General features: G+C 44.9%; 95 protein-coding genes and 4 tRNA genes (1 of these 99 only partly in view). 79 read left to right on the forward strand and 20 right to left on the reverse strand.

Annotation, left to right across the window (positions count from 1 at the left end):
• The 6 genes from WC773_00330 to WC773_00355 form a co-directional block, all read left to right on the forward strand.
• Positions 1–664: the 3' portion of an FtsQ-type POTRA domain-containing protein gene (locus WC773_00330; protein MFA6081850.1), read on the forward strand. Its footprint begins 152 nt before the window's first position; only the last 664 of its 816 coding nucleotides appear in the window; the start codon falls outside the window, past its left edge; it ends in the stop codon at positions 662–664.
• Positions 661–2,319: a single-stranded-DNA-specific exonuclease RecJ gene (recJ, locus tag WC773_00335; protein MFA6081851.1), complete on the forward strand. Its 1,659-nt coding sequence runs from the start codon at positions 661–663 to the stop codon at positions 2,317–2,319. The genes WC773_00330 and recJ overlap by 4 nt, the downstream gene beginning before the upstream one ends.
• Before the next feature lie 5 nt (positions 2,320–2,324).
• A complete protein-coding gene (radA, locus tag WC773_00340) occupies positions 2,325–3,611 on the forward strand; it encodes a DNA repair protein RadA (protein MFA6081852.1) in 1,287 nt (428 codons plus the stop codon).
• Positions 3,612–3,904: 293 nt separating this feature from the next.
• Entirely contained in the window at positions 3,905–4,852 is a 948-nt protein-coding gene (locus WC773_00345) for a TRAM domain-containing protein (GenBank protein MFA6081853.1), read from the forward strand.
• 91 nt (positions 4,853–4,943) lie between these two features.
• The gene (locus tag WC773_00350) at positions 4,944–5,840 is read left to right on the forward strand and encodes a transglutaminase domain-containing protein (GenBank protein ID MFA6081854.1); all 897 of its coding nucleotides are present in this window, start codon (positions 4,944–4,946) and stop codon (positions 5,838–5,840) included.
• 269 nt (positions 5,841–6,109) lie between these two features.
• Positions 6,110–6,724 (forward strand): hypothetical protein, encoded by a 615-nt coding sequence (locus WC773_00355; GenBank protein ID MFA6081855.1) that lies wholly within the window; start codon positions 6,110–6,112, stop codon positions 6,722–6,724.
• A 411-nt stretch (positions 6,725–7,135) separates the two neighbouring features.
• On the opposite strand, the gene WC773_00360 is transcribed toward WC773_00355, so the two are convergent.
• Positions 7,136–10,012, reverse strand: coding sequence for a transglycosylase domain-containing protein (locus WC773_00360; protein MFA6081856.1), 2,877 nt, complete (start codon positions 10,010–10,012; stop codon positions 7,136–7,138).
• 109 nt (positions 10,013–10,121) lie between these two features.
• Between WC773_00360 and tyrS the strand changes: the two genes are divergently transcribed.
• Together tyrS and argS are read left to right on the forward strand one after the other, a co-directional pair.
• Entirely contained in the window at positions 10,122–11,318 is a 1,197-nt protein-coding gene (gene tyrS / locus WC773_00365; GenBank protein ID MFA6081857.1) for a tyrosine--tRNA ligase, read from the forward strand.
• Between the two features lie 134 nt (positions 11,319–11,452).
• Positions 11,453–13,168, forward strand: a complete 1,716-nt coding sequence (argS, locus tag WC773_00370) for an arginine--tRNA ligase (GenBank protein ID MFA6081858.1) — start codon at positions 11,453–11,455, stop codon at positions 13,166–13,168.
• A gap of 59 nt (positions 13,169–13,227) precedes the next feature.
• On the opposite strand, the gene WC773_00375 is transcribed toward argS, so the two are convergent.
• The 3 genes from WC773_00375 to WC773_00385 all read right to left on the reverse strand — a co-directional run bounded on the left by WC773_00375 (position 13,228) and on the right by WC773_00385 (position 17,097).
• Positions 13,228–13,950, reverse strand: coding sequence for a hypothetical protein (locus tag WC773_00375; protein MFA6081859.1), 723 nt, complete (start codon positions 13,948–13,950; stop codon positions 13,228–13,230).
• Between the two features lie 396 nt (positions 13,951–14,346).
• Positions 14,347–16,512: a hypothetical protein gene (locus WC773_00380; GenBank protein ID MFA6081860.1), complete on the reverse strand. Its 2,166-nt coding sequence runs from the start codon at positions 16,510–16,512 to the stop codon at positions 14,347–14,349.
• A gap of 414 nt (positions 16,513–16,926) precedes the next feature.
• Positions 16,927–17,097, reverse strand: a complete 171-nt coding sequence (locus WC773_00385; GenBank protein MFA6081861.1) for a hypothetical protein — start codon at positions 17,095–17,097, stop codon at positions 16,927–16,929.
• Between the two features lie 517 nt (positions 17,098–17,614).
• On the opposite strand from WC773_00385, the gene WC773_00390 reads away from it, so the two are divergent.
• The 4 genes from WC773_00390 (at position 17,615) to WC773_00405 (ending at position 20,176) form a co-directional block, all read left to right on the forward strand.
• Positions 17,615–18,286 carry a hypothetical protein gene (locus WC773_00390; GenBank protein MFA6081862.1) on the forward strand — a complete coding sequence of 224 codons (672 nt, stop codon included), beginning with the start codon at positions 17,615–17,617 and terminating at the stop codon, positions 18,284–18,286.
• A 467-nt stretch (positions 18,287–18,753) separates the two neighbouring features.
• Positions 18,754–18,830: transfer RNA gene (locus tag WC773_00395), tRNA-Pro, on the forward strand.
• Positions 18,831–19,113: 283 nt separating this feature from the next.
• On the forward strand, positions 19,114–19,641 hold the full coding sequence (locus WC773_00400) for a hypothetical protein (protein MFA6081863.1): 528 nt from the start codon (positions 19,114–19,116) through the stop codon (positions 19,639–19,641).
• A 10-nt stretch (positions 19,642–19,651) separates the two neighbouring features.
• On the forward strand, positions 19,652–20,176 hold the full coding sequence (locus WC773_00405) for a hypothetical protein (GenBank protein ID MFA6081864.1): 525 nt from the start codon (positions 19,652–19,654) through the stop codon (positions 20,174–20,176).
• Between the two features lie 105 nt (positions 20,177–20,281).
• Here WC773_00405 and WC773_00410 read toward each other — a convergent pair whose 3' ends face one another.
• Positions 20,282–20,968 carry a hypothetical protein gene (locus WC773_00410; GenBank protein ID MFA6081865.1) on the reverse strand — a complete coding sequence of 229 codons (687 nt, stop codon included), beginning with the start codon at positions 20,966–20,968 and terminating at the stop codon, positions 20,282–20,284.
• A gap of 133 nt (positions 20,969–21,101) precedes the next feature.
• Positions 21,102–21,782 carry a site-2 protease family protein gene (locus WC773_00415; GenBank protein ID MFA6081866.1) on the reverse strand — a complete coding sequence of 227 codons (681 nt, stop codon included), beginning with the start codon at positions 21,780–21,782 and terminating at the stop codon, positions 21,102–21,104.
• Between the two features lie 110 nt (positions 21,783–21,892).
• Between WC773_00415 and WC773_00420 the strand changes: the two genes are divergently transcribed.
• Both WC773_00420 and WC773_00425 read left to right on the forward strand, forming a co-directional pair.
• A complete protein-coding gene (locus WC773_00420) occupies positions 21,893–22,057 on the forward strand; it encodes a bL28 family ribosomal protein (protein MFA6081867.1) in 165 nt (54 codons plus the stop codon).
• Positions 22,058–22,454: 397 nt separating this feature from the next.
• The gene (locus tag WC773_00425) at positions 22,455–22,817 is read left to right on the forward strand and encodes a zinc-ribbon domain containing protein (protein ID MFA6081868.1); all 363 of its coding nucleotides are present in this window, start codon (positions 22,455–22,457) and stop codon (positions 22,815–22,817) included.
• A gap of 262 nt (positions 22,818–23,079) precedes the next feature.
• Here WC773_00425 and WC773_00430 read toward each other — a convergent pair whose 3' ends face one another.
• The 3 genes from WC773_00430 to WC773_00440 form a co-directional block, all read right to left on the reverse strand.
• Positions 23,080–23,898, reverse strand: a complete 819-nt coding sequence (locus tag WC773_00430) for a tetratricopeptide repeat protein (protein MFA6081869.1) — start codon at positions 23,896–23,898, stop codon at positions 23,080–23,082.
• Entirely contained in the window at positions 23,885–24,586 is a 702-nt protein-coding gene (locus WC773_00435) for a hypothetical protein (protein ID MFA6081870.1), read from the reverse strand. Before WC773_00435 ends, WC773_00430 begins: the two co-directional genes overlap by 14 nt.
• Positions 24,587–24,739: 153 nt before the next feature.
• The gene (locus WC773_00440; GenBank protein MFA6081871.1) at positions 24,740–25,729 is read right to left on the reverse strand and encodes a Fic family protein; all 990 of its coding nucleotides are present in this window, start codon (positions 25,727–25,729) and stop codon (positions 24,740–24,742) included.
• Positions 25,730–26,740: 1,011 nt separating this feature from the next.
• On the opposite strand from WC773_00440, the gene WC773_00445 reads away from it, so the two are divergent.
• The 11 genes from WC773_00445 (at position 26,741) to rpmG (ending at position 33,436) form a co-directional block, all read left to right on the forward strand.
• Positions 26,741–27,562, forward strand: a complete 822-nt coding sequence (locus tag WC773_00445) for a hypothetical protein (GenBank protein ID MFA6081872.1) — start codon at positions 26,741–26,743, stop codon at positions 27,560–27,562.
• A 250-nt stretch (positions 27,563–27,812) separates the two neighbouring features.
• Positions 27,813–28,283, forward strand: coding sequence for a hypothetical protein (locus tag WC773_00450; protein MFA6081873.1), 471 nt, complete (start codon positions 27,813–27,815; stop codon positions 28,281–28,283).
• Positions 28,284–28,480: 197 nt separating this feature from the next.
• Entirely contained in the window at positions 28,481–29,143 is a 663-nt protein-coding gene (locus WC773_00455; protein ID MFA6081874.1) for a hypothetical protein, read from the forward strand.
• A 281-nt stretch (positions 29,144–29,424) separates the two neighbouring features.
• Positions 29,425–30,000 (forward strand): hypothetical protein, encoded by a 576-nt coding sequence (locus WC773_00460; protein ID MFA6081875.1) that lies wholly within the window; start codon positions 29,425–29,427, stop codon positions 29,998–30,000.
• Positions 30,001–30,286: 286 nt separating this feature from the next.
• A complete protein-coding gene (locus tag WC773_00465; GenBank protein MFA6081876.1) occupies positions 30,287–31,417 on the forward strand; it encodes a hypothetical protein in 1,131 nt (376 codons plus the stop codon).
• A gap of 575 nt (positions 31,418–31,992) precedes the next feature.
• Positions 31,993–32,068, forward strand: a tRNA-Thr gene (locus WC773_00470).
• 10 nt (positions 32,069–32,078) lie between these two features.
• Positions 32,079–32,164: transfer RNA gene (locus tag WC773_00475), tRNA-Tyr, on the forward strand.
• Positions 32,165–32,180: 16 nt separating this feature from the next.
• Positions 32,181–32,256 (forward strand) — tRNA-Thr (locus tag WC773_00480).
• 16 nt (positions 32,257–32,272) lie between these two features.
• Complete coding sequence (locus tag WC773_00485) at positions 32,273–32,836, forward strand: AAA family ATPase (GenBank protein MFA6081877.1); 564 nt, start codon at positions 32,273–32,275, stop codon at positions 32,834–32,836.
• The gene (locus WC773_00490) at positions 32,823–33,272 is read left to right on the forward strand and encodes a cytidine/deoxycytidylate deaminase family protein (GenBank protein MFA6081878.1); all 450 of its coding nucleotides are present in this window, start codon (positions 32,823–32,825) and stop codon (positions 33,270–33,272) included. Before WC773_00485 ends, WC773_00490 begins: the two co-directional genes overlap by 14 nt.
• The gene (gene rpmG, locus WC773_00495; protein MFA6081879.1) at positions 33,272–33,436 is read left to right on the forward strand and encodes a 50S ribosomal protein L33; all 165 of its coding nucleotides are present in this window, start codon (positions 33,272–33,274) and stop codon (positions 33,434–33,436) included. The genes WC773_00490 and rpmG overlap by 1 nt, the downstream gene beginning before the upstream one ends.
• 207 nt (positions 33,437–33,643) lie before the next feature.
• Here the strand turns inward: rpmG and WC773_00500 are convergent, their stop codons facing one another.
• Both WC773_00500 and WC773_00505 read right to left on the reverse strand, forming a co-directional pair.
• The gene (locus WC773_00500; protein ID MFA6081880.1) at positions 33,644–33,940 is read right to left on the reverse strand and encodes a DUF5668 domain-containing protein; all 297 of its coding nucleotides are present in this window, start codon (positions 33,938–33,940) and stop codon (positions 33,644–33,646) included.
• Position 33,941: 1 nt separating this feature from the next.
• Positions 33,942–34,346 carry a PspC domain-containing protein gene (locus WC773_00505; protein ID MFA6081881.1) on the reverse strand — a complete coding sequence of 135 codons (405 nt, stop codon included), beginning with the start codon at positions 34,344–34,346 and terminating at the stop codon, positions 33,942–33,944.
• Between the two features lie 186 nt (positions 34,347–34,532).
• On the opposite strand from WC773_00505, the gene WC773_00510 reads away from it, so the two are divergent.
• The 18 genes from WC773_00510 to WC773_00595 all read left to right on the forward strand — a co-directional run bounded on the left by WC773_00510 (position 34,533) and on the right by WC773_00595 (position 59,616).
• On the forward strand, positions 34,533–36,419 hold the full coding sequence (locus WC773_00510) for a transketolase (GenBank protein ID MFA6081882.1): 1,887 nt from the start codon (positions 34,533–34,535) through the stop codon (positions 36,417–36,419).
• Positions 36,420–36,421: 2 nt separating this feature from the next.
• Positions 36,422–37,801 (forward strand): divalent metal cation transporter, encoded by a 1,380-nt coding sequence (locus tag WC773_00515; GenBank protein ID MFA6081883.1) that lies wholly within the window; start codon positions 36,422–36,424, stop codon positions 37,799–37,801.
• Between the two features lie 103 nt (positions 37,802–37,904).
• A complete protein-coding gene (locus WC773_00520) occupies positions 37,905–41,645 on the forward strand; it encodes a LamG domain-containing protein (GenBank protein ID MFA6081884.1) in 3,741 nt (1,246 codons plus the stop codon).
• A 2-nt stretch (positions 41,646–41,647) separates the two neighbouring features.
• Entirely contained in the window at positions 41,648–43,423 is a 1,776-nt protein-coding gene (locus WC773_00525; GenBank protein ID MFA6081885.1) for a hypothetical protein, read from the forward strand.
• Between the two features lie 202 nt (positions 43,424–43,625).
• Entirely contained in the window at positions 43,626–44,366 is a 741-nt protein-coding gene (locus tag WC773_00530; protein ID MFA6081886.1) for a hypothetical protein, read from the forward strand.
• A 15-nt stretch (positions 44,367–44,381) separates the two neighbouring features.
• Complete coding sequence (locus WC773_00535) at positions 44,382–44,978, forward strand: hypothetical protein (protein ID MFA6081887.1); 597 nt, start codon at positions 44,382–44,384, stop codon at positions 44,976–44,978.
• Positions 44,979–44,996: 18 nt separating this feature from the next.
• The gene (locus WC773_00540) at positions 44,997–45,269 is read left to right on the forward strand and encodes a hypothetical protein (GenBank protein MFA6081888.1); all 273 of its coding nucleotides are present in this window, start codon (positions 44,997–44,999) and stop codon (positions 45,267–45,269) included.
• A 7-nt stretch (positions 45,270–45,276) separates the two neighbouring features.
• The gene (locus tag WC773_00545) at positions 45,277–48,195 is read left to right on the forward strand and encodes an ATPase, T2SS/T4P/T4SS family (protein ID MFA6081889.1); all 2,919 of its coding nucleotides are present in this window, start codon (positions 45,277–45,279) and stop codon (positions 48,193–48,195) included.
• Between the two features lie 276 nt (positions 48,196–48,471).
• Complete coding sequence (locus WC773_00550) at positions 48,472–49,539, forward strand: type IV pilus twitching motility protein PilT (GenBank protein MFA6081890.1); 1,068 nt, start codon at positions 48,472–48,474, stop codon at positions 49,537–49,539.
• Positions 49,540–49,728: 189 nt separating this feature from the next.
• Positions 49,729–50,928: a type II secretion system F family protein gene (locus WC773_00555; GenBank protein MFA6081891.1), complete on the forward strand. Its 1,200-nt coding sequence runs from the start codon at positions 49,729–49,731 to the stop codon at positions 50,926–50,928.
• Between the two features lie 251 nt (positions 50,929–51,179).
• A complete protein-coding gene (locus WC773_00560; protein ID MFA6081892.1) occupies positions 51,180–51,695 on the forward strand; it encodes a prepilin-type N-terminal cleavage/methylation domain-containing protein in 516 nt (171 codons plus the stop codon).
• Between the two features lie 164 nt (positions 51,696–51,859).
• Complete coding sequence (locus WC773_00565; protein ID MFA6081893.1) at positions 51,860–52,342, forward strand: prepilin-type N-terminal cleavage/methylation domain-containing protein; 483 nt, start codon at positions 51,860–51,862, stop codon at positions 52,340–52,342.
• A 95-nt stretch (positions 52,343–52,437) separates the two neighbouring features.
• Positions 52,438–53,187 carry a prepilin peptidase gene (locus WC773_00570; GenBank protein ID MFA6081894.1) on the forward strand — a complete coding sequence of 250 codons (750 nt, stop codon included), beginning with the start codon at positions 52,438–52,440 and terminating at the stop codon, positions 53,185–53,187.
• Between the two features lie 303 nt (positions 53,188–53,490).
• Positions 53,491–54,291 carry a prepilin-type N-terminal cleavage/methylation domain-containing protein gene (locus WC773_00575; GenBank protein ID MFA6081895.1) on the forward strand — a complete coding sequence of 267 codons (801 nt, stop codon included), beginning with the start codon at positions 53,491–53,493 and terminating at the stop codon, positions 54,289–54,291.
• Positions 54,272–55,291, forward strand: a complete 1,020-nt coding sequence (locus WC773_00580; protein MFA6081896.1) for a type II secretion system protein — start codon at positions 54,272–54,274, stop codon at positions 55,289–55,291. The genes WC773_00575 and WC773_00580 overlap by 20 nt, the downstream gene beginning before the upstream one ends.
• A 30-nt stretch (positions 55,292–55,321) precedes the next feature.
• Positions 55,322–56,110 (forward strand): type II secretion system protein, encoded by a 789-nt coding sequence (locus WC773_00585; GenBank protein ID MFA6081897.1) that lies wholly within the window; start codon positions 55,322–55,324, stop codon positions 56,108–56,110.
• Positions 56,111–56,183: 73 nt separating this feature from the next.
• Positions 56,184–57,266 (forward strand): hypothetical protein, encoded by a 1,083-nt coding sequence (locus tag WC773_00590; GenBank protein ID MFA6081898.1) that lies wholly within the window; start codon positions 56,184–56,186, stop codon positions 57,264–57,266.
• 577 nt (positions 57,267–57,843) lie between these two features.
• The gene (locus WC773_00595) at positions 57,844–59,616 is read left to right on the forward strand and encodes a hypothetical protein (GenBank protein ID MFA6081899.1); all 1,773 of its coding nucleotides are present in this window, start codon (positions 57,844–57,846) and stop codon (positions 59,614–59,616) included.
• A 153-nt stretch (positions 59,617–59,769) separates the two neighbouring features.
• On the opposite strand, the gene typA is transcribed toward WC773_00595, so the two are convergent.
• From typA to WC773_00635, 8 genes are all read right to left on the reverse strand, one after another.
• Complete coding sequence (typA, locus tag WC773_00600; protein ID MFA6081900.1) at positions 59,770–61,575, reverse strand: translational GTPase TypA; 1,806 nt, start codon at positions 61,573–61,575, stop codon at positions 59,770–59,772.
• Between the two features lie 422 nt (positions 61,576–61,997).
• Positions 61,998–63,608, reverse strand: a complete 1,611-nt coding sequence (locus WC773_00605; protein ID MFA6081901.1) for a transglutaminase-like domain-containing protein — start codon at positions 63,606–63,608, stop codon at positions 61,998–62,000.
• Between the two features lie 81 nt (positions 63,609–63,689).
• Complete coding sequence (locus tag WC773_00610; protein MFA6081902.1) at positions 63,690–64,316, reverse strand: hypothetical protein; 627 nt, start codon at positions 64,314–64,316, stop codon at positions 63,690–63,692.
• Positions 64,317–64,339: 23 nt separating this feature from the next.
• Positions 64,340–65,299, reverse strand: a complete 960-nt coding sequence (locus WC773_00615) for a hypothetical protein (GenBank protein ID MFA6081903.1) — start codon at positions 65,297–65,299, stop codon at positions 64,340–64,342.
• A 9-nt stretch (positions 65,300–65,308) separates the two neighbouring features.
• Complete coding sequence (locus WC773_00620) at positions 65,309–71,686, reverse strand: RHS repeat-associated core domain-containing protein (protein ID MFA6081904.1); 6,378 nt, start codon at positions 71,684–71,686, stop codon at positions 65,309–65,311.
• 191 nt (positions 71,687–71,877) lie between these two features.
• Positions 71,878–72,879 (reverse strand): tryptophan--tRNA ligase, encoded by a 1,002-nt coding sequence (gene trpS, locus WC773_00625; protein MFA6081905.1) that lies wholly within the window; start codon positions 72,877–72,879, stop codon positions 71,878–71,880.
• 297 nt (positions 72,880–73,176) lie between these two features.
• Positions 73,177–73,944, reverse strand: a complete 768-nt coding sequence (locus tag WC773_00630) for an ABC transporter permease (GenBank protein ID MFA6081906.1) — start codon at positions 73,942–73,944, stop codon at positions 73,177–73,179.
• On the reverse strand, positions 73,941–74,732 hold the full coding sequence (locus WC773_00635; protein ID MFA6081907.1) for an ABC transporter ATP-binding protein: 792 nt from the start codon (positions 74,730–74,732) through the stop codon (positions 73,941–73,943). Before WC773_00635 ends, WC773_00630 begins: the two co-directional genes overlap by 4 nt.
• Positions 74,733–75,070: 338 nt before the next feature.
• On the opposite strand from WC773_00635, the gene WC773_00640 reads away from it, so the two are divergent.
• From WC773_00640 to WC773_00680, 9 genes are all read left to right on the forward strand, one after another.
• Entirely contained in the window at positions 75,071–75,481 is a 411-nt protein-coding gene (locus WC773_00640) for a ribonuclease HI family protein (GenBank protein ID MFA6081908.1), read from the forward strand.
• Positions 75,468–75,701 carry a DUF167 domain-containing protein gene (locus tag WC773_00645; protein MFA6081909.1) on the forward strand — a complete coding sequence of 78 codons (234 nt, stop codon included), beginning with the start codon at positions 75,468–75,470 and terminating at the stop codon, positions 75,699–75,701. Before WC773_00640 ends, WC773_00645 begins: the two co-directional genes overlap by 14 nt.
• Before the next feature lie 59 nt (positions 75,702–75,760).
• Positions 75,761–78,709: an isoleucine--tRNA ligase gene (gene ileS, locus WC773_00650; protein ID MFA6081910.1), complete on the forward strand. Its 2,949-nt coding sequence runs from the start codon at positions 75,761–75,763 to the stop codon at positions 78,707–78,709.
• 11 nt (positions 78,710–78,720) lie between these two features.
• Positions 78,721–79,854 carry a rod shape-determining protein RodA gene (gene rodA, locus WC773_00655; GenBank protein MFA6081911.1) on the forward strand — a complete coding sequence of 378 codons (1,134 nt, stop codon included), beginning with the start codon at positions 78,721–78,723 and terminating at the stop codon, positions 79,852–79,854.
• A 389-nt stretch (positions 79,855–80,243) separates the two neighbouring features.
• Entirely contained in the window at positions 80,244–80,546 is a 303-nt protein-coding gene (gene rplU / locus WC773_00660) for a 50S ribosomal protein L21 (GenBank protein ID MFA6081912.1), read from the forward strand.
• The gene (secE, locus tag WC773_00665; GenBank protein MFA6081913.1) at positions 80,546–80,740 is read left to right on the forward strand and encodes a preprotein translocase subunit SecE; all 195 of its coding nucleotides are present in this window, start codon (positions 80,546–80,548) and stop codon (positions 80,738–80,740) included. The genes rplU and secE overlap by 1 nt, the downstream gene beginning before the upstream one ends.
• On the forward strand, positions 80,737–81,363 hold the full coding sequence (gene nusG, locus WC773_00670) for a transcription termination/antitermination protein NusG (GenBank protein ID MFA6081914.1): 627 nt from the start codon (positions 80,737–80,739) through the stop codon (positions 81,361–81,363). The genes secE and nusG overlap by 4 nt, the downstream gene beginning before the upstream one ends.
• A 9-nt stretch (positions 81,364–81,372) precedes the next feature.
• A complete protein-coding gene (gene rplK, locus WC773_00675; protein MFA6081915.1) occupies positions 81,373–81,798 on the forward strand; it encodes a 50S ribosomal protein L11 in 426 nt (141 codons plus the stop codon).
• Between the two features lie 230 nt (positions 81,799–82,028).
• Positions 82,029–83,885 carry a DEAD/DEAH box helicase gene (locus WC773_00680; protein MFA6081916.1) on the forward strand — a complete coding sequence of 619 codons (1,857 nt, stop codon included), beginning with the start codon at positions 82,029–82,031 and terminating at the stop codon, positions 83,883–83,885.
• Here the strand turns inward: WC773_00680 and WC773_00685 are convergent.
• Entirely contained in the window at positions 83,882–84,241 is a 360-nt protein-coding gene (locus WC773_00685) for a hypothetical protein (protein ID MFA6081917.1), read from the reverse strand. The two genes, WC773_00680 and WC773_00685, sit on opposite strands and share 4 nt — an antisense overlap.
• A gap of 59 nt (positions 84,242–84,300) precedes the next feature.
• On the opposite strand from WC773_00685, the gene dprA reads away from it, so the two are divergent.
• The 27 genes from dprA (at position 84,301) to WC773_00820 (ending at position 115,192) form a co-directional block, all read left to right on the forward strand.
• Positions 84,301–85,383 carry a DNA-processing protein DprA gene (gene dprA, locus WC773_00690; protein ID MFA6081918.1) on the forward strand — a complete coding sequence of 361 codons (1,083 nt, stop codon included), beginning with the start codon at positions 84,301–84,303 and terminating at the stop codon, positions 85,381–85,383.
• Between the two features lie 55 nt (positions 85,384–85,438).
• Positions 85,439–87,589, forward strand: coding sequence for a type I DNA topoisomerase (topA, locus tag WC773_00695; GenBank protein MFA6081919.1), 2,151 nt, complete (start codon positions 85,439–85,441; stop codon positions 87,587–87,589).
• Positions 87,589–88,197 (forward strand): recombination mediator RecR, encoded by a 609-nt coding sequence (gene recR, locus WC773_00700; protein ID MFA6081920.1) that lies wholly within the window; start codon positions 87,589–87,591, stop codon positions 88,195–88,197. Before topA ends, recR begins: the two co-directional genes overlap by 1 nt.
• 15 nt (positions 88,198–88,212) lie before the next feature.
• On the forward strand, positions 88,213–88,575 hold the full coding sequence (locus WC773_00705) for a hypothetical protein (protein MFA6081921.1): 363 nt from the start codon (positions 88,213–88,215) through the stop codon (positions 88,573–88,575).
• Between the two features lie 225 nt (positions 88,576–88,800).
• A complete protein-coding gene (locus WC773_00710) occupies positions 88,801–89,553 on the forward strand; it encodes an aquaporin (protein MFA6081922.1) in 753 nt (250 codons plus the stop codon).
• 86 nt (positions 89,554–89,639) lie between these two features.
• Complete coding sequence (locus WC773_00715) at positions 89,640–90,617, forward strand: tRNA-dihydrouridine synthase (GenBank protein MFA6081923.1); 978 nt, start codon at positions 89,640–89,642, stop codon at positions 90,615–90,617.
• A gap of 484 nt (positions 90,618–91,101) precedes the next feature.
• The gene (locus WC773_00720) at positions 91,102–92,196 is read left to right on the forward strand and encodes a hypothetical protein (protein MFA6081924.1); all 1,095 of its coding nucleotides are present in this window, start codon (positions 91,102–91,104) and stop codon (positions 92,194–92,196) included.
• A complete protein-coding gene (locus tag WC773_00725; protein ID MFA6081925.1) occupies positions 92,193–93,038 on the forward strand; it encodes an IMCp domain-containing protein in 846 nt (281 codons plus the stop codon). The genes WC773_00720 and WC773_00725 overlap by 4 nt, the downstream gene beginning before the upstream one ends.
• Positions 93,039–93,219: 181 nt before the next feature.
• Positions 93,220–95,160, forward strand: a complete 1,941-nt coding sequence (locus WC773_00730; protein ID MFA6081926.1) for a DUF11 domain-containing protein — start codon at positions 93,220–93,222, stop codon at positions 95,158–95,160.
• Positions 95,161–95,168: 8 nt separating this feature from the next.
• Positions 95,169–96,713, forward strand: a complete 1,545-nt coding sequence (locus tag WC773_00735; protein MFA6081927.1) for a hypothetical protein — start codon at positions 95,169–95,171, stop codon at positions 96,711–96,713.
• A gap of 65 nt (positions 96,714–96,778) precedes the next feature.
• On the forward strand, positions 96,779–97,786 hold the full coding sequence (gene prfB, locus WC773_00740) for a peptide chain release factor 2 (GenBank protein ID MFA6081928.1): 1,008 nt from the start codon (positions 96,779–96,781) through the stop codon (positions 97,784–97,786).
• 6 nt (positions 97,787–97,792) lie between these two features.
• The gene (locus WC773_00745) at positions 97,793–98,467 is read left to right on the forward strand and encodes a hypothetical protein (GenBank protein MFA6081929.1); all 675 of its coding nucleotides are present in this window, start codon (positions 97,793–97,795) and stop codon (positions 98,465–98,467) included.
• A 62-nt stretch (positions 98,468–98,529) separates the two neighbouring features.
• The gene (locus tag WC773_00750; protein ID MFA6081930.1) at positions 98,530–98,832 is read left to right on the forward strand and encodes a YbaB/EbfC family nucleoid-associated protein; all 303 of its coding nucleotides are present in this window, start codon (positions 98,530–98,532) and stop codon (positions 98,830–98,832) included.
• Between the two features lie 5 nt (positions 98,833–98,837).
• Positions 98,838–99,413 (forward strand): aminoacyl-tRNA hydrolase, encoded by a 576-nt coding sequence (gene pth / locus WC773_00755; protein ID MFA6081931.1) that lies wholly within the window; start codon positions 98,838–98,840, stop codon positions 99,411–99,413.
• A 68-nt stretch (positions 99,414–99,481) separates the two neighbouring features.
• Entirely contained in the window at positions 99,482–100,363 is an 882-nt protein-coding gene (locus tag WC773_00760; GenBank protein ID MFA6081932.1) for a hypothetical protein, read from the forward strand.
• Positions 100,364–100,778: 415 nt separating this feature from the next.
• Entirely contained in the window at positions 100,779–101,228 is a 450-nt protein-coding gene (locus tag WC773_00765; protein MFA6081933.1) for a hypothetical protein, read from the forward strand.
• Positions 101,229–101,640: 412 nt separating this feature from the next.
• A complete protein-coding gene (rplJ, locus tag WC773_00770) occupies positions 101,641–102,162 on the forward strand; it encodes a 50S ribosomal protein L10 (GenBank protein ID MFA6081934.1) in 522 nt (173 codons plus the stop codon).
• A 25-nt stretch (positions 102,163–102,187) separates the two neighbouring features.
• Complete coding sequence (gene rplL, locus WC773_00775; protein ID MFA6081935.1) at positions 102,188–102,583, forward strand: 50S ribosomal protein L7/L12; 396 nt, start codon at positions 102,188–102,190, stop codon at positions 102,581–102,583.
• Between the two features lie 66 nt (positions 102,584–102,649).
• Positions 102,650–103,972 carry a tRNA guanosine(34) transglycosylase Tgt gene (locus WC773_00780; protein ID MFA6081936.1) on the forward strand — a complete coding sequence of 441 codons (1,323 nt, stop codon included), beginning with the start codon at positions 102,650–102,652 and terminating at the stop codon, positions 103,970–103,972.
• 272 nt (positions 103,973–104,244) lie between these two features.
• Positions 104,245–104,823: a hypothetical protein gene (locus tag WC773_00785; GenBank protein MFA6081937.1), complete on the forward strand. Its 579-nt coding sequence runs from the start codon at positions 104,245–104,247 to the stop codon at positions 104,821–104,823.
• A 110-nt stretch (positions 104,824–104,933) separates the two neighbouring features.
• Positions 104,934–105,260 (forward strand): hypothetical protein, encoded by a 327-nt coding sequence (locus tag WC773_00790; GenBank protein MFA6081938.1) that lies wholly within the window; start codon positions 104,934–104,936, stop codon positions 105,258–105,260.
• A 1-nt stretch (position 105,261) separates the two neighbouring features.
• Positions 105,262–110,016 (forward strand): nucleotide exchange factor GrpE, encoded by a 4,755-nt coding sequence (gene grpE, locus WC773_00795; GenBank protein ID MFA6081939.1) that lies wholly within the window; start codon positions 105,262–105,264, stop codon positions 110,014–110,016.
• A 280-nt stretch (positions 110,017–110,296) separates the two neighbouring features.
• On the forward strand, positions 110,297–110,473 hold the full coding sequence (locus tag WC773_00800; protein ID MFA6081940.1) for a hypothetical protein: 177 nt from the start codon (positions 110,297–110,299) through the stop codon (positions 110,471–110,473).
• On the forward strand, positions 110,466–110,867 hold the full coding sequence (locus WC773_00805) for a hypothetical protein (protein MFA6081941.1): 402 nt from the start codon (positions 110,466–110,468) through the stop codon (positions 110,865–110,867). The genes WC773_00800 and WC773_00805 overlap by 8 nt, the downstream gene beginning before the upstream one ends.
• On the forward strand, positions 110,867–113,380 hold the full coding sequence (locus WC773_00810) for a TraM recognition domain-containing protein (protein MFA6081942.1): 2,514 nt from the start codon (positions 110,867–110,869) through the stop codon (positions 113,378–113,380). The genes WC773_00805 and WC773_00810 overlap by 1 nt, the downstream gene beginning before the upstream one ends.
• A gap of 268 nt (positions 113,381–113,648) precedes the next feature.
• Positions 113,649–113,873, forward strand: coding sequence for a hypothetical protein (locus tag WC773_00815; GenBank protein ID MFA6081943.1), 225 nt, complete (start codon positions 113,649–113,651; stop codon positions 113,871–113,873).
• 182 nt (positions 113,874–114,055) lie between these two features.
• On the forward strand, positions 114,056–115,192 hold the full coding sequence (locus tag WC773_00820; protein ID MFA6081944.1) for a sigma factor-like helix-turn-helix DNA-binding protein: 1,137 nt from the start codon (positions 114,056–114,058) through the stop codon (positions 115,190–115,192).
• Positions 115,193–115,343: the final 151 nt, after the last annotated feature.

The raw sequence follows: 115,343 nt of genomic DNA on the forward strand, positions 1-115,343 counted from the left end.
TTTTTTTGCGTGCGTAGTGTCACTGGCAGTGTGGTTGGCTAATTCACCTATTTTTACAGTTAGAAACGTGACAATAGATGGCTTAAAGACAGTTGATTTAAAATTGGTTTCTAAACAGATTCCGTCTGGCGCGAATTTATGGTTGTTCCCAACTAAAAAGACCGAGGACGCAATTCGAAAGTCATCACCACTAATCGCTGATGTGGTGGTATATCGGGTGATTCCGGATTCCATTAAAGTGGTGGTGGTGGAACGGGTGATGGCTGCAGAGTGGCGATCGAATAATGCATCGTTTCTGGTAGGGTTAGACGGAAAAGTGATTGTTACCGCATCTCCTCCATATGAAATGCCGGTGGTGGTAGACACCACCAATATTGCCTACACTAACGGTGAGAGTGTGGCGACGCCGGGATTTATTCATTTCATCACAACTTCGTACGAAAAGTTTAATATCATTATTGGTCAACCACTCGATCATTTTGAGGTTGGTGCAACTACGTTTGATGTTACTGCCATTCCAAAGAGTGGTCCGAAAATTATTTTGGATGCAACTCGAGACCCGATCATCGAACTTAAGGCGGCAAAGCTGGTTTTAGATCAATTTCCAAGCCAAATAAAGGAATATTTGGACGTGAGGGTGGTGGGGAAAGCGTATTATAAATGAAAAATATTGGTGCGAAATGGGTGGTACAAGATCGTCTGGACAGCGATTTACTTAGCCACCTTTTAAAATTACGAAATGCGAATGATAAAGAATCGTTTTTGTCCCCATCGTTTGAAAATCAACTGTTTGATCCAGAAACGCTACCAAACATTGATACGGCTGTGAATTTGATATCAGAAAATGTCATACAAAATCATACTATTGGTATATTTGGGGATTACGACGCAGACGGTATCCCGGCGTCTGCCTTACTTTATTTGGGCTTAAACCAAATTGGGGCAAAAACCGTGGTGTATATTCCTAAGCGCAGCGACGGTTACGGGCTTTCTTTGGCAGGTATTGATGCGCTACTTGGCCAAGGAGCCAAGCTTATTATTACCGTTGATAACGGCACAACCGCAATTGAAGAAATAAATTATGCCAAAAGCAAGGGCATTGATGTGGTTGTGGTAGATCATCACTTGCCGCATCTTGATTTGCCAGATGCGATTATTGTTAATCATAAATTATCCGATAACCAATATCCGTTTGACGAGTTGTGCGCAACCGGGTTGGTGTTTAAGCTGCTTACATATCTTTCTAAAAAATATCCGGCACTGACCGAAGGTTGGTTAAAATGGCACTTAGATTTAGTGGCGTTGGCTACAGTTTGCGACATGGTGCCATTGCTTGGGGAAAATCGAGTTTTAGTCCACTTTGGGCTTAAAGTCATTAACAGTACTCGCAATATTGGGTTAAAATATATGATCAAACACGCCGGAATTGTGCCAGGCGAAATCTCGTCGTATCATCTTGGATTTCTACTGGGGCCAAGGATAAATGCGCTCGGGCGGATGAACGAAGATCCAATGCAAGTGTTTTGGCTATTGGCATCGTCTGAAACTGCAGAAGTTGAGAGATTATCCGAGTTAGTGAACCAACACAACCTTGACCGTCAAGAACTATTGAGCAAAGCGATGAAGACGGCAGACAATTTGGCGCAAGACGAGGCAGCTAAAAACTGTGCCGCAATTGTGTTAGCGCACGAGGACTGGCCGGTCGGCGTAGTTGGGTTGATCGCAGGACGGTTGGCGGAAATTTACCGCCGGCCAACTTTTATTTTTGAAAAAACCCCGACAATATATAAAGGTAGCGCCAGGTCTGTTGACCCGTTTTTGTTACCCGACATTTTTGATCAGATTGGTGAGCAGTTAGAAAGTTTTGGTGGTCATAATTTTGCCGCCGGTCTAACCTTAAAGCCAGAAAAATTTGAGACAATCAAGACTGAAATAAATCGAATAATTAATCAAAAATGGCCTAATACTGATCACACAAAAGTTATATTGATCGATGCCGAGGTTAGTCTTGACCAAATAAGTATGAAGTTATCATACTTATTGGAGCAGTTTGAGCCATTTGGGCTAGGCAATCTGAAGCCGAAATTTTTATTGAAATCGGTCAATTTTTCCGATATTAAGACCATGGGCAAAGAAAATAATCATATTAGAGGGATAATTAGCCAAGGTGCAAAACAGATTCCGTTTGTTGGTTTTGGTTTGGGCGATAAGATTAAAGAATTAAATCAGCCAATAGCCAAAGATATTGTTGCAACATTAGAGATAAATAGATATGGTGGGAATGAAAAGTGCGAATTAAGACTAATTGATTTTAAGTAGGAATTATGTCGGCATCATCAATTTTTGTTTGTCAACAATGTGGAAAGACCTCAGCCAAATGGCAGGGGAGATGTGACAGTTGTGGCGCATTTGGCAGTTTAGTTGAAGAGGTGGTGATTAAATCTACCACTAAACTTCGGGCATCTCGGTCAGCTAATCCGGTTGAACTTTCTCAAATTTCTCGACAAAACTGGCACCGGATGACATGTGGGAATGCCGACGTGGATAAAGTTTTGGGGGGCGGCATTGTACCCGGATCGATTGTACTATTAGGTGGAGAACCGGGAATCGGTAAATCGACATTATTGCTACAAATTGCGGATAAAATTCCGAATGCACTGTATATTACCGGTGAAGAATCGCTTGAGCAGGTAAGCGATCGAGCAGACAGACTAAAAATCAAATCAAACTTCAAATTATTACAAGAAACCGATATTAATATCATCGCGGCTACAATTGAAAACGAAAAACCGGCGTTGGTCATTATTGATTCAATTCAAACAGTAATTAACTCAGACATTCCCGGGGTGGCAGGTAGTATTGTTCAGGTTCGCGGTGGCGCGCAGCTGTTTCAGCAGCTAGCCAAAAAGCTTAATATCCCCATCGTTTTAGTTGGCCATGTTACCAAAGAGGGGACCATCGCCGGTCCACGAACTTTGGAGCATATTGTAGATGTGGTGTTGTCATTTGAAGGTGATGCGTTTCAACAATCACGAATTTTAAGAGGACTGAAAAATCGTTTTGGCGCCACTAACGAGGTCGCCATTTTATCAATGTCAGAAAACGGACTGACCACGGTTGATAACCCGTCCGAACTTTTCTTGTCGAATCACCTAGATAATGTGCCTGGGAGCGTGGTAACATCAATTTTAGAAGGGCGACGTCCGCTACTTGTCGAAGTGCAAGCGTTAACGGTGCCAACCGGTTTCGGTTACCCTAAACGAACCGCAGTTGGCATAGATTTGAATAGACTGAACATTTTGGTGGCAGTGTTGCAACGACGCGCTAGCCTAAAGCTAGAATCTTCTGATGTGTATGTTAATGTGGTTGGGGGAATAAAAATTCAAGATCCGGCGGGGGATTTGGCTATCTGTGTGGCCATCGCGTCGTCATTGCTAAATATCTCAATTCCAAAATCGATGTTGATAATTGGCGAAGTTGGATTGCTTGGTGAAATAAGACCGGTTTCAAAGCTGACCGACCGCGAAAAAGAAGCCAAACGGCTGGGGTATAGTTCAACAATTTCGGAAAAAACAATTAAAGCAGTGATTTCGAAGTTATTCCAAAAATAATAATGAAAACATCGCGACTGTCATTTCGACTCGGGGAGAGCGTCGGCTCGACCACGCTTCAAGAAATCTAAGAAAGAATCTCATCCATAATTATAAATTTTAAAGGCTAAATTTTTAATGAATAAGTACCGAATGATTAAATTTTAAATGGTTCCTTATTTAGTCATTTAAAATTGGCTTCCTTTCATTTGAAATTGAAAATTGAAAATTTAAAATTCTCATATTGTAGATTTGCACACGCCCCAATTGGAACATCGAGGAGTCGAGATGACAATATGTTATGAGGAGAAAATATGACCGATCCAAATCAATCCATTTTATTTGTCATTATTTTAGTGATATCTATTTCCGCGCTTTTCATTACTCGCAAATTAATGAAATCATCATTTCCATATGTATTTGTGGGCATTTTAGGGTTAATATTTGGATTGCTCGTTGGTGCGCTGTTGGCCATTCCGGTTTCACGTCTACCGGGGGATTATGGCAAGTGGTTGCCAATGATAGTAAATATTTTTGCGGCCGTAGCCGTTCTGGATTTGTTCATGGCACAAGGCAAGCGATTCAATCTAGTATATCAATCATGGATTAACGGGAAAAACCCACTCAACTTTAACAACGTTAATTTATTACCAGAGCTGTTGTTAGACACCTCGGCACTAATTGACGGGCGGATTTTAGAGGTGGCGGAAACTGGATTTATGATATCCCCTTTTGCAGTGCCGGTTTTTGTGATTGATGAATTGCAACAATTGGCCGATAGTAAAGACGATATCAAACGCGAAAAAGGCCGCCGTGGTCTAGAGTTGTTAGAAGCATTGCGTCAGAGCCCAAAAATTGATTTGCGTATAATCGACAAAGATATCGATCAGAAAATCGGGGTTGATCATAAATTGGTGGTATTAGCCAAAGAGCGCGGTAGCCGGGTTTTGACCACAGACAGCGCGCTTAATCGATCTGCTACCATTCAGGGTGTGGTGGTGTTGAATCTGAACGATCTAGCTGCATCGTTAAAACCGGTCGTTTATCCGGGTGAAACAATGAATATCGAAATTGTGCAAAAAGGCAAAGAGCGCGGGCAAGGCGTTGGGTACCTCGCAGACGGGACAATGGTGGTGGTGGAGGGTGCGGATAAAGAAATTAGCAAAACAGTGAACTGCAACGTGGTGCGTGTTTTTCAAACATCCTCCGGCCGAATGCTCTTTGCCGAAATTACCAAGACGCCTGTCGTCCGTAGCTCGTAAGAGCGTAGGATGATGAACGTGTTTCACCCCGAGGGTGTGAAGGTGATTCGTCTATCAATCGTCTACGATTAATATAAAATACAGGAGAAAAATGAACGATAAAATTCTTAATCACTATCTAGAATTTGGTCTTTTCACAAACCCAGGATTATACAAAAACATACTCCAGCACGATCTACCAGACAACATCCAAGAAATCGGAAGCTTAGTAAGAAAAAATATTATTCATCGCACCACTCTTGAGGCTGGGAATGTGGGCACAAATTATGACTTGAAATTTGGCGATATGAAACAAGTTCCATGGTATCGTCAGCCAGAAGATGATAACTTACCCACCACCCCAGCGATGTTAGCTGAGCTATACCGTCGTGACGCTCGCGGCCTAACCCCAAACCGCAAAGTTGAGGACAAATTAATACTCACTTGTAGATTTGTCTCAATTCTCACGGCATCTATTCTCAAATCTAAAGGAATACCGGCTCGCGTTCGGTCTGGTAATGCGCCATACTTTGATATGGGGAGTTTGGGAGATGTGAGTACGGATCACTGGATTAATCAGTATTGGAAAAAAGACGATAACCGTTGGGTAACAATAGATGTTGACGGAAGTCTGAGTCTAAAAGACAAATTTAATCCATATGATATGCCAAACGACAAATTTGATTTTCCAGCAGTTGCTTGGCTAAATATTCGTTCTGGAAAAGTCGACCCGGACCATTTTTATAACGCCTCGTCTGATCGTGGCGCCATTGTGGTTGTATGGTCACTTTTCTATGATTTTCATTCTTTAATGAATGACGAAGTTATTTATTCCCATGTCCCAGAGTTTGGTACATACAAAAAATTTAAGAAACTTTCCCCAAAAGAGTTAGAAAAAATTGACATGTTGGCCAAATTAATGCTCAAACCTGACGAAAACTTTGATAAGTTACTAGAGATATGGAATACAGACCGTGACCTCAGGCTATTAAAAGGTGGACTTCTATAGACTGGATTCCCGCCTTCGCGGGAATGACAACTCGAAGATAGTTCTCGGTTATGCCTCGAACAAGAAAACCGTAGTCCAAGCTTTCGTGACCTCCGTAGCTCGGAGAGCGAAGGGGGTAGTTTGTTTTCCTCATAACACACTAAAGCGTGGTCTACGAACGCCAAACTTGACTAAATGTGTAATATATGCTAATATAGTTGCTAGAACCTGAACATTGGCCCAAACCGTTGGGCCATCATCGCCGGCGGGCTTACGCAAGGGAGAATTCGATGGCTGACTCTGAGCTGATGCTCGATGTCGGGCAGGCGAATGAGCTCAAGTTGGCTTTCCGCAGATGCGGATGGACCAACGAAGAGATCAAGAAGCTTAGTGAGGGCGACACTCTGGTCGGGGTGCGGCAGGTGATTCGTGGCGAGGCCACGATTCAGGCAGTCGAAGCGTCGAAGTTGCTTGAAGACGTCGGCACCTACGGCGTCGATGTGGTCACGGAATTCGACGCCGAGACGGAGTTGGTCGAGGGAAAGCACGGCATCAGTTGGGCCAGCGAAGAGTTCAAGAAATTCATCGCTGGCAAGATCGAGACCAATGTTCCGGCGGCGCGGCTCCGCGTCAGCAAACTGCTTAGGCAGTCGGTGGATGGCCCGATCATCGCCGAACTGGGTGGTGAGGCGACGGTAGAGACGTTCTTGGCATGGCTGTCGCAGCTGTTGGGGAAGCTTCCCCACGGCCGCTATCTTTTCTATGTCAAGGACGCCCAAGGAAGGCTTTGGGTGGTTCACTGCTTATGGTACTCCAGCTACAGCGGCTGGTGCCTGAACGTCGACTCGGTTGCGAAACTGTTCCAGTGGACTGTCGGCAACCAGTTCCTCTCTCGCGATTCTTGAACCTCTGACCCTTGGGTCTTAGTGCCACTCTGGTGCTCTGACCCTTTGGCCCTCTGACACTTTGTCGGAGGGCCATTGTTTGTATATAATACAACAGGAAACTGTGGGATGGTGGCTACGGCTTTCGTCCACGTTTCAGATTGTTGTTTACTCCAGAATTGCTTTATATATCACCTTCGAGGTGCAAGATTGATTTTCTTGTTCGAACGGAGTGAGAACTCAATCAGATTGGGTAGTTCTCGTCGTAACCCTCCTCGAACAAGAATATTGGAAGTCTTCTATATACTGGATTCCGGATCTAGTCCGGAATGACAACAAAAACGGGTAGTTCTCAGTCGCGACTTCGAACAAGAAAACCGGTGGGCGGACATATGAGTCCGCCCCTACGGTGGTCGTGATGCGTGCCTCGATTTAGAACGTTAGGTCGGCGGAGGAGACGGTTCCGGTGCCAAGCTGCGAAGTTACTTTGTAATGATAAGTGGCGGTGGCAGTTAGGCCGGTAATAGTAATGGAATGTGACTTTACGTTCCCTTCGCCCTCATTTTGTGTTGAACCGTAGGTGTTGGTTAAACCATAAACCACATTTCCGGACGCGGCAACACCCGAGCTCCACGTTATCGTAACCGATAGTTTATCCACAGACCGTGTGGCGATTACGTTGGATATCGCCAATGTCAAATTGTTGGCGGTGGTAAAGCTGGCAGTAGCGGTACTCTCTTGGCCTTGTAGGTCTCTATCTACCACTTTGAATGTATGTTTTCCATCTATTAGATCAGTGGTGTCGTAAGACACTTTCCATGGAGCATTAGGTTCGGCCACTTTAACATCGTCAATATAGAAGGTCATTAACGATACCCCGAAAGGTGATGCCCCGGTGGATTGTAGATTGATAGTGCCCGAGACAGTTGCTCCATCGATAGGTGAGACTACGGCTACTGTTAATTTATCGTTCGTGGTTGGGTCATATTCATCGGTTGGTGGGGATTCGGTATTTAGCCCATTACTTTTAGCCCATGCCTGAACCGGATTTTCCCAGACCGGATCCTTTGGCCTTTCAGAATGAATACGGGTGAATATTTTGTTTAATACTAAATCAGTCGGAGTTGCGTCGGTAGCTAGTTTGGATTGATCTAAGCGATAAACTTTGACAGTTTGATGAATGTCATCGGCATCCTTGGGCTGTTGGCTATCTGTACAGATATCACGAATGATGTCGTCAGCTGGAGTAGCGTCGGTTGGTTTTTTATTATATGTGTATTTAACAATGGAGCAGTCTTTTACGTTGTCGGGGCGTACAAAGTCTTCACCCGGCATATCTTTGAGTACTTTTTGCATAAAATCACGCCAAACCGGAGCGGCTGCCATCGCTCCCGCGCCGGAGTGTGTCATTTCTTTGTTATCGTTATTTCCTACCCACACCGCGGTGACGATTTGGGGGGTGTAACCAATGGTCCACGCGTCACGATAGCTAGAGGTGGTTCCGGTTTTAACTGCCACTTGTCTGTCGGTAAAGTTAAGCGCAGAATTGCCTCCAAAGGTGGCGGTGCGGGCCCCATTATCTGACAAAATCGAGCTTATTTCGTACGCAATTCCCGGGTCAATTACGGTTTTGGGCTGATCCTTCCACTCTTGAATCACATTGCCGCTTGAATCTTCAACTTTTTGAATACTTGATGTTGGATGCAAGTTACCGCCGGTAGCAAATACTCCGTAAGCCCCCACCATTTCAGTCATTTTTACTTCGGCCGATCCGAGTACCATAGATAAGCCATAATTGTCCGGTTCGGTTAAAGTGGTTATACCTAAATCTTGAGCATTGCTTATTGCATCGCTGGTTCCGACAATTGCTTGCGCCTTAACTGCTGAAATGTTTAAAGAGTTGCCTAGTGCGTATCGGGTCGTTAGTGCGCCACGACCACCACCAGAATAGTTATGAGGCCAAATGACATCGGGTTTAGATTGGTCGTAGCTACCTTCAACATCAAAAATTGTGCTTCCCGGGCTCCACCCTTCCTTAAATAAAGAAGCATAAACAATCGGCTTGAAACTCGAGCCTGGCTGGCGCAAAGAAGTAGTGATATTTACAGATCCGAAAGTCTTATTGTTGTAATCAACCGAGCCCACCATGGCTAAAATTTGACCGGTTTTAGCGTCAGTAGAAAGTAAGGCGATGTTGCTGGCGTTGGTTGACTTAAAAATACTAGTTGATTTGTCAGTAATAATTTGTTCTGCTAATTTTTGCTTTTCTAAATCAAGCGTAGTTGTTACCTTGTACCCACCGGTCGCCAGACGCTTTTCGCCGTCAGCCCCACCGCCCAGTAAATCAACCAATTGCTCCTTTATATAAAAGATAAAATGGGTGGCAACGCTGTTTGATTTAATTTGGGTTAAGCCCTCGCTGATACTAATTAATTTTGCTTTATCTCTTAGATCATTTGATATATACCCTTGGTCAGCCATTTTGTTTAAAACATTGTTACGGCGAATTTTAAGCGAGTCAACATGGTTGCCATATGGATTATAGTATGATGGTGCTTGAGGAATCGCAGCCAACGTGGCCACTTGTGCGTACAGAATTGCCTTTTGACCATCGTCGCTGGCCTTTTCCGGATCTAAATCTTGAATATTTTTGCCGTAATAAGTATTTGCGGCGGCTTGAATACCGTAATTGTTATTGCCATAAGGAATCTGGTTTAGATAATAGGCAAGTATTTGATCTTTGTCATAAATACGTTCAAATTGATACGCCACCACTGCTTCTCTAATTTTTCGCGCGATCGTTTTTTTGGTGCCAATACCTTCAATTAAGTTTCTGGCCAATTGTTGGGTAATGGTAGAAGCGCCTTGTGATTTTGAGCCGTGCGTAATATCAACATAAATTGCTCTGGCAATACCGCGATAGTCGATGGCGCCATGTTTATAAAAATCTTTGTCTTCAACGGCCACCGTGGCATTTTTGGCAGCATCTGGGATATCTTTACCATCTACTACGGTACGTTTTTCCTCGTCGTAAACGTCTTTAATTAATACGCCGTTTCGATCAAATATTTTAGTAGAGCTAACCGGTTTAATTTGAGCAAGTTCGCCCGGTTTAGGAATGTTAAACGAAAAATAAACAATCATGCCCACAATAATCAACACAAAAACAGCCAATACTTTTAGCGCGATGACCAGTACTTGTTTAAACGTAAGGCGCTTAACACCACGCTTTATTTCGGCGGGCGAGAGATTTTTTAATCCCAATGGATTAAAAAACTTTTTAACAAAAATTATTAGTCGATTTTTCATTTAGTCTTACTTACTTGAGAATACTCCAATTTTAATATATTGTCCAAATAGGGGGAAAACTACAATTTGAAATTTGAAATTTGAAATTTTTAATGCAAGGATGATTTTTATGCAGAAGCAAATTGAGGAATTGGTAACTCGCAACGTTACTCAAATTATCACCAAAGATGAATTAATTAAGGCAACTGCCTCTGGCAAAAAGCTGAAGGTCTATTTGGGAGTTGATCCGTCTAGTCCAGACATCCATTTAGGCCATGCGGTAGTGCTGTGGAAACTGCGCCAGTTTCAAGATTTAGGCCATCACATTATTTTGCTGATTGGAGATTTTACTGCCCAAATTGGTGATCCAACCGGCAAATCTAAAGAACGCCCGGTACTGACCCACGAGCAAGTACTAAAAAATGCTACTGACTACAAAAAACAAGCCAGCAAAATCATCAACTTTAGCGGGAAAAATCCGGCGTCATTAGTTTTCAACAGCAAATGGCTCAGCAAACTAACGTTCAGCGACATCATTAAATTAGCCGGGAATTTTACGGTGCAACAGATGCTTGAGCGAGATATGTTTCAAGAGCGTTTGAAAAATAATCAACCTATTGGTTTGCACGAGTTCTTATATCCATTAATGGTGGGCTACGATTGTATTCAACTTGAAGCAGACGTAGAAGTAGGTGGGAACGATCAGTTATTCAACATTACCGCGGGGCGAACTTTACGCCAAAAGGTAAGTGGAAAATCTAAAGTGGTCTTAACTTGCGATTTGCTAACGGGGTCTGACGGATCGAAAATGAGCAAATCTGCCGGAAACATCATCCCGCTTAACGCGTCTGCTGACGAAATGTTTGGTTCGCTAATGGCGGTGAATGATAAACTAATTGAACATTACGCCAAGTTATGTGGAGATTTTTCGTCCGATGAACTTTCAGAAATTGCGCATCGCTTGAAATCCAATGAAAACCCTCGTGATATCAAGTTAGATGTGGCTCAAAACATCGTCGCAAGATATTATCCTAAAGAATCGAGCGTTGTACGTGAGAAATTCTTATCACGATTTAGTGATGGTAATGCGGGTGAAGCAACATTAATTGAGCTGGACGTAAAAAATTTACCCTTAATGCAGCTAGTGGCGAAGGTTGCTAATGTATCAAATAGCGAAGCGCGCCGACTGATTGTGGGTAATGCGGTTGAGGTTGAGGGCAAGGTGCAATTTGACTTAAATAAACAAATTGATTTGGTGAATCCGGTGCAAATGCGCATCGGCAAGCATCGATTTGTTAAAGTTAAATATCAACAACAAAATTTGTAAAACCCAACGCCCCCTTGTCATTTCGACTCGGGGAGAGTGTCAACTCGACCACGGTGGAGAAATCTTGAGAAAGAATCCATTCCAGTTGTTCTTAGAGATTTCTCCAACCGTTCGTGGAAGCTCACGGGGTCGAAATGACTGCTAAATATAAAGAAGGTTCTGTGATCAAAGATCTAATTTCAAAAGCGGTTGCAAAGGTTGGGTTTAATTGCGAGAACGTTGAGGTTACCCGTCCCGATATAGCGTTTGGTGATTATTCCACCAACGTAGCCTTAAAATTGGCGCCGCAAGTTAAACAATCGCCATTAAAAATCGCCGAAGCCATTGTTGAACAACTAAAAAAGGACAAAGCAATCAAATCGGCCACAGTGGCTGGTCCCGGTTTTATCAATGTTGCAATGGCAGATGACTGGTTGGACCATCAGCTAAATTTGCCGTTAAATGTTGCACCAACTTTGCAAGACAAAAAATACATCATCGAATTTTCCAGCCCAAACATCGCCAAACCAATGCACGTTGGTCATTTGCGCACCACTATTTTAGGCCAAGTTTTGGTGAATTTATTTCGGTCGGCAGGTGCTAACATGGTGGCGTGGTCGCATCCGGGAGATTTTGGCACACAGTTCGGCAAATTAATTGTGGGGTGGCTTAAATGGGGTGAAGATAAAGCGCTGCAAGATCATCCGATAGACGAGCTACTGCGAGTTTATGTCAAATTTCATCAAGAAGCTAAAGATGATCCAAAGTTAGAAGATCAGGCTCGCCAAACCTTCAAAAAATTGCAGGACGGCGATAAAGAGGTGGTGGCGCTTTGGCAAATGGTTTCGCGGCTTAGTCACGAAGAATTTGACCGAATGTACGATAAGTTAAAAATTAAGTTCGATGTTTGGCGGGGTGAGAGCGAATACAATCATTTGCTAGCTCAGTTTGTGGACGATGCGCTTGAGGTAAAAGTCGCGTGCAAAAGTGAAGGCGCTATCATTATCCCACTAGACGAACAAAACTTGCCACCGTTCCTCATTCAAAAATCTGATGGCGCCACGCTTTATGCCACGTCCGACTTGGTTTCACTAAAAGAACGCGCCGACGAGGTAAATCCAGACGAACTAATTTATGTGGTGGGCAACGAACAAACTCTGCATTTTCAACAACTGTTTGCCGCGGCCGAGAAACTAGCTGAAGCGGGTGTTTATGGCGCCGGTTTTGAATTACCCAAATTGACTCATGTTTCTTACGGATTTTTCCGCCTTAAAACCGGCAAAATGAGCACGCGTCAGGGCGATGTGATTCGGTTAGACGAGGTTATAGACGCGGCGGTGCAGAAATGCGATGAATTATTGTTGGCAAAAAATGACAAATTAACAAAAAAAGATCGGGAAGAGCTGGCGCAGACATTAGGATTGGCGGCGGTTAAATACACCGATCTGCAACACGATCGCCACACCGACGTAGTATTTGACTGGGACAAAATGTTCGCACTTGAGGGCAACTCGATTATCTATCTTATATATGCTTATGCGCGGTGCAATTCACTATTAATAAAGTCTACTTCAACTAATGCCGGAGACGGCAATGAGGTCGGCTGGTCCGAAGATGATAAGCAGTTGTTATTTACCTCACTAGAGTTAAACCATGCGGTGCGCCAGAGCATAGAAGAATACGACCCACATCATTTAATCAATCATGTTTATGAGGTGGCAAGCCAGTTTAGTCGGCTATACAGCCACAATGCAATTCTAAACGCCTCGGCAGAAGATCGCGCTCGTCGATTAAAATTAGTAGCCATGGTTAAGGCTCAATTACAATTATTATTTGATCTATTAAATATCGACGCGCCAGAAAAACTTTAAAAAAAATAAGCGGGTGGCCGCGTTTGCGGTCACCCTGGGCACGTCTGATGTTCTTTCGCTCACTCGATTTGCAGGCTATCCGGCCTAATCCGGAGGCGACAGGTCGCCACACTGTGTGGCTTGACCTTGAGGATCTTGCCGACCTTCTTGCCGGCCCTGACCGGATCATCGGCTTTGTTCGCGAAGTCGGCATCAACCCGAACAACGCTTAATGCACCCGTCTGGAAGGTTAGCGGAATGACGACCTCGCCGCCTCGATCCTCTTGAACGGCGAGAGTAGCTGATTTGCCGGAGTTGTCGACACTCGACCACAGCAATTCCGGCGTCACTTCGACGTCATTCAGTCTCCCTCGATCGAGGGTAACCTGCACTGATACGCCCGGGCCATCCTCGATGTCGAACTGAAAGCCGTTTACCTGTTTGACCAGTTGCTGCTCGCCCATCCTGATGTAGAACTTCCCGTTGGCGCCTGGCATCACGCGTCGTTCCACGGACCGTTCGATCACGATGTTCTTGACGCCGGTGTTCCAGACGGCGATGCACTCGACCTTGTCGGTCTGGCTGTCCGCCCGGAATTCGACCGGGATGACGCAGTCCTTGTTTGGGATGTAGCTGAGGACTGCCCCGTCTTCGGTCGTTTGGATCATCGCGTTGGTGGGCGCGCTGACAATCGTCGTCTTGGCGTAAAGCAGCCGTACTTGCACGGATCCTTCGTAGTAATTCGGCACTCGGGTAATCCAGGTGATTCGGCTCACCGTGCCTACTACGATAATAACGATCAAACATACCACCCACCACGGTATCTTGTCAGTGGGTCCCACGTTAGGGGGTCTCACAGCAGTCTCCTTTGTGTTGTCGATGGGGCGCTAGGAACTTGCCCCGAGTTGATGATTTATGTATATCACATTTTATAAAAATAGTCAATAAAAAAACGTGCAACAGTTCACAACTCTGAAATAACTTTTCGCGTTCGAGTTTAGGACGTAAAACGTCCCGAAGCGAGAACGACATCGGTGAAAAGAATAGCTAGTTCTCGGTTTTACCTCGAACAAGAAAAACGTAGACCAGACTTCTTGACCTTCCGAAGCTTTAGCGTATGAGGTTAGTCTGTTTTCTTAATAACACAATAAATCGTGGTCTACAAGAACGAATTGACATCCGGACTCGCTCAAGCAATTTTATAGATCAAATTGATACACGCTATCGCCAACTAGAATCCAGCCGCGTTTGGATTTGGTGGAAATATAACTTTGTTTAATATCACCGAGTGTGGTTTGATACTGCCCGGAGTATTGGCCGTCTTTAGACGCCTCAATAATACGATTTTTGTCTTGAATAAATATTGAATTTCCCGAACTATCAGCAAAAATCCGTGCTGGGGAGTCGAGTCCACTGCCGGGCTCAGGAATCTGAATCGGCCCGAACCCAATTGAATTGCCTTTAGTGAATTTGGATACATCGCCCGAATTAAATAGTAGATAAATGTTGCCGTCATTGGTAATGTCTATTGCGCTAGAGTTGGACAGCGTACTTTTAGCCAAGTATGCGGTAACCGCCGTGAATTTATAGTTGGCGGTGCCGGTAAATTTCCAAATTTGCCCCGAGTCTTTCTCTAGTACATATAGATTTTGCTGATACCACGTTGCCGCTTTAATACCGGGCCACTTCTCGGTTGTGGGTAGCGACAACTGAATTAATTGATTATTATTGTCGGTTAAAATAAGCTGCACTTTATTATCACTGGTTGCAACTAAAATTTGGCGAGTTAGCTCAAACATAGTGAAGTAGGTAATTTTTGCCCCGTTGCTGGCGGAAAAAATGATATCCGGCGAGGTATTTTTACCCAAAATTTGTCGGGTAATTTTGGTGCCGTTAGAGTTTGTGGCAAATAAGTATTGGCCAATTATACCAAACCACGTTGTGTCGCCACTAACTTTGGTTATTACGGTAGGGTTAATAATGGCGGTGTGATTTATTTCCAATAATAACTGGTTATATTTTGTGGTTATCGTTATTACGTCGCTACTGTCTTTGGGCAAGGTGCTTAGAATGTCGTTGGCTTTAACCAAATTTGTCCGAGCTAAGTCTGGATTTGTCTTTTTATTCAGCGTGGCAACATCTAAAAATTTATTAGCATCGGAAATTTTTTGGGTAATGTTGGCGGTAGAAGTGGTGGTGGAGTTTTGATGTTGAGTTCGGTTATATATTGATATCCCCACAATCAGAACCAAAACTAAGGATGAGGCTAATATGGTAATTGGTTTGACTTTATTGAATTTACGCGAGGTTTTAACTATCCAGCTTTGGGCATCAACAAAAATGTGAAACAGTGAATGGCTAATTTTTTGTCCTGATGAGCGTTGCAATTTGGGTGTACCGATCCGAATTTGCGGCTGTGAAGGCTCTTCCGCGTCGCCTGGTTTATATTTCACCGGAATGACTGCCGTGTCTTTATCTGAGCTGTTGGTGTATTGCAGCTCGGTTTTTGGCTCGGTGTAAAATCGCTTGGCTTTTTGATACCCGCTTTTAACACCGCTGAATATCAGTTTGCTTAGATCGGAAGCCGCATCTAATATGCTGTGCCGGAAAGATTTTTCAAAGTTGCCGACACTAGGATTTCGAGATGCTTTGATCACCCCTCCGACAGATGGTTCTAGTACGATGGTGTATGGTTCGGTTTGGGTATCGAGATCATCATTCTCAATTTTGACCACTACTGCTGATAAGTGATTCAGGTGCAATCTTCTGCCGGCTTGGAACATAGCCTGTACGCCATTGGTGGGGTTTGACTCGATTGATTGACATAAAAATTGCGGAGAAAAGTGCCGTCCAACCTCGGTATTGCCTAAAATTACACTATCGCCGACTGATAATTGCCCAGAGGTTAAATTGGCAAAGGTTTTGTGTACCAATACTCGTCCGGTAATGTTTGCGGTGTTGTCAAAAATGGGTGAGTAGGTTTGTCCTCTAATAACCGCACCGGTAACTTTGCCGGTGTGAGACAAATAGACTTCGTTATTAACAAAAAGGGCAATCACTGCGTGAATGTGCCCCACCCAATCATTATTTCCGTTCTCGGCCAATTCGGCCAGCGCCAGGTTTATCTGCTTAATACAATCTTCAAACTGATAGATAGGGGATTTTCGCTCCTCCGAAAAATATTCGTTTTTAAGACAATCAATGATGGTTTGTTCAACTATTTGACCGAAAGACCGGGGTAGGGGGATATCGATAATATAAACAATATCCCCAAAACTAAGATCGTTTGGATGATTCAACACGCCCGAGGCAAGGGTGCGCTCGTGTGTGCTTATTGTTGATATTCTGGCTATTGATAACGCCAAACTAAACCACCTTTAAGTTGCTTATTTCTATTGTATGCTTTGAGTGGCGTATGGCGCAAGGTGCAAAAAATTTTGCATTTATGTTACAATATATTTGCTTCCGGCTGTCCAACACATTGCTTCTTACTTTTTTTTAGGTGGTTCAACATTTATGTAAAGTATTATACCTTACATGTGCGAACTACCACTTGGGATTTTTGAAGCCCAATGTGCTGTGATGGCCGGAGCAGAATTTGAAAACAGAAAACGATCCCCAATTCTACGAGTCGAAGACTCGTAGAGATGACAGCGAGCAGAGAACAAGCGTTCTCTTTTTTGTTATTGAATTTGGCCGTTTTTGCCTAAGATAAAAAAAGTAGACCCGGCTGATATGGAGGTCAGCCGGGTCTTGGCTCGCAGGGTTTGGTGGTCGTGTCACTGTCGATCACGGGCTTCTTGGGCCAGTCTTGGGTTGAAGCCCAGCTCGGTGGTTCGCACCGGCCGTCCGACAAGTTCCTCGACACGCTTAAGGACCATGTCCATGTAGACCTCCTTCGGCCCCGTTAGCAAATCCGTGACCTCCTTCTCACGCTCCTCGCCGGTCATCTCCTCTGCCTTCCTGCGTGTCTTGAAGTTCTCAACACACGTCGGGCAGGCCTCGGTACAGCTCGTGCCACAAACGTGGCATATTCGTTCCTCTGGCACAGGACCCCTCCCTCTTAGCCGTGATTCTCTAAGAACGATAATAACTATACCATATCGTTACGTTATGGTCAATATATTTTTGCTGTGAACCCAATAACTGATTCAAAAAAATCTCATTAGGTAGTTGTCATTCCGGCTCGCCAGCTGGCGGGTGATCCGAAATCCAGTCTATGTTTGTTATCATATAGATCATGAATCTTCCCTTTGACCTGCGGCCAGAGTTACTGGTTTCTGACAAAATCATTAAGTTTAGGATGACATGAACGGTAGTTTTTGGATTCACGATTATTGTTATTGAATTTGGATGATTTTCTGCTATCGTGTGGCGTGAGGGGGTGGTACCATGAACATCGAGTTTTCAGGCTACGGGTTCACTGTCCTATGCACCTACTTACCCGTTGACATTTTCGAGCGGGCAATGAGCTGGCTAGCAAAAGGAGGACAAGGTCGGCTGACGTTTGAGCCGTGGGATGATGGGATTGTCGACAATCCCTGGGCATCAACCGGCATCGGTGGTAGGACGATTCGTCGACTTCGGGATCTCGAATCGAATGGCCTAGTTTGCCTTGGGTGGCGTCGTTACGAGCTGGTCAAGTGTGTCGATTCGATGGTGCTACTTAGTTACGCACTGTGGCCAGTGCTGGTTGGACAGTACGAGATGGCTCGTCCAAACAACGCGGGTCTACAAGTGGATATCAACGAGATCACGCGGGGCTATCGGGTGGCAGCCAACTTTGACCCAGTGGTTTGGGACGTGATCGAACACGCTGGATTCAAGGGGCTACTGCCCGCCATCAACACGCACATTCGTCATTGGTTTGAGGAATTCGCGGATGGACGCGAAGATGGGCAGTACACCACCGTGTTCAATGGGAAGGATGGGCCTACGTTGATGTTCTATCCGCCGTCTACCAGCCGTGGTGTATGGATTAGCGGGTCACGTGAACCCGGGATCGATGGGCACCAGCTGTATGACCACAACACCGATGGCGCTCTTGATGTGATGGGGCATTTGGTGGCACTCTGTACCGTGCTAGATCACTGCCGAAAGGCAATCGACTCGGGAATTCTCAGCACTGACGGTGCGTAGGCAATTGCCTACGCACCTCTTATTTATCTAGTCATATGAAACATGCTGTTTTTTTGATAATGTGTAAAGTACGAATCAAAATACAGGGTATAGCTTAGTTGGTAAAGCGCTGGGGTTGGCCTCCGCCCGTAGAGCTACGCCCGGAGGGCTCCGCCCGTAGGCTCCAGCCTGTAAGGCTTACGCCTGGAAGGGCTACGCCCGGAGGGGGTCAAAAAAATGTGCTATGTATATATATTGATCAGCCAAGTTGATATGGAGCGGTATATTGGGTCAACTGTGAATCTTAGTGTTAGGCTGTCAGAGCATGATCTGGGGTTGGTAAATTCTACAAAAAATAGACGCCCATTAAAGTTGTATGCTTATCAAATATGTGAGAATATCGGAGAAGCGAGAAAAATTGAGCATATGTACAAGGGTAGCCGGGGTGCTTATGACCGGGCGATTAAAAAAGGTCAATTGATTATCTTCGGGGAGTAGCATAGCGGCCTAATGCGCTGGGCTGGGGGTCCAGAGACCGGAGGTTCAAATCCTCTCTCCCCGACCAATTTGAAACTGGAATCGGGCTGGGCTCCGCCCGTAGGGCTACGCCCGGAGGGGGTCCAGAGATCGGCAGTTCGAGTCTGCCATCCCCGACCATGATATAATGAAGTCTGCGACTAGGCTGGCCTCCGGCTCTACGAGCGGTAGGCTCGGAGAGGGGTCCAGAGACCGCCAGTTCAAGTCTGGCTACCCTGACCATCCCTCGCTCCCTCCTACGCTAAAGCTTCGGAAGGTCAAGAAAGCTACGGATGGCACGGCCAAAAATTAAAAAAATACAAAGGATATGAATGAAAATCAATAAACTTAAAAAAATTACCACCGGTGCAGCTCTGTTGACTGGACTTTTTGTGGCATCGGTTCAATCCACTTTTGCGATGTGCCCGGTGTGCACGGTAGCGGTGCTTGGTGGGGTTGAGTTGTCGCATTATCTCGGAATCGATGATGTGATAACCGGGCTATGGATTGGTGCATTAATGGTTTCGATTACAATGTGGACATCAAATTGGTTGCGCAACAAAAAATGGCGTTATATTCCCAAAGGCGCCGCATTCTGGTTTATTATTTGGGTTTTAATGACTTATGTCCCGCTCTATCAATATCGATTTTTTGGGCATAACAACAGCCAACTCTGGGGGATTGATAAAATTATCATCGGATCGATGTTTGGGGTGGTGATTTTTGCACTGGCGGTGGTGGTTCATAATTGGCTTAAAGCCAGAAACGGTGATAAAGTTTACGTGCAATTTCAACGTGTCATTATCCCGGTATCATTTTTGATAATCGGCAGCGTGGCGTTTTATTTCATTACTAAATAAAGGAGATATTGTGTCTGAAGATAAAGAACTCGACGGCTGGCTGGAAAAAGTATCTAAGAGTAAAAAAGGGGCACTAGATTTATCGTCTGATGAAGATCTATCAATTGCGATTATGAACTTAATCAGCATCGAAGAGCATTTTTTCTTTACTGCCGCCAAAACTGGCAAAGATCAATATTACGATTTGTTGGGGCAAGTACGCGAAATGCGCAAAAGCTTGCTCAAAAAAATTGTCAAAGAGTACGAAGGTGAGGTGTGGTGCATTTCAAAACATTTGCTTTCGGCTAGTATGCGTTTGATTGAGGTTGGCACCAAGCAACAAGGATTGGGGCACGACAAAGACGCCAAAGAGATGTTTACTAAGGCGTACGAGTTGTACTCATTGTTCTGGGGGCTTAACTTGAACTTATTAAACGTCGGCGAGATTAAAAAGGTGGATGACGACCAAATGGATATTCACCCCGACAAAAAAACCTCACCGATGTCTAAGCTAGGCTTGTTAGTTAAAAAAGCGATTGATTGCTGTAGAGAGTAGGTTGAGATCGGACTTTATGAGCTGTCATTCCGGATTTAATCCGGAATCTATATAATAAAGTCTTTTATAGTCTGGATTCCGGGTCGAGCCCGGAATGACAAGGGACTACAAGTTAATTTTAGTTAATTCAGCAGCTGGGAATTTTTCTAGCACCGGTTGCAATGTTTCTTCGTGTTTATCTAAATCAGCTCCGATTAAATAAACCGGCATAGGGTTTGCCGTAAAATGCTCTAGTCCCGGGCCGTGGTCTCCCATGGCAATACTAAGCGCAATTTCTAGCTCTTCTTTTTGCCATTCGGCGTCAGGTGCGTATGCGTGGCTGAGTAAAAATGAATCATCTACTGCGGCAGCTTTTGTATCTAGTTTTCCGGTGTAATCAATTACAATACATGGTTCGCTGTGTTTGTGTGGATCGCCATTAGCTTTGTAGTCGTAGTCTTCGGACCAGCCAATTGATTTAACGGGCATTGTACTACCAATTCCATCCGCCAATTTTTGAGCGGACCACTGCGCGATCTCGTCTTGGCTACGTTTATCGCCGGTACGCTCTTTATAAACCGCGCACGCACCGCAGTGTTCGTGCCAGGTGACGGTTAGGGTAGCGGGATTTACGCCGTGGTTTAGCAGATTTTGTTTGAATTTGGTAATTTGTGCATCGGAAAATAAAACGCCACTTCCGGCTAAGCCCAGAAAAGGTCGTTCAAGTCCGTTTGGCCGAATACGCCCGTCCATACAGACAATAGCTTGAGGATTTAGTTTTGTTGATTGGTGTAACTTTATGGCGTCTAGCATGAAAATACTATAACGAAAAGTTGCCTTAACATCAAGCACTAAATCAGAAATTCGAAATTCGAAACAAATCCAAAATTCCAAATTCAAAAAATTTTAAACTTGTTTCGTGCTTCGCATTTTCGTATTTCGAATTTTAGAAAATCTGTGGGGCGCCGCGAATTGCCAAATTAGCAATTCTGAGTAACGGATCCATAATCCGGCTAAGCAAGTTAAATCCGCCAGAAGAGCCAAAAATAATATTAGAAAATACAAGCGTCAGTAGAAGCGCCGGACCAATGCGTTCCCAAACTTCACGCGCTTCGTGGTCTAAAAAGTAATTTACAATTTTTGATCCGTCGAGCGGGGGAATTGGGATGATGTTGAATACCGCCAAAATGATATTAAGCGACACTATGGCGTCTAAAAATAATAAAAATATCGATTGATCGGTTGGCAAGCCGGCAATGGTCATAATTCTGGCGGGTAGAGCAAAAATTAACGCCACCAGTAAGTTTGAAATTGGGCCGGCAATTGCAATTTTAATCTCATCTAAATCAGATTTTAACGCATTCGGATTGTATGGTACCGGTTTGCCAAATCCAAATCCGGCAAACACAAATAAAAATAATCCCATTGGATCAATATGTGCCAAAGGATTCAGAGTGAGTCTACCTTGATATTTTGCCGTATCATCACCCAAACGATTTGCCATCCATGCGTGAGCAAATTCGTGCACAGACAAAGCTAGCATTACCCCAAGCACAATACCACAAATTGAAACGATCGCCACAATCGGCTGGTGGGCGTTTTGTTGCCATAGTTGTAAAATTAACACTTGCAAAACTCCGTAAATTAAGTTACAATAATTATTGTTGATCGATTTTTTTGAAACGCATTTTAAATATAAAGCAATTGTCCGGATAATGAAACACTATAGGAGATGCTATGGCATTTTGTCCACTTTGTCAGCGAACTCAGATGCACGGAAACAGTGTACCAAAATCGGTACACAAAACCGGTCGTGCCTTAAAACCGAACTTACAAAAAGTGAATGGATTATTAATCTGTACTCGTTGTGCCAGAACGATGAAAAAAGTATTGGCAAGCTAAAATACTCATCAGTTTCTAAGTCTAATTGAGGTTACAGGGAATGCGGTGGCTTTCTTGTTCGAATTCAGGACGTAAAACGTCCCGGGGTGAGAACTATCAAGGTAGTTCTCGTTTTGGACGCATGACGTTCCAAACTCGAACGAGAAACCAAGGGATAGCTAGGGAGCAAAAGGGACGATAAAGGGAATGATAAAATACTCTGTCATCCGTACTCAGACCTCCGTTTTCTGCTACCCCTCTTGCATTTATTTCATATTCGGTTATACTTATAGATAGGAACTGTTTCCTTAGGTCCTAACTGATTAGAAAAATGAAGTTTCCTTTATTTTTTCGCTAAGCCAAGGACAGAACCCTCAAGTATGGTCGATCTTGGGTAGCCAAAAAACAAAGGAATAATATGTCATACGAAGACAAAACATTAGTTTGTAAAGAATGTGGTAAAGAATTTACATGGACCGCTGGTGAGCAAGAATTTTATGCTCAAAAAGGTTTTACTAACCAACCAAGCCGATGCAAAGACTGCCGCCAAGCAAACAAACAACACAAAGACGAACAACGCACAGAAATCACCTGCAAACAATGTGGCAAAAAAGATACTGTTAACTTTAAGCCTCATAACCCAGACGATATCTTGTGCAACGAGTGTTTCACCAAGAACCGAGCACAGGTTCACTCTTTCGCCCCTGCCTCTGATAGCAAACCTGCTGAAGAGCCAGTTGCTGATGAAAAATCAGACGAAGAGACCCCAGCTGCTGAATAATATTCTCAGTTGAAAACCAAAAACGCCCTGCTTTACGCGGGGCTTTTTGGTATTTATCCTGATGGGTCTCCTAATCAGCTAATAACCCTCCGGCCTCCAGCTCGTAGAGAGAAATCTACAAAAATATAAATTTTTAATTTTTAATTTCAAATGAATGGTTGCCAATTTTTAAATGACTAAATAAGGAACCATTTAAAATTTAATCATTTGGTTCTTATTCATTTAAAATTTAGCCTTTAAAATTTAAAATTATATACGGTAATTACAGTTTATTAGTTCTTTGGCGGCGTTCGCGTTCTTTGGCATCATCTAGTGCGTCTTTATAAAGTGATTTTCGGGGCTCCAAAGACCAAGCCCTAGATAAATATCGCACTGCTTTGCCGTACTGTCTAAGCGATAAATACGCTTGGCCTAAATCAAAGTGCCAGGCGGCATTTTTATCATCTTCCCCAACCGCTTTTTCAAAGTACTCTACTGCCTCATTATAGTTTTCGCCAATTTGAGCCACTCGGCCTAAATAATGCAGAATATACCCATTGGCTGGATCATATTTATAAGCTTGCATAAAAGCTTCCTCTGCATCAACAAGCGCACTATTTACTCTTTTGGGCCCATCAACCGCTGCGGGCATAGCTGTGGCGATGCCTCGTTCTAAATAAATTTGTCCAAGCCGATAGTAAGCAAGAACGCACTTTGGATCAATTGCGGCCGCATTCAAAAACTGTTTTTCCGCCATATCTAGCTGGCGCAGGTCAAAATACTTCTGCCCGTCTGCCAGTAAATTTTTTAGCTGTGAATTTGTTGCCGTCTGATATTGATTAATATTTGGCTCAGCGGACTTGGTTACATCTGGCTGTGGCTCAGAAATTTGGTCGTTTTCACTCATCGAATCATTAAAAGGCACTCGCATGGGGCCGAATTTCTTAAAATGCAATTGCGGCAGTTTAAACTTAAACTTAAACAACCGTCTATTTTGCGTTGCTTTTGGCGCCACCCCTTCTGCGGTTTCGGGAAAACGGCGCACTAATATGATAAAGATAATTGCCGCCGCCACAAAAATGATAATTTCAAATATTCCCATTGCGTGTCCTAATTTTAAATTCTAATGATTTTGGGAAGGGGATTTGATGCGTAATGTGCAAATAGGTGGTTTCGAGTAAAGCAGTGGCGTTAACCGACGTCTGACTAATTGCTGATCGTATTTCGATTAACCATCGAAGTGTGTCTGCATTGGGGTTCATACTTTGTATGATTTCTTTGCTCCACGAATCAATCAAATTTGTGGCCAATCCATTTTTTACTGTCTCACCTATTTTCAAGCTCACTGTAGCAAAATCTTGGGCGAAAGCAAGTGGAATAATTTGGCTATCAATCTGAGCCTGATTTTGGAGGTTAAAATAGGCACATCTAGACAGAATTGTCGGCAAAACGTTGTTAGTGTTCGACAGTAATAAAAAACGGGTTTTTTCGGGGGTATCTTCTAGCACTTTCAGCAAAGTATTGGCCGACTCGTGGTTTAATTGGTCGGACTGATAAATGACGCACAAGCGCATTTTGCCTTGAGTTGGGGTGGTGTGAGCCAACCTACGCAACTCTCTGGTCTCGGCTACGGTAACAGTTAAGTCTTTGCCAATTTCGGACAGATCGTAAGGCGAAACACTAAATTCAGTTAATGTTTCGGTTAAAATTTGTGGCCAAGAATTTGGTGTAGAGACAACCAAAAAGCACTGCCCGGTCTGCCAAAAAGTGGATGGGATAATATTATTCATCACGATCAGAATAGCACAAATCTCTTTTATATGTCATTTCGACGTTGAAGAAAGCGTCAGGTACTGTCATTCCGGGCTTGACCCGGAATCTATATAAAAAAAGTCATTTATAGACTGGATTCCGGATCTAGTCCGGAATGACACCAAGAAGGGTCAAAACTTATAATTTTTTAGTTCTTTTATACTCATCCGTTTTTCGGTCTGCAAACGGCGAATCTCTCTGGCTCTATCTACAGCCTTGGTTTGGTACAACTGATAACCCCCAACCGAGGTATTATAAATTGGAATCAACCCTTCTTCGGTCCAAAATCTAATTGTGGCAATGGTTTCATTAGCGGCGGCGGCAACCTGCCCGATTTTCAATAATTTATTGGAAATTTTGCGTGGGCGTGTTTTCTTTGCTGGCTCGGGCAACTCAGTTGATGCTGTTGATGCGATTGATGACAAAAACAGATTCAAAGAACGGTCAGTTGCCTCAAAAATCAACTGATAATAATCATCCAATTGGGCATCAGCCTGCGCCACCTCCAAATCGGTGACATAGCGGCTTTGATCATCAACCCGAATTACGGCCGGTGGATAACCGTTCTGCAATAAAATTAAATTCATTAACAATCGTGCCGTGCGGCAGTTTGCCTCTACAAATGGGTGAATGGTAATTAACTTTAAATGTGCATCGGCTGCAATTTGAACCGGATGTTTGGTGTGATTGCCGTTTAGCCACTGCACCATTTCGGCCATCGCCACGTTAACTTTTTCATTTGGTTCGTTGCGTACGGTGCCGGTACGATATTGTCCGGCGTGAACGCTATCTACTTTATTCATCAATATGCGATGGATATGCAAAATTTCTGCTTGGCTAATGTCTTTAGTTTTAATAGTATTCGCCAAGTGACGTACGTATTCCCAAGCTAGCGCGTGATTGTGGGTTTCAATTAAATCTCGAGCCTGTGAGTTTTGCCAGTTTTCCACAACTTCTTTTGCTGCGTCCACAGTGATGTTTTTGCCGGATAGGGCAGTGGAGTTGAATGCCAAATCTAGTTTATACTGATGATTAAGTTTAGCTAAAACATCAACCGAAATGGGCATCGCAGCCATCAGCTGGCGCTGTTTGGTTTCTAATTGTTCGAGAGTAATTGACATACAAACCTCAGCATTGTCATTCCGGACTTGATCCGGAATCTATATAAAAGACTGGAAGGGATTTATTCTTAGATTTCTCCAACACAGTCGTGGTGACCCACTCCTAGGGTCGAAATGACATATAACAATATTTCGTCATCCATCATTTACCTACCTCTATTAAGCATAAACCATCACCTAATACATTACAATATCATATAATATCACGCTTAGTACACCTAGGGTATTGACAAATATAATCTAGTATGTTAATATGTAAGAGTTGCAATCAAGCAAGGCTAAAACCAAGCGCGATAAGCAGCAGAACCCAAAAACAAAAACGTAAAAATGGCTTGTCTAACATATGTCGGTAGCATATCAAGACGCCCCTTCCTCTATATAGGGATTGGACGTCGGATGCGGACAGGTCTTTTTTAAAACAAAGCTTTGTTTTTCTGGCATATGGGATTTATCCCACGCGCTGGAGGGCAGATACCTTTTGAATAAGAGGTGACTGTTCCAAAGTTAGATCAACCAAGTCTTGGCAAAAATTGTCAAATTACTGGTTCACCTAATCCTTTGGAACAGAACTCTTCTTTCAGCAAAAGTAGGTTGATGGCGAAGAGAGCCGTAAATATCAGATCTTGTAGAATTTTTCTTCAAGACGGCGCTCGCCAAAAACTGCTGACAAGTAGACACATGGAGCGGGGACAACACCACCTAAAAGTAGATACCCCAGAACCGGCACCTTAACAAATTATCCTTTTCTCTGGTTGACATACATTTTATTGTCATTCCGGACTAGATCCGGAATCTATGTATAAGAATCCTCGTCTTAGGCTAGGAAAGATTTATTCTTTACTAACCCAAGCCGATGGAGTTTAACTTCGTCTGGCCTACCCCTCCCCGGGGTTAATGCCGTCACGGCGTTGGGGAAACGGCATCTGGTGCGTATGGCGTAAGCCGCGCACCAAGTATTCGGTCAGCGTAACCGTAAGGCGAAGTTGACCAGATCCCTGGGAGGGGAAAAAGATGGAATCCGCTAACGGGCAGATCGTCGACGCGTCTCATGTCGTCGACAATCCAGAGTCGGATCTCGTGACGATCTTGTCGCAGAACGGTGGACGGACTATCGAAGTGATAGTGCCCGACGTCTGTGACCACGAGACGGTTTCTGAGCGCCTTTCGAGGCTGCTTGGAAAGCACGTTTCCGACTCCGACCTTTCCTCCGTTTGGGTTGGAGAGGAAGAGAAGCAATGCGCTTCTCTGATAGTCTCCTCCGACAAGGAGGGAGTACTGCAGGTCGCCCATAAGGAGGGCAACAAGATGAACCGCAAGCAAGCTTTGGCGCTGATTGGCGCCGCCGTGTCGTTCGGGTACACCGTGGTGGAAACGTTCGCGGACAACCGCGCGCTCCCCGCGTTCAGTCCTGCAGGCCGCCCGGGTTCCTGGTCGGATGTCGCGGAAGCGTATTACGACCGCTTCTTCGACCTTGATGACCTCTCCCAGTGGGAGTCGGTCGTCGGGCTGCTCCAGAAATGGTCCCACACGCGTGAGGCCTTCGGGATTCTGATCCCGACCCGGGACGATTTTGTCCTGGAGATCGAGCGCGCTGTTCGGCAGCGCCCGATCGACGGGGAGATGTACGTTCCCGAGGCTATGCCGCTTGCCGAGGCGGTCTGTAAGATGATCATGCTCGGCGCCACCACGGAGGAAATCCTCGGCTGGGTCGAGGAGATCAACCTCCACACTGACGGCCAGGCACCGATCCTGTTCGACGCAATCGAGCAGGCGAACGAGCCTCGGTCGGAGCGGGGTGGCCGCGGCCGCGAGGCGGCCGAGGCCAGCAACTAGTTCCACGGAGGGGTGGGTGCAACCGCACCCGCCTCTCCTCATTCCAAAGTTTCCAAAAGGTTGGGGACTTTGTAGATGATTTCCTCTTGTCATTCCCGCGAAGGCGGGAATCCAGTCTATGAAAAACTTTCGATAATCCTTGGTTTAGGCTAGGAAAGATTTATTCTTTACTAACCCAAGCCGACGGATGGCTTGATGTCCGAGTCTATAAGTCCTGACCCAAATGGGCAGGCAGGGCAAGGAGATTTCAATGGAATTCGACGCTTCGTACAAACGGGCAAAGCGGCTGCTCGGTCAGAACTTCAGGGCGATGTGTCGTGAGGCTCACGCCCTGGCAGCGATGGGTTTGCCCATCGCGGTCTACCAAGACCATGTCGTTCTGCTCCCAACGTATGGGACGACGAACGATTTCTTCTATCTCATGGCCGAGGGGATAGAGCATTGGTACGTCCGGTTCTGGTGCTGCAACGCCGAACCGGAGTTCGGCCAGACCGACTACCATGAGTCCCAGCAGATTGGCTCAGGCAGTCTGGAGTTGGTTGCCCGATGGTTCCGCGAGCAGTTAGAAGCTCGTGGCTGCCAGGCCGCCCAGCTGGAGAAGTTGGCCGCTGTTATGGCGGCTATCCTGCCGGAGGCGGCTTCCGTCGCGGCTCCGACAGACTTGGAGCCACCGAGGTTCACCCTCGGTGATCAGCTCCGAGAGATGGAGACCGGCAAGTAGCTCACACGGAGGGGTGGGTGCGCAAGCGCCCACTCCTCTTCATTCCAAAGTTTCCAATACGTTGGGGACTTTGTAGATGAAGAAATGACTCCCCGTAGGGGATGGTATACACTTCGGGTGGGTCGCGACGACTCGCACCTACCCACGACCCGCCTGACTAGGGGTGAAACTCTGGCAGGCAACAGGGGAGAACGGAAATGGCTACAGGAAATATGTCATGGCTTGGCTTGGAAGTTGAGCCGACCGTCGACGCAAAGTACCGCGTCGATTGGCAGCAATATGGTGGCCCGCGCGGCGGCCAGATGGTCGTCCGCTATGCCACTCGCGAGTGGCTGGAGATGGCGGTCAACTTCCGGGTTGCACCGTACACCGGAGAGCACTTCATCTCCGACTCCTGCTTCGAGAGCAGCCGGGAGGAGGAGTACATGGTGGCCGCCGCTCGCCGAACGGCAATGCGGCACGGCATGCTCCCTGACGTGCCAGGCCCGCAGGTCGGATATTGTGTCCGCCTGCAGCACTACCTGGGCCAGTGGTCGGCGGAGAACTTCCCGGCGACCACGAACGTGCCAGACGGGCATGTGGCGTCTCGGGGCACCGATCAGATGCCCATCTTCGGAATCGTCGATGGGTGGGCGGATGACACAATATCCGGCCCTCCCACCCTTCGGGTGATCGTGAAGCGTGAAGCGCTCAGAATCATTGAGCGCGAGGTCAGGGCAGCCGCCAGTGCGGATGCCAGGGTTGCCCGTACCGGCTTCCTCACGGCGGAGGACGTGGACATGTCCACGGGCACGTATTCGCGTGTCTACGAGGCAATGATTCGGGTTTACCGTGGACATGTCGTAGCCTCAAACCAGTAGACATACGCAATAGAAGTTTTTGGATCGTTCTTCGGCAAAAACGATCTGGCATCCCGATGCGCATAATCGGGAGGTTCGCGATCCAAATCGCATTCGTTGAGAGGCGGGTGCAACCGCACCCGCCTCTCCTCATTCCAAAGTTTCCAAAAGGTTGGAGACTTTGTAGATGAATCGACTCCCCGTAGGGGATGGCAATACGCTTCGGGTGGGTCGCGACGACTCGCACCTACCCACGACCCGCCTGACTAGGGGTGAAACTCTGGCAGGCATAAGGGGAGACGATGAGTACGACAACAAGTGGAACCAGCCCTGGGCGACGCACCTTCTACTACGGGCGGTCTGGTGGCTTGCACGCCACCGGCGAGGCAGCAACGCGGCTGCTGGAGATCATCAGGCAGCCGCCGTACGATCTCCTCCCGTTCCTTGGAGGAGAGGATATTAGTCTTCCAGAAGGTACGGGTCTCGCAGATGTCGCGAAGTGCGAGGCGTTTTTCACGCCATGGGTCAAGGTCTGGGCGCCGCGTCGAATCGTTCGTTACCTGTTGTCGCTGGTGCCAGAGGCGACTTACCACTGGTGTCCGTGGGAGGGAAAGATTCCTGCGGGATGGCTGACCATCCCGAACTACGACAGCCAGGTTCCTCAGTCCTTCCTGGACTGGGTCGCGGAAACCGGAGGAGTTTTTGACGAGCCCTCCGGCGGAGCGGTCTGGCTCAAGTGGCCGAACATGCGGCAGGTACATGTCCAGTTCGAGAAGGGGGATTTCCCGGAGGATCTGATTATCTCCGGAAACGGCCGTAGGTGGTATCTGGAGCGGTATGCCAACGGCCTGGAGATCCTCAACATCCGCGAAGTCTAGTCTACTGGAGGGTAGGGCGCTGTTCGCGCCCGCCCTCCTCATTCCAAAGTTTCCAAAAGGTTTGGGGACTTTGTAGATGAATTTAGACAGGTTGGTCGGTTCGTATGTGCATCATATTTTATGAATCATATACGAGCTGGTTACCCTGCCAACTTGGCCCTCCTCGGGCTTATGCCGTTCAGGCGTAAGGGAAAAAGATGCGTATGGCGCATAGCCGCGCATCTGCTTTGTAGGCCATCTAAGCCGTAAGGCAAAGTTGACCGAACCCCTGGGAGGGGGAATAGAAATGGCAACAATCGCCTTTCGCAAGAAGGGTGAGACGGCTGAGCTGCCGCTCACGGGAATCGTGGATCCGTCCACGGTGACAGTATGTGACACCGCGCCGAGTGGTGCGCCTGTTGCAAAACGGGACCGACTTCAGTATAAGTTGGTTCCCGTGCCGGAGGGGACGTTGCGCCTTCGGATCCCAGTCGTACAGATCCGGTCGTCGCAGCTGTACGACGGCTGGATGACAGCCCGGGAATTTTGGGATAACCACCCAGACTTCCGGGGCGCTATCCTTAATGTGGATAGCGGGTTAAGGGCGTTCAGTGTGATCAACACGCTGTTTGCCCGGTTCGAAGACGTTTGGCCCGGGCACCCCGTCCCGGCCGATATTCTTGCCGCGAGGCAGGAGATCGCCGAGGAAAAGCGGCTGGCGGCCGCTGAGGAAGTGGCCCGCCAGGAAAGTCAAAGGTCGTGGGACGCTATGTTGCAGAAAACCCACGACCTGATTGCCCTGGTGATGGGCGATATACCAGAAATCGTTCGTCATCAGAACGAATACTGGAGTTTCTCGGTGAGTTCAATGGAGAGGTCGGTTTCTCTCCATACCCTTATACAGGGTGTGCGCTTCTACTTTGTCGCTAAGCATAATGACGTGCAGGTGGCGGCAAGGAGGGTGCTTGCCCTCCGCGATGAGTGGCGCACCAGTCCTCCCGGGGGCTTCGTCTTTTCTCCTGATACCCAGACGTACTGGGATTTGAAGGAGGAGAGCTGGAGTGGGGGGTGGCGGCTGGACGAGTGGTGCCGTGTGGCCAAGTGGCTGCGCGAGCAACACGAGGCCGCCGAGAAGGCGGCAACCGCGGAAGAAGCGGAGGAGCGCCAGTGGCTCTTCCAGTTACGCGGGATCATGATCCCTCCCCTGTACGGGGAGCAGCTGGTGGCTGTCCCAATGGTGGATAGCCGCGCTTGTTCGCCCAACGAGGCTAACTGGTGGGGGCTTTACACCCCCGACGGCAAGCCATACCTGATCCGTCGCGGGATCCACGTCCGGTACAGCTCTCTTGAGGGGCTGATCCGGAACCACTATCGGGACGAGCGGGGGATCATGGAGGAAGCGCTTTTATTGCTTTCTTCATTGATCCACTCGCTGTAGCCCAAAGCGTTTTGGTAGTTTTTCGCATAATGAAACTAGCCACTGGGGTGGGGAAGAAAATAAATCTTCCTCACCCAACTGTCCCCCGCAAGAAACGGGGCTGATGAGTCGTTGAAAATTACGACGAAACAGATAAGGAAATTAAATCAGCTTGAGCGTAAAAAACCAAGCATGCTCACCGACGGATTATAGCCGTTTTGGCACCGCAAGATTATATAATCGTTTTAGCAATAAGACGGTTGTTACTACCGAATCTTGCGGGACCAAAGCGGCTTTTTGAGTACCAAAATTCTAAATCCGAAGCACTAAATCCGAAGCACTAAATTCGAAACAAATTCGAAATTGAAAATTCAAAATCGTAAAACGGGCGGACATCCCCCTTCGCCACCTCCTACGCTACCTCCTACGCTAAAGCTTCGGAAGGTCAAGAAAGCTACGGAAGGTCAAGAAGGCTACGGAGGACAAGTATGAGTCCGCCCCTACGGTGCTCGTCAGGCTGACCGTAAGGTCTGGTGTTGATCAAAATGAACATATCTGTTAAAATAAGTACATTGGTAGCCAGAATATTAATAATTGCCGACGTAGCTCAGTTGGTAGAGCAACTGTTTTGTAAACAGTCGGTCCGCAGTTCAAGTCTGCGCGTCGGCTCCAAATAATTTGTGCCGGGATGGTAGAGTGGTCAATTACATCAGACTGTAAATCTGACGCCTTACGGCTTCGGAGGTTCAAATCCTTCTCCCGGCACCATTTTTTGTTCGCATCTGCCCATGTAGCTCAGCTGGTAGAGCACATTCTTGGTAAGAATGAGGTCTGGAGTTCAACCCTCCACATGGGCTCCATTAAAATAGGATTGTGATGATTATTGGCATTACCGGATATTTGAGTGCGGGGAAGGGCGAGTCGGCTGATTATTTAGCGTCAAAACACGGTTTTTCTAAGCGAGGATACGGTGATACCATCCGCGCCGAGATGACCGAAAATGGCATCGAACTTGGTCGCGACAACGAATACGCCTATGCCAATAAGCTGCGCAGCGAACACGGGTTTGGCTACTGGACCAAAAAAATCGCTCAGTCTATTAATCCACAAGACAAGGTTGTAATTGAGGGGATTCGCAATAAGCTCGAAATCGAGGAGCTTAGTAAGGTCGCAGCGTTCAAATTAATATTTGTGGATGCACCAGTTGAGATGCGATATGAAAGAATGTTGTCGCGTGTTGGCCGTACCAACGAACCTAAGACCCTGGCGCAGTTTGTTGAGCAAGAAAACCGCGAGCGTCACAATACTGATCCAGCCAAACAGTCGATAGACGATTGTGTGGCAAAGGCAGATTTCAAAGTGCGAAACAGTGGTGATATTAACCAACTTCATCAACAATTAGACAAAATTGTAGAGGAAATAACAAATGACCAAAGATAATCGTCCAGATTGGGATCATTATTTTATGGAGATTGCCAAAATGGCGGCCACCCGTTCCACTTGTGACCGCAAACATATTGGCGCGGTGATTGTTAAGGGCAAGAGCATCCTCTCTACCGGTTACAACGGCAGCGTGGCTGGAACAGATCACTGCGACGATGCAGGGCATTTGATGGAAGATGGTCATTGTGTGCGTACCATTCACGCCGAAGCTAACGCCATTGTTCAAGCGGCGCGTAACGGAGTAATGCTAGACGGGTCCACTTTGTACACATCTGCTAGCCCATGTTGGCCGTGTTTCAAACTGATTAGTAACAGTGGGATTAAAAAGGTGGTATTTGGTGAGTTTTATCGCGACGAACGCATTTTCGACGTCGCAAAAAAGATCAAAATTGAATTAGTAGATTTAAGTAATTCAGGGAAAGGAAAGAAGTAATGGCCAAGAAAGAAGCAAGAAAAACAGCGGTAATGATTTGTTCAGTGTGTGGTTTAAGTAACGTTCATAGTGAGCGCAACAGTACCAACACGCCGGAAAAATTGCAGTTGCAAAAATATTGCAAAGTTTGCCGCAAACGCACCTTGCATAAAGAAAAGAAATAGGTTGTATGATGGGAGGGGGAACATCACGATTTGTTATCGCAAAAGAATTGTAGATCACGCTTTAGCGTGTTAGAGAACCAATTTGAAAGCAAGCTAAAGCTTGGTCTACGGTCGTTCACGGAAAACAATAGGGGATGTGCTGGGCACGGGCGGGTCTCCAAAACCTGCCTCGAAGCGTCCGATTCGCTTATCCCCTGCCAAATAAATTTAGAGATCGAGGACGTTTTCTTGATGAAGAATGTTTTTGCTCCAGTCCCATGTAGAATGGTTATCCCATGAAATCGATACACAAACTGACAAAAGAATTAGAATTGCAATAATTACGTTGGCTAGGCCAACTTTTTCTTTGCCCAACCAAGCTCTAAGACCAACAAAAACCAGCAAAAGTGGCCAAAAATTGTACAAAATTGAGGCATCAACCTTAACGTATCCCAAATTTGTTAATAGCATTAACACACCAATTAAGATTAAGACGAATCCAAATAACGAAAATTGTCTAGACACGTTACTCCTTTATTTGTGGATTAAATAATATCATTAAACCAATTAGGATGAAGAAAATTGGCCAAAGCAGCCAAATTGCCAGGGCGAGAAAATTGGCGATTACTAACAGTATGCCAATAAATACCAGCGCCATGCCGATCATTTCGCTGTGTTTTCGCCAGTGAGACAAAGCAGACGAGTTAGATGACTTTTGTGGTTGTTCCGGTTCTTTAGCTGCGCTGGCAGATTTTTCCGGTAGAATAACCAGTAAAATAATATATGCTATCACGCCTACGCCGTGTAGCAATGCTAAAATAACAAATACTACGCGAATTATTGACACATCGATGTCAAAATAATCTGCCAATCCGGCACATACTCCACCAATCATTCCTTCAGCAGGGATCTTGTACAATTGTTTGCTCATATTCACCTCAAGTCCATGTTAGCATATCAAATTTCAGTTGTTAACCAACATAGCTAGCTGTCATTTCGACTCCTCGAGCATTGTCTCGAGGGTGGAGAAATCTCAAAAAGAATTTGAAGGGACTTTTTCTTAGATTTCTCCAACGTGGTCGCTCGAGCCGGCTCCCCGGGTCGAAATGACACTATGATGACATCGCACATAAAATCAAATACACTAAAACTAATGACTATTAATCAATACGAACAGCTAGCCAAAAGCTTGCGCTATTGGATTTTGCAGATGACCTCTACTGCAGGCTCTGGTCATGTCACATCTTCGCTATCTGCGGTAGAGCTGATGGCCGTTTTGGCATCGCATTATCAATTTGACTTTGACCAGCCGCAAAATATGCACAATGACCGGTTGATTTTCTCTAAAGGTCACGCCAGTCCTTTATATTACGTGTTGTATGCGTGCATGGGGGCGATTGGCTTTGACGAGTTGTGGCGTTATCGTCAGCTTGATTCGACGTTGGAAGGGCACCCGACACCGCGATTTAAATACACTGATTTTGCTACCGGATCGTTGGGGATGGGGCTTGGGTTTGGATCTGGGTTAGCTTTAGGTTTAAGTCGACTTAACTCAACTGGGCGTGTTTTTGTTTTACTCGGCGATGGCGAACTGGCCGAAGGCTCGGTTTGGGAGAGCGCGGCATTTACCAGCCAGCATCATTTATCAAATCTCACAGCCATTGTGGATGTTAACCGTCTCGGGCAAAGTGCGGCCACGGCATATGGATGGGATATCAAAACTTATCAGCACAGATTCGAGGCGTTTGGCTGGCACGTAATAACGATCGACGGGCATAATATTAAAGAGATTGATGCTGCTTTCGGTCAGCTTGACTCACAAAAACCGACGGTTATTTTGGCTAAAACCGTTAAGGGTAAAGGCGTGTCCTACTTAGAAGATGAGCCAAATTGGCACGGCGTAGCATTATCTGAGCCAGATCTTGATCAAGCCTTGTGTGAGCTGGGCGTGGTTCAGACTGATTTGACGGTAAAGGTCGCGGCTCCGAAAAAGACTATGTTGTTGCCAGATACTACTGTTGCGATCAACGTGGTCGCTTCGGCAAACTCCCTGGGTCGAAATGACAAAGAAGGGGAGGTGCTCTCTCTGCGCCAAGTTTTTGGTCAAACTTTACAACAAATTTGCAAACAGAATGAAAAAATTATCGTTTTTGATGGCGATGTGGCTAACTCCACTTTCACCGCATTAGTCCGCGATAAACTGCCGGATCAATTTGTTGAAACTTACATCGCCGAGCAACAGATGATAGATGGCGCCGTCGGTATATCCAAAGCGGGGTTTTATCCGGTTGTCGCCACTTTTGCCGCATTTCTAACTCGCGCGTTTGATCAAATTCGCATGAGTGCCATATCAAATGCGAATTTACTGATTGTTGGTACTCATACCGGGGTATCGATCGGACAAGACGGACCCAGTCAGATGGGGTTGGAAGATGTAGCGATGTTTTCGTCGATTCACCAGTCGACAATCATCTGCCCAGCCGACGCAATATCAACAGCAAAATTATTGCCAGAATTACTAAATCAAACCGGCATTAAATATTTGCGTCTGTTTCGGCCCGAAGTGCCAGCGCTTTACTCTATGGACGAGAAATTCGAGGTCGGTGGCAGCAAAATTTTACGAGAAAGCGCGGCCGATGTGGTGGCGATTATCGCCAGCGGGGTCACGGTTCATGAAGCGTTGAAAGCGTACGAAATGCTAAAAAATGAAAACATTGCGGTTAAAGTGGTAGATGCGTATTCCATTAAACCGATCGATACAGAAACGTTGCATCAAATATCGTCACAGGTAAAATATTTCGTTACGGTGGAAGACCATCGGTTGCAAGGCGGTTTAGGTGACGCGGTGTTAAACGCGTTTGTTGGCAGTAAATCAATTATCCCGCATATTACCAAATTGGGGATTGATGAGATTCCGCGTTCGGGCAAGCCTAATCAGCTAATGGACAAATATGGTATTTCCGCCAAAACAATCTATGATACAGTAAAGAAAATACGGAGTTAATAATGGATGAAAAACCCAAAGAACCGATGATAGAGCGAATCGCCGAAGCACCGGCAGAGGTTTTGGAAAAAACCGTCGAAATATCATCCAAAGTTGAGCACGCGGTAGTTGATCATGGCCCAATTAAAACCACGCGCGATTTTTGGCATAAATTAGGTCCGGGACTAACCACTGGTGCGGCCGATGACGATCCTTCCGGTATCACCACCTATTCTCAGACCGGAGCTCAGTATGGCTTTGGGTTGCTTTGGTTGGCCGCCTTTACTTTTCCGTTAATGGCGATTGTGCAAGAAATGTGCGCACGTATTGGCATGGTAACCGGGCAGGGCTTAGCGGCTAACATTCGGCATCACTTTCCCAAATCGATTATTTATATATGTGCGGTACTATTGTTTGCGGCCAACACCTTTAACATCGGCGCAGACTTGGGGGCGATGGCGCAAGCAACTCAATTGTTAGCACCAAAGGCTAGTTTCGGATTATTAGTGGTTGGATTCACGGTTCTTTGCTTGTTGATGCAGGTATTTTTGAGCTACGCAACTTATGCCAAATATCTAAAATGGATGGCGTTGGTGTTGTTTGCCTATGTTTTCTCGGCGATTGCGGTGGGATTAAATTGGAACGATGTAATATTGCACACGGTTAAGCCCTCGCTTAATTTTTCTAAAGAGCAAATAATTTTGATTTGTGGTATTTTAGGTACCACCATTTCTCCTTATCTATTTTTCTGGCAGACATCGCAAGAAGTGGAAGAGCAAATTTTGACTGGGCATACCTCAATCAAATCACGCCAATCAGAAGTTAATGACGCGGAAATCAAAGATATGCGCATCGACATTTGGTCGGGGATGTTTTTGTCGAATATTGCGATGTTTTTCATTATTGCAGCCTGTGCAGCTACCTTATTCCAGAACGGCATTAACAATATCGGTTCGGCGGCAGACGCGGCTGAGGCGCTTAGACCAATCGCCGGAAACGGCGCGTTTTGGCTGTTTGCTATCGGCATTTTAGGTGTCGGTTTGCTTGGTATTCCGGTGCTGGCGGGTTCGGCATCATACGCGATTTCGGAGAGCATGGGTTGGCGTCAAGGACTGTATCGCAAACTCACGTCTGCATATGCATTTTACGGCGTAATGATTATCGCCATGTTACTTGGGTTATCAATGAACTTTATTGGTCTTGATCCAATTAAAGTGCTAATTTATTCGGCGGTGGCCAACGGATTGGTGGCACCGGTAATTTTAGTGTTAATTGTGCTAATTGGGTCAAACAAAAAGATTATGGGCAGCAGAGTAAATCACCCCGTTACCACCTTTTTTGGCTGGTTAGTGACCGCGGTAATGGTGGTGGCCGGATTGGCGACCATATACTCATTTTTCTAGAAAGCAAATTAGGGGGTTAAGGGAGATTAGGGGGTAATTGGGTTTCCCCTTGTTATTTTACTCAGAGCACATATAATAGAATAGACAGAGGAGGAGCAACAATATGCATAAAAAATTGAATCAGTTAAAGGCTGATCTGAAGTTTTGGCTGTGGAAAACTAAGACACTCAACGCCAAAAGATATGTCTCAATTGTAGTATTGGTAGCAATGCTAGTTGGGGTGAGTATTTACTCACTAGGTGGTATCATCAAAAAAGTGGCGGCTGCTAACGCTGCCAGTGTTAACTTGCAAACCGGATCGATCACTGTTGACGGCGGTAATTTTTTGCTCGATAGTAACAAATGTCTTTGGACCACCGATTCCACCAGCACTATCTCTGTGGTTCAAAAAGACGGTTCGAATTTAAATTTACCGTATAATTTTAAGGGTAAGGTTTGTTTTGATGGTGTAATGAGTACCCCTACCACTCCTCAAGACGTAATTGTTCAAAACGGGGGAGTTCTATCTTTAATGGGGTCACACACTTTTAAGACGCTTACAGTAAACTCGGGTGGCACAGTTACTCATCCACCAGCTGACGCGAATGGTAAAGCGGTACCGTACGGTTCGCGTTCGTTTATGTACGCCATGCGTTTTACATTTTTTGTTAAAGTTGAGGCCCCAGCCGGTGATCCGACAAATATTAAACGGGTTTATCTAAAAGCACCAGACAGTAACGACTCGATCGTTATTGAAGCTGGCGGGGGCGCGTTACCCGGAACATCTAGCGTAGATGATCCGGCCGCATTTAATCTTGGTTTAATCTCGTGGCACGCCAACAATGGCATAGGCTGTAACTTAATGGACGCATCGTTTAGAGCTAGTTCGTCTTGCGGCGGTACGTTACCTGCGGCAAACTTTAATACTGAAGCAGAGGTTGCGGTGTCGCGTGGTGGTGATTCGGTGCGCTACGTACCAATTAGAGTAACCACATGGCAATCAACATCAGATCAATTCTATAAGGTTGGATATCGAGAAACACTCCAAATTGGAGCGGGTGCGGAGACTCAGATTGCCAATAACCCACAATATTTACCGATCAGCTATATTTATGGACCATACGAAGGGCCAAGTAGCGAGTCGGGTACATTAACCGGTGCGGCGGATCCAGCGGCGCAATACAAATCTCGATTCGAATATGCTCAAGCACCAATCGATCAAGCCGATTATTCAAGCTTGGGATCGAATGGTTGGGGATTAATTAGTAAAGATCTCTCTACTTTTAGAATCTGGTCGTCGTCTCAAAACCGCTATGTCGATCAAGTTGCCAAACCAACCTATTCATTCTTTTCTCGGGTTGATTTAACTAACAACGGTACATTTAAAGATTTTGGTAAATACGATTGTACCGGGCATTGCACTAATGTAAACGATGCGTTTTATTTTGATTATAACGATCCGAGTAGAACCAGTGCCGGTAATCCGTTTTCAAACTCACAGCGTAAAGATGGTTACGGCTATTTGATTGGGGCAAACCCGGGTGCTTCAACATATGATCCATTGGAGCCAAATGTAGCCTTATTACAAAACTATAAACTACAGACCCACAGTGATGCTGCGCCGGTTATAAAGCCCAGTGTTACGTTGCATGTTACCGGGGCCGTTACGTTAAACGGCGGCTTAATTGACACCACTAATAAGGGATTACCTGGTGGGTTTACTTACGGTGGTCCAAACAATAGCGACAGCAAGTATGGTTTTGCCGGTGTTGGTGGTAAAGGTAATTCATCACCAGGCTGGTGGTACGCTTATGCAGACTGTGATAATAGTAATATTGGTATTCAGGGTAGTAACTGGTCGGATGGTAATGGTGGTGGTGGCGGCCCAGCCAATAAATCATGTACCGATGTTATTGGTTTAGCAGGCGGCGGTGGCGGTATGGGCTACGGTGGATCGGGGAAAACCTATGTTGACAGCAACTCTGACAGCGTCTACAACTTAAATAACACAAGAGGAAGTTATTACTCTCACGGTCAAGGTGGGGCTGGTTTATATGGTATCGGCGGCGGATTTGCTCAAAATTCAGGCACAGGACAATATCAAGCTGTTGCCAATTATGACTCGATGATTCACGGTTATTCATATCGTGAAAGATACACCAGTTCAACTGCCGCACTATTAGGTGGCGGTGGTGGTGGAGGTACCGACGCAGGGGCTCCTACTGGAGTATCTCAGCGGTTTGACGATGGATCGTTCCCGGCCGGCTCCGGTGGTGGCGCTATTTTGCTAACAGTTGACGGTGATATGACATTATCGGGTAACAGTACAGTCAGTGCTAGCGGTGGTAACGGATGGGATGTTTCAAATCCAGGAGGTGGCGCCAATCATTATGCAACTACGTCTGGTGGTGGTGGTGGATCAGTCATCCTAAGTGTGAGTGGTACCATCAATCTAGCCAACACCTCTATTATTAAAGCAAACGGTGGTAACACTTCTGGCAGATGTTTTGCATCAAGCGGAAATGAATGTGGAGTCCCCGGAGAAGGTGGCGGCGGTTTGGTTCGAATTACCGCTTCGGTTTTCTCTGGTGATGGCTGGATTTTTGCCCCAAATAATTACTGTGATGTTAATGGCGCTTATGTCGGAATCTTAAGTAATTCGGTTCAGGCTGCGGCGGGTAGAGGTACGGCTAGCGGAGGCAGTTTGGTTATGGCAGACGGCAGCGATGCCTACGGCCAGGTCTCGGAACACGGAATCGTTGACCTAAAGTACGCCGGTAATATACCATTCTGTGGTTCGGGGCTTGGGGCTGGTACCGGCATTCAAATCTCAAAACAGATTGAGCAATTAAGCAGCGCACCAGCCGAAGGTTCAGCGGCCGTAGCAAGCGCGAATGGTAATAATGTGGTCACGGTTACCAACGGATCAATCCTGCGCGTTACTATCACTGTTTCCAATCTATCTACAACCAACCAAACTGTTACAATTTCCGATGTTTTACCGAAATCAACTATGACTCTTGGTACTACATCGCCAGCAGTCACCCTTACCTCCGGGCTGCAGTTTGACGGGAGTAACGACTACGTTGTAGTCCCGGGTAATGCTGGTTTACGCATGACCACACTAACCCTTGAAGGTTGGATAAATACTACATCCGGTGCATCCAGTTATCCGCTTAACTATGGTGCTTACGGTTTCCAAATTAATAAATGGAGCTCAGGCGGTGCACTTAGCCTATTATTTACTAATCAGTATGGGGTAGGAGAGGAATGTATATCGAATCGTTCGGTAAATGATGGGAATTGGCATCATATTGCCGGTACTATTGATCAAGCTAATAAAAAATATTCTATCTACATCGATGGCGCTCTGAGTAAAGCGTGTACCATGAATGCCAATATTAAATACTCCTCAACCGAATCGTTGTATTTTGGAACTGGTAGTCCTACTGTTGGAAGGTTTAACGGCAAGTTAAATGAAATTAGGGTTTCAAACAATTTGCGATATACCGGGAATTATACTCCGAGTAATCACTTTAACACCGATGCAAACACTATTGGTCTTTGGCACCTAGATGGTGTTGCCGGTAGCACCACTGCTACTGACTCATCCAGCAATGGCAACAATGGAACCCTAATGAATGGCGCTACTAACTCTCCACCTGCGAATGGTTCAACCGATGGCCCGGTTTGGCTGTACGACCCCGATACTGTTATTCCGCCGGTGAATGGACTGGTTTATGTCTATAACTCTACCAGCTCCGATTTTACCCCAACAGTATCAAGCGGTAAGTTTTCCCAATCCGGGATTGCGGTTGCTGCCGGTTCGTACACCATTCTAAGATATGTCACAGTAATTAAATAATTATGATGAAAACTTTACAGCAAAAAATTTCATTCTGGCTAATAGTTCTGGCATGTATCAGTTTGTCTGGGGTGATAAGTGCTATACCAAAATCACGCGCAGGTAGCTTAATTGCCATTACCAAATCTATCATCAATACCGCCGCGGCGGTCAACACCGATGCTAGCTATAGTTCAGTAGTTTCGGCGGTTAGCTCAAGCGATGTGTTGTTAGTTACGGTTACCGTAACTAACTACGGGTCTTCGCCAACTGTCACTATTAACGATAGTTATGCCGGTTTTTCTACTCCGGTTACAAATGGGACCGTCAGTGATACCGCGTTAGGATGGAGCGGTGGTGGTGGCTCATTTAGCTCAGTTAACAGTGTTCTGACTGTCACATCGCCAACAATGGTTAGTGGTACCACTAAAAGTTTCTCCTACACCATTACCCCAGCTAATATGCCAAATAACAAACCTAGAATGTTGGCTCTACCAATTTCTACCACCTCATCTAATTTTGGTATAAGCCAAATGATGGACACGGTATATGTAATGGAATTGCCGAATTCAAGTGCGGCTGGTAGTTCGTTTGTGGCAAATACTTATAACAACGCCAGTGGTGGAATTGACCTAAGTTTTGTGGTTCCGGCGGTGAGTGTTCTAATTGGCAACACCACGCTTTACAGCTCAACTACTACTCTATCTACACCAAAACAAGATTCAACCGTTACCGGAAATAATTCAACTGATTGTAATAGCATTACCATTAGTTACTCCCGTGGAGGTAGCTGTATGTACAATACAACGGCTACGGTATCCACTGTAATCAACGCTAAAACTGTCACGGTTGGTAGCGCTTCGGCACAGGTGATGACGGTTCCACCAAGTGCAATTGTTGGGAACATCAAGGTTGGGGGGTCAACAGCGGCTGTTGGTAACGTTTTATTACCTGGCCAACATCTTAGCAGTAATACCGATAGTTCGTCTGCATCACAAAGTATTGCGTATAGTATCGACTCAAATTCTGTCAGTGGATTGAAGGGTTCCGGAGACTCCGATGTTTTTGGTAACGTGTATCTAGATGCAAATCTGGCATTAGCCAAACGAAACCCTGACTTTTTGTTAGATAACGCCAGCTATACCTCATATGGAGACTTAATTAATGTTGGGGAAAGTAACATAAGTTTATCGTGTGCGGCTGGTGCGGGTAACAACTGTGGTGCCGGTGGTACTCCGGCAACTGCCAAATATGTGTTATCTGCTAAAAACGGCCTAAATTTTGACCTAAGCTCCATAAAAATGTCTAACATTACATCTACGCCAAAAAACCCAAAGAACAGCGGCTATCTCTGGTATGTTAAGGGTGATCTTACTATTACCGGATTAGTTGCAAGCACCACCATTACGAATGTTGGAATTGGTACCATATTTGTAGAAGGCAAACTAATAATTTCCGATCTTTCCGTTTCTGCCACTGGTAAGCCACTTGGGTTTATTGCAACCAACGGGATTGAATGGAAAATTGATAGAGCCGATGTTACTTCATCCACTTTAAATTCCGTGGCTTTCTTTAGTAACCTAGACTTTACAGCTTCCACCATCGCCGCAAGTCAATCGCTGAAACTGGTCGGTAGTGTCGTGGCTCGTCAAACTGTTAGTTTTGCAGATGTAAAATTACCCAATATTTCGGATAATTTAAATTTGTTAATTCAGTATGACCAAGCCTTAACCACAAATCCTCCTCCACGTATGTCAAAATTGGCTACTCAGCCAAGTGCAAGTGGCGTATCACAATAACGCCAAATTATAAATTTTAATAAGTTCGAATAAACGTAGACCACGCTTTAGCGTGTTTGGAAAACAGACTGACCTCCTACGCCAAGGCTACGGATGGTCAAGAAGTCTGGACTACGATCTTTAGAATTTACTTTGTTGTTACTTGCGCAATCATTAAGTATTGTCATATAATTAATAGTAGGAAATAGAGGGGCCAAACAGTATGATAGATGTCGATCTGGTAACAAAACCAGGGTCTAATCAGCCTTTTCAGGGTGAGTCTTATTGGGGGATCGCCACTATTGTGGTGATTGTCTGTACTGTCGCGTCACTTGGTTTGCTAGGCTGGTATGTAATGAAAAATTCTTCTACTAAACAAAAGATCGCAAACCAAACCACTGAATCTGCCCGACTAGATGGTGAAATTTTGGCTGCCAATAAATGGCCGGTTGATACGGTTGAATTGCGATCAAAAGATCTGTTAGGTAGTTTAACCGAATATAAAACTTTGTTAAACAGTCGACAGGCGTGGAGCAGAATTTTGCCGGTGGTTTCAGCTTCTACCCTAAATGGAATTAATCTAACCGGAATGAGCATAGATGGAAAACTCGCTCTCAAAATTGATGGTACCGCATCCCCTATAAGCGGTGTGGATAACATTACGGCGTATGGAATGGTAGCTAGGCAGGTTATCTCATATCAAAATGCCAAAATTACTATATCTGATACGTCTGGCGCAACATCCACCACAGAAGTAGCCCCGGTGCTGGTATTTAGCAATGTGGCGTTGACCGCAATTAGTAAAAATTCCAAAGCAGCCACGCAAGACGCAACTCCAATAGACTCGGCGTTGTTCTCAATTAGCTTAAGCTTGAATCCCGAGATTGTTAAAGAATCGCCGCTTGCACTTCCGTCTACCACCACTACTGCTTCACCGTCACCTAGTGCATCAGCTACCCCATAAAACGAAAGGGATATTGTGACCAAGCAACAAAAAAATATTATCATGATTGCAATTCTGGTAGTTTTGAGTGCTTTTGCGCTTATCCAACTTTGGATTGGCCCGCTACTGCAAACAAATTTGACCCAGCTAAATCAGCTTAACGCAGATGTTAACGCAAAAACTGCTCGCTTAAACACTATTAACAAGATTAAAGCGCCGTTAGCCGACCTGGAATCTGCAATGAGTGATATCGATAAAGTTGGTTTGCCAAAAGGAAACTCGTTGCCAGACTTAATTGAGCAAGTGGAAAATATTGTCGCCGGTACAAAAGATGCCGCCAGCAACCAACCATATTTTTCTGTTACCTCGTTTGTTCCTAACTTAACCAACGCAGTTAACTCGGCGGGGGCGTCGGCATCAGCTAACTCGCTAGATTTCACCTTGGCTGTTAGAGGAAACCCAGACAATCTTGCTATATTACTAGACGCGTTTAACAAGAACGTCCGCCCAATGTCAGTAAAAAGTATGACGCTTGCCCCCGATTCTACTTCTAGTGATGTGTTAGTAACCCTAACTATGACGGCGTATAATGGTGCCGCATCGTCAACAAAATCTTCCACCGCAAGTCAATAATACTTTAAGGATGACGTAATGAAAAAATATATTCCAATTATCGTTAGCGTACTAATGGTTTTGGTGGTGGTAGGCGCCTTTGTGTATCAAAGAGGACTCTTTTTAGCTAGTCCGAGTATGGAACCGGTAATTACCAGTTCAACAACCGCTGATTTGTCGGCTGAATCAATTACCAGCGCCAAAAAAATGGCTGACTTGTATAAATCAAGCCTAAATAAAGTATCGTCAGTTCCGATTTCAATTGATACTTTAAGCACTAACCCGAAGCCGTTATTTAAAGTTTCAGAATAGGTCTTAGATGAGTGCGTGGCCAATCAAAAATGAAACTCAAAGCCGGGTTTTAAAGTTATTATCAACCTTGGTTGATTTAGGTTTTGTTAAATCTGAAGTAATTGACAACTTAAGAGCTGAGCTAAAACCGCTTCCATCCGAGGTTGAGCTGGTTGAGTATTTAGTTAAGCATTTGATTGCCGATTACGACCAGATTAATCGCGCCTATGCCACCTTATTAAAATTACCGTATTTGCAACTACCACAAGAGGTAAATAAAGCGTCGCTCATAAAATTACCAAAAGCTGTTTGTGAAGAAAAACAGATGGTGGTTTATGGGACAAATGACAAAGAATGGGATATTGCGGTGGCAAAGCCGGCTTTATTGCAGGAGAGCCAATCCGGTGTTCTGACTAAATTATCTAAAGCAGAAAAGATCAAATATAAAATCGTAATTACTTCGCCTGATTCAATAAAAAGATGGCTTAATCAGTATCCGGATCAGAGGACGGAGGACGGAGGACAGAAGACAGAATCATCTCTGTCATTTCGACCCGGGGAGCTGGTTCGAGCGACCACGTTGGAGAAATCTCAAGAAAGAATCCCTTCCACTTTAGCCAATTCAGAAAAAGCGGCGTTGATTGGTCGAGCGATTGACCCGAAAGTACTACATAAGATTCCGGTGGCCATCGCAAAAGACGTTGGCATTATTGCATATCAGTTTAGAGATAATGTTTTTGAAGTTGCAACAGTAGATCCAATGAGTCAAAAAGTACTAAACGCTGTTCATTACATTCAAGATCATAACAACGTTAAAATCAATTTACACCATACATCGCGTGACGATATTGATTACGCTATTTCGCAGTATGGGCTTCATGACCGCATCTTTAACCAAAAAAATCTGTCCGGGCAGAAAATTGATCACGAGCTTTTGTTAAAAATACCTTACAATGTGGCAAAAAAGTATCGTTTTGTGGTGTTTGGTAAGATCATTACAAGCCAAGGATTAACTGACAATTCAATTTATCAAGTTGCGTCAGACAATCTAAATAATGCCGAGGCAAATATTATTTGGGGTTATATTGAAAAGAATAACGGGGTTACCCTGTATTTGTACCCAACCGATATCGGTAGCATTGACTACGCGTTGTCTTTATATCCGGAAACAACCGATCACAAAGAACAGCTCGCGTTACCGGGCGTTAAAAAAGCTGAGTGGTTATTGCCGCCACCCGTTCCTCATAATCCAGTCCCTGCAACAGCAGCGGTAGTTAAACCGCAAGCCAAGCCTAACCCTCAAAACGAACAACCTTTGCCGCCCACAGATATACCGGAAGAAAAGCCATCTTTCTGGCCCAAATGGTTAGTTTCATTGTTTGGTGGTAAAAAAGACAACGAGATTATAATTTCGGAAGATCTTATCTCGCCACCAGGTACTGTACCGAACGCGGCTACATCGGCAATGTTAGGAAATCCAAATCCAACTCAACCGCCAATACCGGTGCCGACAAAACCGGCAGAGGTAAAACCACCCGAACAAAAACCACCGAGTCCTGCTCCTGTTCCTCCAAAACCCCCTGAAGAGGTGGCAATAGAGCAAAAGACATTTATTCTTAAGACTAAAGAACCCTATGGCGCCAAAGAGAAAGAAGCTGCCCCAAAGCCGGTGGGGGAAGAAGACGAAGATAACTTAGGGAGCTTGCTTGACCACGATGTAACTACTCTGGAAGAACTGCAGAAGATAATTCAAGAAGGATTTGTACCACGAGTGGTGGCAGCGCTAGTCAGTTATGCCATCACTTTACACGCCTCAGACGTTCATATCGAAGCAGAAGAAAAAGATGTCCGCGTGCGTTATCGTGTGGATGGTATGTTGCAAGACGTAATGCGATTACCGGTAGAACAACACGCTGCCATTATTAGTCGTATTAAAATATTGTCCAAGCTGAAAATTGACGAAACTCGTATTCCTCAAGATGGGCGATTTGACGTAGCGTTTAAAGATCGTGCGGTCGATTTGCGTGTATCATCTATGCCAACGGTGCATGGTGAAAAGATAGTTATGCGTATTTTAGACAAGACGCATGGTATCATGTCACTGGAAGATTTGGGTGTACTGGGTAGAGCATTTGACATTGTTATCGAAGCCATTAAAAAACCATATGGCATTGTGCTTTCAACTGGTCCAACCGGATCTGGAAAATCCACCACTTTGTATGCCATTTTAAACCGAATCTCGGTGCCTACGGTCAACGTAATCACACTTGAAGATCCGGTTGAGTATGAAATAGCCGGGGTTAACCAAGCGCAGATCAAACCAAAAATTGGTTTCACTTTTGCAGAAGGGTTAAGATCGGTTTTGCGCCAAGACCCAAATATCGTGATGGTGGGAGAGATTCGAGACGCTGAAACCGCCAGCATGGCTACCCACGCAGCCTTAACCGGTCACTTAGTATTATCTACCCTACACACCAATGATGCTCCTGGTGCCCTACCACGTCTAATAAATATGGGTATTGAGCCATTCCTAATTACCTCGTCAATTAACTGCGTTGAAGCTCAGCGCCTGGTTCGTCGAATCTGTCCGAACTGTAAAGAAGAAGTTGAGCTGCCGGAAACGGTTATTAAAGAGATCACCGATGAGCTCAATAAGATACCGGAAAATAATCCCAAAGATCGTGCCCGGGTGACAAATCCGATGAAGTTCTATCACGGTAAAGGATGCGACAAGTGTCAAAACGGATATCGTGGGCGAATTGGTATTTACGAAGTGATGGCCATGAGCGAAAAGGTGGAGCAACTGGCAATCGAAAAAGCATCTGCCGCCTCTATTCAAGCTCAGGCAATTAAAGAAGGCATGATTACCATGAAGCAAGACGGATTGCTAAAAGCACTAATTGGTATGACCACGGTTGATGAAGTGTTACGCGAAACCTCGGAGTAGGCGGAGAGCGCAATTATTTGTCATTTCGACCCGAGGAGATCGTCAGATCGACTACGTTGGCCTCCGGCTCGTAGACCCTCCGGGCGTAAGTCCTACGGGCTGGAGCCTACGGCTCGGAGAGAGAAATCTAAGCAAGAATCCCTTCCAGTTTTTTTTAAGATTTCTCCAACCGTTCGTGGAAGCTCACGGGGTCGAAATGACAGGTATTGGCATTTGCACAACCATCATTCTTAGCGTTATACTTAAGATGAAGTATCTTTTGAGGAGGGATAATTTATGTCAGTTAATATGATTCCAGAAATGGAGCGTTTGCTTGATCAAACGATCGCAGCTAAGGCTTCGGACTTGCATATTGTAGTGGGTATCAACCCGACAATTAGAATTGATGGCGAGCTAACCCCACTAATGGACGAACCGTTAGTTGATGCCAAAATGGCCCAAACGCTTGTAACTGGAATACTTGACGCGGAGATGAATGACTCGTTGAATCAGCGCAAAGAAATTGACTTTTCTTTCGGTTATAAAGAGTATCGTTTTCGTGCCAATGCCTATTTTCAAAGTAGTACTTACGCGTTGTCTCTTCGATTAATTACGCTGGAAATTCGGAATTTTACTCAATTAGGTTTGCCACCGGTATTGGAACGATTTGCAGCCAGTGGGCAAGGATTAGTCATTATCACCGGTCCAACCGGGCATGGCAAATCCACCACCTTGGCCGCTATGATCAATCAAATTAACGAAGATCGCCGCGACCGTATCATCACCATAGAAGATCCTATTGAATACGTGTTTAAGCATAAAAAATCAATTGTTACCCAACGAGAGCTGGGGCAAGATACAAATTCATTTTCGCGAGCACTGCGAGCGGCGCTACGTGAAGATCCTGATGTGGTGCTAGTGGGTGAAATGCGAGATCTAGAGACAGTTGAAGCAGCCTTAACCATCGCTGAAACCGGTCACTTGGTATTTACCACCCTACACACCAACTCGGCTGCTCAAACCGCCGATCGTATTATCGACATTTTCCCGCCACACCAACAAGCGCAGGTTCGAGCCCAGTTAGCCAGCGTGCTACTCGGCGTGGTATCGCAGCGTTTAATCGCTAAAATTGGTGGTGGGCGTACGGTGGCGGTTGAGTTAATGATCGCTAACTCGGCGGTGCGAAACACTATTCGTGAAGGTAAAACTCACCAATTGCCAAACATTATTCAAACCAGTGCTGCCGAGGGTATGATAAGCTTAGACAAAGTCTTGGCCGAATTGGTCAGTAAGGGTGATATTACAATTGATAATGCCTTATTATGGTCCATGGATCCGAAAGCATTAAAAATGATGGTTTATTGATAATAATTTGAAATTTGAAATTTGAAATTTTTAAACCATAAGGAATTGTTTTTCAGTTGTCATTTCGACCCGGGGAGCTGGTTTGAGCGACCACGTTGGAGAAATCTAAGAATAAATCCCTTCCAAGATTCTACCACGCCCCAACATCCCCAATTTCCCTAACCACCCTAACGTAATCTTGGAGTCACATTGGCAAAATTTGTCTACGAAGCAAAAAACGATCAAGGGCAGCTGGTACGCGGCATGGTTGTTGCGCCTAACGAATCTGCTGCCGAAAAATTATTGCAACGCAATCGTTTTGTTGTGACGTCATTAGAAGTTGGTAAATCGCCTTTTTCAGCCATAAACATTTTTAATAAAGTTGGAGTACGTGATCGTGCGCAGTTTGCGCGTCAGTTAGCCACCATGATCTCTGCTGGCTTGCCATTGGTACAAGCCCTAAACATTATCACCATGCAAACTCGTCAACCAAAAATGCATACTATTTTAGCGTCGGTGGTGCGAGACATTGAAAGCGGGTTCAGTTTTTCTACCGCGCTTGCAAAGCACACCGAGGCGTTTGATAGCGTTTTTATCGCCATCGTTAGATCTGGTGAGGCCACCGGTAAACTCGATCAGGTATTGCTCGAGTTAGCAGATCAATCTGAAAAAGACGCGTCGTTTTCCGGAAAAATTAAAGGCGCATTAGCTTATCCGGCATTTATCATCTGCGCTATGATTGGTGTTGCTATTTTAATGATGACTCAGGTTATCCCAACCATAAAAGCAGTTTTCGAAGAAGCAAACGCTCAGTTGCCATTTGCCACCAGAATGTTGATTATCGCATCTGACTATATGGTTGAGTTTTGGTACATTGTGATTGTGGCTGTAATTGGGTTTGTGGTTGCGGCGCGATTGTTTTTAATGTCCAAGCCAGGCAAATTAATGTTAGATAAACTAGCGCTCCATGCTCCGATATTTTCACAAACCGCAACCAGCATCATTATGGCCAGGCTAACCCGTACTCTAGGTCTGCTGGTTGGCTCTGGAATTCCAATTCTCGAATCAATTAGCATTGTCTCCGAGGTTATTAATAATAATATATATAAAGAAGGCCTAAGAGAGGTGAGGGCGCAAGTTGAGCGTGGTATTCCAATGAGCGTGCCGTTGTTAAAAAACAAAGAATTTCCGGTATTATTTGGGCAAATGGTCTCGGTAGGTGAGCAAACCGGACGAATTGATGCAATGCTTGCCAATCTGGCCAAGTTTTATTCCGAAGACTCTGATACAAAATTAAAAGGAATGACTACGCTAATCGAGCCTGTCGTGATGGTTATCTTGGGTGTGGGCGTGGCGTTTCTAATATTTGCTATTCTAGTGCCAATTTACAACATCTCAAGCATAGGATAGTGATTTGGTGTCATTCCGGGCTTGACCCGGAATCTATATAAAAAAATTTTTGTTCGAGGTGCCCGTCCCGAGAACTGTGAGATGCATCATGTCAGTCAACAGCGAATATTTCATAATTATCGTCAGATAATTTCGAGACAAAGCGAGCCAAGCGAACTGTCTCAAAGCGAACAATCTTCATTAACATGGTATTGTGTGTTAGTTTAGTGGTAAAATATATATGGTATGTAAATTGAAAAAAGGAGGCTATCGTGCAAAATAAAAAGGCTTTTACTTTGATCGAACTATTGGTGGTTATCGCCATTATTGGTATTTTGGCGGCTATTGCTCTTAACGCTACTACCAGTGCGAGGCGTCGTGCTGCAGACGCTCAGGTAAAATCGAACGCGCAGGCGTATCTTAAAGCGTGGATTTCGTACTCGTCTGACAGCTCCATGTTTAACGTCGCTGCACAAGGAGTAGGAAACGTCACTCTAAGAGGGGTTCAGGGTTGGCAAAACACTACTTTTAGAACCAGTGGTGATTTAACTGCCGCTGCTGGGTTATACAGTGCATCAAACCCTGACGTTGCTTCGCCGTATGATATTACAAATCCAAAGTATGACGACCGAAATTTCACTGCTACTGCGATTGCGGTTGGAGGGGCGCTTACTGCTAACCCTGCTGCTACTGCTGCGGGTCCTATTGTTGCGGGTGGTCAGGCCAACATCGATAGCATTTTTACCGCGCCGGCCGGTGGAAAATGGTTTGTTGTGACTCAAAGATAGTAGTTATCCACAGGCATTCGTTGGAATGACGCTTGTTATCATATACAATTAAATAGGATTATTAAAATTGCTCCCGGTAGGGGTGGGTTTATTCCACTCGTGGAGGGACGGTCGATGCAGTTTTGTGATATTTTAATCAAATTATTTTAAAGGAGTTTCTTATTATGAAAAAAGCTTTTACCTTAATTGAGCTTTTAGTGGTCATCGCCATCATTGGTATTTTGGCCGCTATTGCTCTTAACGCTACTACCAGTGCACGACGTCGAGCGTCAGATGCTCAAGTCAAATCAAACGCGCAATCAGCACTGAAGGCGTGGGTTTCATATTCGTCTGACAACTCGTTATTCTACACACCTGTTGCTGCTGCTGCCACAACAGTGGCGCGTGCCGACTTTACCACTGCTGCAACTGGCTTAGATGCGGTGTTAACTGCAGACCTGCGCACCGGTATGACAGCAAGTTTGTATGGTGGCCATGATGGTACGGGTGCCGGAACATTTAGTTCAAACGTGATTGGCGTGGGTGGAGCGCTAACAGCTAATCCAGCTACGGGTGCAAACGGAATTGTCGCTGGAAACGGTGCCACAGACGGTATTACCGCTGGTGGTGCAGCTACCGACGAATGGTTCTTAGTTACACAAAGATAATATTTATTATCTAACTGTCCATCTCTGCGTCATTGTTGTGTCGCGTAATGCGATGCTCTCTGACGCCGAGGGGACAGTTTTATTGAGGAGGGGATATGTGGATTGTTGCGGCGTTATTCGGACTATTTATCGGGTCATTTTTGAACGTGGTCAACTTGCGCTTTGGTAAATGGAAGAGTATCGCCACCTCCAGATCTAATTGTGTACATTGCAAACACACCTTATCCTGGTTTGACCTAATCCCGGTGCTTAGCTTTGGGCTTTTAGGCGGAAAATGTCGCTATTGCCACAAACCAATATCCATCCAATATCCGATTATCGAACTATTATCGGCAATTCTGGCGGGGCTAATTTGGTGGCATTATCAACCCGAATCAACATCACAAATAATCCTTGCCATACTAACCATCATTTTTGGGTATATCTTTTTGCTTATGTCTATTGAAGACGTCAAACAAATGGAAGTGCACGACGAACTATTCTGGTCGGCAATTGTAATTGGGGTGATTATAGCCGTCTTTACACAACACAGCTTAGTCTCACTTTTGCTTGGTGTTGCCTCTGCCGCCGGATTGTTATTCTTGCTAACGACTGTTTCAAAAGAGCGCTGGATGGGGTGGGGTGATGTGTTGGTGGCGGTGCCGGTGGGAATAATTTTGGGATACCCGCTTGGGTTATTATGGATATTAACCGGATTTTGGGTAGGAGCGATATATGGTGTTGGGTTAATGGCCCTCAAAATTAAAAAACGAACCGACCCCGTACCGTTTTTACCGATACTTTTGGCCAGTTTTGTGATTGTCTTACTATGGGGTGACCGAATCGTAAATTGGTATTTAAAGTAAATACTTTAGGGGTGTTGGGGTGATTTGGGGAGTTGTGAAAAAACCCTTCTCCTCTGGAGGAGAAGGTGGAACGCTAAGCGTCCCTTGACCCCGCTTAGCGGGGTGCCCGTAGGGCGGATGAGGAGCTCCTCACCTCTCCGAGCCGTAGGCTCCAGCCCGTAGGACTTACGCCCGGAGGGTCTACGAGCCGGAGGCCGGTCTTCGACCACCCTCTCCTCAAGGAGGAGAGGGAAACCGAGGAGTCGAAATGACATGTGAATCAAAATATATGTTACAATAAACGTAACACCGGAGGGGATTAATTTGGGTAAACGTGCTTTTACGATAATTGAACTTTTGGTAACCATATCGATAATTGGTCTGTTATTGGTCACTATTTTGCCGTCGTTATCCAAATACGGCCGGTCAAATAACGTGAACATTGCGGCACAAACTGTTCGCCAAGCTCTAGCTGAAACCCAATCCTTTGCTACCGCACCAGACCCAAACACCTGTCCGTTTTTATCCGGAGTGTCATCTAACTGGTGGTCAATTAATGCCTATGGTTTTTATGCCAATCCGGGTGGAACTACCCCAACCAACATTAAACCGGCATACGCGGCAGATCCAGATGGCTCTTACCCGGCTGGATACACGTGTGGGCAGTACAGTGATGTTCAAAATTTAGCTCAAAATCAGTATGCTATTTTGGCACTGCACGTTTCCGCTGATCCCGATGATGCTACCAGCATCTGGATCTCGGTAATTGGGATAGTGAAAATTGAAACCATCGAAAGCCCGGCCCAGTTTATCCAAAATGGTACTACTAACGCCCCAACCCACCCGATATTCTTTGCCTTTAACTCACCAGATGGTGGCTTTCGTGCCCAAGCCACATACGCGGGTGGAACAGGTTTTGATATCCAGCTAAATCAAATTCTAGCCACCGGTAATTTAGTGAATATTGGGGCAACCACATACACCACGGCACTAGCTGCCAATAATAAGTTTGCGATAATTACTCTAGGCAATGCAGACAGCTACACTTCAACGCTGTTTATTAATATTCTAACCGGGCAAGTTACTTCTACCAATAAAGCTCCGAATGGGTTTACGCCGCAATAAGATGATGAACAAGATGAAAAAATCGTTTGGTTTAATTGAAGTATTAGTCTCGGGATTAATTGTAATCTCGATAGTTTCGGCTGCCGCGGTTTTAAGGCAAAGATCATCTAGCCAAGCGTCATTAGTGCGCCATCAAGAAGTCGCCACGCTATTGGCACAAGAGGGGATAGAAGGCGTGCGTCAGATTCGCGATTCAAACTACCTGATCAAACAATCAGAAATTCACTTACAAACGTTACGAACAAAAGTTCCTTGGGACTGTTTCCTAACATACGCCGGGTATATCGCTGCAAACGATTTAACCAGCCCCCCAACATTTTATTGCCAAGACGGCCGAAACAACTCCTCAAGCAGTAAAACCTCCACTAACACCGGCGATTTTTCGCTAACAAATTCACTTCCTACAGATCCATCAAAGCCAACATTAGAGCTAAGTGCTGGTGCGGTAATGGAGTATTTATTTTATAATGCTGCGGGTGGGCGTGTGTGGTTACCGGCATTCGGAGTTTCATCATACAATAAAGTTGATACCGGGGGGTTCGAATCTGATAGTCCGTCAACTAATACCTCTATAGGTACCATTTTTGCCGATAATTGCCCCGGAGCAGAACGAATTTTTGTTCCGGAAGGAGATTCGAATAAAACAATTATGTTAGGGAATACCCGCCGAACATTGGGTGTGACAGCGGTAGGTGTGGCCGGGCAAACTATTCAAGGTAACAATGTGGCCGGGGCGTACGCTCAAGATTGTGCTTCAGCACCCCCTGCTGGCTACGCCGAATTTAAACGCCAAATTACTATCAGCCAAGTTCCCGCCATTCAGAACGCCGAAACCGCCAATTATCCCGCTGACTGGGTTAGCGCAGGGGCAGTAAACTCACAAACTCACATGGTCAAGGTTTTAGTTAGAGTAAGCTGGGATGAAACAAACCGGTTTTCTACTAACCAAGACAATGCGGTATTGCTGGCAACATATCTAACCGACTGGAGACCAAATTAATAATTTTAAATTTTTAATTTTATAACGAAAATGAATATGAAAAAATCATACACCTTAATTGAAATATTAATTGCCTCGGCAATCTTTTCCGCTATCATAGTTATCACTATCGGTACATTTTCCGGGTCAATTTCATTCAGTGGGGCAGCTACTGAAGACAGGGTAACTAGGGGAGCGGCTCAAACGTTTAATGATTGGCTAACCCGCCAAATTCGCGCCACCAACACCATGCCAATCACGCTGTCCTCCTCTGGACCGGCGGCAGTTACCACTATGTGTTTAATTTCTTCCGATGGTGGTTCGAGGATATGTGGCGCATTGCCAGATTATAAAGCATCCGGTTTTTTGTTCATCGATGCGTACAATCTCCCTCTAAATTCTTATGACATTGCCGATGGCGGGACGATTAATGGGGTAGGTGGAATTATCATACCAAAACCAGACACCCCGCGATATTGGATGTATATTGGTACGCCATGCGCCGGCGAATCATTGCCAATGGTGCGTCAGACTGTCGCCGCGTTCGATACGGTGCCACCAAACCCGTGTGGGGCCAACTGGACATCTGCCGGGCAAATATTACCGGCCGAAGTTTCGGTCAAAAATCTAAAATTCTATGGCATCAATCCAAAATTAGCCAAATTTGATACAAATGGTAATCTAACCGATTACGGCGCGCTGTCACAGCCATATATTTCCTGGAGTATGCAAATGTATCCCACCAATGCGCCAGACCGAGTTACTACTTATCAAACCACCCTTACTTCACGTGATTATTCGTTTGCCTTCCCGGTTTGTACCACTGGAAACTGCCAATGATAGGCCTCCTGGTCCGTAGGGGAGGACTCATACCTGTCCTCCCGAAATCTGACCTCAAAGAAAGAATAACAAGATGAAACACAAATTATCACATTATCTACCAAAAGCTAAAAGTTCGGCGTTAATTTTAACGTTAGTAATAGTTACGTTAATTGCCAGTATGATCTTTTTTATCGGGCGCTCTGCTATCAAAGAGCAAAAGACCGCTGCTTCTTCTAACTCTTCATTAGGAGCGTACTACGCCGCAGAAGCGGGAATAGAAACGGGCTTAGCTATGTTAGCGTCAGACAAAAATCTAGAATCGCCAACCTGTCTCACCGGCGCCGTAGATTGCACCTTAAGCAACCTAAATTCCAACTTATCGGTAGATGACCTGGCAAAGGCCGTGCCAGAGTCATTCCCCGAGCGAGTGCGGCTAGCGCGATTCGGTGCAAATGGGGCATTGTCAAATAACGCCACCGATACAGATCTGGGAACGTCGGTTAGTCCGTTACTCAACGGAGTGCTCACAATGCCAGATCCAACCGAATACGTTTATGATCTAAAAATCACCAGCAAAATTGATACTATGGGAAAAGTGTCCGGTGCCAACCCTCCACAACCGATGTCGCCATGTTCTGCCAGCCCCTGCGCCACTACCGACCCGGGTTTTTTGGCAAACGGTAATGTTAAAGAGTTTACACTGGAAACCGGCGTTGGCGCAGACGTGCCGGGGAATATAAATATATTCTGGACTTGTACTGACAGGGATTGTGATGGACGTGACCAAATATTAATAGAATATATTCGCAACAACTGTGGTGGTAACACGGAGTGTACTGAAGATAGGGTTATGGGGTCAGAATACGCCAATCATTCAACGCCTCTAGTAGGTTTCGGCACCTCAAACGCCACGGGAAATATAACTAAAATACGTATCAAACCTGTTAGTTCAGATGTCGCCACCTTTTCTGGGATTAATTTTAGCCTGGTGGCATATAATAAAACTAACGATGGCACGGTGCCTATAAAATCCGATATCACTAAGGTACAGTCTATTGGTTACTATGGGGGAATAAAACGCCGCCTAGAGGCAAATGTAGATAGAAGCTCAGGAGCGTTGTTAGGTCTGTTTGACTACGCCGTGTATGCCGGTGGTACTCTAACCCAACCATAAAAAATATCACCCCCGAGGTGGTATCCCTTCACACTCGGGGGAGATATTTCAAATTCTAAGCACTAAGCACTAAATTCTAAAATGGATGTCACTTTTGTCCCCTCTCCTCGTGAGGAGAGGGTGGCTGTAAGCCGGGTGAGGAGCTCCTCATCCACCCTACGGGCACCCCGCTAAGCGGGGTCAAGGGACGCTTAGCGTTCCACCTTCTCCCCGAGATGAGAAGGGTATTAGCATAGCGTCTGTCACGCAAACTATTGACAAAGTTTAAAAAATAGTATAGAGTGTTGGTGTATGAGTAACACATATTACCAATATGGTCTAAAAACGGCAGATGCTTTCTAGCGCATTCTCTTGATGAGTTTGCGATTTTTTGCATCGCCCTTTATTCTATATATAGATATGATGTTAGAACCTTAATAACATTTCAAGAACTCCTCTAGTTAGTGCCGCCAAACAAGCTGGCGCACCGTATCTGGCTAAACCCGGATGTGGTTCGACATACTTGGCACACTCGCCGGCTTAAAAGGCTGGCACTATCTATCGCCACACGTAGGTGCGGCGAGGAGGAGACAGTAAGATGAAGCGAAATCTAATTCTGCTTCTCGCCGCTATGATCGTCATCGCGACGGTCGGATGTGGTGGAGGCGGTGGGGGTTCTAACCCCCCGGCCAAAGAGACTCGGTCGGCCAACGTGGCCACCGCGACCTTTGGTTCGCAGTATCTCAAGACGCACAATCTGTTGGTGCAGTGGGTCGGCGACAAAACCGGCACTAACTACGGCACCTGCAAGATCGAGAGCGTCAACAAGACATCGGGTACCGGCACGCTGTCGGTCAACCCCGATGGGAGCATCAGCTTGATCAACGATCTTCCGGCTGATGTCTTCAACTTCACGTTCGTGACGCATCATCCCCCAATCGAATCCGGAGATCCGCAATACGACCAGCTACTGACGGGCACGGCAACGATCACCATCGTCCCCGAGTCCACATCAACCAACCCCACCAACTTCAACATCCCACAAGGCGGGCAAATGACGCTGGTGGCGCGGGCGCAAAACGCCCGAGCTACGGGAGCTGAAGTTGTCCGCGTTACTGCGGCTGACACGTCCCGCGTTCCGGTGAACGTTGAGGCCACATGGGTGATCAACCCGCCGAATGCGGGTAACATCGTCAAGAACACCGGCGAGACAACGTACACCTTCACAGGCGCCGCGGCTTTCACTGGCACGTTCACGCTAACGGCACATATCGCTAACGCGATGGACCAGCCGGCAGCAGTCAACGGCAACGCCATTGCCCACCCGACCATTGGGGTTTCCAATCCTACGGAAGGGCAGACTGTCAGCGGCACGGTTACCGTGCAGTTTGCCGCCCAGAACGCCACAAGCGTGTACTGGAAGGTAGACTCTGGTACCGAGATGTTGGCATCAAGCAATTCGTTCCCGCTTGACACGACTACTCTATCCAACGCCAACCACACCCTGAATTTTAGGGCAGTGGGGCAGTTGGAGACCGTAACGCTGTCTCGCGCGTTTACGGTTAACAACCAAGTGCCGTATGACCCGGGGAAGGCCGGCAAGCTGACCTTCACCGGTGGTACGTACAATACCAACTCGGATAACTCCGGCAAGATGGTTAGTACGTTCTACATGTTCAAGACTGGCGGGGCGGTGGCCGTTGATAAGGCGGATACCATCCGCTTCTTCAACGCCGCGGGCACGGTGGTGAACACCGTGCAGACCGCCGACTATGGCTACCCGGTGGCCGTTACCTCTGGTGATGTTGTCTGGGCTGTGCGCCGGAACTTTGGGCAAGTTCGGCTACTCAACAAGACCGGAGCAGTTGTCAACACTCTGACGGTTGCGGGGGCTAATGACGCTGCTTACGTGGCCCAAACCGGTAAGGTGCTGGTTAGCGGCAACAACGGTATTCGCGAGTACGACCCGAACACCCTGGCGTACACCCAGCTACGCACCGACCGTGCCACTGCCGTAACTGGCGACGATCGGTACGTATTCTATCAGGGTACAGGCGACGGATCCGATCCGACTATGCTGACAATCTGGAAGTTGGATCGGACAACCGGGTCAATCGTTGCCATCGCCAAACCGGGCATCCTGTTCAGTCTGTATAGCCCGCCCGGATTCAACTGCGTCGTGGGCACCGACGGCACGTCCAAGACCGTGAAGGTCTGGGACAAGTCGGGAGGCCTGTTGTCCTCAACCCCGCTCCCGAACGGGGAGCAGGTTGTGGGCATCGGCGTTGACATGAGCGGAGATGGTAGCGGGCTGTTCATTACGCCTGACATCTCGCTCTTCCAGTATCGGGCACAGATTGTGCCCAACTAGTTCCGGTAGCACCTCCCTAGTGTGGTGAAATATCCGCACACCCCCGACTCAGGTCATTATGACTGGGCGGGGGCTTTTTTTTATACAAAAAATCCTAAATTCCTTAATATCGATTCCGGATCATCCGCCAGCTGGCGGACCGGAATGACAGGGTTATTTTCTAGCGCGGGAGCGGTCTAGGGCGTGGAGTAGTTTTTTGCGTAGGCGCAAAGACTTCGGAGTTACCTCTAGCAACTCATCATCCTCTAGAAAGTCGATTGATTGCTCTAGCGACAAATTGGTTGGCGGAGTTAGCTGCACCGAAATATCCGAGTTAGACGATCTAATGTTAGTTAACTGTTTTTCTTTACACACGTTAATTTCAATATCTTGCTCGCGCGTGTGTAATCCCACAATCATTCCCTCATAAACTTCGGTTTGTGGCGGAATAAAGGTGATGCCACGCTCTTGCGCGTTGGCCAAGCCGTACGCTACCGCTTTGCCGCTTTGCGAGGCCATCAACGCGCCCAAACGCATTTTCGGAATAGCGGCGCCCATTGGCTCAAAGTGCAAAAACAACGAACTTAACGCCGCGGTGCCGCGTGAAATAGTTAATAATTGATTTCTAAGTCCCAGCATTCCTCTGGTGGTAATGTGAAAACACAATCGGGTTGTGCCGTCTTGCTGAACTTCTTGATACTGCATGATGCCGCGTCTGCGGCTGACTTCGCTGGTAACGGCGCCGGCGTGTTCGCTTGCTACATCAATAGTCAACTCTTCAAGCGGCTCACATTCAACATCATCTACCATTTTAGTAATGATTTGCGGTTTGCCAACTTGTAGCTCAAAGCCTTCGCGGCGCAAAGTTTCAATAAATACGGATAAATGCAGCTCACCCCGCCCCGAGATGATAAATTCGCCGTTATTTTCCTCTAATCGCATTGAAACGTTGGTTTCCAGCTCTTTTTTGATGCGATCTAAAATTTGGCGGCTGGTGACAAATTTGCCTTCGCGCCCGGCAAACGGGGAAGTATTGGCGCCAAACGACATCTTTAAGGTTGGCTCTTCAATAGCGATGGTTGGTAATGCCTCTGGATTTGTAGAGTCTGCCACGGTTTCGCCAATGCGCACCCCTTTTAAGCCGGTCATTGCCACAATTTCACCCGCTTCCGCCATATCAACTTCTACTCGTTTAAGCCCGCGATTAACGTAAACTTTTTCAATTCTGGCATTGGTTAGATTGCCAGTAGGGGAGATCACAGTTACATTCAACCCGGGTTTGGCGGTGCCACGAACAATGCGGCCAATGGCGTAGGTGCCTTGATACGAGTCCGCGTCTAAAGCGGTTACCAGCATTTGAAAAGTACCGTCAGACACTTCTGGCTCCGGTACATAGTCTAATATTGCCTCAAAAATCGGGGTTAGATCGGCTGATTCATTTACATTTGCGGGTAATTCTTTCCACGATTTGCCCTCGCGGCTGATAGCGTAAAACACCGGAAAATCCAAATGAGCTTCGTCGGTGGCTAAATCCAAAAATAAATCTTGAGTACGGCGAATAACGGTTTCGATTCTGGCGTTTGGTTTATCAATTTTGTTGATGACTACAATTACTTTCAAACCTAGATCTAGCGCTTTTTTAAGTACAAATTTGGTTTGCGCCATCGGGCCTTCTTGTGCATCGATGATGAGCAAAGCACCATCAGCCATATTTAGAGTACGTTCTACCTCACCGCCAAAATCGGCGTGTCCGGGAGTATCAATGATGTTAATTTTGGTGTCTTTGTAAAAAACGGCGGTGTTTTTGGCTAAAATGGTAATGCCACGCTCGCGTTCTTGATCAGACGAGTCCATGATTAAATCTTGGGTCATCCAGGCTTCGTTATCACGAAAAGTGTGAGATTGCTTTAACAAAAAATCAACCAAGGTAGTTTTACCGTGGTCAACGTGAGCAATAATGGCAACGTTGCGTATTTTCATAAAAATTTTATCCCGAGTATACCTCGGGAATCCCTTATTCCGGATATTGTAATTCTACCATATTAGCCAAAATAAGTCAAACATGGGGACGCGTCCGGAAATTATTATGTCATTTCGACCCGGGGAGCTGGCTCGAGCGACCACGTTGGCCTCCGCTCGTAAAGCTACGGCTTGGAGAGAGAAATCTGAGAAAGAATCCTTTCCACCATTAAATTAGATGCTTCGCATCGAAATCACTCGCAATTTGCTCGCGATTATCAAATTTCAAATTTCAAATTCTTGCTCGAGGTGTGCGCACCGAGAACTCTGTGATGCGATGTGAAATAAAGGTAGTTCTCGCTATGCTCGAACAAGAAACACGAGGTGGTCCTCGCCTCGGTACGTTTTACGCCCTAAACTTGAACAAAAAGGTTGCAGCGTAATTATTCCGGCAAGGTGTTAAAGTAAAAACCTTCGTACTGTTTAACGGCGGCGTTATATTTTTCTAACAACTTATTATAATCTGCAATGGCGCCGTTGTATGAGTCTATGGTGCTTTTGTATTGATTATATTTTTCCGAATACGCGTTATATTTTTGCTCTGTAGGGTCTGCCAGATAGTTTTTATAGAATTGATCTTGAGATTTCTCCAAAGACATAATATTATCATACTTTTTCTGTAACAAAATTTTCTCATCCGCTAGTTGGTTATACATTTTTTCAATGTCTTGTTTAAGCGTTTTTATCTGCACAATGCGTTCATAAGATTTACCGCTATTAATATCTACCACAAATCGCGGCGCTGTTAATGCTTTCTTACGTTCCACCGAAATGGTATCCGGATTTTCGCTAGCCGAAATTGGTTTTACCTCAGTAATGTCTAAAACCGGCACACCATTATTATCATTTATGCTTTCCGGAATATCGCCTGGAATAAAAGCCGGATTCGTCATCTCTGCATAAGTATACTTTGTGTTAAAATCGGTATATCCACTAGGAGCGCTAATTCCTAGCGCCATATGATTATCATCATTAAACGAGAAAATGCCGGTGCCGTAGCCCAATTTATTCAGTATTATGCTGCCCAAATACGTTTTATCGGTACAAATTCCCTTATTTTTAGATAAAGTTACGTAAGGATATTGCTCGGTGTCGGCGGTGTTGCCGGTTACGTTCAAAACTATTTCTGCCTTTGCATCATCGTACGGGATATTCTGCACAAAACAGGTGGCAAGCTCTAGCGTCTGATCATCATTCAAATTGTTGGCTTTGCCCACGGCCACAATATCGCTAACCAGCTTATCAACGGTATTATCTTTGTCGTTTTGATAAATAAATTTGGCAAACTGGTTTTTGGCAAAATATGAGGTATTAAGCAAATAATTGTGCTGAGTGTAGTAGTGATTCACGTTTTGGTGCGTTACTACATCTACCTTCAAATCTTTGCCCGAATATTTGCAATTCAAAGTGGTGGTTTTGGGGTGATTGGGAAATGGGGGATAAATTCCCAAATAACCTTCGTTTGCGCCATAACCCAGCCCGCATAGCAAAATGATGACGAATGTGGCCAGCTTTAGAATATGAAATACACGCTTGGAGCGGGTAGTAGGCGCAGGTGATGTTGCTTCGCGATATCTAAATGCCCAATGCTTATTAGTAAAAAATCCCCACAACGTGGCCAAAGTAAATGCGGCCGAAAACCCGATGTAGCGGGGCAAATGTAAGTAAATTGCACTGGTAAGAATCAGAAAAGTTAGTCCGTATATTACTAAGCCAACAATATAAATTATAAAAAACTTTAATACCAAATGGCGTGGCGCAGACCCGGCGGTATTAAAAACACGTTTTCTGACAAATAAAAAACACACGTCAATGGCGGCAATTAAAGCAATAAATACCGCAATCAGCTCTCTTTCTTGACTAAACAGGCTGAAACTTTCTCTAAGCGTGGCAAAAAATATCAAAAAAAGCGCAATGAATATTATATTGGCAATGACATATTTAACAAACTGCCCCACAGCAGGATATAATTTGATGCTGAAAATCTTCCGCATTTATTTCCTCAAATATCTACCATTATTATACTCTTATAATGCCCGGTGATTTATGTGATTTTTCCCATTTATCACCAGCAATTATTTCTTAAATCTTAAATCGAATGCCTTTGGCAGCTCAGAAAATGGAATCAGTCCAAATTCCTTGTAATTTTCAGGAAGTTTGAGTAATTCCGGTAGAGATAGTTTTGTCATAACGTTGTATTCTCCCAATGCCATATCCAATAATATGTAGGCTAGGGAGGTAAAAGCTTTGTTTGATGAGTCGTAGCCGTCAATGTATATTTTTAGTGCCATTCTCTCGCCGCCGCTATCATTGTATGAAAAATACATATCTTTATTCGGATCGATATTTAATTTACCTATTGAGAACGCTGTTATAGAGCCAACCCTTGGCTTGAATGCAATAACTTTCCAAACATCCAAATCAGGTGCAACGTTAACAAGTTTTTGTACAGAATCGATTAGAGGGGGAATTCCATCGGGAGTAACAATGAACTCCCTTTTTCCGTTAACCGTTGGGCCAAATAAATAAACTATGCCTTTAGCAACCTTTTGCATTTCTGAAAAAAGTTGGTTGCAGATACGTTCTCGGCCTGTTCGAACGGCCATTAATTCGTCTGAATGATCAGAAAACCACCTCCAAAATCGTTCTTCCTTTGTTGCGGGCAATGTTCCATTATCTTTTAGTCTTCTGTTAAAAAACATATAATTTCTTTCTTTACTAAACTTTAATCAACAAAATACGCTGGTTCTGCCTCGAAACCGCTTACTTTATTCTCTTTTAAAATTCGATAAAGCCTCTGAGAAATTATTATGAATGGGTGTAAGTATTGCAATGATCTAAATTGAGACGTCTTAGCAAAATCTGTATTAGGCCAATTCTTGCGGTTAAAATAAAAACTCGTTCCTATACCTGGGCCAGCTGTTGTTCTAAATCCTTCAATAACCTTGTCGTACAACGGATTTGGTTCGAGCTGGTCTTCCAACTCTAGTTTGTGAAATTTTATGCCAAATTTGGTCGGTGGCACACTGTAACCGCATGTTGGAACAACATTTAGCTGATAGAAATCTTTTGATAATTTTTTCTCGTCAGAATAATAATCAACGTCTTCTGCGCTTTCTTTTATTTTTACAGGTCTGTATACAGGATCAATTTTACACCCAGTAACCTTATTTTTCTCCAATATCTCTTTAAGTCGTTTTGAGATAATTGTTTCATCTGAAAATGTTTTTTGTATGTCTTTCTTGGATAATTTGCTCACATTAATTCTTAGGGGCGATATCTGTTTTTTTATTTCCCAACTATCCACCGTTACAATCGGCTGGCCAACACCTTTAATGTTCATTGTATATTCTTTCCCCGTCCCGCCCTTGCCAAGTACTTCATATTTTGTACCGTACTCTTCCGCAAACATTTCATTTGGAACGTCGGCGATTCGATTAAGATACAATATTTCAGCTGACCTCATCTCTGATTCAGAGAATTTATTTAACGCCAAAGGTGAATATGCATTTTCTGGGTTGTGCTCCCAATAGTCAAATATTGATTTAAAATCATGATTGTTCGTGCACACTCTCACCGCAAAAATAGATGTGTTGTTTGGTTCGTGTTCCAAGTGATGGAATTTATCAATAAATGATTGTGGAATTTTATCTCTATGGAATCTAAATGAATATTCTATTTGCACGAAATTTCCTTATTTAATTTCTTTTAGAAAATTGTCAATCGGTAATTTATCATAAACTTTCTTTATTACTTCTCCCACTTCCTTTTCCCACTGGGAGTAGTCATTCTGCTTTAGCAGCCGATAATATTCCGCAGCTTTACCGTATGCCACCTCAGCTCTAAATGCATTGGTGATTTGTTGGTGATATTCTTTGGGAATTATTGCCCGCACTGCTTTGGCAGCACCACCGAGATATTTTGGGATAATATGATGCGATTCAGTTTTAATAACATTTTTTGCGGTGTTGACTGCGGTGCTTGTTTTTGCAATGTTTGCTGCAGTTTTTGTAGTAGAGCCACCACCTACAGGTGTCAAATCCCCAACAAGTCCGACACCCGCAATTATTTTGTCCGTTTTAGTTGTATTTGGGTCGAATACTGTACTCACGTCGTTTGCAATTAAACATTGCATCACTGGGCTATTGGCAATGTAAAATAGTGAAGCTAGAATCAAAGGCGAGTAGATTATTAAAGGAGCCAAGAAAATAATTTTACCGCTGGGATCTGTGTGTGTTAATGGGCTATTATTACAATAGATATATGGATTTGATCCTAGTGCGGTATTATCTGCAACAACAGGGTCTTGGCTGGTGAAACGTCCTAAACTTGGATCGTACATCCTAGCTTTCATATAGTATAGCTTAATCGTGCTGTCATACCAATACCCGGCATATAGACGAGGGTTTAATTTATCCAGATTATTTTGTGGAGCTGGTGGCTGAGGTACGGCTCGGGAATCTGGTGTCGGCCCACCCATAGTTGAAACTGTTACATTGCCCCATGCATCGTAAGAGTATGAAACTAAACGGTTGCCAGATGCATCTGTAAGCCCAGTAATGTCTGAATGGCCGTTTTTAAGGTAATAATAGGTCTGCGGATTGTTGTTTGTGTCTGGAATGGTTACGGACGATAAGTTTTCATCTTCGTCCCAAGTGTAAGTGCGCAGCATTTTTCCTGCCGCGTCTGTTTCAGAAACCAGCTTGTCTCCGTCATAGACAAACTTGGTAGTAGAAACAACGCCGGTGGGTGATGTTTCGGTGCGGGTGGCTCGCTGTTTGGTTAATTCGTTGTAGGTGTATTCTACCGTAGTGTTGTCTGGTGTTATTGCTTTAATAAAGTAGTCATCGGCATCATAGAAATACTGGGTAATGCCGTTTTTACTATCGGTTACTTTTGTAACATTGCCGTTTTTATCATATTCGTACGTTTTTGTTCCGTTAACGGTGCTGGTTTCTTTGATAAGGCGGTTTGCATCACCCAGTTCATCATAGGCGTAGGTAATGGTTTCGGCCGCCGTAGTTTTCTTGGTGCGGTTGCCCATTAAATCGTATGAATAAGTGGTACCGTTTTCACCGGTTAACTGGTCACGTGCATCGTATGCGTAGGTACGTGTGCCGGTTAGCGAATCTATAGCGGTGGTAATATTTGAATTAGCATCGTACGTATATGAAATCTGTTGTTGTATGGCGCCGGCTTTATATTTGTTAACTACCTGTTTAACTCTACCGGAGGTGTCGTAGGTGTAGGAAGTGGTATCACCATTTGGTTTTTTAACCGCTGTTAATTTGCCTTCGGCGTCTTTGGTCAAAATGTTGGTTAGCACTTGGCCGGTTTGAGCCAGGGTGGTTGAAACTTGGCTAACTTCTTGGTTGGCATCGTATACGGTGGCTACAGTGGCGGTAGAAACGGCGCTAGTAACCACGTTATCGTTTTTGTCGTAGGTTAGGGTATTGTTGCCGGTAATGTTAGATTGAACTGCGGTAACATTATCATTTTTATCATAGGTAATGGTGTCGTTTTCAGATTTTACGGTAGATGTGGTCTGAACTACATTGTCGTTTTTATCGTACGATACGCTTGTGGTGCCATCTTTGTCGGTAATTTGGGTTGCATTACCATTTTTGTCAGTTGTGGCGGTGGTGGTGCTACCGGATTGATCTGTGGCAGACGTAATATTGCCATTTCTATCGTACACTGCTGTTTCGGGAACGCCGGTGGCATCAGTTGTTTTGGTTAGCTGGTTTAGCTCGTCGTAGGTATTAATGGTCATTTTGCCTTTGGCATCCGTAGTTTTAACTACATTGCCAACAGCATCAAAGGTGGTGGAAGTTATTGCTCCCACCGCATCGGTAAGTTTGATCTGCCGGTTTAATTTATCATAAGTGTAAGTAGTGACGTTTCCTTTGGGGTCAATATCTTTTAGTTTGTTGCTGTTTTTATCATATTCGTATCGGTTTGTAATGCCAGCCGGGTCTTTAATGCTGGTTAGGCGCCCCAAATTGTCATAAGCATAAGTAAGCGTGTTTCCCATGGCCGATTTCTCGGTTAGTTTGCGGCCAACGGTATCGTACGTAAAGGTAGATGTCTCTAACTTTGGCGACACGGTGGTTAACACATCGCCATCTGCGGTGTATGTAAATTTGGTTATGGCTCCTTTAGAATCGGTAACGGTAACTTTGTGCCCCTTGGCATCATAAGTAGCTGAATCTACATTTCCCTTGGCGTCTGTTGTAGATAACAACAACCGGCGGCCGTCGACCGAATAGGTGGCGGTGGTAACATTACCTTTTGGATCGGTAGTTTTAACTAAGTCGTAGCCCGCATAAACATTGGTGGTGGTGGCGTCCATTGGGTCTTTGGAAGTCAATAAGTTATCATTTGCGTCGTAGGTGTTGGTGTAATTAAAGTAGTAATATTCGTTTTCTGGGAGGTCTGGGGTAATAGTGGTAACGTTATAATTTCCATCATTACCGTAAATTTGGCGATAGCCTTTGGGGTTGGTAAAGTTAATTAACAAATTGTTCTGGTCAAAAGTGGCGTTAGATTTTCGCCCCAAAGCGTCTGTTATATCAACCGACCGATTATTGTATGACAGTTTGCTGCTGTTGCCCAGTGCGTCTTTAACCTCTGAAACGCGGTTTTGAATATCGTAATAAATGTAAGTAGAGCTGCCGTTTTTATCCACATACCTGGTCATTTTTCCTGCTGGTGTGTACTGATAGGCATATAATCCACCCAGCGGGTCTATAACACTTGTTAATTTAAACGGCGTTACGGTGGTGTTATAAGAATATGTAATTTTTTGACCAAGTTGGTTGGTAACAGTTTCTAGCCGTTTGCCGGTGTAGGTAAGTGTTATAAAGCGCCCGCCATCCACAATTTTGGTGACATTCCCATTTGTGTCTCTGTTATAGGATATGGTATTGCCGGAAAGATCAACTCGTTTTTGCAACAGCCCAGTGCTAGAAAAGTAGGTTTTTAACCCGGATTTAGAAATAATGGCGTAAGTGTTGTCTGCGTTTTTAACTAAGTCTATGGAAAGACCGGTTGGGCGTTTGTACGTTCCATTTGCGTTCCTAGAAAAAATATCTACCGCGCCGGTGCCGTCTTGGTACATTACATTATCCGGGTCAGCAAAGTTTAGATACTCATCAAAACTGGCACGCCATCCTTGTCCCATGGTAGCGGTGGTTGTAAGTGGAAGTTGATTATCGGTATCTAGCAATAAGCCGGTAATTTGTGTGTTGTCGGTATTCAAAAATCTAGCCGAAAGCGCCCAAGCAGATGAAGCATGTGCTACTTTAAACATTACTTTATTCCAACCAGCTAAAAGCGGCACATCAACCGAGTCGCTATCTAGGGTAATGCCGCGCAGAACATCTTTAAGCCAAACCATGTTGCCGTTAACCCACACCTTTACGCCATCTGCCGAGCCAATTTTTAAGCGATACGTTTTGGCGTTAAGAACATAAACATTAGTATACGCGTAAACAGTGGCGTTACTGTTGTAACCGGATTCAACTGAGCCAGCGCTAGCTAACGCGGCGCTAATATCTAATGCCGGCGTTGCCGATGAGGTTTTGAACCACAAGTTGCTAGATGAAACCGAGCCAACCGTTGGTTGTGCTGTGGCTTCATTAGCAATAAATGCCTTTGATAGCCTGCCGGCCTGATTGCTTTCGCGGTATGGGCCGTTAACTAGCCAACTGCGAATATAACCATTTGCATCTGGAACAGTTGGGGTGTTGGCTAAGGTAGAGTTATATGACCGCCCAACTGCCAGCAAGCCGGTGTTAGATGGCACAGTCATATCTGTACTGGAATAAGCTACGTTTCCTGTTGCCAAGTCTATTGGCCCGGCTTTGGTGTAATATTTTTCATCACCTAAATGAATAGAGCTAGAAAGCGCGGGGTTGGTAATAGCTATTGCAATGTTTTTAGTAGCCACGTTTTGAGTTGAAAACCAAGTTTTGTTGTTTACCTGATACATATCTAGCTGCAAAGTGTAGTTGCCGGCGTTTAGTGGAGCTGGAACATTTAATAATATGTTTCCAGTAGCACCGTATTTTGCCACATCAGACTGGAAATTTTGTGGGGTGCCATTGAAAATATAAGTTTGCCCGGCAGAATCAACCCAGTGATATCCGAGTTGAAACTGTCCAATTGGCCAATTTTGGTTACTCATATTCGTAACTGACATTGGCAAAGAAATGGTACTATTCGCAGTGGCGCTAGTTGGCGGGTTATTTAGGTTGTATGTGGCACCGTACGCGGGGTAGTCAATGGCGGTTAAGCTAACGTCTTTGGTGGGTACACCCTGTTCGGAAAACCACGTTACACCTTCTTGTACCATGTCCCATTTAACTGTGTAATTTCCGGGTATACTTGGAATTTTTACAGTTGCATTAAGAACTACTCCATCACCATGAGGGGCAATATCTCTTGGCAACAGCGTCCGCACGCCATCCCATGTTACTAATTGCCCCGCAGAATTATAAATGTGATAACTTAAATGTGTGTCAGATTTTAACCATGTATTTCGTCCGGTGTTTTGCGCGACCACGTCAATTGCACCACTTGTATCAATTAATTGAGACCCTAAATTATTTGTAGAATATTCAGCATAATAATCACGATAATCTATTGTTAGCCGTGGTTCATATTCTAGCGGAGTGGTGGGGTCGTTTTCAGCCACCCATATTCGGTAACCACTAGGATTTTCCCAGTCAGATTTAAATGCCAGTGCTCCGATCCATGATCCATTTTGGTTATGCGATTCAAACCAATATTTTAAGGCGTTCGTCACATTCATTGCATAATTTGGACCGCTATCGCCATATTGATACCCAACTTCTCCTATTCCTAGTGGCTGATTATTCCAGTTGACAGTCTTTGAATTAAACCAAGGCACGAGATTGGCTGTTACTCCAGAGACGGAGCATATCTGTACACAGGCTTTTTGGCGGACAGTAAAAGTGGCGTTGATAATATTTGCGTCGGTTAGATCTGGGATACTAAACGGAATTAGGGTGCGTGTTAGCCCTTTGCGGTATGTCCCTTCTTGGTGATTTCCCACATACAAATTGGCTTGATCCCAAGTGCTGGTATTTGGATAATACTGTTCAACGTAGCTATCCTCACCGTAATGCAAATCTACCACCACGGTAGGGTCAATTACTACCGGATAAACTCGAGCGGTGTCTGAAAGCCACTGCGCATCTGGGGTCATGGTCAAAACATAACCACCAGTTTCCGGTTCCAGCGCCACACTTATGGCATCGCTATATTCATTTGCTTCGGAATCTTTGCCACCCCGCGCGTCCCACATTGTCATTTTGGGAATATAAAATGCTGTTTTTTGGTCTTTGTCCAAAAAGCTAATTGACCCGTCATCGCCTTTTTGGGCGGTAACACCGGTGGTTTGCAAGTGATAAACAAAGCTGGTTTGAGTGGGTTTTTGATTTAGGGTAATTTCTTCTTTAACGCCTTCCGGGATAGCGTAATAAGTTACATTTATACCCGGTGTAACATTGCCGTAGGTAATTTGGTTATTTTTAACTGCCGTGCTGGGGGTAAACAGGGTGGAAAGTTGAAGATTAGATAGATTCAAGGCATTTGGTGCCGGTGCTGTGGCTTCTAGCGCAAAGCTAACCTCGTTGCCGTTGCTAGAAATAGAGACCGGTTTGTCTGATAGTTGGTTAGGCAAAGATAGGATGAATGAGTTGGCGCCGTTTTTATATCCGTTGTCGGTGGGTAATAAATTATTATCAATTTCTTTCCATACGGTTTTGCCATTTTCGGTTGCCGAGTAGTTTATTGGAGTGGAATAAACTACCGCTTGCATTGTGCCATCCGGTTGTTGGAAAGTCTTGGAATATTCGCCGCGTTTATCAGTAATTTCTTGCGGTACGGTGATGGGCGGTTTGGGGGGTAAAGTAAATTGAGTGTCAGATACCGGCGCGGGGGTTGGTTGTGCGGCCGGAGTGGCGGCAAATGCAGACGCGGGCAGATTGGGGATGGTAAACATCACCATCAGTAGGTAGATAAAACCCTTTTTAATTGACGCCATTTTTACTCCTTTATCTTGTTACGTTAAAAAAAATCGCGACAGTGCGCGATTCGATAATTTTAAATTGAAACCATGCTGCTCTCTGGCAATATACAGTAAACAAAGTTGTCTAAGTAATCTTTCAGGTTATTGTGGATATTATTCATAACACCTTTGTTGTATTCTTATTGTTTACGCTTGTCAATACTCCTTTATAGTCCCATTGCGGATTTGACGTTGTCTAGAGTTTTGATGGCTTCTTTGCGGGCCGCAATAGTACCTTGTTCCAAAATATCATCCAATAAAGCGCGTTTGTTATGCAATTTAGCACGATCTCTAATTGGATCTAAATATTTATTTAATGCTACCGCTAGAGCTTTTTTGACTTCAACGTCTCCAACTTGGCCTTTGGCGTATCTGTCTTTGAAGTCGGCCACCTGATCTTTATTGGCATTGAATAAATCGTGATATATAAAGACAGGATTTCCTTCTACTTTACCCGGGTCGGTTTTGCGGATTCTATTTGGGTCGGTGTACATAGACATCACTTTTTTGGTGACTACCTCGGGATCGTCAAGCAAACCAATGGCATTGCCCAGGCTTTTGCTCATTTTGGCATTGCCGTCTGTGCCAATTAGGGTGGCGGTGTTAGACAGTAGTGCTTTTGGTTCTGGTAAAGTATTACCGTACATTTGATTAAACCGAGCGGCAATTTCACGCGTCACTTCTAGGTGGCTAGACTGATCAACACCAACCGGCACCGTGTCTGCACCAACCATTAATATATCGGATGCCATTAAAACCGGATATTCCAGCAAACCAAGCGAGGCGTTGGTGATATGTAAATTGTCCATTTGTTCTTTTAATGTGGGCACGCGCTCTAATCTCGCTACCGAAATTATCATACTAAGTATGACAAATAGCTCGCACACCTCTGGAATGGCGGATTGGCGATAGATGGTTACTTTGTGTGGATCTAGCCCAACTGCCAAATAGGTGAGTACTTGGTTGCGGATGCGATCTTGGATATCGGCAATTTCGGATTTTTGTGATTTAGTAGTGAGCGAATGCAGATCCGCTACGATGATAAATGTTTGATATTTGTCTTGTAGCTCAACTCGTTTTTGTAACGACCCGACTAAATGTCCCAGGTGCAGCGCGCCGGTGGGACGATCACCAGTTAGAATTCTGTTTGGTTTAAGATTATTTTCCATACCTTGATGGTATCAGAAAAATGATTTTTCGACAAAAATACTGAAATTTTTGGGCAAGAATTTGAAATTTGAAATTTACAATTTGAAATGATGGAGGGAGCTCATTCTTTAATTTCTCCCTCCTTCGCTCATCCTAGATTCGGAACGGCACAGCGGGCGGAACGCTGAGCGTCCCATTGCCCCGCTCAGCGGGGCGGACATCCCCCTTCGCCACCTCCTACGCTAAAGCTTCGGAAGGTCAAGAAGGCTACGGAGGACAAGCATGGGTCCGCCCCTACTTAGGTCGTGAAAGTTATCTTACTTCAATGTCTTTTTGAATGATCCTAGGGTAAGAAAGATCATAATCACAAAGAATATTCCGGCTACGGCAAAACCTTGCCAGATAGACGGATCGCCCCAACCACGAATAAACAACCCTCGCACGCCTTCAATTACATAGGTAACCGGGTTCAGGGTAACCAATTTGGCATAAGAGGCGGGGAGTAAATCTTTGGGCATTTGCGAGGTGGTTAAATATAGAAACGGAAAAACCAGCACAAACATTGATTGCACTAACCTTGGGTTACCGGTTCTAAGGGCAATTACCATACTAATACAAGACCAGCCCATGGCAAAGATAATCATCATGGCAAAAATGGCTAAAATACCCAAGAATCCGGTGCTTGGCGTTACCCCAATCGCCAAAAGTAAGATTAAGACAATCAAGCCCTGAATAATCGCCTGTACTGCCACTTCTGTCAGCTTTGATAGAATAATGGCAAGGTGATTGATGGGCATAATGGTCAATTTTTTGAAATATCCGGACGAAATATCCACTACCAATTCGATGCCGGCGTTTCCGGCGGAAAAGAAGATGGCGGTAAACAACGCTACCGGCGCAATGAATTTTAGATATGAATCAGACGGGAATCCGGGGATAAGCGATACCGATTTGAACGCAGCCGAGTTTACGGCAAAGAAAAATACCGGTATAAATAGCGACGGAATTAACGCCAGTAGGGGACGCCAGATTTGTTTGATGTTGCGGATTGATAAATAATACCAATCGGATAGAAAATAATTCATGATCTTGCCCTCGAATACGGATCAACCGCTTTTGTATTCACTTCTTCATCTAAAAATGTTTTGCCAGTGGTGGCTAGAAATACCTCTTCCAGAGATTTGGTTTTATGCTTGGATAATAATTCGGGGATAGTGCCCTCGGTTACGATGTGCCCGCTGTCCATAATGGCTACCCGTTCACACAACTCCTCGGCTTCTTCCATAAAGTGAGTGGTTAAAAAGATGGTCATACCGGCTTTATTTAGATTGCGCAGGTGTTGCCAGATTAACTGCCGAGCGTGCGGGTCTAACCCAACTGTTGGTTCGTCAAGAAACAGCACTTTTGGCTTGTGTAGCAAAGCTAACGCTAAGTCAAATCTGCGGCGCATTCCGCCAGAGTAGGTGGCGGTGTATTTGTCAGCCACTTTTTCTAACTCAACCAGCTTTAGTAGCTCCTTAATCTGTTTATTTATCTCGGCAGGCGGGAGGTGATAAAGCCGTCCGTGTAGTTGCAGCATTTCCCGTGCAGTAGCGGTTTCATCTAACCCAACTTCTTGCATTGCAAAACCAACTAATTTATAAATCTCTTTTTCGTTTTCGGATACTTCTAGATTATCTATTTTGACCGATCCGCTGGTTTTTTTAACCAGATTGACCAGCATATTGATGGTAGTGGTTTTCCCAGCCCCGTTTGGACCCAGAAAACCAAAAAACTCTCCTTCTCTGACTTCAAACGAAATGTTGTCCACTGCGTTTTTGTCGGATTTGGGGTAGTGTTTGACCAGATTTTTAACTTCGATTATGTTTGCCAATTTAATCCCTTCTTTAATTTATTCTAAGCATAGATTAATGTGGGTTACAGTAGCGTTTGGCTATTGTACCAATCCCGGTCAAGATGGTCAAGTAGGTTTGACACGTGAATTAAGAAACCTATTAAGTGAGCTAATGTTTCACTCTTGTCATCTCGACTCCTCGAGCTTTGTCTCGAGGGTGGAGAGATCTCAAGAAAGACTGGAAAAGATTCTTTCTCAGATTTCTCCAACGCAGTCGATTTGACAATCTCCTCGGGTCGAAATGACAATAGAAGTCTTTGGACTCACGTGCGGTAACTGGTCATATTTGCTATAATCAATTTGAACAAGGAGCTAGTTTGATTAATTTGACGATGTATTCCGATGGGGGATCGCGCGGTAACCCCGGGCCGGCGGCGTGTGGCGTGGTAATTTTTGGCCAAAATCAAGATGAATTGCATCGCATTGCAAAAACTATTGGCGTCACTACCAATAATCAGGCCGAATATCAGGCATTGGTAATGGGCTTGGAATGGGCGCTGTCTGAGTATGGCCAGGCAGAGGTGTTATGTCGGCTTGATTCCGAATTGGTAGTTAAGCAGCTTAAAGGTGAATATAAGATGAAAAATGCCGAGCTAAGGCCATGGTATGACAAAATCATACTATTACAAGCACAACTTGGCGGAAAAATTACATTTCAACATGTTCCGCGCGAGCAAAATAAAATTGCAGATAAATTAGTTAACCAAGCATTAGATGGACAAATCTAACCAAAAAATTTTAGTTAAAGTAATGCCGTTTGCAAAGTCTGTTCGAGTAGAGCCGATTTTGGGTGGGTTAAAAATATGGTTAACCGCCAAACCGGTAGATGGTGAAGCAAACAAGCAGCTAATCGAAGTTTTGGCGGATTATTTGCAGGTGCCAAAATCGGCCATTCAAATTAAATCCGGAGAAAATGGCCGAACAAAGTTGATCATCGTCACAAAATAATACGCCTCTATCCTAATCGATCTGATTTTGCTAGAATTAGACCAGATTAAGGAAATATTATGTTTAAATCGGTTGATCCCAAAGTTAGTTTTCCGTCTCTTGAGGAAGAGATTCTAAAATATTGGGATACGGAAAAGATTTTTGAAAAGGTTCAGGCAAAAAACAAAGACGGTAAACCGTACGTCTTTTTTGAAGGTCCGCCAACTGCCAATGCCAAACCGGGTATCCATCACGTTGAATCACGGGTGTTTAAGGATTTGTTCCCGCGTTATAAATCGATGCAGGGGAGATTTGTTGACAGGAAAGCCGGTTGGGATACTCAAGGGTTGCCGGTTGAGTTGCAGGTGGAAAAAAAGCTTGGGCTAAAAAATAAAAAAGAAATTGAAGCGTTTGGTATCGCCAAATTTAATGCCGAATGTCAAAAAGACGTTTGGACCTTTATGCAGGATTGGGAAAAACTAACCAAACGAATTGGCTTTTGGCTCGATCTTAATCACCCTTACATTACTTACACTAACGAGTATATTGAATCGGTTTGGGCGGTCATAAAAGCGGCGTCAGAGCAAACCGACGGGCTTGGCCAGCCGTTATTGTATCAAGGATACAAGGTGGTGCCGTATTGTACTCGTTGTGGAACAGCGTTATCTAGTCACGAAGTGGCGCAGGGCTACAAACTGGTGAACGAAAACTCAGTATTTATTAAATTTAAGCTTACTGAAAAATTACAAGGCAAAGCAGCCTTTGTGATAGGCTGGACCACCACTCCATGGACGTTGCCCGGGAACGTTGCCTTAGCGGTCGGTCAAGATATCGACTACGCAGTAATTGACGTGGCTAATGACGAGCGTTATGTAATTGGCACAGACGTGTGGGGTGATGTCCAAAAACGCGCAGCGATGGGTATTGATGGCGCAAAATTGGTTTCTACTATAAAAGGAAAAGAACTGGTTGGGCTATCTTATCAACCGTTGTTTTCAGGTGCGGTTAAATCAAATCAAAACGCATTCAAAATATATTCAGCCGATTTTGTGAACACCTCAGAAGGTACCGGCATCGTACACACCGCAGTAATGTACGGAGAAGATGACTATAATTTAGGGGTTCAAGAAAAGTTACCTACCGAGCACACGGTTGGGGAAGATGGGCGATTTTTATCACATTTAGGCGAACTTTCGGGTATGTACGTTAAATCTCACGACACCGAAAATATAATCTTAGATCATCTTAAGCGCAATGATAATTTGATGGCAGAAATGCCGTATTCGCACGATTACCCGTTTTGTTGGCGTTGCGACACGGCGTTGCTCTACTACGCCAGGAGTAGCTGGTTTATTCGGATGTCTGCGCTAAAAGATAAGTTGGTCAAAAACGGCGAAACCATCAATTGGGAACCAAAAACAATCAAAACCGGCCGAATGTTGGAATGGTTGGAAAACATCAAAGACTGGGCCATCTCTAGAGAGCGATATTGGGGCACACCTTTACCGATCTGGATTTGTCCGGAAAATCATCTTACTGTTATTGGTTCACTAAAAGAACTGTCTGATTTCGGAGGCAAGGCGCCTGACGATTTACATCGCCCGGAAATTGATTCCGTAAAATTCGCCTGCCCAACTTGCGGACAATTGGCGACACGAGTGCTTGAAGTGGCAGATGTGTGGTTAGATTCCGGGTCAATGCCGTTTGCTCAATGGGGCTATCCTCATTTGCCAGGCAGCCAAGAATTGGTGAAAAACCATTTTCCAGCTGATTACATTTCTGAGGCAATTGACCAGACCAGAGGTTGGTTTTATACACTTTTGGCCGTATCCACGCTGCTTGGCTTTGAGGCGCCATATAAAAATGTAATTTGCTTGGGGCATTTACTAGATGAACATGGCAAAAAGATGAGTAAATCTAAGGGTAATATTGTAGATCCAATGTTATTGCTAGATAAATATGGGGCAGATGCCATTAGATTATATTTCTATTCGGTTAACCCCCCGGGAGAGCCAAAACTGTTCGCGGAAAAAGATTTACAAACGGTACAACGGCGTACGTTAATGATACTGTGGAATATTTATAGCTATTTTGTGACATACGCCAATGAGTCAAAATGGGCTAAAAAAAATACCACCAAACCAAGCGACAACGTTTTGGATATTTGGATTAAATCTCGATTGAATCAGTTAGTTTTGGTAGTGACAAAGTCGTTAGACAAATATGATGTATTAACCGCATCACGCGAGATCATCGATTTTGTAGATGATTTATCAACGTGGTATTTGCGACGCAGCCGAAACAGAACTAATGAACTAAACTCCGAAACAGATAAAAATCATTTCTTTGATACAATGTTTGATGTATTGGTTACATTATCTAAAGTGATTGCACCGTTTACACCGTTTATTGCCGAAAAAATTCATACCGATTTGATAGGCGAGTCAGTCCATTTGCAACAATGGCCAAATTCAGAAACTGTGGACGAAAAAATCATACAAAGTATGAAAACAGTGCGGCAGATAGTTTCGGTTGGTTTGGAAGCGCGCATGGCCGCCGGTGTTAAAGTACGCCAGAAATTAGGCAAGGCTTATGTGCAATTAAAATCTGACGTATTGGTAGATTCAGATTTTACCAGTTTGATAACCGATGAGTTAAATATCGATAACATTGAATTTGTTACGACTGCTGTGTCTGATAAAAATTTGATTCAGTCTGGTTCCAATGCTATCAAATTGTGGCTTGATGCCACTATTACTTTGGAGCTGGAAAAAGACGGGATGATTCGCGAATTGGTGCGCAGTATTCAAGATTGGCGAAAAACTAACGCATTAACCGTTTCGGATACAATAAATGTGTTGTGGAATAGCAGCGACGAAATCATACAAAGTATGATGTCTGACCATCAGTATTTGGATATGGTGCAAAAGAGTACCAGATCTACTGTGAAGCATCAACCAAATTTGGGTGATCAATTTATCCAAGTAGATTTGAACGGTCGTAAGATAGACTTACAGTTTAAAAAGTAGACACAAAAATAATGTTTTCAAAACTGAAATCGGTAGATTTACTATTATTTTTATTTCCGATAATGCTTTGGATTATCGGGTGTGTGGTGCTGTGGTCGCTTACTTTTGCTAGCACCGATATTGGTACTCACAATTTAGCCATTAAACAAGTTGAATTTGGAGTTATTGGCATAATATCGATGATAATTTTGTCATTGGTAGATTACCGGTCGCTTCGGTCTAATGTGATAATAATTTGTGTAGTCACAGTTGCTTTGCTGATTGCGGTGGAATTAGTTGGGAAGACTAGTCTGGGTGCTACCAGATGGCTAGATCTTAAATTTTTTCAACTGCAACCGTCTGAATTAGCCAAAATGGCTTTAATTATCACATTATCCGCCTTTTTATCTCCAAGATTAGACAATCCAAATTTTAAAACTTTATTTGCTGCATTGTTTATTTTGATCGTGCCACTTGGCCTTGTGATCACTCAGCCAGATTTGGGCACGGCGATGATATTGGTAGCAATCTTTTTAGGCCTAATATTTATGCTTAAATTGCGCCGTGCCCACTACGCGGTGATATTGATATCAATTTTATTGGTCCTGACCGCTTCGGTGCTAGCGTTTTATCGCGTTGCTCCATTTTCAAATTTACTTCATGATTATCAACGTAATCGAGTAGAAACGTTTCTTAACCCCGAAAGTGATCCGCTAGGGAAGGGATACAACGTGCGACAGGCGGTTATTGCAATCGGAAATGGCGGATTGTGGGGCAAAGGCCTTGGCCAAGAGGTTGGCCACCTTTCCCAATTAAACTTTTTGCCAAAGGCCTACACAGATTTTATTTTTGCTGCTACTGCAGAATCGGTTGGTTTTGTTGGTGCGGCGTTGGTGCTGTTTGTTTACGCCGGGATCTTTTGGCGAATAATTATTGCTGCGGTTACCGCAAAAGACAACTTTGCCAACTTAATTTGCTTTGGTTTCTCACTAATGTTGTTATTTTCGGTGTTGGTTAACGTGGGGATGAATTTAGGGATAATGCCAGTAACCGGAATTCCACTGCCGTTTATTAGCGCCGGCGGCACGGCGTTAATAGTAAACTTTATGCTGCTGGGAATAATCCAGAGTATTATTATCCGCCGAAAAGCCATTAAATTTGACTAATCCGGCGGTCTCGGAGAGGAGATAGACGTAGCTAACTGTCATTTCGACCCAATGAGAATGTCAATTCGAATATGTTGGAGAAATCTTCAGAAAGAACCCCTTCCAGTTTTTCTTTGAGATCTCTCCACCCCGCTAAGCGGGGTATCGGAACGCTCAGCGTCCCACCCTCGAGACAATGCTCGAGGCTCTGCCCGTAGGCTACGCCCGGAGGGAGTCGAGATGACAGCGGTGGTGTATTGTCTTACTTCATAAGGTTCTTAATTCATATTCCAAAATGTTGCATTATGTCATTCATTATGTTATTGTAGATTTAACAGAATAAATTAATAATATACTCTGACAAAAGAGTATAGTATTGTTTTGCAAAAATTTAGATTTAAGGAGACGATGTGCCAGTATTAGTTAAGGTCAAAGGAAAACAATTTTGGGTTGATAAAGGCGATACAATTACCGTGGATCGCTTTTTAGACGAAATAAATGCTAAAATTGAATTGCCGGCCGTGCTGTCTGTCGTTGAAAAATCAAAGACCACATTAACCCCAAAGGTTACAGTATCAGCGGTGGTAATGGCGCACACACAGGGAACTAAAATTCGCGTATTTAAACATCACGCCAAAAAAAGATATCGAAAAACCCAAGGGCATCGTCAGCAACAAACTATCCTAAAAATTGAGCAAATTGAGACAAAATAATGGTTTCGCCGATTCAATATTTAAAAGATGTTTATCAAGAGGTTCAACGAGTTGTTTGGCCTGCACCAAAAACGGTTTTGGCGCACACCGGCATCGTCGCTCTCTCGATGATTGGATTAATTGCCTTGGTTTCGGCAATCGATTATCTGTTTATTTCAATAATTAAAGCAATTTTGTTTAAGGGGCAACTATGAACGCCAAAAAAACACCCGCTACAAAAAATGTCGAAGTTCAGGCCGAAGTGGTAGAAGAATCAAACGCAGAGGTTACTTTCTCTTCAACTAGCCCGGTAGAAAACTGCCATTGGTATGTTATTCACACCTATTCCGGTTATGAAGAGCAAGTGGCACAGAACTTGCGACAACGTATTCAAACCATGAATATGGAAGAAAAAATTTTTAACGTGCTAGTGCCAAAAGAAAAACAGATTGAAATCAAAAATGGTAAGCGCAAAACCGTTGAAAACCGCATTTTCCCCGGTTATGTGATGGTGCAAATGGTGGTGACGGAAGATAGTTGGTACGTTGTACGTAACACACCTAACGTAACCGGATTTATTGGATTTGGCATTCATCCAACCCCAATTTCAGAAGAAGAAGTAGAACGCATTAAAAAACGAATGGGTATTGAAGAGCCAAAATATCAAATTGACTTTGATGTTGATGATTTGGTCCGTATTACAGATGGCGCGTTGAAGAACTTTGAAGCCAAAGTAATAGATGTTGATCGAACCAAAGGTAAAATTAAAGTTTCAGTAAATATGTTTGGCCGTGAAACCCCGGTAACTCTTGATTCACTTCAAGTTAAGAAGATGTAAAGGATAATAATGGCAAAAAAGATTAAACAACAAATTAAGATCCAGCTTCCGGCTGGTAAAGCGACTCCAGCCCCACCGGTTGGCCCAGTTTTGGGTGGTACCGGTATTAATATGATGGAATTTTTGACCAAGTTTAACGAACAAACTCGGGAAAAAGGTAACGCTGTTATTCCGGTAGAGTTGACTATTTACGAGGATCGGTCATTTTCATTCATCACCAAAGAGCCGCCAGTTGCGTACTTAATCAAACAGGCATTAAAAGTGGACAAAGGTTCGGCCAGTCAGCGTAAAGAAAAAATTGGCAAACTAACCAAAGATCAAGTTCGTCAAATTGCCGAGCAAAAACTTTCCGATTTATCCGCAGCCACTGTTGAAGCAGGTATGAACACCGTGGCCGGCACCGCCCGTTCGATGGGTGTTGACGTCGAAAAATAAATCAAATATTACAAAAGCCCGTAGTAGATCAGCCACCAAGGGGGAATGGGGCTGATCATCCACGGGCTTTTTGTTGTAGTTAGAATACTACCTACGTGGGGAAAAGCCAAAGGAGGGGCATAGCTTATCGACCATCGTAGATAGTATCCTAACCGCAAAGGATTGAATTATTTAGGTTAACGTGTCATTATAGCATATGGTCTTGCAGAAGTCAATAGTTGGAGTCGATTTTGAATCAAAACAACCTTTCGTTATCAATCAATCAACACGTAACACAGTCAGACATCATTCGCTGGCTAAACGATAACTGTTATTCGAGATCAGAAACCATTTCATCCTATGGACAATACTCCGTTATTGGTGATGTTATTAAGATATTTCCGGTTAATTATCCTAATCCTTTCCAAATATCTTTTTACGGTGATCTTATAGAAAGTATGCAAAAGTATGCAGATGATCAGAAAACACTAGTTGACCACATGAACATATCACCTAACATTGTAGACTCGGACGAGTTGCGCTTTGAGCCTGGGCAGTACGTCGTGCACGTAGATCATGGTATCGGATTGTTCAAAACGCTCGGACTTCGTCGCACAGATCAATTTGTAGAAAATAATCTGAGCCATCGCTTAGAATACCAACCATTTCTGATTATTGAGTATGCCGATGGGGGAGAGTTATTTGTCCCGCCAGAACAATCCGGCAAATTAACGCACTATGTTGGCGCGCGTCATCCGGTTTTAAGCAAACTGGGATCTCAACGTTGGCAAACCACCAAAAAGAAAATTGAAGAAAGCTTATTTAAAATGTCGCGTGAGCTGCTATTAATTGCGGCAAAACGTCAGATAAAACAAAGATCGCCACTTAAAATTCAAGGCGATTGGATAAAGTTGATGTCGGATCAATTCCCGTACGATGAAACCGACGATCAGTACAAAGCAATTGAAGCGGTGCTGTCTGATTTATCATCAACCAGAATAATGGATCGTCTTATTTGCGGCGACGCTGGTTTTGGCAAGACCGAGGTGGCGGTGCGGGCGGCGGGGGCTTGTGCAAGCGCCGGATATCAAGTGGCAATTCTAACTCCAACTACCATCTTGGCGCGTCAGCACACTGCCACTTTTACAAATCGTTTAGCCAGTTTGCCGATCAATATTGTAGAACTAAGCCGGTTTGTATCCGAAAAAGATCAGCAAAGCGCGATAGAACGAATCTCATCCGGTAAAGCCGACATTATTATTGGTACTCACAGATTGTTATCAAAAGATGTTAAATTTCATAACCTGGGAATGTTGATTGTGGACGAGGAGCAGAAATTTGGAGTAAAACACAAAGAAGCCATCAAACATCAACGCGCCGAAGTGGATGTGCTAACGTTGTCCGCAACCCCAATTCCGCGGACGTTATTCCTGGGCCTGTCTGGGTTACGTGATATTAGTTTGATCGTCTCACCGCCCAAAAAGCGTCTGCCAACTATTTCCAAAGTTGGAAAAACCGACGAAGGAATAATCATTCAAGCACTAAAAGAGGAAAAAGCGCGAGGAGGACAATCGTTTATTTTGCATAATGAAGTTGAAACAATTTCTAACCGAGTTGATCAGCTTAGAAAACAATTGCCAGATCATGTAATTAAATTTGCTCACGGGCAGATGCCAGAGAACCAGCTTGCCAACACTATGTCCGAGATGATTAACGGCAAAATTGATGTATTGGTTACCTCGACTATTATTGAAAACGGTTTGGATATTCCAAATGCCAATACCTTGATTGTGGAAAAAGCCGATCATTTTGGTTTGTCTGATCTGTATCAAATTAGAGGACGAATTGGCCGGAGTGATAAGCAATCATACGCCTACTTCTTTTATGCTGTCCCAGAGCTATCGCAACTTGCTCGACAGCGATTTACCGCGTTGCTCGAATCGGATCAACTTGGTAGCGGCTACACCATCGCCACACGCGACCTAGAGATTCGCGGTGGGGGAAACGTGCTTGGCAAAGAACAGCACGGCAATATGGAGGCCGTTGGTCTATCTTTATATACAAAAATGTTGCAACTGGTTATCAAAAAAATGCAAGAAAGAGCTTAGGCGGCTTCCTCGGCACCAAAACCGTTTGCCTCGTAAACTTGTGGTAGCAAGTCGGTTAGAGTTTCTAAATTTTGGTTTATAACGGCCTCGTAGTGAAGATCGTCAGTCAAAAATCCTAATGTAAGCTCGGACGCATGATGGTCGCAATCAACGCATTTATAATCGGCGGGTACGTCTTGCAATGTGTAGCAATTAGAACAAATGCCCGTTTTACCATCAAAATGCTCATCTAATAATCTAAGCAATTCTTCTCGGTCTTTATGATCTAGCTTTAGTAACTCGGCTTTCTGATTGGTTGTGTGATCTTTTTCCACTCTATCAAAATCAATGCTCGTTTGTCCTTCTGGTGATTTCATATTATCTCAACTCCGATTATTTAATTTACTCATCTATAATATACATATAGTATTATATTATGTCTAAATCAAATTATACCCATAACGAATTATTATTACTATCCGGTTTTTATAAAATTGGGCCGGTGGGATATCAAAAACTAGTAGCATCGGAGACAGATTTAATCAGATGTTCCGCGTCAAATCTTACTCAAGTGGGGATTAAGCCTCAGACCGCAGCTGAATTTATCCAATTTCGCGATCAGTTTGATGTAGATTACGCTCGCGAAAAATTAGATGAGTGTAACGTCAAAACGGTGGCGATTACCGATGATGAGTATCCGACAATGCTTAAAGAAATTACCGATCCGCCTTACCTACTTTACGTGTTAGGTGATACCGCGGTGTTAAATTCGGTTTGTTTGGCGGTGGTAGGCAGTCGCAATCATTCGCATTATGGCGTGGCGGCGGTAGAGAAATTAATACCCGATGTGGTGGCGCACGGCATCACCATTGTTTCCGGTCTGGCTTACGGCATAGATGCCAAGGCGCACCGAATGTGTGTTGAATCCGAGGGCAAAACAGTTGCAGTGGTGGGGTCCGGACTAGACAAACTGTACCCCACCGACAATCAGTTACTGGCGCGTGACATTATTAAAACAGGCGGCGCCATTATCTCCGAATATCCGCTGGGCACCGCTCCCTTGCGCCAACATTTTCCGGCACGAAATCGAATAATCTCAGGAATTTCTCAAGCCACGTTGGTAATTGAATGTGATATCAAAAGCGGCGCCATGATTACTGCTCACCACGCTATCGACCAAAATAGGGATGTTTTGGCGTTGCCGGGCACTATTACCAGCGGGTTTTCAGCCGGACCGAATAGGTTAATTAAAATGGGTGCAAAGTTAATAGAGAGTTCGCAGGATATTATCGAGAATTATAATTTATCATGGTCGGGCAATAAAAATCAGTTGATCGCAGAGCCGATGAAGGGGCACGAACAGGCGGTTTTTGAATTACTATCAACCGACCCGGTTCATATTGACCAATTGATAGAATTATCTACACTAAAAAGTGATGAGGTAGGTTCTGCCTTGCTTTTTTTGGAGATGAAAGGCCTGGTGCGCAACATCGGCGCAGCAAATTATGTTCGGCGATAATTTTGTATTAACTAATATATATGATATAAACAATAAGTCTATTTAGGAGAATGCTTTGTCAAAACAATTAATGATCGTGGAATCGCCGGCTAAGGCCAAAACAATTACTAAATTTTTAGGTAGTGGGTTTAAAGTGATGGCATCGTACGGCCACGTACGTGATTTGCCAACCAAAGGTCTGGGTATAGACGTTGACCATAACTTTGAGCCAACCTATGTTGTCCCTCCCAAAGCCAAATCAGTGATTATCGCGTTACAAAAAGAGCTCAAAGACAGTGAGGGATTGTATTTGGCCACTGACTTGGATAGAGAAGGAGAAGCGATTTCTTGGCATTTGGAACAGGTATTAAAGACCAAATTGCCCGCTAAGCGTATTACATTTCATGAAATTAGCAAAAGTGCCATTGACGATGCGATTAAGCATTCCCGTCAAATTGACGCCAACTTGGTAGAGGCGCAAACCGCTCGCAGAGTGTTAGACCGATTGGTCGGTTACACTCTGTCTCCATTTTTATGGCAAAAAGTGGCCGCGCGCCTGTCTGCCGGGCGGGTACAATCGGTAACGGTGCGGTTAGTGGTGGAAAAAGAGCGCGAAATTCAAGCGTTTAAGGCAGTAGAATATTGGTCTGTGATTGCCGTTTTGAATAAAAAGGGTGATTCAATCCAATTTAATGCCGATTTAGTAGCGATTGATGACAAAACGATCGGACGCACAGCGCTATCCGAAAAACAGGCAAAGTCGGTAGAGTCAACGCTTAAATCTGCTAGTTATAAAATTACTCAAATTGATAAAAAAGAGGTATTCAAATCACCGCCACCGCCATACACCACTAGTACGTTGCAACAAGAGGCAAACCGTAAATTGGGCTGGTCGGCCAAGCGAACCATGACCGTGGCGCAGCATTTATACGAAGATGGTTTTATCACCTATATGCGTACCGATTCGGTGCAAATGGCAAAGTCGGCCATTAATGAGGCTCGCGATGTGGCAAAAAATAGCTTTGGAGCAGAATTTGTGCCCACAAATCCGCGGTTCTTTGCCAATCGTACCAAAGGCGCGCAAGAAGCTCACGAGGCAATTCGGCCGGTACATTTTTCTTCCGATCCTGATCAGCTTAAAAAAGAATTGGATGCCGGGGCAATTCGTTTGTATGAACTAATTTGGAAGCGTGCTTTAGCCAGTCAGATGGCAGACGCCAAGTTTGAGCGCACCGCGGTAAATATTGCAGCGGCAAATTGTATGTTTAGGGCAAACGGGCAAATTCCACTATTCCTCGGTTATCTTAAGGTCTATATCGAAACCAAGGCCGAAGCCGAAGAAGAGATTGAAGGGGTTTTGCCAAAACTACTGGAAGGCGATTTATTGCATTTGAATGATCTGTTAGTTGAACAGCACTTTACCGAGCCTCCGGCGCGGTACACCGAAGCCAGCTTGGTCAAAATGCTGGAAGAGTTAGAGATCGGGCGGCCATCAACCTATGCGCCTACGCTGGAGACTATCCAGAATAGGGGATACGTGGTGCTGGAGGAGAAAAAATTTATCCCCACCGACATTGGTATGTTGGTCACAGATTTATTGGTGGAGCATTTTGCCTCAATCGTCGATTATCAATTTACCGCCGAGCTTGAGGAAAAGTTAGATGATATCGCCGAAGGCAAGCGTCAACGAGTTCAAGTTTTGTCCGAATTCTATACTCCGTACTCAAAATTGCTTAAGCAAAAGAGCAAAGAGCTGAAAAAAGACGAAATCATGCAAGAGGAAACTGACCAAAAATGCCCTAAGTGCGGCAAGAATTTGGTAATTAAAACCGGACGCTTTGGCCGTTTTTACTCTTGCTCCGGATATCCTGATTGCGACTATACTGATAAAATCGCCAAGTCTGGCAAACCGGCGGTTGAGCCTAAAACCATTGGCCGTAAATGTCCGGATTGCGGGGAGGATTTAGTTGAGCGTGTTGGTCGGTTTGGCGTTTTTGTCGGATGTAGCAGTTTTCCAAAATGCAAATTTATTGAAAGTAAACCATCGGCTAAAATTAAAGCCAAATGTCCACTTTGCGATAGTCCGTTAGTCGAAAAGCGCACCAAAAAAGCCAAATTGTTTTGGGGCTGCTCAACCTATCCAAAGTGTGATTACGCCACATGGAACAACCCTGATACGACTCCACCGACACTGGAGAATGGCGGGAATAGCAAAAAAAGTGAATAATGAAAAATCTTTTACCCAAATCAATTGACGAGCTAGTTGACCAGCTATCGCGGCTGCCCGGCATCGGCCCGAAATCGGCCAGCCGGCTAGCGTTTGCGTTGATGCAACGGTCAAATGAATCTGTGGAGCATCTGGCTCAAGCAATTTTAATGATCAAAAAAGATTTGCGCTACTGTTCAAAATGCTATCTAATTACAGACAAGCCGGATTTATGTGTGGTTTGTCAAAACGATAATCGGGATCAATCGATTATCTGTGTGGTTGAAGAATCGCTAGACGTGGTGGCAATCGAATCTAGCCACGGATTTAACGGAACGTATCATGTTTTAGGCGGGGTGATATCACCAATAGACGGTGTGGGGCCGGAGCAGCTGACTATCGCAGCGCTAGCAGCACGAATTGGCAGTTCTCCACAGGTTAAAGAAATCATCATCGCCACCAATCCCACGCTTGAAGGAGAGGCGACATCAATGTATTTGTGTGAACAATTAAAACCATTTAAGATAAAAATAAGCCGAATTGCGCGCGGCTTGCCAAGTGGCGGAGATTTGGAATATGCTGATGAAGTAACACTTTTAAGAGCGTTAGAAGGTAGACAGGTAGTATAAAATGGAGGAAATATTATGAAAGAATTAGATGGTATCTGTGAAGAATGTGGCAACACCGGAATCGTTGGGGATAGTTGCTCGTTTTGTGGTAACAAGATTATGTCGCTTGACGACAATTTAGATACTTTTGATGATGACGAGGATGATATTCCGGTGCAACGAAAATCAAAAAAATCTTTACCCGAAGATGATATTGATGAGCTAAGTGATTTTGATGATATTGATGATATTGATGAGCCCATCGATATTGATGAGGATATTGATGTCCCGGCTGAGCATGAAAGTTTAGACGAAATGGCGTTCAAAGAAGAAAAAGAGCAAAATTCCGAATCAGACTTGGCCAAAATGAACAAAGAAAACGAAGACGACGAAACTTAAAACTCGAAATTATAAGCACGAAGCACGAAATAAATCAAAAATATCAAATCAGAAATTCAAAACATTTGGTATTTGAGGATTTGGAGTTTTGTTTCGGATTAGATGCTTCGCATCGAAATCACTCGCAGAATACTCATGATTATCGAATTTAGTGCTTAGTGCTTGCATTTGTGAATGGTTTGTATCATTGTAAAGTTAATATCAAATAAAAAGGAGAACAGTTCTATGTTAGAAAAAGACTTGTGGAAAAAGCTGGTCGCAGAGTTTGTCGGTGGGTTCATTTTAACCTCGGCAATCGTTTTTCCGAGCATCGCTTTGCATGACGCGGGCATTGGGGCGTTTTTGTTCATTATGTTTACAGCTGGCCTAGGTATGGCAATGGTTGTATGGTTGTTTCGTGACATCAGTGGTGGCCACGCCAACCCCGTTATCACCTTTGCAATGATGTTAATGCGCAAGGTAAGTGTAGTTACCGGAGTATTTTATTGGATTGCACAACTTGCTGGCGCGGTTGTAGCAACCTATTACGCGGCTGGAATGTTTAAGATTGGCAGTTTGACTACCGCAGATTTGAGCGGTTATGGTGTGGCTATGCCGGTAACCGGATATAAAGACATTCAAGCATCGTTAGCCGAAGCATTTGGCGTTTTCATTTTGGTTTCGGCAGTGCTAGCGGTAATACACATCAAAGACAAAGTTCAAGCTGGTTTAGTAATTGGCTCCGCTTTGTTAATTGCCGTGGTAATGACTGTGGCTGTTTCCGGTGGTGCACTTAACCCAGCCAGAGAATTTGGTCCAATGCTACTAACCAAATCTATCTACAAAGATACTTTCTTGTGGATCTACCTGGTAGCCCCAATGGTAGGAGCGCTGGTTGCGGTCTTGGTACATATGATTATCAACGAAAAAATTTCCTTGTTAATCACTTTGCCAAAAGCCAGAACATTAGAGCATCAATCATCTGACGACGCTAAATAATCTAGCAAGTTAAAAAAAAGACGTCGATTTATGGAAACATATCCGGCGTCTTTTTTGGTAGCCAAAAATGTGGTATAATAAATTTTGTGATTAAAAAACCATTCGCCAAATCAAATTTGCCGTTAATCGGTTTGTCGCCGATGGCGGGTTACACCGATTCTGCGTATCGTACTATCTGCCGCGAACTAGGGGCAGATTTTGTGGTAACGGAACTTATTTCGGCTGATGGGGTAATTCAAAACTACGCTAGCCTTGGTCGTGTGTCAAAAACGCTCCGACTGATGCGGTTTTCCGCCAAAGAGCGCCCAATATTTATTCAACTTTTTGGTGCAGATCCGGAAAAGATGAAATTAGCGGCTCAGATCATCGCTAAAGAGCTAAAACCAGACGGAATCGACATCAATATGGGGTGTCCGGCGCACAAAGTAGTGTGCAGTGGTCATGGTTCGGCGTTAATGAAAAATCCTGCTTTAGCCGCAGAAATCGTCAAAAGTGTCAAAGAGGGGAGCGGACTGCCGGTTAGTGTCAAAACGCGGCTTGGGTGGTCTGATTCATCTAACTTAAATCAGTTTGTGGTTAGCTTAGCCAACGCGGGGGCCGATATGATTGCCATTCATGGGCGTACCTATGAGCAAGGTTTTAGTGGCAAAGCAGATTATGAGCCAATTTATGAGGCCAAGAAATTGGTCAGTATTCCCGTTTTGGGCAATGGTGATATCTGGTCAGCCGGGGACGCACTAGACAAAATCGGTAATTTAGATGGGCTGCTAATTGGTAGGGGAGCGGTGGGGAATCCATGGATTTTTGCAGAGGTAAAAGAGGCGTTAACCACGAAACAGGTGGTTAATCACCCAATAAACTGGCAAAAAAGATTCGAACTACTAAAAACGCATGTAGAGCTAAAGTATCAGCAAGATGGAAAAATTGGCATTGTTGAAATGCGAAAAATTCTACCAGCTTACCTCAAAGGATTACCTAATGCGGCAAAATATCGTCAAAACATCAATTCGATCAATACCGTAGAAGATGTTAAAAAACTAATATCAGAGATACTGGGCTCTTGACAAGTTGTTTCCGATGTGCTAAATTGGCGATTGTAACTTTACAACTTGACACCGAACCCCAAGTAATGTTAATTACGAGGTAGAAATCTGGCTGGAATTGAGGAGCCAATGATATCGTCGTCAAAAGATGTTTAAGCAATATTGTACGCCCTTTAAACAAATGAGCGTCTGCTGTATCCATCTGACGGTATTATTCCTTTTTTCTGGCTGGATTTGTGCCTCGTTTTTGGTATGTTGTTAACGCAACGCGACGAGTGTTGTAGGGGCGGACTCATATGTCCGCCCGTCCAGCGATTGACAAACAAAGAAATATATGATACAGTAAATGGTTGTTAATGGTTAATTGTTAAAAGTTGACTGTTATCCAGTACCTTAATTAACTTACTTGGGATTCTGGCAGGAGAATAAGGCCGCACTTTGTGGTCTTTAATCCTGTCAGAAAAACTCGCCCCAACGCGGGGCAAATACCTTGGAGGATACTTCGATGAAGGGTAAGTGGCTGGTGTTCGCCGTGGTGGCGTTGTTTGCCACCACTTCGTCGTTCGCTCAACTGTCGGTTGGGGGCGTCATAACCTCCACCGACAAGTCGCACAACATGAGTGTCATGTCCTCGCTGGTGGTTTCGGCCACCAACCCGGGGACAGATGAGGTGCTTGGGACCGTGAATAACGGTACCCCGATCGCCACGTCTTTCGTCGATTTACGCTTCACCCTGGTGCTCGACAACGTTGAGCTGCGGGGTAGCGTCGACCAGCTTGTCGACGCGATGATCTTCCCTGACGTGATGTCAAAGGATCACTCGCCGATGGTCCGGACCACAACCCCGTCGTATTCCCAGTTTCAATGGGAGCGGGACAAGACCCAACCGCGAATCTTCCGGTTGACCGTACCGGCTGGCTCATTGCCAGACCGAAACGGCTACACCATGAAGTTCAGGGTGTGGGCGGCACAGTCGTCTGTCACGAAGGCCATGGGCGCACGGCTCTGGGGAAATCGCTCGGGTGAGTTTCTTGAGGCGTCGTTCCACTTCATGATCAAGCGCACGTGTGCGCCGAAGTCTGAATGGGAGATGGCTACTCAGCTGCAGGGGTTCAACCTGCTAATCGAGCAGCCGTCAGAGGCTTCGGCACCGGCTCGTGATCGGAAGTACGACGAGAAGCATCAGGAGAGGGCAGACCGATCGGACGTCCGTGAGGATGACCGAGAAGTCGCGCCGGCTCCGGCGACGAAGCCTGTGGTCAAGCAACAGACGGTTAGGGCGTCGATCAGGGTGGTTGACCCCAAGACTGGACAGACGATCGATTACCGCGGTCGGTTCGCGGTCACCACGACCAGTATCGAGCCGATCGATTGCAAGGAAGGGCCGGGATTTCAGGTTGACGAGACTGCCCCCAAGGGGGTGTGGACCGGCCACCTGTCACACGGCGTCGCGACGGCCGAGTTTCCCTCAGACCCAGCCAAGGTATGGTTGGTGGCGTGGGTGGAGTCGGCATCTGGTTGGTCGTTGTCTCGGGCAATTCGTTTGTCGCCCGAGAATGAGAATCCGGAGCTTCGGTTCCGCCTCGGAGGGTCGAAATGAAGTTCCTGTGGATTGCCGCTATCCTGCTCTGCGCCGACATGGCGACAGCGCAGGCGACGTATGATCGCGGTGTGGTCCGGTCGCACCCGGCCCGATCGGCTGGGCTGTCGCCGGACGGGCAGTCGATGACGAATTTCGCCAAGGAAGGCATATTCGGCATCATGCTGCGCGACTTCTTCGGTTTCAATGACAAGGATGTCAGCGAAGCCAAGGTCAAAGCCGCAGCGGGCAATTTCACGCTGTGGCAGCTAGCTCCTGGTAGTCGGTTCGACGACATGTGTGGGGGAACCCCCATCAAGTCGGTCGGACCGGGACGCACGGCGTTCTGGTTAGAGTACTATCGTCTCGAGGTTAGTTCGGGCAAGGTTGCCCGATTCGTGACGATCTGCGCTAACGGGATCAAGCTGTCCAAGGAAGGCACTCAGATCAAGCCGCACGCCGTAGTGGTTACTCGGGACGTCCCGCGCGACGTCATTCGAGACGTTCCCGGTGAGAACGTTTACGTGTTCCAGTACGAGGAACGAGTCGTCGAGGTGCCCGGCCCAGAACGGGTTGAGTACATCGACAGGCCGATTCTCGTTCCGGTGGCACCTCTGTACGGCGAGGGGCCGCGGACGGTAGGGTCGCACGTGGTGCAGACCTATCCCGTGGCGTTTGTCGGCTACACGTTCCGATCATCTGATCGGGCGAAATGCCGGCCACAGCCGAGGCCACGGCCAAGGCCAACCCCGCCGGGCTGTACGCCCGGAGTAATTCCACCCGGGCCACCAATACGGATTGGCCCACCCAACCCCCAAGACCCGAACCAGGGCTTGGGACCGGCTCCTCCGATACGGAGGTAGCGCACACCTGTGGGGCGACGGTTCGCCGCCGCCCCACACCAACTAACTTGACAACTTATGATATGTTGTGATATAATTACACAATTCACACAAGTTGTGAAGAAAGTATGATATAATCATACTATCTCGCATTCAACTATCACAGTTGAAGCGAGGACAACTAGAAAAGAAAAGGAAAGATATGATGAATATCATTCAAAAATCCAAAAAATATATCGGATTAGCCGCTATTGCTTTGACAGTAGTTGGTTCATCTTTGGTGTCTCCATTAACTCACGCCGGAAATCCGGTGTTTAACCAAATGCAAGGGGACAAAGAACAGCTAGTTGGTCGTACTCAGGACCAATCAGCTTACTCTAACCCGGTCACCGCTACTACTCAAGATAGAGTAACAGTAGCTATTTATATTCATAATAGTGGTGGCTCAACCGCCGCTAACACTGTGGTTAAGTTATCCGAAATTAATGCCGGAAACACTCAATCACATCAATTAGTATCGTCTATTAGTGCCGATGGGGTTGATCCTGTAACTGCGACGATCGTAAATGGACAGGTGGTTGGTCATTCAAATTTGACTATCAACTTAGATAAATCCGCTACCATGACCTATGTTAACGGTTCTACCGCTTGGTATCCAAACTTTGGTTCGAATCCTAACGAGCCCGGTATCGTAATGCCAGATGGTATTATGAGCGCAAATGGCATTAACCTGGGTTCAGTTGAATCTTGTTGGGATCATGTTGGGTACGTGTTGGCTGATTTTGTCTTCACCTCTACTCCAACTGTGGCCAATTTACAGACCGAAAAATGGGTTGCGGTTTATGGTGGTAATAATCAGTGGGTGAAGGAAAATACCGCTTTAGTTGGCGATCAATTACGTTATCAGATTTATTACAATAACAACGGTGGCGTGGTTGCTACTAATGCTACCATTACCGATCGTTTGCCAGATGGTGTTTCTTATCAAGCTAACTCTGTTACAAAACGAGTTAAAGATGTAAATAACAACGATGTTGATATTGACATCCCCGATAGTCAGCTAACCATTTCTGGCCAAAATATTACCATTCCGGTAGGCAACGTGTTGCCTGGCCAAGGTAATTCCGGTTATGTTTATTTGCGAGTCAAAGTGAATAACTTGTCTGTTGGTACGCATACCTTAACTAATAACGCCGACTTGGTGGCTACTAACGCTGCGATGGTTTCGGCCAGTGCCTTAACCAAGGTAACGGTGTCCGAAACTCCGGTTTCAGACGTGCGTATTCTAAAAGAAGTGGTAAACACCTCTGTTTCCGGTTCACGATGGGTAAAAGAAAACACCGCCAAACCCGGTGATCATTTGCAGTATCGTTTGACCGTGTACAATCAAGGTAACGCTGGTGCAGACAACGTGGTGGTTAAAGATGTTTTGCCACAGCATATTTCTTATGTTGCGGGTTCAACAAAAATTTATAATGTAACTGATCCTAATAACGGTACCACGTTAGCCGATGGTATTGTGGGCAACGGTATCAACATTGGTACGGTTAACAGTGGCGTGCCTAACGGCAACAAATATATTGTTTTTGACGCTATTGTGTCAACCAATATCACAGCCGGTAATCACGATTTAATCAACACTGCTTCAGTATGGTTAAATAGTATGAAAAAGTATGAAGATACTGCCAAAACAACCGTTACTGCCGAAACCGGATTACTGTTGACTAAAGAAGTTTGGAGCGCTAACACCGGTCAGTGGGTTGGTCGTCTTGAAAACGTCCGCCCGGGAGACTATGTGTTGTATCGTATTCAAGTACGCAATACCGGTTCAACCACGGTAAACAACCCGGTAATTAAAGATATTTTACCGGCCAATGTTGACTATATTTCCGGATCAACGTTAATGGACGGCTCTGCCGTTGTGGACGATGCTTGGATTACCGCGGGTACCGGCATTCATATTGCCAACGTGACCGCTGGTAACTTTAAAACCATCACTCTAAAAGTGAAGGTGCAAAGTTGTCCTCCTGGTGGAACTTACACTCTAACTAACACTGCCACGGTCATTGCCGATGGGTTAGACTTAAAAACCGCTACCGCTGACATAGTTGTAACTGCTGGTCCTCCAGCACTACCACGGTAAGGAATTATATGAAAATGAATAAAATGTTAACTAAAATTTTTTCTGCTTTAGTGTTATCGGTGATTAGTGTAAGCTTAGTAGCCCAAGCCGGTACCCCGGATCCGCTGTTTAATATGAAACAGGGTGATGTTGAGCTGTTAAGCGCCCGAAATATTACTCAAGGTCAGACTGCGACATCAGATCCAATTAGTGCCGCTTCTACTGATGTGGTTGAAGGTGTGGTTTACTATCACAACGGCGTTCAGGATTCCATGGCCAAAAACGTGGTGATTAAAGTGGGTGTTGATACTACTTCTGCTAGTCAGAAACATTATCTAACTGCGTCAATTTCGGCGGATAATGCTCCAACCGTTACCGATACGGTAGTTGGTGGCGTGATTGTGGGTAAAACCGGATTGACTATCAATCTTGATAGCGCGTCTCAAATCTCAATTATTCCTGGTTCAGTACGTTGGTTCAGCGAAGGTGGACAAACTCCAACTACGCTAATTAACGGTCAAAATGGTTCCGAGCTTTTCTCTGCTACCGGTTTGAAACTGGGTGATATCCAAGGTTGCTGGGCTCATGCCGGATACATAATGTTCCAAATGAAATTTGTTAAGTCAAATATTGTGTTGTCAAAGTCCGCTTTCAACAACACTCAAAACGTTGATGCTACCAAAGTAACCGCCAAAGCAGGTGATAGCATTACTTATTCTTTGACTACCAAAAATATTGGTACCGCAGATAAGACAAATTACATCGTAAAAGATGGTATCAAAGACGTGCTAGATTATGCGACAGTGACTTCGGTTTCTGACAACGGCGTAATTAAAGATCAGTCAGCAGAAATTGATCGCAATAATCAAACCATTGTGGAATATCCGACAGTCAACATTGCTGCGGGTCAAACAATTGTCCGCACATTCACTGTCAGCGTCAAAAATCCGCTACCTACAAATCCAGCAGTCGGCTACGCTTACGATAACGTAATGTTTAACCATTATGGTAACGACGTGGTTATCGTGGTCGGACAACCGGTGTTGAATATGTCTATTACCAAAGGTGTACGCAACATCGCTAAAAACGAATCCAGCTTTACACCGCTTAACGCCGCCACCCCCGGAGATGGCTTGGAATATTTGATTACGGTGAAGAACACTGGTAACACTCCAACCGCCTCGGTCCTAAAAGATGTTTTGCCTAACGGTGTTGATTTTGTGGCCGGATCTGTGGTGGTGATGACCAACAATGCTGTCATTACACCAACCGGTGATTTGCTTGGGTCAGGATTAAACTTGCCTGCGCTTAAGCCAAATCAAGAGTTAACGGTTACGTTCCGCGTTGTTACATCAGCTAATTTAGCCGATGCCACCAACTTGCATAACGTCGCAACGGTGATTTTTAACAACAGTCAGTTGCAAGCGCACGCAGATACAGTAATTGTACGCATTCCGGTAGTGCCGACCACTCCGGCAACTACTTTGCCAACCACCGGCGCTGGCGTAGTTTTGCCGATCGCCACGTTTGTTGGGATGATTGGACTAATTGCGAGATTCAAAATCCGCATCTGAATCAATAATTTGATACAATAAAAGCGCCTAGATTTATCGAAGCGCTTTTGTTGTATGGGAGAATAATGGACGATTTAGTCAAACGTATTGAACAACTCAAACAAACCTTAAGCATTGACCAAAAACAAATTCGGGTTGATCAGCTTAACGTAGAGCTACAAAATGGCGATGTTTGGCAGAATCCAGATGAAGCAAGCCAGATGTCTCAAGAATTAGCGGATCTTAAAAATCAAATTGACCAATGGCAGACTGTTTATGAAATGGTGATGGCGGGGGATTCGTCTGACCGAGAGTATTTGGAAAACCAGCTACACGAGCTTGAGCTGGTTACATATCTTAACCAGCCCCATGACAGCGCCGATGCCATTTTATCCGTCCACGCGGGCACAGGTGGGGTAGAGGCGATGGACTGGGCGTTGATGTTGCTTCGAATGTATCTGCGCTACGCGGAAAAAAAGGGATGGCGAGTAGAAACACTGGAAAAAACCGACGCCGAAGAAGCAGGTATTAAAAGTGCAACTATCAGAATTAAAACAGCCAACGCTTATGGATTTATGCGCGGCGAGGCCGGAGTACATCGTCTGGTGCGTCTTTCGCCATTTAATGCACAGCATTTACGTCAAACCTCATTTGCCTTAGTTGAAGTTGTACCCGAAATAATCAAAACTAAATTAGACATTCCAGATAAAGATTTACGCATCGATGTCTATCGCGCTTCCGGGCATGGTGGTCAAGGTGTGAACACCACCGATTCCGCGGTCCGCATTACTCACATCCCCACAAATATTGTGGTGACGTGCCAAAATGAACGCAGCCAAATGCAAAATAAAGAAAGTGCGATGCGCATTTTGCAATCGCGGTTGCTGCTGATGATGGAGAAAGAAGACGCCACCGAACTAAACAAGCTGAAACCGCAGGTGCAAGGATCGTGGGGGAATCAAATTCGCAGCTATGTAATGCAGCCATATACTATGGTTAAAGATCATCGTACCGAGGTAGAAACAAGCGATGTGGGTGCGGTGTTAGATGGCGATCTGGATCGTTTCATTCAAGCAGAATTGGTTCTACAATAATATTAGATGTTAAACGTATTATTACTCATTTTTGCCATATTTTTGATCGGAATGATGATTCCGTACCTTTTGGCTCAAAGCATTTTGGGGCCGGTTTTTAGATTGTTTGTAGTGCCGGGAGTAATTTTGCACGAACTGGCACACGCTGGCGTTTGTTTGATTACCGGTACCAAGATTCACCGGATTCGTGTTTTTAAACGTACCGGTGGCGAAGTGGCGCACGAACAATCTAAAATTCCGATTATCGGTCCGCTTCTTATCACCATGGCCCCAATTATGGCTGGGCTATTGGCGTTGGTTTGGCTTGGGTCGCGCATAATAGACACTAGTGCGGTCAAACTTGGCACGTCAATTAATGATTTCGGTCCGTTTCTAATGTCTGTAATCAGATCAGCCCATTGGCAAAGTGCTACCGCAGTGCTGTGGATCTATTTGATATTGGCTATTGGTGCCACTATGACCCCAAGCTTTCAGGATCTCAAAAATTCCGCTTTGTCTTTTGTGATTATCGCGGCGGCAATTATCGCCATCTTTAAAACCGGATTTTTAGAAACGCAATTAACCCAATTGGCTGTTAGCATCACCCCCGCCCTGACTTTGGTGCTGTTTATTATGTTGTTAGTGTGGTGTTTGGCGATGTTAATCTATCTTTTGAGCGGAATTTTTGGTATAAATAGGTAAGCGCTACGCGCAAATTTTAAATTTTAAATTTTTAATTTTAAAACAAATGGAATGGAGTCAATATGTTTGATAAAGCAAAACAGTTGTATGATCTGCAAAAACAGGCCCGGGCAATTCAAAAAGAGCTAAAAGATACCGAAATTGAGGCGGTTTCGGCAACCGGTAAAGTAAAAGTGCGTTTTAACGGCGAACAGCACATTTTGGGTGTGGAAATCGACGAGTCTTTAGTTGCCGAGGGTCAAAAACGGGAAGTGGAAAAAGCGATTCAACAGGTTGTGGCAGAAGCCATCGCCAAATCGCAAACAGTGGCTGCCGAGAAGATGAAAGCAATCGCGGGTAACCTCAATATTCCCGGATTATCATAAAAAGTATGAAAAACATCCACCTTTACGTCGGATTAGGCAATCCGGATAAAAAATATCAATTAACGCGTCATAATATTGGATTTAGGGTGATAGATGCGTTGGTTGATCGTTTGCATTATGAAAAACCCGATCATGCGCACGGGGCGGAAATTTGGTTACATCAAAACTTGGCTGGCGATAAAATTATTTTGGCCAAACCAATGACTTATATGAACAATTCCGGCGAAGCGGTGCTAGAGTTAATGCGATTTTTCAAAATCGGTGAAGATGATCTAACGGTAATTCAAGATGATATCGATCTGGATTTGGGATTAATTCGCACCCGAGTTGGTGGGGGAACCGGTGGGCATAACGGCATCGCGTCAATTCAAAATCTATTGGGTCACGAGCATTTTAAGCGCATTAAGCTTGGGATTGGCCGGCCGGAACATCAAGGCGAGGTAGAGAAATACGTATTGTCGGATTTCGAAGCAGATGAAACAGCAGTCGCTCAGAAAATGATTGACAGCTCGGCTGATTATGTGCTAAAATTAGTCAATCAAGAAGTAGAATTCAGCGAAGAAACAATCAAGCCGAATTAAAAATTTGAAATTTGAAATTAACGATGAGTGGGAGCTTCGAAAAAGCGTTATCACCACGAAAGGAAAACATGGCCAAAACCACTAAGAAAACGGCTGCAATTATTGCAGAGCAAATCTCGGACGAACGACCAGTTGTAGTTGAAGAAACTACTGACGAATCTCTAAATGACGTTTTACAAGAATCCGGTGCCGGTGCAACGGACGCTGAAGTTGACGTAGAATCTCCAATTGGCGAAGACAAAGCGGTAGAGCAAAGTGCCAAAGATTTGGCCGAAAACGAAGTTGAAGAAGTTGAAGCGGTAGAAGAACCGGTTAAAAAACAACATTCAGCTAAGGTTGCGACACCACGAAAAGCGCCACTGCATTTCAAAAAATATCGTGAAGCTGTCAAAGACCTAGATCTAACCCAAAGTTATTCGGTTGAAGGCGCACTAGAGGTTGTCAAAAAAACCTCGATTACCAAGTTTGACGCCACCGTAGAAGCACACATTAAACTATCGGTGACTAACCAGCGTGGTGTTATTCATTTACCCTCCGGCAGCGGTAAAGAGAAAAAAGTAATGGTAGTTACGGCAGATAATATCGATGCCTTTATTACTCAAGTTGAAGCAGGGAAAATCGATTTTGATATTGTAGTAGCTATTCCTTCAGTAATGCCAAAATTAGCCAAAACTGCCAAAATATTGGGACCTAAAGGGTTAATGCCTAATCCGAAATCCGGCACGGTTACCGAAGATGTTGAAAAAGCCAAAGCCGAGTTTGCTTCTGGCCGCGTTGAGTACAAACAAGACAAAGGTGGTGTGGTGCATTTGGGCATTGGTAAAGTTTCAATGACGCCCGAACAGCTAAAAGGCAACTACTTGGCGCTTGTTTCGGCATTGCCTCAGCCAAAAATTCAATCGATTTATCTATCTTCAACCATGGGCCCCGCGGTAAAAGTGTCGCTGTAATCATCTGTCATTCCCGCGAAGGCGGGAATCCAGTCTATGAAAAACTAACTCCTATTTCGTAGCCCAGACTTCTTGACCTGCCGTAGCTCGAAGAGCGAAGGAGGTTAGTCTGCTCATTGGTACGCTACCTCCTACGCTAAAGCTTCGGAAGGTCAGGGAAGCGTGGGCTACGGACGTTCTTTAATACGAGAATCACAACCGATGTTAGGTGTGTCCACAAAGGAGGGACACAGAAATGGCCTCGCAAACAGCAAGCCCATCATGCTACGTGAATCCGCATGAATGGGAAGAGCGCGAAGTGACGGAATGTACCCGCCTATTCAGGTTAACCAACATTCCGGAGTGGGATGGGCTACGAGACCGCATAAGCAGGTGTCCGGTTTGGGGGACTACTTGCATTGCAGTCCCGCTGTGCATGACACGTCCACAGCTGCTTGAAATGCTGATGATGCTGGGTGTCAAGATCGCGGGAAATGACCCAGTGGCGGCAGATTGCGAGGGGGAGGATTACCCCCTTCGAGTCGGCACATTCGGGGTCGATCTGCCATGGTTTTTTGCCCGCCGCGAGTTGGGCGAGCACCCATTTGGTTTTCCACTTGACAGTATGGGTGCCCTTTACCGGTCTATGGGTGCTTACGGTATCGCGCCGGTCGAGTTGGCGCTCTGGGCAATCGCGCGACACGTCGCTTCTGGCGGTGCATTGCCAACACTACCAACATGGATCGCCGGCCTCAATGTTGTGGGAGGCGGATCGATATTGGCGCTTGACATGGCCAACGGTCCGTTGAGGATTACCGCCGTTGCACACAACATCCAAGCGTCGAACATTGCCGGCCTGCCATGGTATTTCGCGCCGGCACGGTGAGCCAACATCGCGATTCGCACTGGGCGCTTGGGTCAACACGACCCCGGCGCCCGTTTATTTCTCCTCACCTCTCCGAGCCGTAGGTCTACGAGCCGGTGGCCGGCCTACGGCCACCCTCTCCTCTTGGAGGAGAGGGGACAATAGGAATTCCTTCTCCTCTGGAGGAGAAGGTGGAACGCTAAGCGTCCCGTAACCCCGCTTAGCGGGGTGCCTGTAAGGCGGATGAGGAGGGAATCAAAAATCATTGACAATTACAATCAAATAAGATAAGATATAAATAAGTTTCCAAAGACCATCAGGCCGCTAACGCGGGTAATCTTGTAAAAGTACTGATGCAGGAGCAAAGTCAATCAAAAGACAGCTGCTTTTACTTTGGACACAGAGCAGTTTTTTATTTGCGAACGGAGTAAAAATGGCCAAAACCAAAGAAGCCAAAAATCAACTTAAAGACAGTTTGTCCGATAAACTTAAGCGCGCCAAAATTGCGGTGCTATTAAAATATCAGGGCTTAAAGGTCAAAGATTTAGAAGAGCTACGCAAAAGCTTGCGAAATATGGGTATCGACATGGTTGTGCCCAAAAACTCTATCGCTAAAATTAGCTTGAAAGAGCAGGGGATAGAAGTTACTGGTGATGCCTTTAGTCAACCATTGGCGATGATCTTTTCTTATGATGACGAAGTCAAACCGGCTAAAGAAATCACATTGTTTGCTAAATCCCACGAAATTGTGGAAATTTTAGGTGGAATTTTGGAAAACAAGATGATTGACGCCAGCGTTATCAAACAGCTATCCACTTTGCCATCACGTGAAGAGTTGCTTGCCAAAATGGTTGGCTCCATCGCTTCGCCGCTTAACGGATTGGTCAATGTTTTGTCCGGAGTGCCGCGTAGCCTGGTTAACGCCTTAAAACAAATCGAATTACAAAAAAAGTAAAAAATAAATCCAAGAAAGGAATACAATGTCAGACGAAAAATCATTTCAAGATTTAATGGACAAAATTGAAAAAATGTCCGTGCTTGAATTATCCGAGTTCGTAAAAGCGCTCGAAGAGAAATTTGGAGTTACTGCCGCCGCTCCTATGATGATGGCTGGTGGTGCTGCTCCTGCTGCCGGTGCAGCTGCTGAGCCAGAAGAAGAGAAAACCAGCTTTACGGTTGTGTTGGCTGCTTCCGGTGATCAGAAGATCAACGTGATCAAAGCGGTACGCGAAGTGCGATCAGACTTGGGCTTAAAAGAAGCCAAAGATTTGGTAGATGCTGCGCCTAAAACCGTTTTAGAGAACGCTAGCAAAGCCGATGCCGAAGCCGCCAAAGAAAAATTGACTGCTGCCGGTGCCACTGTTGAATTAAAGTAATCATTTAATTTGCAAATCGAAAAGCAGAGAGGCAGCTGTTAAAGGCTGTCTTTTTGTGAAAAACATATGAAAAACGGACAATTCAAATTAATCGCCACATCAGGCAAAGCTCGTGCTGGGGAATTGCAGACAGCGCATGGTTTGGTGCAAACACCGTGCTTTATGCCGGTTGGTACCAAGGCTAGCGTCAAATCGCTTGACCCTACAATTCTTGAACAACTAAACGCTCAAGTAGTTTTGGCAAACACTTATCACCTGGCAATGTCTCCCGGATCAGCACTAATTTCGAAACAGGGTGGATTGCATAACTTTATGCAATGGAATCACCCAATTTTAACCGATTCGGGCGGGTTTCAAGTGTTTTCGCTAGGTAAAGGTAAAAAGAACCGCACCGAAGAATCGCCTGATCAGGTGATTCCCGAAGCGACGATTACTGAGGATGGGGTTACTTTTAAATCGCATCGCGATGGAAGTGAACATTTATTTACCCCGGAAATTGCGATGAAAATTCAGGCAGAGCTTGGCGCTGATATTATTATGGCGTTTGATGAATGCCCGCCATATCCATCAACCCGAGCTGAATATCTTGCCGGAATGGAGCGAACCCATCGTTGGCTAACCCGCTGTATCAATGAAAAGAAATCGCTAGAATCCTCGTCGTCATTTCGACCAAATCAGAAGACGGAGGACGGAGGACAGAATACGGATAATTTGTCATTTCGACCCGGGGAGCGCGTCAGCGCGACCGCGTTGGAGAAATCTCAAGAAAAAATCCCCTTCCGCTTTCATCAAAATAGTCCGTCCGATCAATTACTATTTGGCATTGTTCAGGGTGGGGTAGACGAAGATCTGCGCAAGACCTCAGCCAAATTTGTGGCATCGCAAAATCTGCCCGGCGTTGCCATTGGGGGAGTGGCTAATGGGGGAGAGAGCCGAGCCGAAATGGTGCAGCAAGTGGAATGGGCGCTGGCTGAGCTACCACAGGATAAACCAAGGTATCTAATGGGAATTGGCACGCCGCTAGATTTGCTTGATTTTATAACACGGGGGATTGATATGTTTGACTGCGTGTTGCCAACTCGTTTAGGCCGCAATGGCGCATTCTGGATGGTTGAAAATGGCAAGGGAACCAGAGTGCAAATTAAAAACTCCAGATTCACTAACGACTCACGCCCGCTAACCGAGGGTTGTAAGTGTGCAACTTGCACCAGATTCAGCCGCGCATACGTTCACCATTTGTTTGTAGAGAACGAGCCGCTTTCGATGCAATTGTTATCAATTCATAATATATTCATACTTATTGATCTTACGCATCAAATACGCCAAGCAATCATCCAAAACGAACTCAAAGCATTATCTACCAGTCTGAGGCGAGTCTGGAAAGACTAATCCTTAAGTTTTAAAATTTAAAATTGAAAATTTTTCAATTTTGTGTGTAGATTTGATCTATTTGAGTAAAAACCGTGCAAATTAACCGTAAAGTACTTGACAAAACGTCTCAGGTATGCTATTATTGTATGTTAAGCTCAATTATTAGTGAGTTAGCAGTACATTAAAAATTGTTAGTGCAACTAAAGCGATTAACAACCTTGGTTGGTTGTTAGTCTCTTAGTCGCACTAACGCACATACTCTGAAATTCTCTGGGAGGAGAAATACGGCCATGAAGTGGCTCACAATGTTGTTCGTCATGGCGGCCGTTGTAATGGCCGCAACAATTCCTGCGTTCGCGCAGGATGATGATCGGATCGACGGGCAGCCAAAGGCAGATCAGGTGGGGCAGACGTCCCAGCTGGTCGCGCCACCGGACCAGTCCACCCAGTCGACCGAAACCCTGAAAGGGGACAAGGGCGACACCGGCGAGAAGGGCGATCCTGGCGCAACCGGCCCGGCCGGTCAGCCAGGTCATGAGGGCAAGATGGGACCAGCTGGTCCCACTGGTCACCCTGGACGTCAGGGTCGTACCGGCCCTCGTGGTCGTGATGGTAAGAACGGCCACGACGGTCGCAATGGCCGGGATGCGGTCGTCAACTACGACGCAATCGTGGGTCATGTGATGGAGCTTTTGGAGAAGAAGTGGGAAAATCCCAACAACCTCCCCAAGCCGTTGAAGGATGACCACACACTGCTCCAAGTCGTCGGCACCACCGCGATTGCGGCCCTGTACTGGAACTGGATCATCGGGATCGCGATGATCATATTCGTTGTAGTCTTTGTTGTTCATATTAAGCGCGGCTGGTAGTGGCGCTTGAGGCCCCCGCGGGCAGCTGCTCGCGGGGGTTTCGCATGTCCGAAAAAAACATTGCTATCAACAATAAAGTTGTGCCATACTTATACTATAAAGGAGTAGTTATGGCCAATGTCCAAGATCTAATGGAAAAAGATATCTTTGAACTATTACATATTCCAGATTTGCCGGATGATAAAAAAACTGAAATGCTAAACATTATTAACGAAACTATTCAAGCCAGAGTAGTTGCGCGGATTGCTGAAGCAGTATCGGAAGAAGAAGCACAACAATTTTCTGCACTCGCCGAAAAAGATGACCAAGAAGCGATGAAAAAATTCTTAACCGATCGTCAAATCAGCTTAGAGCAACTTGCACTAGAAGAAGCGTTAAATTATCGTATTGAATTAGTCGAGACATTAGATTTAGCTACAAATTCTAAGGAAAGTTAGAATGCCCGAAGGTTTATCTGCCGGAGAACCGGAACCACAGCCAAAAGTTGGCTTTAGAGAAAGACTAAAGCAGAGATTTGGCCGTACAGAATCTGTAGACAAGAATTTGTCTGTAGAAGAAATACGAGAACAGCTAAACGCTCTACGCTCAGATGTAATGATATTTGATGATGACGGCAATGAAATTACTCAAGAGCATAATCCAGCCAAAGAAGCGGAACTCAAACAAGCTTTGATTCAAGCGATACTCAAAAAGTCAAAGGAAGGCGAACTTTCACCGGAAGATAATGATGATTTGGTTAAAGACCTAGTTGAAAATGGACATCAATCTGCGATGGCCGATATTAGTGTATCCACTCATGGATTCAGAAATTTTCAAAAAATGTTAGACGTTACCGGTCAAAAATCGATTGAAGTTGATGGTGAAGAAGTAAATCGAGAAACAAAATCGTTTATATTAAGCAAGATTGATAAATTGCCAGAATATTGGCGCCGCCAGGTTAAAAATGGAATTGTTGCTGGCACAATTTCGGCGGCAGTTATTGGATTGCTCGCGGTAACTGTTGGTGCACCTGTAGGGATAGCAGCCATATCTTTTGGTGGCGCTACACTGGCCAAGGGGGCAGCAGACAAACTATTTCGTGATCGGCTAATTCATAAAGACAAAGATGGCGATGGTAGTTTGGCGTATAAAATCGCTCAAGATCGAGCAGGCAACATCACCGAAATGATGGAGCTGGGCAAAAATTATCAAGCCGAGCTAGACCCAAATCGCAAAGCACAGATTTTACAAGAAATTCTTGAGCGGACCAAGAAGCGTGAGAGTGAAAATCTGAAACAGTACGAATCACTTTCAAGAAAGGCGGCATGGATTGAAGGTATTTCCGGAGCCGCCGGGGCAATGGTGACTGGCGCCTTAACTCATTCGATTGTAATGGGACAAGAGGTAAAGCAGCAAATTGCGCATTGGGCTAAAGATGGAGTGCAGATTCACGATAACCAGTTGGTAACAGATCCAAATGTTGGTCACAACGTTAAAGAAACAGCAGATGGCACGTGGCGGTTTATTCTTAAGCAAGCGGATATTGATAAAGCCAAACATTTGTTTGGGGCTCACTGGCAGCAATATCTACACGGTGCAGGACAAAACGGACCTTTTGGACAGGGAATGTCTCCGGTTGCACCGTCACATTTATTGCCCGGCCAAGAAATCTTTCATAATTCAAAATTTGCTGAAGTTGTAATTAATAGGTTAGCGGCGCACGAAGTAGTTAGCCATATTTCGACTCTTGGAACAGTCGGTGCAATCGCGGTACCAGGAGCAGCCTCTGGATTGGCTAGCGAAATGTATAATAACCCAACATCACAAAAATCACCTCTTTCGTCACAGCATGCAGAAGCATCTTCAGATACGCCAACCGAAACAGATTCTGATATCACAGAAGATATCCCTATTGACACAGATACTGATGGAACTTCCGGAACCGAGCCGGTTGATACTGAACCGGAGCCTGATAAAGCCGAGCTAGATCAATCGGGGCGTAAGAATGATACAATCAAAGATTCTTTAGACCCGTCAGAGACAATAGAAGATAAAAAGGTGGATCGCTCTGACCGTCAGCAGCGCATCTCCGATAAGGCTGAAAAGATATCGCGCATTTCTATATCAGAAGCTGGGAGTTACTGTCAAACGGTTTATCGAGAAGCATATAAATTTGCCCGGGAGTTACAAAGGGGTGAGGGTGTTTACGACGCAGATGCACTCACCGCTATTGGTGTAATAATGGATTTGGTTAAAAATGGCGAATCGTCAACAAAAAATAGTTTTAGATTCGCTGAAAAAGTTTTTTCTCAAAATGATGATGAGTTACGTGCTATCGCGAGTCGAATTAACGACCCGACATTATCGAATGAGAGTAGACGCAATTCTTTAAGTGATTTGGTTGAACATATCATACCTCTCATTCAAATTTCAGATAATCAGGCAGATAGTGGCACTGTTGAAGAAAAAGAATCTATTCTTAAAGAAATTAAGAATGGTAACGAAATTGAATTGCCGGTTAAGGATAAAGATGGAAAGAACCTAATACTAAATGAACAAATTGTCGATGGGCTAAAATTTAAATTATATAATCCAAGTGCAACTCTTCTAGAAAAAACAAAAGTGATTTGGGAAAAATACAAAGATAAAGACAGAGCCAAGGTCAAAATTCATTCCAGCGTACCAAGAGAAAAGGTTTATTATTATGAACTAGTAGATCCGGACGCGGAGCCGGCGACTGTTTCATCAGAACCTGTTGGTGGGGCGGAAAAGACTGAAAAGTCGGCTGAACCAACTAAATTGCCGGAATTTAAAATTGAAAATCTGGAAGCTTTACACGTCAATCAAGAAATTCCGTTGACCGACACCGAGCGCCTATTTATTGAAAAAGATCCAGTAGGGAATTTTATCGTTCCTGAAATTATGATTAATGGTAGTAGGATTGCGCTAGATGATCGCAGAAAAAACCATGTTCATCACGATAATAAAATTGTTGTAATCACAAAAATACCGGGTACAAGTGCTGGTGATTTACTTTACCACGGAGAATTAGCAGATGCTCCTCAAAAAACTTCTGAACCAATCTTATCATCTAAAGGCGAACCCGTCGTTGAGCCGGAAGAAACGCCAAAACCAGTAGAACCAACTGAACTGCCAAAATTTGAGGCAGACAAATTTGAAGGATTGCATGTTGGTCAGCAAATTACTCTTCGTGGGAAAACTGAAAATCTGGTTGCTAAAGGCGGAGAACCGCCACTTGTGCAAGTTAATGGAACTAATATCAAAATTGACAATCCGGATAAAGTGGCAGTGCAACACGGTCATCAGATTGTGGAAGTTACCACGGTACCCGGCAACAGTCCCGAGGATATGTATTTTCACGCCAAATTAGTTGACACGCCAAGCGTTTTATCAAAACTAGAACAATCTACACCTCAGCCAGAAGTTGAACGTAAAAGAATGGAAATACATCTAAGTTTGCCAGACGTGGGTGAGATTAAAAAAGGTGATGAACTTACGATAGACAATCCAGTTGTTAGCGATAGTTTTATTCATAATGTATTGGCGCTGCCAACTCTAGTAATCAATGGCAAGAATTGTATTTTATACGATCCTAAACACCCAGAGGACATTAAACTCGCGAGAGAATATCTGGGGAAGGAAAAAATTAAGATCAAGCTTATATCACAGGATGAAAGAACGGGTACGTTCAAATATATTTTTCTTGAGCCCGATTCGTCAACTAAAGAAAAAGTAGCGAAAAATGTCGATGATACAGCCGGAACAAACCCTGCTAATGCTGTAGAGGCGCCAGCTGGACAAAATTTAACTCGTCATGCAGAAGGTCCAATAAAAATCGAAAGAGAGTCCAACTATACCGGACGGCAAAAAGTGGCGTTTGATCGGGTTATGGCGGTCGAAAATATGAGCCCAGAACAAGCCAAGGATTATTATCTTAAAGTGTATCGTCAGGCGGTTAATTTTGAATCCAGTTCAGGAGTCTCAATTCCGAACGAGGATTTGTTTGCCTTCGGATTAATTTCAGACTTGATTCGTAGCACAGATGAGCCAACCACCGTAGATTTCAATGACGCGATATCTATTCGCGAAAAAGATGCGGCCACTATCACGGATATGTCAAAGGAGATTTTAGCCACTAATGATGATCATTACCGACAAATTGGATTGTCTGAACTTGGTCGTCACATTGTCACGTTGATTCCCAATAACGAAGAACCCCCAGCCGTACCCACGCCAGCTACAGAATCAATTACCACACCAACAGAGCCTGAAGTGGGGGCGCAAGCAGCCGCACCAATTAGCTCGGCGGCAAAAAAGAGCGCAGAATCTGCCACAGTTGAATCCGAAAGCCAGCGGCTGGAAAATGAAATTGCCAAATTACCTGATGAATTTAAGAGATTTATCGAAGGTTTACAAAGTGTTGAGGAACATATTTATAGCAAGGACACAGAATGGCTATGTTCTTCCGATGGCCTAGCACATTTAGACAGATTTGTGTACGCGCCAGCTCCGTCGCTTGGTAGAGCTATTGGTCATGATGCGTCGGAAATATCACGCTATCTAAGTGGTATTGTACAGTCTCAAGCAGAATTACATAATCAGTTAGATGCTATCGGGATGCACCCGTTTGATGCTAAGGTGGGTGATGCGTTTAATTCAGACAATTACGATTCACCAGACGAGGAATTTGTATGGATAAGTGATGGTCAAGAACGCCATAATCACATTGCTGGCGTATCTAGAATCGGTTACAAGCTAGGTGACAAAGTTGTACGCAAGGCAAGAGTGAAACGATGGATGTATCATGAGCCTTCACCAGGTCAATCAGCCGAGCCAACATCTACTGCCACCGAGATTACGGCAGCAAAGACTCCTGGTAGACCAGAGGATGATATAATAATTGAAGATATTGGTGATGTGACTGAGCGCTTGCAACAATATGATGCGCGTCTAAATCAAGACGATCGATATCAAAGAATGACTGAACCAGAAAAATTGTTTTGCCGAATCTATCTTGATGCTCGCGGTTTCACCGACGACAATGTGCAATACTCTCTAGACTTAAGAAATACAGACGCAGAATCATTCGATATCGCATTAGAATATACGACTAGTATTCTTAATCGAGAGTTTAGCGACAACTTGCGTTATGAATATTATGTAACATTACGCAATTGGCTCACTAAATTATAAGTAATTTATTCAGTTTATTCTGTCCAATTTAATTGCACATAATGTGAATCCGGAAATTATTTTCCCTGTCATCCTGAACTTGATTCAGGATCTACATAATAAGAACCAAGGACTGGATTCTTAGATCTTGTCCGGAATGACACAACCCTGAGTAAATCATCAAACTGGAATTTCCGGATTCATAGTACATATTTTTGCATTAGCCAGATAATCTGGTTATCATTATAAGTGTATATCTATTATATGGATTCCGGGTCGAGCCCGGAATGACAGGGGAATTATGGAAATTGCTCAATTGCGCCAAGGTTTTGAAAAGGTCAATGCCCGAATTGATCGCTTACAGAAAATGTACAGTGAAGATATAAATGTAACGCTTGAGGATGTAAATAAAGTCCGCCGGTATGCCGAAAAATTAGAGAAACGGTTGGCAAAACTGGAGCTAATGCAAAATGGATAAGCCAAGAACTCTAGAAGAACCGTCACAGCCGGATGAAATAGTATCATCCGAAGTGGTTAGTAATCACGTTGCCGAAAAACCGGCTGTCGAGAAAATTACTGACGGTATTTTAGCCGAACCCGGGCAAAAACCGCCAAAAGATGAAATGGCATCAGACGGTCCTTCTGAAATTGTGTCTGCAGAAGTGCAACCACCAACACCCAAGGCCCCCCTCGAGACTGTAACTCCCAATACATCCAATCTTCCCAATGACCCCTATATGCTAGCAGAAGAAAAAGCAGTTCAACATGAAACATTTAAGCAAATGGAGCACGCTATTCGGGATCGTAAGACCGGGGAAGCATACGAGCTTGACCAAGCAGTAATCGCAATGCGTCAAGAAGCGGAAAAATAATGGACACACGCTATTTTCCAAACGAACCTGTAACAACAACTCAAAGCGCGTGGCCGCTATTTTTAGGGTTGTTGCTGCTTGCTTTGGTAATTGCACTGGTCACAATATTGGTGTGGTGGCTAAAACATAAATCAGAGCAGTCTCGTCTGAAACGATCGCTTGAACTAACGATGTTGCAGGTCAGTTTACCTAGAGACACTAATCCATCCGAAGAAGATGTGCGTCAAGATTTTCGCGAGCTAATTGCTATTGGTGAGCCGTTGATCGCCAGCTTTCAACACTTATATGATCATTCTCGCAAGTTTGGTAGCGTGCCCCAAGAGCACATTACCTTTGAAATTGCCGCCCACGATCGCGAAATATTCTTTTATGTTGGCGTTTCTAAACATCTGGTTAGCTTGATTGAAAAACAAATTCACGCTCAATATCCGGATGCGATGATAGAAGAAATTCAAGATTACACCATTTTACGCGATAAAAACGCCAAAATTGCCGCCGATCAGCTAAAATTGGCAAAAAGCTTTATCTTGCCCATTCGCACCTATCGAGACCTCGAATCCAGCTCACTTAACGTCATCACCAATACCTTGTCAAAACTGGGTGATGATTCCACAGCGGCAATTCAATTTTTAATTCGCCCGAATGATGGCTATTGGCGCACGCAGGTGATGTTTTGGGCCAAGCAGCTGCAACTTGGTAAAGGATTTAACCCGTATGCCGATACATCGATGCGCCAGTTTTGGAATATTCTAAGCCCGAATTTGAAAAAATCGGTTATGACCGAAGACGCCAAAGCAGAAGCGGAGCGCCGTCAGTTAACTCCAATGCAAGAAGAGCAACTGAAATTACTAAACAATAAATCCGGTAAGGTGGGATTTGACGTTCAAATTCGAATTATTGCTACCGCGCCAACTGCACCGGAAGCCAAAACGGTGCTTGAAAACATCTCTTCGTCATTTGCCCAGTTTACCGATCCTACCGGTAACTCAATTCAGCCAGCGCATTATCCTAATGTAGCTCGGTTGGTGTTGGATTATATTTTGCGCACCTTTACGCCGGGACGAGTGATGATTTTGAACACCGAAGAAATTACCTCGTTGTTTCATTTTCCAAATCGTCATATTGAAACTCCAAACATCCGCTGGCTTAAAGCCAAAAAAACCACCCCGCCGCCAAACCTTCCAACCTCGGGTAGGTTGCTGGGCGTATCGCATTTTCGCGGTGAAGATAAACAAGTGTTCATTAAACCAGCGGACCGCATGCGCCATTTGTACGCGGTGGGTAAGACTGGTGTGGGAAAATCAACCTTGCTGCAAAATATGATTGTAGATGATATCAAAGAAGGTTTGGGAGTGGCGTATTTGGATCCGCATGGTGACTCAATCGAATACATTATGCGACACATTCCCGAGAATCGAATTAAAGATGTGATTATCTTTGATCCATCCGACACTGCCCGTCCACTCGGATTAAACTTGTTAGAGTGGAGTACTCCGCAGCAACGAGATTTTTTGGTCCAAGAAGCGGTGCAGATATTTTATAAATTATTTGATCCAAACCAAACCGGTATTGTGGGGCCGCAGTTTGAGCATTGGTTGCGTAATGCGGCGTTAACGTTGATGTCCGACCCGAATGGGGGAACGCTGATCGAAATTCCACGTTTGTTTGTGGACAAACAGTTTGAAACCCAAGCGTTGCAACACGTTACCGACCCGGTGGTACGCGCGTTTTGGGAACAGCAGATGTCCAAAACCTCCGATTTTCATAAATCCGAAATGCTTAACTACTTTACCTCTAAATTTGGTCGTTTTATGACCAACACCATGATTCGCAACATCATCGGTCAGCCCAAAAGCGCGTTTGATTTTAGGAAGGTGATGGATGAAGGCAAAATTTTGCTGGTTAATTTGTCTAAAGGTAAAGTGGGCGAGGTTAACAGTAATTTGCTCGGTATGATCTTAGTGTCTAAATTGCAGGTAGCGGCGATGAGTCGGGCTGACGTACCGGAAGATCAGCGCCCGCCGTTTTATCTTTATGTTGATGAATTTCAAAACTTTACTACCGACGCCTTTGCGTCCATATTATCCGAGGCACGCAAGTACGGCTTGGCTCTAAGTTTGGCCAACCAATACATCGAGCAGCTAACCGAGCAAATTCGCAATGCGGTAGTGGGCAATGCCGGTACAATTGTGGCGTTTCGAGTGGGTGCCGCTGATGCCGAGTTTCTGGTCCACGAGTTTCAGCCGCTGGTTGAGGACGATCTAATCAATATCGACAAATATAACTTTTACTTAAAACTGTTAATTGATAATCGCGCCGAGCGACCGTTTAATTGCGAAGTTTTGCCACCAGATACCACCGGCACGGCTGCGATGGCAGATGCGGTTCGCCACGCATCACGCACCACTTACGGTCAAGACGAAAAAGTAGTTGAAGCTCAAATAATTGAACGATCTAAAGTAGATCAGATCTCACTAGGTGGCATGGAACAGCCGGTTCCATCTGCCAGGTAAATTACATATTGTTCACAGGGTGATTGACTCCGGTGCTGTTTTTGAGTATAATTATGTCAACAACTTATCCATTCACGGGGGTGCTGTGATGCACGATAAGGTTGGCAGAAACCTTGACACTTTCGGGCAGTTCATTGCCCGCGACCTGTTTATCCTTGCGGTAGGACTATTTGCTGGGTATGGTTGCACGTTACAACGATTCGACTGGCAGGTTTACGGCATAGCTTTGCTCTTCGAGACGGTCTGCAGTGTGCTCTACGTTGTCGCAATGGACAGTCACATGGTGATCGTTGGCGCAGAGGATATGGCCAAGGGTTTGGTTCCATGGGGTGGGCCATATGAGCGTATGTCGCACGAAGTTCCACCGAAACTGTGCAAGCCTCTGTCGTTTGTGCATTGGGTGGGCATTGTTACGTTTGGATGTTGGTTAGTCCAAATGCTGTACTGGCTTATCCCGGCGTTCCTACACTGGGCTGTGACTGTACAAGCGTAGTTGCGCTAATTCGCTAGGCCGGCCGAGAGAATATCCTCGACCGGCTTCAAATTTAAATAAATGTTACTGACAACTAATAACAAATCTGGCAAAATACTTGATTTACTTACTTGACAGTGTTATAATGAAACTAATATAAACTAACAATTTGCAAACGAGGGCGATGCAGATAGGAGATTCACATGTCGAATTCACTACTACAAAGTGTAGTTGCAGATAAGGCAGTCGAGTTCAAACAAAATTTTAACCCGCAGGCAATCATTGCCGGGTTAGTTTCTGGTCTAGAAGAAAAGGCGCGAAACGTCATTTCCTCGCGTACCGGTCTGTCTGGTGATAAAAAGGTAACTTTATCGTACATTGGTGATCATTACCACCTTTCTCGTGAGCGTATTCGCCAAATTGAGCGTGATGTAATGGCCAAATTAAGCGATAAATTACATGAAAAACACTATCACGAAATACAATTTGTAGTGGCAACTATCGACCGCGAAGGCGGAGTAGTTAACGAAGAGACATTGGTCAAATTGCTGCTAATCGACTCTCGCCGTACTAGCGCAGACATTAATTCATTAAGACTATTTTTACGTTTAACCAAAGACGTGGTAGAAGTTAAAGATTCTAAAACAATGCGTCCGGGTTGGGTGTTGCGTATGGTAACAGTGGCTAAAATTGATTCTATCGTTCAAGACCTAATCTTGCTAATTCAGCAATCCGGTTCGGTGATGACTTTTGAAAGCGTTTGGGAGCAAATGCCAGCATTACACGACCGCCCACAATCATTTCTTAAACAGATTATTTCGTTGTCACGCGATATCGTTAAAACCACCGAAGGCACTTTTGGTTTGTCTAGTTGGCCAACCGTTAACCCAAGAAACGTCCGTGATAAAATTTACTTCGTACTTAATCAATCCGGTACACCGCTGCACTTTACCGAAATTGCCAAACGCATTCGCGAAAACAGTTTCGATGCTAAAAACATCGTCCAGCCAACCGTTCATAACGAGTTGATTGCAGATGAGCGATTTGTGTTGGTTGGCCGCGGTATTTATGCCTTGTCACACTGGGGATACCAGCCTGGTACAGTTGAGCAGGTGATTGAAGATGTGTTAAAAAAAGCCGGCAAGCCGTTATCAACCGATGAGATTGTAGAGCTGGTATTAAAGAGCCGTCAAGTTCGCAAAAATACCATCATCATTAACTTGCAAATCAAACCTCAGTTTGTAAAAGTTGGCCGCAAGCTTTACACCTTGTCTGAAGTAAAATCTAAAAATGTTTCAGACGATGTCAAGCAAACCATTAAACTAGCCGAGAAAAAATAACCAAACAGACATTTGATTAAAATTCGTAAGGGCAGGCGCGTCAGTCTGTCTTTACGTGTATTATAATGATTCGCAGTTGCGAAAAACCCTTCTCCTCATTTGGAGGAGAAGGTGCCCGTAGGGCGGATGAGGAGCTCCTCACCTCTCCGAG

The organism is Patescibacteria group bacterium (assembly GCA_041660565.1).
GTDB lineage: Bacteria > Patescibacteriota > UBA1384 > CAJBMM01 > CAJBMM01 > JBAZWC01.

Coding starts and splice junctions, on each gene's coding strand:
- recJ (MFA6081851.1), top strand. CDS start 661: ATGAAAAATATTGGTGCGAAATGGGTGGTACAAGATCGTCTGGACAGC.
- radA (MFA6081852.1), top strand. CDS start 2,325: ATGTCGGCATCATCAATTTTTGTTTGTCAACAATGTGGAAAGACCTCA.
- WC773_00345 (MFA6081853.1), top strand. CDS start 3,905: ATGACCGATCCAAATCAATCCATTTTATTTGTCATTATTTTAGTGATA.
- WC773_00350 (MFA6081854.1), top strand. CDS start 4,944: ATGAACGATAAAATTCTTAATCACTATCTAGAATTTGGTCTTTTCACA.
- WC773_00355 (MFA6081855.1), top strand. CDS start 6,110: ATGGCTGACTCTGAGCTGATGCTCGATGTCGGGCAGGCGAATGAGCTC.
- WC773_00360 (MFA6081856.1), bottom strand. CDS start 10,012: ATGAAAAATCGACTAATAATTTTTGTTAAAAAGTTTTTTAATCCATTG.
- tyrS (MFA6081857.1), top strand. CDS start 10,122: ATGCAGAAGCAAATTGAGGAATTGGTAACTCGCAACGTTACTCAAATT.
- argS (MFA6081858.1), top strand. CDS start 11,453: ATGACTGCTAAATATAAAGAAGGTTCTGTGATCAAAGATCTAATTTCA.
- WC773_00385 (MFA6081861.1), bottom strand. CDS start 17,097: ATGACCGGCGAGGAGCGTGAGAAGGAGGTCACGGATTTGCTAACGGGG.
- WC773_00390 (MFA6081862.1), top strand. CDS start 17,615: ATGAGCTGGCTAGCAAAAGGAGGACAAGGTCGGCTGACGTTTGAGCCG.
- WC773_00400 (MFA6081863.1), top strand. CDS start 19,114: ATGAAAATCAATAAACTTAAAAAAATTACCACCGGTGCAGCTCTGTTG.
- WC773_00410 (MFA6081865.1), bottom strand. CDS start 20,968: ATGCTAGACGCCATAAAGTTACACCAATCAACAAAACTAAATCCTCAA.
- WC773_00420 (MFA6081867.1), top strand. CDS start 21,893: ATGGCATTTTGTCCACTTTGTCAGCGAACTCAGATGCACGGAAACAGT.
- WC773_00425 (MFA6081868.1), top strand. CDS start 22,455: ATGTCATACGAAGACAAAACATTAGTTTGTAAAGAATGTGGTAAAGAA.
- WC773_00430 (MFA6081869.1), bottom strand. CDS start 23,898: ATGGGAATATTTGAAATTATCATTTTTGTGGCGGCGGCAATTATCTTT.
- WC773_00435 (MFA6081870.1), bottom strand. CDS start 24,586: ATGAATAATATTATCCCATCCACTTTTTGGCAGACCGGGCAGTGCTTT.
- WC773_00440 (MFA6081871.1), bottom strand. CDS start 25,729: ATGTCAATTACTCTCGAACAATTAGAAACCAAACAGCGCCAGCTGATG.
- WC773_00445 (MFA6081872.1), top strand. CDS start 26,741: ATGGAATCCGCTAACGGGCAGATCGTCGACGCGTCTCATGTCGTCGAC.
- WC773_00450 (MFA6081873.1), top strand. CDS start 27,813: ATGGAATTCGACGCTTCGTACAAACGGGCAAAGCGGCTGCTCGGTCAG.
- WC773_00455 (MFA6081874.1), top strand. CDS start 28,481: ATGGCTACAGGAAATATGTCATGGCTTGGCTTGGAAGTTGAGCCGACC.
- WC773_00460 (MFA6081875.1), top strand. CDS start 29,425: ATGAGTACGACAACAAGTGGAACCAGCCCTGGGCGACGCACCTTCTAC.
- WC773_00465 (MFA6081876.1), top strand. CDS start 30,287: ATGGCAACAATCGCCTTTCGCAAGAAGGGTGAGACGGCTGAGCTGCCG.
- WC773_00485 (MFA6081877.1), top strand. CDS start 32,273: ATGATTATTGGCATTACCGGATATTTGAGTGCGGGGAAGGGCGAGTCG.
- WC773_00490 (MFA6081878.1), top strand. CDS start 32,823: ATGACCAAAGATAATCGTCCAGATTGGGATCATTATTTTATGGAGATT.
- rpmG (MFA6081879.1), top strand. CDS start 33,272: ATGGCCAAGAAAGAAGCAAGAAAAACAGCGGTAATGATTTGTTCAGTG.
- WC773_00505 (MFA6081881.1), bottom strand. CDS start 34,346: ATGAGCAAACAATTGTACAAGATCCCTGCTGAAGGAATGATTGGTGGA.
- WC773_00510 (MFA6081882.1), top strand. CDS start 34,533: ATGACATCGCACATAAAATCAAATACACTAAAACTAATGACTATTAAT.
- WC773_00515 (MFA6081883.1), top strand. CDS start 36,422: ATGGATGAAAAACCCAAAGAACCGATGATAGAGCGAATCGCCGAAGCA.
- WC773_00520 (MFA6081884.1), top strand. CDS start 37,905: ATGCATAAAAAATTGAATCAGTTAAAGGCTGATCTGAAGTTTTGGCTG.
- WC773_00525 (MFA6081885.1), top strand. CDS start 41,648: ATGATGAAAACTTTACAGCAAAAAATTTCATTCTGGCTAATAGTTCTG.
- WC773_00530 (MFA6081886.1), top strand. CDS start 43,626: ATGATAGATGTCGATCTGGTAACAAAACCAGGGTCTAATCAGCCTTTT.
- WC773_00540 (MFA6081888.1), top strand. CDS start 44,997: ATGAAAAAATATATTCCAATTATCGTTAGCGTACTAATGGTTTTGGTG.
- WC773_00545 (MFA6081889.1), top strand. CDS start 45,277: ATGAGTGCGTGGCCAATCAAAAATGAAACTCAAAGCCGGGTTTTAAAG.
- WC773_00550 (MFA6081890.1), top strand. CDS start 48,472: ATGTCAGTTAATATGATTCCAGAAATGGAGCGTTTGCTTGATCAAACG.
- WC773_00565 (MFA6081893.1), top strand. CDS start 51,860: ATGAAAAAAGCTTTTACCTTAATTGAGCTTTTAGTGGTCATCGCCATC.
- WC773_00570 (MFA6081894.1), top strand. CDS start 52,438: ATGTGGATTGTTGCGGCGTTATTCGGACTATTTATCGGGTCATTTTTG.
- WC773_00580 (MFA6081896.1), top strand. CDS start 54,272: ATGGGTTTACGCCGCAATAAGATGATGAACAAGATGAAAAAATCGTTT.
- WC773_00585 (MFA6081897.1), top strand. CDS start 55,322: ATGAATATGAAAAAATCATACACCTTAATTGAAATATTAATTGCCTCG.
- WC773_00590 (MFA6081898.1), top strand. CDS start 56,184: ATGAAACACAAATTATCACATTATCTACCAAAAGCTAAAAGTTCGGCG.
- WC773_00595 (MFA6081899.1), top strand. CDS start 57,844: ATGAAGCGAAATCTAATTCTGCTTCTCGCCGCTATGATCGTCATCGCG.
- typA (MFA6081900.1), bottom strand. CDS start 61,575: ATGAAAATACGCAACGTTGCCATTATTGCTCACGTTGACCACGGTAAA.
- WC773_00605 (MFA6081901.1), bottom strand. CDS start 63,608: ATGCGGAAGATTTTCAGCATCAAATTATATCCTGCTGTGGGGCAGTTT.
- WC773_00610 (MFA6081902.1), bottom strand. CDS start 64,316: ATGTTTTTTAACAGAAGACTAAAAGATAATGGAACATTGCCCGCAACA.
- WC773_00620 (MFA6081904.1), bottom strand. CDS start 71,686: ATGGCGTCAATTAAAAAGGGTTTTATCTACCTACTGATGGTGATGTTT.
- trpS (MFA6081905.1), bottom strand. CDS start 72,879: ATGGAAAATAATCTTAAACCAAACAGAATTCTAACTGGTGATCGTCCC.
- WC773_00630 (MFA6081906.1), bottom strand. CDS start 73,944: ATGAATTATTTTCTATCCGATTGGTATTATTTATCAATCCGCAACATC.
- WC773_00645 (MFA6081909.1), top strand. CDS start 75,468: ATGGACAAATCTAACCAAAAAATTTTAGTTAAAGTAATGCCGTTTGCA.
- ileS (MFA6081910.1), top strand. CDS start 75,761: ATGTTTAAATCGGTTGATCCCAAAGTTAGTTTTCCGTCTCTTGAGGAA.
- rodA (MFA6081911.1), top strand. CDS start 78,721: ATGTTTTCAAAACTGAAATCGGTAGATTTACTATTATTTTTATTTCCG.
- secE (MFA6081913.1), top strand. CDS start 80,546: ATGGTTTCGCCGATTCAATATTTAAAAGATGTTTATCAAGAGGTTCAA.
- nusG (MFA6081914.1), top strand. CDS start 80,737: ATGAACGCCAAAAAAACACCCGCTACAAAAAATGTCGAAGTTCAGGCC.
- rplK (MFA6081915.1), top strand. CDS start 81,373: ATGGCAAAAAAGATTAAACAACAAATTAAGATCCAGCTTCCGGCTGGT.
- WC773_00685 (MFA6081917.1), bottom strand. CDS start 84,241: ATGAAATCACCAGAAGGACAAACGAGCATTGATTTTGATAGAGTGGAA.
- dprA (MFA6081918.1), top strand. CDS start 84,301: ATGTCTAAATCAAATTATACCCATAACGAATTATTATTACTATCCGGT.
- recR (MFA6081920.1), top strand. CDS start 87,589: ATGAAAAATCTTTTACCCAAATCAATTGACGAGCTAGTTGACCAGCTA.
- WC773_00705 (MFA6081921.1), top strand. CDS start 88,213: ATGAAAGAATTAGATGGTATCTGTGAAGAATGTGGCAACACCGGAATC.
- WC773_00710 (MFA6081922.1), top strand. CDS start 88,801: ATGTTAGAAAAAGACTTGTGGAAAAAGCTGGTCGCAGAGTTTGTCGGT.
- WC773_00720 (MFA6081924.1), top strand. CDS start 91,102: ATGAAGGGTAAGTGGCTGGTGTTCGCCGTGGTGGCGTTGTTTGCCACC.
- WC773_00725 (MFA6081925.1), top strand. CDS start 92,193: ATGAAGTTCCTGTGGATTGCCGCTATCCTGCTCTGCGCCGACATGGCG.
- WC773_00730 (MFA6081926.1), top strand. CDS start 93,220: ATGATGAATATCATTCAAAAATCCAAAAAATATATCGGATTAGCCGCT.
- WC773_00735 (MFA6081927.1), top strand. CDS start 95,169: ATGAAAATGAATAAAATGTTAACTAAAATTTTTTCTGCTTTAGTGTTA.
- prfB (MFA6081928.1), top strand. CDS start 96,779: ATGGACGATTTAGTCAAACGTATTGAACAACTCAAACAAACCTTAAGC.
- WC773_00745 (MFA6081929.1), top strand. CDS start 97,793: ATGTTAAACGTATTATTACTCATTTTTGCCATATTTTTGATCGGAATG.
- WC773_00750 (MFA6081930.1), top strand. CDS start 98,530: ATGTTTGATAAAGCAAAACAGTTGTATGATCTGCAAAAACAGGCCCGG.
- pth (MFA6081931.1), top strand. CDS start 98,838: ATGAAAAACATCCACCTTTACGTCGGATTAGGCAATCCGGATAAAAAA.
- WC773_00760 (MFA6081932.1), top strand. CDS start 99,482: ATGGCCAAAACCACTAAGAAAACGGCTGCAATTATTGCAGAGCAAATC.
- WC773_00765 (MFA6081933.1), top strand. CDS start 100,779: ATGACACGTCCACAGCTGCTTGAAATGCTGATGATGCTGGGTGTCAAG.
- rplJ (MFA6081934.1), top strand. CDS start 101,641: ATGGCCAAAACCAAAGAAGCCAAAAATCAACTTAAAGACAGTTTGTCC.
- rplL (MFA6081935.1), top strand. CDS start 102,188: ATGTCAGACGAAAAATCATTTCAAGATTTAATGGACAAAATTGAAAAA.
- WC773_00780 (MFA6081936.1), top strand. CDS start 102,650: ATGAAAAACGGACAATTCAAATTAATCGCCACATCAGGCAAAGCTCGT.
- WC773_00785 (MFA6081937.1), top strand. CDS start 104,245: ATGAAGTGGCTCACAATGTTGTTCGTCATGGCGGCCGTTGTAATGGCC.
- WC773_00790 (MFA6081938.1), top strand. CDS start 104,934: ATGGCCAATGTCCAAGATCTAATGGAAAAAGATATCTTTGAACTATTA.
- grpE (MFA6081939.1), top strand. CDS start 105,262: ATGCCCGAAGGTTTATCTGCCGGAGAACCGGAACCACAGCCAAAAGTT.
- WC773_00800 (MFA6081940.1), top strand. CDS start 110,297: ATGGAAATTGCTCAATTGCGCCAAGGTTTTGAAAAGGTCAATGCCCGA.
- WC773_00805 (MFA6081941.1), top strand. CDS start 110,466: ATGGATAAGCCAAGAACTCTAGAAGAACCGTCACAGCCGGATGAAATA.
- WC773_00810 (MFA6081942.1), top strand. CDS start 110,867: ATGGACACACGCTATTTTCCAAACGAACCTGTAACAACAACTCAAAGC.
- WC773_00815 (MFA6081943.1), top strand. CDS start 113,649: ATGGACAGTCACATGGTGATCGTTGGCGCAGAGGATATGGCCAAGGGT.
- WC773_00820 (MFA6081944.1), top strand. CDS start 114,056: ATGTCGAATTCACTACTACAAAGTGTAGTTGCAGATAAGGCAGTCGAG.